We start from the raw sequence: 113,581 nt of genomic DNA on the forward strand, positions 1-113,581 counted from the left end.
GCCTGCATGGTCCGCCGTTCCATGGCGTCGAAGAGTTGCTTGCCGCGATCGAAGGGGCTGGCTCGCGCTGGGGCATCGTGACAAACAAGCCCGAATCACTCGCGGTCGCGCTGATGCCGATCCTGGGGTGGGACTCCCGCTGCGCCGTATTGATTGGCGGTGATTCGCTGCCCGCGCGCAAGCCCGATCCGCTGCCGCTGCGCGTCGCGGCGGAACGCATGGGCGTCGATATCGCCGACTGCGTCTACGTGGGCGATGACGAGCGCGACATCGCCGCTGCGCGCGCGGCCGGCATGCGATCGGTCGTCGCACTGTGGGGTTATCGCCTTGACGAGGACGACCCGGTGTCGTGGCAGGGCGACGTCATGCTCGACGCACCGCGCGACATGCTCGACCCGTCGAAGTGGATGCCGCAGTGAGCGAGATCGACGCGCATCCCGCCGGCGATGCGTCCGCGTTCGTCGCGAAATGGCGCGGCGCGTGGCCCGAGTGGGCGCTCGTGGAGCGATTCGTGCCCGCGTCGCAGCGCGACGTCGTCGACGCCTGGCAGGCGCTGCAGTTCGAATGGCAGGAAGCCGCGTGGCGCGGCGATGACGCGCGTCCGGGCGAGGCCAAGCTGCATTGGTGGATCGACGAGCTCGCCGGATGGTCGAAAGGCATCCGACGTCATCCGCTCGGCGTCGTGCTGCAGAAGCAGGCGGGTGCATGGAGTGGCGTCGCGCAGGCGCTGCCGACGCTGGTGAGCGCGCGCTTTCGTCCACGCGACATGGTCGAGGCGCGTGAGCAGCTTCAACCGCTCGCCGATGCGATCGCCGCGGCCGAGCAGTCGCTGCTGGGGCCGTCACGTCCGGATGCGGTGACCGCGACGTGGCTTCATGCGCGGCTGGCGCGGCATCCTGGCGAAGCGGTGCCGACCGACATTGCCGCTCAGGACGATGCGTCCGGCCGCTGGGCAAGCGCATTGCTCGCCGACTGGCCGTCGCTACGCGGGCTCACGCCATCGCGCGGCGTCGCGCTGTCGCTGGCCCGCGCGCGACTTGCCGCTGGGCATGCCGCGGCGCCGCTGTCGCCATGGTCCGCCCTGTGGGCGGGTTGGCGCGGCGCACGCGACTGACGCGTCACGGACCGTTCCGCAGGCGGTCCCGGGCACGAAACACGGCCTCGGTAGAATGCGTGACTTCACTGGATTGCACGGCCCGTCGATGACCCAGCCCCGCGTCATGCCCGATGTCGCACTCGATCGCGCCGCCACTGCGCGCGCACTCGATCGCGTCGGCATGGCGGGCATCGCATTGCCGGTGCGCACGCGATCCGCAACCGGCGAATCGATGCAGGTCCCGGCCAAGGTCGATGTCTTCGTCGACCTGCGCGATCCGGATGCGCGCGGCATCCACATGTCGCGCCTTTACCTGCGCCTGCAGCACGCCTTCGCCGCGGAAGAAATGACGCCCGACGGTTTGGCGCGCGTCCTCGCAGCGCTGGTGGAAACACAGGGCGATCTGTCTCGTTCGGCGCACCTCGCGATCCGCTTTGATCACCTGTTGCTGCGCCCGGCGCTCGCCAGCGCGAACGCGGGCTGGAAGGCGTATCCGGTCGAGGTCATCGCAAATGTCGTCGATGGCCGCGTGTCGATCGACCTGGGCGTGGACATCGATTATTCGTCGACGTGTCCGGCCTCGGCCGCGCTGTCACGGCAGATGACCGCCGAAGCTTTCGCGCAGACATTCGGCGCGGATGGCACGGTCGACGCCGCGTCGGTGCGCGACTGGCTGCGTTCCGAACAGGGGCTGGTCGCAACACCGCACGCACAGCGCAGCCGCGCGGAGGCGCGTGTGCGGCTTGCAGCAGGCGTCGCGTCGCTGCCGATCGTCGACCTGATCGAACGTGTCGAATCCGCGCTCGGAACGCCGGTGCAGACCGCGGTGAAGCGTGAGGATGAGCAAGCCTTCGCCGCGCTCAACGCGCGCAACCTGATGTTCTGCGAGGACGCCGCGCGCCGCGTTGCGCATGCGCTTGCGCACGATCCGCACGTGGTGCGTTTCGATGCGCGCGTGTCGCACTTCGAAAGCCTGCATGCACACGATGCCGTCGCATCGGTGAGCGGAGAAGGCGTCGGCGCCTGACGTTCGGCGCCAGACGCGAAGCCGCATTACCTGGCAGGCGCGTCGACCAGCAGCAGCGGATCGATCCGCACATCGAACCAGTTCATGCCCCAGTGCAGGTGCGGGCCGGTCGCGCGACCGGTCGATCCCACTGCGCCGATGACCTGACCCTGCGCCACGCGATCGCCGACGTGCACATCGATGCGCGAGAGATGCAGGAAGTTCGAACTCACGCCGTGGCCGTGGTCGAGCACCACGGTGCCGCCGGTGAGGTAGAGATCGGGATCGGCGAACGTGATCGTTCCCGCGGCCGGCGCATGCACCGGCGTTCCCGTCGCAGCTGCGATGTCCATGCCCGAATGCGGCGCGCCGGCGCTGCCGTTGTAGACGCGCTGGTTGCCGAACCGTCCGCTGATGCGGCCCTGCACCGGCCACTGGAAGCGCTGCAGGAAATCGACGCGTTCGTCGTCGCGCGTACGTACTGCGGCGACACGCGCCTGTTCGGCTTCGATGCGAGCAGCGATGGCGGGCGGCGGATTCACTGTCGCCGGTGGCACGCCGTTGACGTGCTCGATCGGCCAGTCACGCGGCACGATCTGCAGGCCGATAGTTTCGGGCAACGAGCCCGGCACGTCGATCGACACCGGCATGCGGCCGCTGGCGTCGCGCGCGATGCCGAGCGCGAAATGCCCGTCGGGCGCGACGCGAACGTCGCGTCCTGCGAATCGAACATGCGCATTCGCGGGAGCGCGGCCGATCGCCAGCGCGCCCTGCGATGCGGTCGCGGGCAATTCGACCGACATGCGCGATGTCGCGGTGACGGGCGCCGATGCGCTCCGCGGAGACACCGCGCAGGCCGCGAGCAACGTGATCATCGAAGCGATCAGGGCGCGTCGCGCCATCGTGTACCTCCGCGAACGAGAGGTATCGATCATCGGCGCGGCTGGCCCAATCGCGGCTGAGTCATCGCGGCGGCACCGGATCGTGCCCGCCGGGATGGAACGGATGGCAGCGCAGAATGCGTCGCGCGGCCAGCCAGGAGCCACGGAGCGCGCCGAAGCGTGCGATCGACTCCATCGCGTACACCGAACAGGTGGGATGGAAACGGCAGCGCTGGCCGAGAAGCGGGCTGATCCAGCGCTTGTATCCGCGCAGAAGTGCGATAAGGGCGCGGTCGATCACGGAATCTTGATGCTCCGGCTCACCATGATGGCGGCCACATCGCCGCGGTTGCTCGCTGTCAGGGCGTAATCGCGGCACCCATGCAATCAACGTCGAAGCACGCTCGAACTCCCTGTACGAACACGCATCATGTGTGGTTGCCGCCGTTGACGCGGGCAGGGTATAACAGCGCGCTTTCCCGCCTCAAGGGAAGAAGGACAGGCGCTCGTGGCGACAAAGAAAACCGCGAAGAAGGCCGCCTCGCCGGCCAAGAAGTCCGCAGCGAAGCCGGCTGCGAAAAAAGCTGCGAAACCCGCGGCCAAGCCGGCTGCGAAGAAGGTTGTAGCGAAGAAGGTGGTCGCCAAGAAGGCGCCGCCGAAGCCCGCATCGAAGGCGAAGCCGGCGCCCGCGAAGAAGGCGGCACCGGCGAAGAAGGCTGCGCCGGTCGCCAAGGCGCCGGTCAAGAAGGCTGCATCGAAGACCGCGGCTCCGTCGCGTGCGATCGAAGCAGCGGCAGCACGCAAGCCCGCGGTTGCGAAAAAGGCGCCGGTTCCGGCGAAGCAGCCTGCAGCGGCGAAGCCCGCGGCGCAGGCGGTAGCACGGGAAGGCACGAATGAACGTCCGACGCAGTCCGGGAAGACCGGTGCGGCGGCGGGCGCGTTGAAGAACGGGACATCGTCGACCGCGGTTGCCGCGGCGCGTCCGTCCCCGCAGGTGGAGTCGATGAGCAGGAACGCAAACAAGAAGAGCGCCGCGGCCCCCGCCGCAGCTACGAGCGGGACACCCGCCGTGGTCGAGCGCCCATCCAGTGGCAAGGTCGCCGTCGCCGTGACGGCCAACCGGGGCAACGCCACGTCGAATACGACGCGCCGCATGCCCGAGTACAAGACCGACGACGCAACGGGTCGGCCCATCGTTCCGGACGGCTACAAGCCGAAGTCGGACGAGGAGTACATGAACCCGCTGCAGCTCGAGTACTTCCGCCAGCGCCTGCTGTCATGGCGTGGCGATCTGGTCGAGGAATCGAAGCAGACGATCGAGAACCTCCGCGAGGAAGTTCGTGACGTCGGCGACGAGGCCGAGCGCGCTACGCGCGAGACCGAGAACTCGCTCGAGCTGCGCACGCGCGATCGCTACCGCAAGCTGATCAGCAAGATCGACAGCACGCTGAAGCGCATCGACTCGGGCGACTACGGCTACTGCGCCGATACGGGCGAGGAAATCGGCCTGGATCGCCTCGAGGCGCGTCTCACCGCCGAGCGCACGATCGACGCGCAGGAGCGCTGGGAGCACCTGCAGAAGCAGATGGGCGATTGATTCGTCGATCCAGGTGTTGATATCGAAGCCCCGCCGAGTGCGGGGCTTCGTATTTGCGGCGTCGGCTCAGGCGTTCGGTGCGTTGGCCGCGTAACGATGCGCGAGCCAAGCGAGTGCGATGGCGATGAGCAGCACGAGCCCTTGCATGGCGAGCGCAGGCATCGCCGGCGCGCCACCGGATGCGATGACGAGGCCGACGTCCTGCACGATCACGCCGATCAGCGACGCCAGCAGCAGTGGCCACGCGATGCGATGAGGCTGCGTGAGTGCGACCGACCCGAGCACGCCCGCGATCACCGCCACCGCGGTGCCGATGACCGACCAGCCCGGGCGCATGGCATAGAAGTGCTGCTGATCCAGCGGAAGACGCGCGATGTCGCCGGGTTTCAGCCGCGCGTCCGCCGCGAACGCGAGGCAGCCGAGCACGTTCCAGATCACGGCGACGATCGCCACCGGGCGAAGCCATTTCGGTCGAATGCGCATTGCACGTCTCCCGTGACGCCGGGAGCGGCGCCGGGCCTAGCGTAGCTCGCGAAGATCCAGCCGGCGCAGCTTGGGCGCACGCCAGGCGGTCGATGCGACGACCGCGATGGTCATGACGCCACCGAATACGACGGACGGCACCAGCCCCATCATCCTCGCCATCGCGCCGGACCAGAACGCGCCCAGCTCGTTCGACGAGCCGATGAAGATGCCGTTGATCGACGACACGCGGCCGCGCATGTCGTCCGGCGTCGCGAGCTGCAGGATGGTCGAGCGAAGCACCACCGACACGCCGTCGCACATGCCCGACAGCATCAGGATCGCGGCGGACAGCCAGAACGACGTCGACAGGCCGAAGCCGATCATGCACAGGCCGAAGCCGGCGACGGATGCGAGAAGGATGCGGCCGGAGTGCTTCTCCAGCGGACGACGCGCGAGATACAGACCGACCAGCACCGCACCGAGCGCGGGGGCGCCGCGCAGGATGCCGAGCGCTTCTGGGCCGCGATGAAGTACGTCGCGAATAAATGCCGGCGCCAGCGAAATCGCGCCGCCGAGCAGCACCGCGAACATGTCGAGAGCGAGCGCGCCGAGCAGCACCTGGTGGCCGAAGACGAAACGGATGCCTTCGCCGATGCTGCGGAAGATCGGCCCGCGCTGCATCTGCTGCGGGGGTTCGGTCACGCGCAGCGAGACCACCGACAGCGCCGCGCCCAGCGCGAGCGCCATCGCGACGGCATACGCGACAACCACGCTGCCTGCACCGACCAGCGCGCCACCGATCGCGGGACCGATCACCAGCCCCGCCTGGAACACGATGCTGCCGATGCTCGCGCCGCGCGTGTACTGCTCGCGCACCAGCACGCGCCCGAACAGTGCGTTGTAGACCGGGCCGAGAAACGATCGAACCATGCCCGTCAGGCCGACCGCGCAGTACATCAGCAACAGCCGCGACGTCGGTACCGCCTGCGTCGTCACCAGCATCAGCACGAGTGGCGTAGTCGCGAGGCCGAGACAGGCCGCCATGCCGAGCTTGCGTCGTGGCAGGTGGTCGACCAGGTAGCCGGCGAAAGGCGCGACGCAGAAGTACGGGATCACTTCCGCCAGGCCGATCAGGCCGAGCTTCAGCGGATCGCGTGTGAGCTGATAGATCTGCCAGCCGACCGCGACCGAGACGATCTGGTACGACAGGATCGTCAGGATGCGGTAGCCCATCAACGCGACGAACGCCGGAACGCGCATCGGCGCTGGTGCGGGCACAGCCTCGCTCATGCGGCGTCCCGCGCGACCTGCGCGGTTTCGCGGATGCGGGCGAGCAGGGCGCTCAGACCGTTGCTGCGCGTCGGCGACAGATGCTTCGACAGACCGATGTCGGCGACGAAAGACGGTTCCGTCGCGAGGATCTCGTCGGCACTGCGCCCCGCGTAGACGCGCAGTGCGAGGAAGATCAGGCCGGAGACGATGGCCGAGTCGCTGGCGGCGAGGAAATCCAGCCGCGACACATCGCCCGAACTCACGATCCACACCTTCGACTGGCAGCCCAGCAGTCGCGTCTCTTCGGTACGCAAGGCTTCGTCCATCGGCGGCAGCTTGCGGCCGAGGTCGATCAGGTACTGGTAGCGCTCGGCCCAGTCGCCGAAGAACGCGAATTCGTCGCGGATGGCCATCTGGGCCTCGGCGGCGGTGGATTCGAGCGGGAACCGCGTTTCACTCACGATGCTGACCTCAGGCGCGCCGCCAGCGCACGCCGGCGGCGGTGTCCTCGAGCAGCACGCCTTCGCCGGCGAGCTGGTCGCGGATCGCGTCGGCGCGAGCGAAATCGCGCGTCTTCTTTGCGGTGGTGCGTTCTTCGACGAGCGTGTTGATGCGTGCGTCGTCGCTGTCGTCGACGCCACGTGCGAACCATTCGGCGGGCGATTGCTGCAGCAGGCCGAGTGCGAGGCCGGCACCGAGCAGGTCGGACTTGAGCTGCGACAGGCGCGTGCGGTCGGCGTCGCCCGCGGCGAGCAACGCACGCGCATCGCGCGCGAACTCGTTGAGCAGCGCGAGCACCTGCGGCGTGTTCAGGTCGTCGTCCAGTGCGCTATCGACCGACGCGGAAATGGCGGAGGTGGCGTCGATATCGGCCAAGTCTCGCAGCGTGCCGTAGAGCCGATCCAGCGTGCGCACGCACTGATCGATCACCGTCTCCGACCACTCCAGTGGCTGCCGGTAATGCGCCGACAGCAGCGCATAGCGCAGCGCTTCCGGCGGATGCTTGGCGACGAGGTCGTGGATCTTCTCGATGTTGCCGATCGACTTGCTCATCTTCGCGCCGCCGAAGTTGAGCATGCCGTTATGCAGCCAGTAGCGCGCGAAGACGCGGCCGCCGTGCGCGCATTCGCTCTGCGCGATCTCGTTCTCGTGATGCGGGAACTGCAGGTCGACGCCGCCAGCGTGAATGTCGATGGTCTCGCCGAGATGCGCTTCCGCCATCGCCGAGCACTCGATATGCCAGCCCGGACGGCCGCGACCCCATGGCGATTCCCAACCGGGCAGGTCGTCGGTGGACGGCTTCCACAGCACGAAATCGCCCGGGTCGCGCTTGTACGGCGCGACGTCGATGCGCGCACCCGCGATCATCTCGTCGCGATCGCGGCGCGAGAGCTTGCCGTAACCATCGAACGAACCCACCGCGAACAGCACGTGGTTTTCCGCCGCGTACGCGTGGCCCGATTCGATCAGGCGCTCGATCATCGCGACGATCTGCGGCATGTGGGCGACGACCGAGGGTTCGACGTCCGGCGCGACCGCACCGAGCGCGGCCATGTCGTCGCGGAACGCGGCGGCGAAGCGATCGGTGATGGTCGAGATCGGCACGCCGAGCTCGCGCGCGGCGTTGTTGATCTTGTCGTCCACGTCGGTGATGTTGCGGACGTAGCGCACCGCGCCGTAGCGGCGGCGCAGCAGGTTCGCCAGCACGCCGAATACCACGTACGGCCGGGCGTTGCCGATGTGCACGTAGTTGTAGACCGTGGGCCCGCAGACATACATCGTCGGGCAGGCGGGATCGAGCGGCTCGAAGGCCTGCAGGCGGCGGGTGAGGCTGTTGTAGAGGTGCAGGCTCATGGCGCTCGTCGGACGCATGCGGTCGAGCCAGCCATTGTAGCGGCGTGCCAGCCGTGGCCGGCCCGGAGGCGGACGAGGACAGGGGGCATTCATCGCCACGGCCGCTGCGCCGCATACACTCTTCGGTCCGGTCCCCGCGGAGAACCCCGCCTTGCGACGTCGAACGCTGCCCCTGGTCGCGCTGCTGCTTTGCTCCGCCGTATGCGGGGCGTCCGCCGAGACCGTGGTCCAGCGCGAAAACGTCAGCTACGAGTACGCACGCGTGCTGCGGGTGACGCCGGTCTACCAGACGCTTACCGCCACCAGCATGGAAACGCGCTGCGAGGACGGCTCGCGGCTGTCGAAGATCGTCGGCAGCGTCCGCAACGTGCTCAAGCGCGACTCGTCGACGGGCAGCACCAACTGCCGCAGCGTGCCGGTGCAGCGCGAGTTCAAGCGCCCCTTCGCCTACGACGTCGACTACACCTATCGCGGCGCCAAGTACCGCTCGCGACTGGCCGACGACCCCGGCCATCTGCTGCGCATTCGCATTTCCGTGATGCCGGCCCCGTAACGCGCTTGCATCGCCCCGCCGCAGCCCGCAGAATCGCGCCCCTCATGCGTACCGACTACACCGACGCCGACATCCTGACCTCTGCCTACATGGCGGCGGGCATGACCTCGCGTGCTCGCCGACGCGCCCGCCACACGGCTGGGTAACGCGGCACTACGCCTGTACGGCGCAGACTCGGACCCAGCCCTCGCGCTGGGTCTTTTCGTTTTCGGGCCCGGCGAATCTTTCCCGGAGACCCCATGAAGCACTTCCTCAACACCCAGGACTGGTCCCGCGCCGAACTCGACGCGGTGCTGGCCGATGCCGCGCGGTTCAAGCGCTCGAAGATCGGCGACCAGCTCAAGGGGCGCTCCATCGCGCTGGTCTTCTTCAATCCGTCGATGCGCACGCGCACCAGCTTCGAGCTCGGCGCGTTCCAGCTGGGCGGCCACGCCGTCGTGCTGCAGCCGGGCAAGGACGCATGGCCGATCGAGTTCGATCTCGGTACGGTGATGGACGGCGATACCGAGGAACACATCGCGGAAGTCGCACGCGTGCTGGCGCGCTACGTCGACCTGATCGGCGTGCGTGCGTTCCCGAAGTTCGTCGACTGGTCGGTCGACCGCCAGGATCTCGTTCTGAAGTCGTTCGCGAAGTATTCGACCGTGCCCGTCATCAACATGGAGACCATCACGCACCCGTGCCAGGAACTCGCGCACGCGCTCGCGCTGCAGGAGCACTTCGGCACGAGCGACCTGCGCGGCAAGAAGTACGTGCTGACCTGGACGTACCACCCGAAGCCGCTCAACACCGCCGTCGCAAATTCCGCGCTGACCATCGCGACACGCATGGGCATGGACGTGACGCTGCTCTGCCCGACGCCGGACTACGTGCTCGACGAGCGCTACATGGGCTGGGCCGCGCAGAACGTCGTCGAGAACGGCGGCTCGCTGCAGGTGAGCCATGACATCGACAGCGCGTATGCCGGCGCCGATGTCGTCTACGCCAAGAGCTGGGGCGCGATTCCGTTCTTCGGGCATTGGCAGGACGAGAAGCCCATCCGCGACGCGCACAAGCACTTCATCGTCGACGAACGAAAGATGGCGCTGACCAATAACGGTGTCTTCAGCCACTGCCTGCCGCTGCGCCGCAACGTCAAGGCCACCGATGCGGTGATGGATTCGCCCGCCTGCATCGCCATCGACGAAGCCGAGAACCGCCTGCACGTGCAGAAGGCGGTGATGGCGACGCTCATCAGTCAGCGCGGCTGATCCCCGAATTTCCCTCCGAGCATATCCATGACCACTGAAAGCACCGCGTCGGCCTCGCGCGACATCGTCCTCGCCTTCTCCGGCGGCCTCGACACCAGTTTCTGCGTGCCGTACCTGAAGGAGCGCGGCTGGAACGTGCACACCGTGTTCGCCGATACCGGCGGCGTCGATGCGGAGGAGCGCGCCTTTATTGAAGCGCGGGCGCAGGAACTCGGTGTCGCGAGCCACTTCACCGTCGATGGCGGGCCGGCGATCTGGGCCGGCTTCGTCAAGCCGTTCGTGCAGGCCGGCGAGGGCTATCAAGGCCAGTACCCGCTGCTGGTGTCCGACCGTTACCTCATCGTCGACGCCGCACTGCAGCGCTGCAAGGAACTCGGCACCGACGCGATCGCGCACGGTTGCACCGGCATGGGCAACGACCAGGTGCGTTTCGACCTTGCGGTGAAGTCGCAGGGCACGTATCGCATCGTGGCGCCCATCCGCGAGATCCAGAAGGAACACACGCAGACGCGCGCGTACGAACAGGCGTATCTCGAAGAGCGCGGCTTCGGCGTGCGCGCCAAGCAGCAGAGCTACACGATCAACGAGAACCTGCTGGGTGTGACGCTGTCCGGCGGCGAGATCGATCGTTGGGACGCGCCGGGCGAAGGCTCGCGCGGCTGGTGCGCGCCGCGCGAGGAATGGCCGACCGCGCCGCTGCGCGCGACGATCGAATTCAAGCAGGGCGAAGCGGTGTCGCTCGATGGCGTCGCGATGCCCGGCCACAAGTTGCTGGCGAAGCTCAACGCGATGTTCGCGCCGTACGGCGTCGGCCGTGGCATGTACACCGGCGACACCACGATCGGGCTCAAGGGCCGCATCGTGTACGAAGCGCCGGGCTTGATCGCGCTGCTCGCCGCGCATCGTGCGCTGGAAGAAGCGGTGCTGACCAAGCAGCAGAACCGCTTCAAGCCCGACGTCGCGCGCAAGTGGGTGGAGATCGTCTACGAAGGCTTCTTCCACGACCCGCTGAAGACAGATCTGGAAGCGTTCCTGGCCAGCTCGCAGCGCATGGTCAACGGCGAAGTGGTGCTGGAAACCCGCGGCGCGCGCGTCGACGCGGTCGCAGTGAAGTCGCCACACGTGCTCAACGCGAAGGGTGCGACCTACGCGCAGTCGGCGGACTGGGGCGTCGAGGAAGCCGAAGGTTTCATCAAGCTGTTCGGCATGAGCAGCACGCTCTGGGCCGAAGTGAACGGAGCAGCCAACGATGCGTGAGGCGGTGCTCCGCCATCTCGAAGCGCTGGTCGCATTCGACACGCGCAACCCGCCGCGGACGATCGGCACGGGCGGCATCTTCGACTACCTGCGCGCGCAGCTGCCGGCGTTCGAGGTCGATGTGATCGATCACGGCGCGGGTGCGGTGTCGATGCTCGCTGTGCGTGGTCGGCCGACGCGGTTGTTCAACGTGCATCTCGATACGGTGCCGTCGTCGGATGGTTGGACGCGCGATCCGCACGTGCTGCGGATCGAAGGCGATCGTGCGGTCGGCCTCGGTGCCTGCGACATCAAGGGTGCGGCAGCGGGTCTGATCGCGGCTGCCGCGGCGACGACCGGTGATGCGGCGTTCCTGTTCTCGTCGGACGAGGAAGCCAATGACCCGCGTTGCATCGCGGCATTCCTTGCCAGCCACCACGGTTTCACCGAAGTGCTGGTCGCCGAGCCCACCAACTGCGAAGCGGTCCTCGCGCATCGCGGGCTGAGTTCGGCGCGCATCGCGTTCCGCGGTGAAGCGGGGCACGCATCGTCACCGAACGCCATGCAGCTCAGCGCGATACATCGAGCGATGCGTTGGGGCGTGCGTGCGCTCGATCATGCGCAGTCGCTGGCGCATGAACGCTTCGGCGGCCTGACCGGCTTGCGTTTCAATATCGGCACCATGGCCGGCGGCATCAAGGGCAACGTCATCGCGCCGAGCAGCGAACTGCGCTTCAACTTCCGCCCGCTGCCGTCGATGGATATCGATGCGATGCACGCGACGCTGGAGGGTTTCGCCGGCGACAGCGAACTCGATGCATACCAGGAAACGTTCCGCGGCCCGCCGCTGCCGGCCGGCGTGTTGCACGAGGCAGAACGCCAGCGCCTTGCCGCCCGCGACCTCGCCGATTCGCTCGACATCCCGATCGGCAACGCCGTCGACTTCTGGACCGAAGCCTCGCTGTTCTCGCAGGCCGGCCTGACCGCTTTCGTGTTCGGCCCCGGCGACATCGCGCAGGCACACACCGCCGACGAATGGGTCGCGATCGACCAGCTCGAACGCTACGCCGCACACGCGGCCCGCATCATCGGGAACACGCCGGCATGACGCCGATCGAAGACATCCAGACCCGTCAGACCATCGTGCGCCTGCTCTCGAGCATGGGCAGCGCGAAGGAGATCGACCAGTATCTGCGGCGGTTCGCACAGCTCGACGCCGAGCGTTTCGCGGTCGTCAAGGTCGGCGGCGCGGTGTTGCGCGACGACCTCGACGCGCTCGCATCGTCGCTCGCGTTCCTGCAGGACGTCGGCCTCACGCCCATCGTTGTGCACGGCGCTGGCCCGCAGCTCGACGAGGAAATGGCCGCCGCCGGCATCACCAAGCAGACGGTCGACGGCCTGCGCGTCACGCCGCCGGAAGTGCTGGCGATCGTGCGGCGCGTGATGCAGGCGCAGAACCTCGCGCTTGCTGAAGCGCTGCAGGAGGCCGGCGCGCGTTCTACGTCGATCGTGTCGGGCGTGTTCGAATCGGAATACATCGACCGCGACAAACTCGGGCTGGTCGGTCGCGTGAAGCGCGTCGAGCTGGCGTCGATCCACGCGAGCCTGCGCGTCGGTTCGATTCCGGTGATTGCGAGCCTTGGCGAAACGGTGGACGGACAGATCGTCAACGTCAACGCGGACTATGCGGCGAACGAACTCGTGCGCGAGCTGCAGCCGTACAAGATCGTGTTCCTGACCGGAACCGGCGGCCTGCTCGACGGCGACGGCAACGTCATCGACTCGATCAACCTGTCGACCGAATACGACCATCTGCTTGCGCAGCCGTGGCTCACGGGCGGGATGCGGCTGAAGATCGAGCAGATCCGCGAGCTGCTGGAGGCGTTGCCGCCAGCGTCGTCGGTGTCGATTACGCGTCCCGCCCAACTCGCGAAGGAGCTGTTCACCCATCGCGGGTCCGGCACGCTGGTGCGTCGCGGCGAACGCGTGGTTCGCGCGGAGTCTTGGGACGAACTCGACCTCGACCGCCTGCGCGGCCTGATCGAATCCGCGTTCGGGCGCCGCCTGTTGCCCGACTACTTCGACCGCAAGACGCTGCACCGTGCGTACGTCAGCGAGAACTACCGCGCCGCGGTGATCCTGACGTTCGAGAACGGCATGCCGTATCTCGACAAGTTCGCCGTGCTCGACGAAGCGCAAGGCGAAGGCCTCGGCCGCGCGGTGTGGCAGGTGATGCGCGAGGAAACGCCGACGCTCTTCTGGCGCTCGCGTCGCGAGAACCCCGTCAACGTGTTCTACATGTCCGAGTCCGACGGCTGCGTGCGTCGCGGCCCGTGGCAGGTGTTCTGGTACGGCATGGAGGACTTCGCGACCATCGCGCACTGCATCGAATACTGCAGCTCGCACCCCGCGTCGCTGGAGGATCCGCGATGACGGACGTCGATCGCTGGCGGACTCCGATGCTGCAGGACCGGCATGTGACGCTGCTGCCGCTGCAGGAACACCATGCCGCTGCGCTCGCGACCGCGGCGGCCGACGGTGCCCTGTGGACGCTGAAGTTCACCAGCATCCCAGCGCCAGGCGAGGAGAGCGATTACGTCCGTGCCGCGCTCGCATCGCGCGATCGTGGCGAATCGATGCCATTCGTGGTGCTCGATGCAGCCGGCGAAGTGGTCGGCAGTACGCGGTATTACGACATCGATCGCTCGGTGCCGAACCTGCATATCGGTTACACCTGGTACGCGAGCCGCGTGCAGCGAACTGCGCTTAACACCGAAGCCAAGCGCCTGCTGCTCGCACACGCGTTTGACACGCTGGGTTGCGAATCGGTGTCGCTGGAGACGAGCCACCTCAACGTGCGATCGCAGGCCGCCATCGAACGGCTCGGCGCGCGGCGCGACGGCATCCTCCGCGCGCACATGCGACACAAGGACGGCTCGCTGCGCGATACGTATCGCTATTCGATCGTGCGCGACGAATGGCCCGTCGTGCGCACCCGGCTCGATGAACGCCTGGAGGTCGCCGCGTGACGAAGATCCCCGTAAGCCTCATTGGTGCACGCGGACACGTCGGCACGGAACTGATGCGCCTGCTCGTCGCACATCCGCACTTCGAGCTCGTGCATGCGGCATCGCGCGAGCGCGCCGGACAGCTCGTCGCGGATCAGGTTGTCGGTGCGGCGCCGGAGCTGCGCTACAGCATGCCCGCACCGGACGAATTGCCTGCACTCCCGAACGGCGCCTATGTGCTCGCGCTGCCGAACGGCATGGCGAAGCCCTATGTGGATGCGATCGACCGGATCGCGTCCGGCGCTGTGATCGTCGACCTGTCCGCGGACTACCGTTTCGACCCCGGCTGGCATTACGGTCTGCCGGAGCTGGTCGACACGAAGTCGCACAGCCGCATCTCCAATCCCGGCTGCTACGCAACGGCGATGCAGCTTGCGATCGCACCGATGAAGACATTGCTCGACGGTCCGGTGCAATGTTTCGGGGTGTCCGGTTACTCGGGCGCAGGCACCACGCCGTCGCCGCGGAACGATCCGGAAGCACTGCGCGATAACCTGATGCCGTACACGCTCACCGGCCACGTGCACGAGCGCGAGGTCACGCGACATCTCGGGCATGCGGTGGAATTCATGCCGCACGTCGCGCCGCATTTCCGCGGGCTGACTGTGACGTGCAACCTGCACCTCTCGTCATCGATGTCGCTGGACGAGATACGCAAGAGTTATCGCGCATTCTATGCGGACGCACGGTTGGTCGACGTCACCCACACGCCGCCACACGTGCGCGACATCGCCGGCCAAGCGGGCGCGGCGGTCGGCGGCTTCACCTTGTCGGAGGACGGCCGGCGGCTCGTCGTCGTCGCGATTCTCGACAACCTGCTGAAAGGCGCGGCGACGCAGGCGCTGCAGAATCTCAACCTCGCGTTCGGGCTGGACGCACTCGCGGGCCTTCAGGCCGACACGCGAACGGAGATTTCGGCATGAGCCTGTTGTGGCAGAAGGGTGGGGTCGAAGTCGACGCTCGCATCCAGTCGTTCCTTGCGGGTGATGACGTGCTGCTCGATCGCGAATTCTTCCTGCACGACATCGATGCCTCGCGAGCGCATGCGCGTGGACTGGTCGGCATCGGGATTCTGTCGCAGGACGAATTCGACGGAATCGACCGCGAACTGGCTGCGCTTGCGACGGCGTATCGCGACGGCTCGTTCGTGCTCGACGCGCGCTACGAGGACGGACATTCCGCGATCGAGGACGTGCTGACCGAGCGACTCGGCGATGCCGGCCGTCGCATCCACACCGGGCGCAGCCGCAACGACCAGGTGCTGGTGGCGACGCGCCTGTGGCTGCGCTCGCAGATGGAAGAGCTGTCGGCACGCTGCATTGAGATCGCGGACGTCGCGCTGCAACGCGCGGAAGCGGAGCGCGATGTTGCGATGCCCGGCTACACGCATCTGCAACGGGCCGTCGTTTCGTCCGCCGCGCACTGGTGGGCCGGCTGGGCCGAAGCCTTCATCGATGACGCGACGCGTGCGGCGCAGACGCGGGCGTGGCTGGATGCGAACCCGCTCGGCACTGCAGCCGGCTACGGCGTCAACCTGCCGCTGGCGCGCGACGCGTCGACGCAGGAGCTCGGCTTCGCGCGCATGCAGGTCAATCCGGGCTACGCGCAGCTGTCGCGCGGCAAGTTCGAGATGGCGGCGCTGGAAGCGCTCGGTTCGGCGACGATGGACCTGCGTCGTTTCGCATGGGACGTGAGTCTTTTCACGACCGCCGAATTCGGCTTCGTCGGGCTACCGGCGCGTTACACGACCGGCAGTTCGATCATGCCGAACAAGCGCAATCCGGATGTCGTGGAGCTGCTGCGCGCAAGCCATGCGGTCGTCAGCGCAGCGCGCGCCGAGATCGAACAAGTGGTCGCATTGCCCTCGGGCTATCACCGCGACCTGCAGTTCACCAAGGCGCCTTTGGTGCGCGGTGTCGGTCACGGCCTGCGCGCGCTCGCGCTGCTGCCTGACCTGATGTCGAGCATCGAATGGCAGCGCGAAGCAATGACGGCCGCCATCGATCCCTCGATGTATTCGACCGACCTCGCGATCGAACTCGCTCGCGACGGTGTCCCGTTCCGGCAGGCCTATCGCGATGCGGCGGATCCGGCGCGTTGGGCGACGCGCGATCCTGCAGCGAGTCTCGCAGCACGCGTGTCGCCGGGTGGAGCGGGTGACCTGCGACTCGATGAACTGCGCGCGCGCCTGCAGGCGGTGGCGTCGAGCGTCGACGCCGCTAACTCGTAACGCGCGGTACTTCGTCCGCACGCGTTTCGATCGAGACGTCGATCGAGTCACGTGGAATTTCGGTAGCCGCGTCGTTGGCGTCGCGCGCCAACACCACGGTGATAGACACGGGATGCGCCGCGGCGTCCATATGCACGATCGCGATGCGGCTCTCGGACAACGCACGTGCAACTGATGGTGTCGCGCCGAGTGCGGCTGCGATGTCGGCCGTGTCGATATCGCACGCGGGAACGCGGCGCTTCGCGTCCTTGAACCTCAGCCGGTTGTACTCGGCCCAAGCGATCAGCAGGGACGCGGCGACAATGGCGACCACCGGCAGCGCGACGATGGCCATGAGGTCGCGCCACGCCACATGGAGATTGGCATCGGCCCCGGCATGCGTGGGCGCCATACGCTCGAACGCGGCGACGGCGAGCGGCTTCCAGAGATGGAGGAAGAAGCCCCACGCGAGCAGCGTCGCAACGGCCCACGCCGCGCGTTGCGGTCGTGGCTGTGCGCTGCGTCGGACGATCAGTCGCGAATCCGGGCGGGTCGACGGGCGCAGTGCACGGCTCATCGCAGTCCCCGGTCCGAGCTCGACCACGTCGCACGGTGTCCGCCGACGCGTCCCGCCGCCAAGGTCTTCGGCACGGCGACCACGGTGGTCGCGAGGTTCAACAACCAGTACGCGAGCGGATACCAGATCAACCAGTAGAACGTGCGGCCGACTTCGGTTTCGTAGCGACGATCGATGACGAGGCTGACGGCGAACTGGGTCAGGCAGGCGAGCCCGAGCACCACGCTCTGCCAGGTGATGATGTGCGGCACCTGCAGTGCAGGTGGCAGGTCGACGATCTTGCCCAGCGCCCAGAGCACGAACACCAGGCTCATCCCGTACGCCCACGCCGTGCTCAGCGCGTACTCGAGCACGACCGGCCACATGCGCCGCTTGCGCCAGGAGAACAGGTCGCCGGCATAGCGAAGCAGCACTTCCACGCCGCCTTGCGCCCAGCGCAGTCGCTGGCGCCACAGGCCGCGCAGCGTTTCCGGCATCAGGATCAGGCACATCGCGTTGGGCTCGTAACGGATGTCCCAGTGATCGAGCTGCAGGCGCCAGCTGATGTCGATGTCTTCGGTGACCATCGTTTCCGACCAGTAACCGATGCGGTGCAGTGCGCTGCGCCGGAAGGCCGCGATCACGCCGGAGATGGTGAAGATGCGGCCGTAGACGCGCTGCGCCCGCTTGATCATGCCGATGATCGCGGAGAACTCGCCGACCTGCAGCCGGCCGAGCAGCGTCGAACGGTTGCGGATGCGCGGATTGCCGGTCACCGCGCCCACGCGAGGGCCATCGGTGAGGTGCCACACCATCCAGTGCACCGCGTATTCGTCGAGCAGCGCGTCGCCATCGATGCAGACGAGGTATTCGGACTTCGACGCCAGCACGCCCATGCGCAGCGCGTTGGCCTTGCCGAGGTTGCGGCTGAGATGGATGACGCTGAGGCGCGGTTCGTCGAGAGCGAGGGTGTTCAACTGCTCGGCGGTGTCGTCGCTGCTGCCGTCGTTGATCGCGATGACGTCGACGTTCGGATAGCGCTGGTTGAGCGCGGCGGCGATCGTCTCGCGGATGTTCGCGCCTTCATCGTGGCAGGGCACGAGGATGGAAGCAGGCGGGTAGTGAAGCAGCGGCGGCGGCTCATCGCGTCGCGGTGCGTGGCGCTCGCGGCGCATGTAGTAGTAGAGCGCTCCGGTCATCCAGACGAACGACATCACGACCGGATAGAAAAACGTGTAGCCGAGCAGTGCGTCGATCACGGCCACCCCGGAGGAACAGGGTGGTCGCATTCATAGGTGCTGTCGGGTCTGATACGTGACACGCGGTTGGCAGCGTCACGACGGAGCGCGGAATGGTCGCGTGCCACACGGGCTCCCGGAGTCGATCGGGCGCCAGTGTGGTCTCGCGTCTAGTACGTTTCAGTCAACGGCCGTGCGATGCATTACATCGCGAATGGTGTCGAGCGATGGATGCCCGACAGGCGCGCGTCATCGCCCATCGCGAGCGTCATCGACTTCGCGTGCGACACCCGCTCGGAAAGATCGAACGGTGCGCCCATGGATTCCGCAACGGCCGGCAGTTCGACATTGCCCGGGTTCGCACGACGATCCGGACCACTGAAACGGTGACGGTTGTATTCCGCCCAACCGACCAGCAGCGCGGTCGCCACCACGGCGAGACCGAGGATGACGAGGAAGATCGTCTCGTCCACCCGGTTGTTGCGCACGTAGACCTCGATGTAGCTCGTGCGAACCCCGAGCACCCAGGCCACCACCGTGATCAGCGGCAGCCAGAGGTAGGCGTAGAGCACCCACGCGACGAAGGTCATCACACCGTGGACGGTCCGCATCGCCTGTGGCGCAGCGCGCTTCGGCGTGTAGATGAAGGGGTCGTGCTGTAGTTCGGTGCTCATCGGTAACCTCGATCCGGACTGGTCCAGGTGGCAACGCCGCGTGGTTTGGCGAAGAGTGTTTTCGGTACCGCGACGATGGTGGTGAGCATGCTCAACAGCCAGTACGCGATCGGGTACCAGATGATCCAGAAGTAGCTTCGGCCGATGCCCTTCTCGTAGCGGCGGTCGATGAACAGGCTGATCGCGAACTGCAGCAGGCAGGTCAGGCCGAGCACCACGCCATGCCAATGCGGAATCAGGCCGCCGGTCTGCAGGCGAGGCGGAATGTCGAAGAAGTAGCTCATGATCCAGAGCACGATCGACAGCAGCATCGAGTACGACCACACAACGCTCAACAGGTACTCGAGCACCACGGCCCACATGCGCCGCTTGGTCCACGCATTGAGCGACTTCGCATGGCGGGCGATCACTTCCACGCCGCCACGCGCCCAGCGCAGGCGCTGGTGCCAGAGGCCGCGGAACGTTTCGGGCATCAGGATGTAGGCGAGCGCGTTGGGTTCGTAGCGGATGTCCCAATGGTCGATCTGCAGGCGCCAGCTGACGTCGATGTCTTCGGTCACCATGTCGTCGGCCCAGTAGCCGATGCGATGCAGCGCGGTCTTGCGGAACGCGGACACCACGCCCGACACGGTGAAGATGCGGCCGTAGCTGCGCTGCGCGCGCTTGATCATGCCGATGATCGAGCTGAACTCGCCGACCTGCATCTTGCCGAGCAGCGTCGAACGGTTGCGGATGCGCGGATTGCCAGTCACCGCACCCACGCGCGGGCCGCTGGTAAGATGGAACACCATCCACTGCGTCGCGTTCGGGTGCAGCAGCGCGTCACCGTCGATGCAGACCAGGTACTCGCTGCGCGATGCGAGCGTGCCCATGCGGAGCGCATTCGCCTTGCCGAGGTTCCGGTCAAGGTGGATGACACGCATGTTCGCGTGCTGCGCGGCCAGTGCATCGAGGCGTGCACCGGTGTCGTCGGTGCTGCCGTCGTTGATCGCGATGATTTCGAATTCGGGATAGTTCTGCTTCGACAGCCACGCGATTGTGTCTTCGACCAGCGGCCCTTCGTTGTGGCAGGGCACGAGGATCGACGCCATCGGATGCGCTTTCAGCGGCGGCAGCTCATCCGGGCCGGCGTGCTTACGCTCGCGACGGAAGTAGTAGTACAGGCCACCCGCCATCCAGAACAGCGACATCACGATGGGATAGAAGAAGGCGAAGCCGAAGAGTACGCCGAGCAGGTCGAAGGACATCTCAGCGCTCCGGGTAGGGGAACGAGCGGGCGCTGATCGCGGCGCGCGCAGGTTCGAGAGGCGGAAGGTCCTTCAGCGCGATGTCGCGGCTGTAACCCACGTGCCGACCACCGCTGGCGACGACGCGACGTGCTTGGGCTTCGAGTTCGTCGGACGGCAACGGATTGGCGACATCGCCGGCATCGATCACGAACACCGTGCGGTCCAGCGCGGTGGGTGACGCGGCGACGGCGGCGACCGCGCGATCGACTTCGCGGCGCGATCCGCGCACGTCGTGCGGAAGCATCGCGACGATGAAGTCGTAGCTCGACGCGAGCGAAGGCGTCTGCGATGCGATCGGCGCGGGGTCACCGGTCGGAATGGTGATGGCCGCGACGCGTACCAGGTCGGGACGCACGGCCTTCGCGCGAGCGAGTGCAGCCGAAGCGGACGACGCGCCGTCGCCTACGACAATTCCATCAATCGGTGTCGCTGCGACATCGGCGTATGCGTCAGCCGAAGCGCCAGCGGGCATCCACGCCAGCACCTGGGCATTCGAACGAGCGTGGATACGCGCGACCAGGTGCGTCAGAAGGTCCGAGCGCATCGGCATCGACGCGGTCGGGAACCATGCGGCGTCGGGAGCGGCGGCGTCGAGGATCACGTGGCTCGGATGGATCGCACGGATGCGTTCGGCGACGGCGTTGACGTTCTGCGTCGTGATCGTGGCATCGCCGCCCGCGAGGTCCGCAAGCGAGACGCGCACGGCACGGATACCGTCGAGGCGCGGATCGCGGCGCAGCTCGTAGGCCAGATCGCTGGCACCCGCGTTTTCGACCATCATCAAGCGCGCACCGGGGAATGCGTCGTCGCCCGGTCGTGCGACGCCGGCGTAATGCAGTTCGCTCGTACCACTGCGGCCATCGGGCCCGATGATCGTCGCGAGTCCGAGCGACTCGGCGGCAGCGCGCGCCGCACCGGACGCACCACCGGCCGGCCACACGACGAGTTGCGGGCGACGGCCGGTGGCGCGCTCGATTCGGTCGGCACTGGTCGCAAGGTCGGCGCGGATGCGCTCACGCTGCGCGGCTTCCGTTTCATAGCCGCCGTTCCATCGACGGACGATTGCGGCCGGAAGCAGGTCGCCCTGCGGGTCACCCGCGATCGGCGTCGCGAGGTCGTGGCCCTGCGTCGCGATCTCGACCAGGTTGCTCGCCTGCAGCGCCTTGACGTCGCTCCAGCCGAGGAAGTCGCTGCGCGGCACGTCACGCATGCCGACATGCACGTTGCCGGTCGCATCGACGCGCGAGGTCGGCACGGCGACCAGCGCCGGGTAGTCGAACGCGCGCAGCAGCGGAAGCGCCTGCGTGTATGCGGAGCGGTAGCCGCCGTCGAAGGTCAGCAACACGGCTTTCGCCGGAAGCGTGCCGCGCCCGGCGCGTGCGTCACGAACCGCCTGTGCGGTGACCGGTACGTAGCCGTGCGAACGCAGCCAGTCGAGCTGCATCGCGAAGTTGCGGGTGGTGACGGCTTCCGTATCGGGATAACCATCCGGAACGCGGTCGCGGATGTCGTGCCAGCCGAGCACGACCAGTGCGTCGGCCGGCCGCGGCATTGCGGCGGTGAACAGAAGCGCGAGGAATAGAACGACCGATCGCATCAGAACCCCCAGCGGTAGGCCGCTTCGAAGCCGACACGGCGCTCGCGGCCGCCGTCGTACACCGGGCGTGCCCAGAACACGCCATACGTAAACGTGTGCCCCATCGCGGGGCGCCACTCCTGGTAGTAGGAAATCGAAGGCACCCAGTTCGTGCCGAAGCCTTCCTGCCAGTACGGCCCGGCTTCGAGCGTCAGCTTCTGCCGGAGATAGGCGTCGTAATGCCGCCAGATGAGGTGGTTGAAGCGCACGCCGACAGTCGCCATCGCGTCCTGCGACGGGTTGAAGTACGGCGAGTCGTCGCGCGAACCGCGGCTGGTCCACAGGGAGCCCAGTCCGTCGATCATTAATCGCGGGCTGGTGTAGAGGCGCGTGCGGCCGTACGCCCACAGCTGGTCACGGTTGTTGCCGTCGCTGTAGTCGAGGTGTTTGTAGTTCATGTCGATCGCGACGGTGTCGCTCGGATGCCAGTTCGCGGTGATGCGCCACGAGTCGGCCTTGTAGCCGGCACGGCGCGCCTGCAGCGACGTGTCGACGTCGTTGTCGGCGACCTGTCCGTGCAGCGTCCACGAATCGTTGAGGTACCACGCCCCGTCGACCGTCCATGCGTTGTCGTGCGTCGGTTCTTCGGCCTGGTAGCCGGACACGCGGAAACCGAACTGGCGATAGCGGTAGTCGATGCCCGCACCGATGCGGCGATAGCGCACGGTGTCGGGGTCGAAATGCGCGTCGACGGTGTCGCCGACAATGCCGAAACGCCAGCGGTAACCGAGCAGCGGCGACCACGTCTGGTAGTACAGGCGGTGTTCGCGCACACCGAAGGGCGAGCCGTTCGGCGACTCGGAATTGTTGCGCGTATTGATGAAGTCGATGCTGCCCATGGGGCCGTTGCGCCAATCGAGTTCTTCCTGCAGGCGCTCGGCGTGCAGGTTCTTCGGGTAGCGCTTCTGCACCTGGTCGTTCGCGGCCATGGCCTCGTCGACGCGACCCAGTTCGTACAGCGCCGACACGCGCGCGATTTCGGCGTCGCGGTTGTGCGGATCCATCGTCAGCGCCATGTCGTAGCGCTCGAGCGCGGCAGTGGGATGGCCGCGTCGATACATCAGCGCGCCGAACGCGGCCTGCGTATTCGAACGGTTCGGGCCCATGCGCAGCAGCGGTTCGATCATCGACTGCGCACGCGCGTTGTCGTCGCCGAACGAGATCATCTGCGCGTAGGCCATCTCGGCGCGGTAGCGCTTCCAGTTCGCCTGGTCGGACTCCGCGCCGGGGCGTTGGATCCACGCCGGCTGCGATTCCGCGAGCTTCTGCATCATCGGCAGCGCGAGGTCGAAGCGTTCCTGCTCGATGTAGGAATAGCCGAGCAGGATCTGCGTATCGACGTCGTTCGGATCCTTGGCCAGCGCCTGCTCGAGCGCGGCCTGCGCTTCCTTCGGGTGATGCAGCGCGAGGTACGAGTCAGCGGCGGGGCCGTGTGCGTAGGCGGGCAGGTCGACGCCTTCGCGCTTGAGCGCTTCGTACTCGTCGATGGTCTTCTGGTACATGCCGAGGCCATTCGTCGCCGTCAGCATGTCCATCCGCAACCGGGTCTGCTCCCAGTGCGTGCGGCCCGGCTGCGCCTGCAGCGCGAGCGCCGCGTCGTAGGCACGGCGGAGCTCGGCGTTCGGGTCGTCGAGGTTGTCCGGGTAGGTCAGGCCCCAGCCGATCTCATGCGCGACGCGGTCGCCCTGGATGAGGTCGCGCTCGTAATCCGGGAAGTCGCTGGCCCAGCGGGCGCGGAGCTCGTCGGCGCGGAACGGCGCGCCGACGTCGTCCAGCGTCAGCGCCTGCATCCGATAGGCGACGTCGTCGCGCGGATTGGCCGCCAGCAGGTGTTCGTAGATGGCCAGCGCGTCCGTCCACCGCTGGTCCTTCCGGGCGGCCTCGGCCTGCGCGAGCAGGGTGTCGCGCACGGTCCGGTTCGTCACTGCGGGGAGGGAGTCGGCGGCCGTGGTCGTTGGAGCGCTGCCGGTTGCCGGACGCGCCTGCGCCATGCCGGTCGTCCAGACCAGGGGGAGCAGAAGCGCCAGTACGGTTTTTCGGAGTGGGCGCACGGTTCGATCCGTAAGTCGAAATCGGGGCTGAACGGCGACGAGTCTTCCGTCCCGAATGTGAAGGCAACGTGGGCTGAATCGAGAAGTCGATCACAATTTAAGCGGACGCAGCCAAACCGCCCTACCTTCCGGCGGACGAGCGCGGCTGGCCGACGGGCGGCCGATTCATGGTTGCCTCCGCTAGGAGGCTTCGGGGTCCGCGAGCTCGTTGAGATGCTCGACACGCTGCTTGGCGGTATCGGCGATTTCCGAGTCCCAGGGCGACGGCCCGCGCACGATCACGTTCGGAATCACCGCGGCCGAAGACTGCCGCCAGACGCTGTTGAGCGACTCGCGGTCGTGGTGCGACAGGATCAATGCCGACAACATGCAGTCATTGACCTGCGCGCGGCCGATCATGATCGCCAGGTACTGGGCCAGCAGCGACATCTGCTCCTTGAGGAACGCGACATCGGCCTCGAGCGCTTCGATACGGTCCTGGTCGGTCTGATCGGTCATGGCTGCAGCCTGACAGCCCGCGATTCTCGGTTCGGTGAAACCGTCGCCGGTGACGCCGACGGATCGGATCGCCTCGGTCCATCGAACGAACACAGCCGAACGCGTTTTTGATCCGACGCAAACGCCCGACATGTCGTGGCGCGCAAGGTGCGGTCATCGCCCCGATGGAAACACCGATGACGCCTCATCAGCTCGCCAGCGTGCTCACGTGGAGCGCGGTCGCCGGATACGCGGTGTTGTTCGTCTGGGCGCTCGCGTGGATCGCCATGCGCGAGCGCGTCTACCGACTGCACAGTCACTGGTTCCGCGTCGAACGCCCGACGTACGAAGTACTGATGTTCGTGCTCATCGGTGTATTCAAGCTCGCGCTGCTGGTGTTCTTCGTGTTCCCGCTGATCGGGTTGTACGCGAGTGGATTAGCAGGAAGCGGCACATGAGCGGCGCATCGATGCCGTCGACGAAGACTTGCAGCGACGCACGCGAAACAACGCGCGTTCTGCGCATTCAGACACGCACCAAACACGGGACTTGACCATGCGCGACGTACTCGTCCGCTCGCAGCGGATCAATGCCTGGGACGACGGCGTTCGCGCCGCCGCGCGCATCGCCGCGATGCTGCATGGCGCGCTGACGGCCGTGCACGTGGTGCCGGTCGGGTTGCCGCCGCTATCGCCTTACGACCCCGGAATGCTCGTCGCCGCCGCGGCGCTGGAAGTCGCGCGCCAGCGGCTCGAATGCGACAGACGTGCAGCCGAGTTCGACGCATGGGCCGCATCGCTGGGCGTTCGCAGCAGCGCATGGCTGTCGTCCGCCGGCGATGCTGCGCGCGCACTGCGCTCGGTCGCCGGTTCGCACGACCTGCTCGTCGCGGAGGTCGACCCGAAGTCGGACGATCCATGGACGAATCCGTCGGGCGTCGGTCGGCTCGCGTCCGCGACCGGGCTTCCGACGTTCGTTCTGCCCACACCGCGCACGGACGAGCGGACAGTCGGAACGGTCGTGGTCGCCTGGGACGGCTCGTCCGGCGCCGCCGCGGCGCTGCATTCGGCGCGCCCCTTCATCGAACAGGCGACGCGGCTCGTTGTCCTCGACGGCTCCCGAGGCGCGATCGAACCGACGCTGCCCGCGCTCGAGCTGCGCCACGCGCTCGCACGACATCGAACCGAAGCCGAAATCCGCACGGTCGACGTGGGGGATGGCGGCGAGGGAACAGGCGCGGCCTTGCAGGCAGAGGCGCGTGCGCTCGGCGCCGACCTGCTCGTCATGGGCGCCTACGGCCACGCGCGCCTGACCGAATGGGCGCTGGGCGGCGTGACCCGGCACGTGCTGTGTCACACCGACGTCCCGCTGCTGCTGCGCCACGAGCGCTAGGCGAGCCGGAAAAAGAAAAAGCCGGCGCGAGGCCGGCTTTTTCAATCGATCTTTGGTCGGGGAGACAGGATTCGAACCTGCGACCTCTACGTCCCGAACGTAGCGCTCTACCAGACTGAGCTACACCCCGACAGCTGAGCCGCAAAGTTTATCGGGCGGCGGCGTTCGCGACAAGGGGCGGTGAAGCCGTCCGTGGGCCGGTGCCGGGCGCCGCTAAACTGTGACGTCCGATCCGCCCGCTTCGGGGAACCCCTTGATCAAGCCACGCACGCCGGCCGGAGTCCTCGAACTCCTGCCGCCCGACCAGATCGCCTTCCAGCGGATGCTCGACGTTATCCGCCGCAATTTCGAGCGCTTCGGCTTCCTGCCGGTCGAAACGCCGGTGATGGAACTGTCGGAGGTGCTGCTGACGAAATCCGGTGGCGAAACCGAGCGCCAGGTCTACTTCGCGCAGTCCACCGGTGCTCTGGAAAAAGCGGGCGAAGGCGTGCCGGAAATGGCGCTGCGTTTCGATCTCACCGTGCCGCTCGCACGTTACGTCGCCGAACACGAGCACGATCTCGCATTCCCGTTCCGCCGCTACCAGATGCAGCGCGTGTATCGCGGCGAGCGCCAGCAGCGCGGCCGCTTCCGCGAGTTCTACCAGTGCGACATCGACGTCATCGGCAAGGACGCATTGAGCGTTCGCTTCGACGCCGAGCTTCCTGCCGCGATCCACGCCGTGTTCTCCGAACTCGACATCGGCGCATTCACGATCCAGCTCAACAACCGCAAGCTGATGCGCGGCTTCTTCGAGCAGCAGGGTGTGACCGATGCGCAGCAGCAGGCGCTGGTGCTGCGCGAGGTCGACAAACTCGACAAGCGCGGCGCGGATTACGTCCGCGAAACGCTGACGGGCGAGGGTTTCGGGCTTGCCTCCGACGCGGTCGATCGCATCCTGCGCTTCGTCGAGATTCGTTCGACGTCGCATGCCGATGCAATCGCGACGCTGGATGGCCTTGCAACCGAAGGCGACGCCAATGAATCGCTCGCGACCGGCGTCGCCGAGCTGCGCGAGGTGCTGGAACTCGTGCGTGCCATGGGTGTGCCCGAGTCGGCTTACGCGCTGAATCTTTCGATCGCGCGCGGTCTCGATTACTACACCGGCACCGTCTACGAGACCACGCTCAACGACTACCCGCAGATCGGCTCGATCTGTTCGGGCGGTCGCTACGAGAATCTCGCCAGCCACTACACGAAGTCGAAGCTGCCGGGCGTCGGTATTTCGATCGGCCTGACGCGGCTGTTCTGGCAGTTGCGCGAAGCGGGCCTGCTGGGCGCTGCCGAAAGCACGGTGCAGGTCCTGGTGACGCAGATGGACGCCTCGCACCTGCCGCATTGCCTCGGCGTCGCGAACGACCTGCGCCACGCCGGCTTCAACACGGAAGTGGTGATGGAAGCTTCGAAGATCGCCAAGCAGTTCCGCTACGCCGATCGCGCCGGCATCCGTTTCGTCGTGGTGCTCGGTGACGACGAGATCGCGGCGAACAAGGTGACGGTGAAGGACCTGCGTCGCGAAGACCAGTTCCAGGTCGACCGTGCGGAGCTTGCATCGACGCTGCGAGTCGAACTCGCTCAGCCGGTGGTGCGCGCATGAAGCCGGTGCATCTGGATGGTCGGTCGCTGACGCGCGCGCAGGTGCTTGCGGTCGCCTATGGCGCAGCCGTGGAGCTCGACGAGGCGCAGCTGCCCGCAGTCGCGCGTGCGGCGGATTTCCTTGCCGAACAGGTCAGCCGCGAAGAACCGATCTACGGGGTGTCGACCGGTTTCGGCAGCAATGCGGATCGCCTGCTCGGCTCGTATCGCCTGCGCAACGGCGCGGGCAGTGACGCGAATAATCCGCACGAATCACTGCATGCGGAACTGCAGCGCAACCTGATCGTCACCCATGCCGTGTGCGTGGGTGAGCCGTTCGCGCCAGAAGTCGTGCGCGCGATGCTGTGCATCCGCATCAATACGCTGATGCGTGGACATTCGGGCATTCGCGTCGACACGCTGCGCGCGCTAGCCGCGATGCTCAACGCCGGTGTCGTGCCGGTGGTGCCGCAGCTGGGTTCCGTCGGTGCCAGTGGCGACCTCGCGCCGCTGTCGCATCTCGCGATCGTCCTGCTCGGTGGCGGCGAAGCGTTTCTCGGGGGCGAGCGACTACCGGGCGGCGAAGCGCTTCGTCGCGCAGGCCTGCAGCCGGTCACGCTGTCGTACAAGGAAGGCCTCGCGCTCAACAACGGCACGGCGCAGATGCTCGCGACGGGTGTACTGGCGCTGGCCAAGCTCGAGGATCTCGTCGACACCGCTGACCTCGCGGCCGCGATGACGATCGACGCATTCGCCGGCCGTCTCGGCGCGTTCAAGCCCGAGGTGCATGAGCTGCGGCCGCATCCCGGACAGGTCGCTGTCGCCGCGCATCTGCGTCAGCTGCTCGAAGGTTCCACGCTCGCCGACATTCCGTATCACCTCGTGCCGCGCTTCCGCCCGTGGCTTCCCGAGAGTTGGGCGACCGATGAAGCACGCGAGCTGCGCTTCGACATCGGTTGGGACTGGGTGCCGCTGTCGCAGCGCCACGGTCGCGAGAAGTTCTACGACCGCTTCCGTCCATTCCGCGGCGGCAAGAAGCACCAGCCGCAGGACAGCTATTCGCTGCGTTGCGTGCCGCAGGTGCACGGTGCGGTTCGCGATGCGCTGGCGCAGGCCGCGCGCGTGCTCGACATCGAGCTCAACTCGCTGACCGACAACCCGATCATCTTCCCCGACGCGCAGGCCGAACACGTCGAAGACCAGGTCGTCTCCGCGGGCCACTTCCACGGCATGCCGCTCGCGCTGGCGATGAGTTACGTCAAGGCGTCGATTCCCGTGCTCGCGAGCATCTCGGAGCGTCGCCTCAACAAGCTTGTCGACCCCGCGACGAACGACGGACTGCCGGGTTTCCTGATCGGCAACGAAGACGCGACCGAATCCGGCTTCATGATCGTGCAGTACACCGCCGCGGCGATCGTCAACGACCTCGCGAGCCGCGCGATGCCGGCGTCGGTCTATTCGATTCCGACCAGCGCCAACGCCGAGGATCACGTGTCGATGGGCGCCAACGAAGCACGCCACGTGCTCGCGATGGCCGACGACCTCGGCAAGGTGCTCGGCCTCGAGCTGTACACCGCCGCGCAGGCGCTGGACCTGCGTCGCGACATGATCAACGCCGCGCGTGCGCTGGCGCGTGCCGGGTCGTTGGACGATCTCGCGTCGAAGATCGCGTGCTCGCCCGCAGCATCTTCGGCGGACCGCGACGCGTTCGTGGCGGAGGTTGACGGACTGCGCAGCGAACTCGCCGATGCGGGGGAATTCGGCCCAGGCGCCGCCGTGCAGGCTGCGCATGCCGCGATCCGCGAATCGATCGCCTTCATGGGTTTCGACCGCGCGATGGACGGCGACGTGCAGGTCGCGGTGCAGCTGGTGAAGGACGGTCGCGTGCTCGCCGCGGCGCGGCGGGTCGCACTGGGCGACGCCGGGCACTAGCTCGGCAGCGCGGTCGCAAACCCTGAACGGGCCGGACGAACTCCGGCCCGTTCGCGTTTATGGACATTGACCGGCGGCCGCGCTCGCATTAATGTACTAACACGCTATTACATTGGAACGACCGATGAAGCGACGTCCGCCGCTCGAAGACGCCGAAAAGCAGCTGTCCCTGGAGGTCCTCGCCGAAGCCTTCGCCGCCCTGCGTTCGGGCGACGAGGTACTCGCCTTCCTCGAAGACCTCTGCACGCCGGCGGAACTCGAGTCGATGAGCGATCGCTGGCGCGTCGTTCCCTACCTGCAGGACCGCGTGCCGTATCGCGAGATCCACGACGAGACGAAGGTCAGCGTCACCACGATCGGGCGCGTTGCCCGAACCCTCGAACACGGCGCCGGCGGCTACCGCATCGCCACCAAGCGGCTCGCACGCCGGCCGCGCAAAGAGAACGCATGAGCTCCGTCATCGAACCCCGTGATCGCCTGCGTATCGCCATCCAGAAATCCGGTCGACTGGCCGATCCCGCGCGGGCGCTGCTCGGCTCCTGCGGCCTGAGCTGGCGCGAAAGCCGCGACCGCCTGTTCTGCTACGGCGAAGCGCTGCCGATCGACCTGCTGCTCGTACGCGACGACGACATCCCCGGCCTCATCGCCGATGGCGTCTGCGACCTCGGCATCGTTGGCCGCAACGTGCTCGGCGAGCAGGATCTCGACCGCCAGCGCGGCGGTGCGCCGTCGGCGTTCCGCGAACTCGTGCCACTGGGCTTCGGCGGCTGCCGGCTCGCGCTCGCGGTGCCGGACGACTGGAACTGGACGGATGCGTCGCAGCTGGAAGGCACGCGCATCGCGACGAGTTATCCGGCGCTGCTGCGCGGCTGGCTGGACGGGCAGGGCATCAAGGCCGACATCGTGACGCTGTCGGGCTCGGTCGAAATCGCGCCGCGGCTCGGCCAGGCGGACCTGATCTGCGACCTCGTTTCCAGCGGTGCGACGCTCGCCGCGAACCAGCTCAAGCCGGTCGCGACGCTGCTTGAAAGTGAAGCCGTGCTCGCGGGCCCTGCAGCGGAGTTCGAAGGCGAACGTGCACTGCTCGCCGAGCTGTTGCTGCGTCGACTCGAAGGCGCGCTGCGCACGCGCCACAGTCGCCTGTTGATGTTCCAGGCCGAGCGCGCGGCGATCCCGCGTCTGCTGCCGTTGTTGCCCGACGCCGACGCGCCGACCGTCCTGCAGGTCGACGGGGCCGATCGTCTCGCGCTGCAGGCGCTTTGCCACGGTCGCCTGACATGGCAGCGCCTCGAAGATCTCAAGCGTGCCGGCGCGCAGGGGCTGATGGTGCTGCCGGTCGAGAGCATGCTGGCATGAAGCGCATCCGCTGGTCCGAACTCGACGCCGCGGCGCGCGAGGACGCGCTGCGTCGTCCTGCACAGCGGGTTGCAGAGGACGTCGCGTCGTCGGTCGCGGCGTTGATCGCGCAGGTACGCCGCGACGGCGACGCTGCGCTGCGCGAGCTCACCACCCGTTTCGACGGCGTCGACATCGGGCGCTTCGAAGTCGACGCGCAAGCGTTCTTCGACGCGTGCGCCGCGTTGCCCGACGCGTTGAAGCGCGCGATCGACGACGCCGCCGAACGCATTCGGGTCTTCCACGCCGCTTGCATGACCTCACCCGTCGTCGTGGACACCGCGCCCGGTGTGCGCTGTGAGCGCGTGTTGCGTCCGATTCGTCGCGTGGGCCTGTACGTGCCGGCAGGTTCCGCACCACTGCCTTCGACGGCACTGATGCTCGGCGTACCTGCGCAGCTTGCAGGTTGTGGCGAAGTCATCCTGTGTTCGCCGCCGCGAGCCGACGGCACCGTCGATCCCGCCGTTCTTTATGCCGCGCAGCGCTGCGGAATCCAGCGCGTGTTCGCGCTCGGCGGCGTGCAGGCGATCGCCGCGATCGCGTTCGGCACGGCCTCGATCCCGAAGTGCGACAAGCTGTTCGGGCCGGGCAATGGCTTCGTCACGGAAGCGAAGCGGCAGGTCTCCATGACGGAAGGCGGCGCGGCGATCGACATGCCGGCCGGGCCGTCGGAAGTGCTGGTCATTGCAGATGCCGGCGCGAATGCGACGTTCGTCGCGGCGGATCTGCTCTCGCAGGCTGAACACGGTCGCGACTCGCAGGTCGTCCTGATCAGCGACGACACGAATGTGCTCGATGGCGTCGCCGCCGAGATCGATCGGCAACTGCCTACTTTGCCACGCGCGGACATTGCACGTGCTGCGCTCGAAGCATCGCTCGCGATCGAAGTCGACACGCTCGACATCGCGTTCGACATCAGCAATTCGTATGCGCCCGAGCACTTGATCCTCGCGCTGCGTGATCCGCGACGCTCGCTCGACCGCGTCGACGCGGCGGGTTCGATCTTCCTCGGCGACTGGGCACCGGAAGCGCTCGGCGATTACTGCAGCGGCACCAACCACGTGCTGCCAACGGGCGGGGCAGCGCGCTTTACGGGCGGGCTGAGCGTCGCGAGCTTTCAAGTGGCGATCACCGTGCAGGAAGTCGCGCGCGAAGGTCTCGCCGCGATCGGGCCGTGTGCTGTCGAACTCGCAAACGCGGAAGGGCTCGACGCCCACGGCCGCGCTGTCTCGCTGCGGTTGGAGGCTTTGGCATGACGTCGCCCGTCGACCTCGTGCGCGCGGACCTGCGTGACTTCGCGGGCTATCGCTCTGCGCGAAGCGATCGCCTCACCGGCGACGTTTGGCTCAACGCCAACGAGTCCGCGTGGCCGAACGCCGCGGACGACGGGAGCGCGCGCCGCTATCCGGATCCGCAGCCGCAGGCGCTGCGCGAGAAGCTGGCGTCGCTCTACGGCTGCGCGCCCGAGCAGCTTCTTGCAGGTCGCGGTAGCGATGAAGCGATCGATCTTCTGGTGCGCGCGCTGTGCGCGCCGGGGCAGGGCGCGATCGTGACTACGCCGCCAACGTTCGGGATGTACGCGGTGAGCGCGCGACTGCACGGCGTGCGTGTGATCGAAGCTCCCTTGGTCGATGGCGAAGGCGCATTCCGTTGCGATGTCGATGCGGTCGCCGACGCGTCGCTCGCGTCCGGTGCCACGCTCGTCTTCCTCTGCTCGCCGGGCAATCCGACGGGCGACGTCGTTGCGCTCGACGACGTCCGCCGCCTTTCCGCGCGTCTTGAGGGACGCGCCGTCGTGGTGGTGGACGAGGCCTATCAGGAGTTCGCGTCGACGCCATCCGCGCTTACGCTTCTCGGCGAAGCGAACAACATCGTCGTCCTGCGAACCCTGTCGAAGGCGCATGCACTCGCCGGCGCGCGGCTCGGCGTCGCGATCGGCGATGCCGACCTGATCGCCGTGCTGCGCCGCTGCCAGGCACCGTACCCCTTGCCTTCGCCATGCATCTCGCTCGTCAGTGATGCACTGGATGACGCTGCACTTTTGCGCACCCGGGAAGCAACCAGCCTCGCCGTACAGGAGCGAGAGCGGCTAAAACACGCACTGCGTACAGCGCCCGGCATGGTGCACGTCTACCCGTCGGCGTCGAATTTCCTGCTGGTCCGCTTCGACGACGCGCAGGCCGCATTCGATGCATTGCTGTCCGCCGGGGTTGTCGTTCGTGACGTCCGCGCGCAGCCCGGGCTCGGCGACGCGTTGCGGATCACGGTCGGGCGACCCGATGAGAACGATCGCGTGCTGTCGGTTCTCGCCGGAGCGATCGCATGAGCACGCCGATCCTGTTCGTCGATCGCGACGGGACGCTGATCGAGGAGCCGTCCGACTTCCAGATCGACGCGTTCGAGAAACTGCGCTTCGTGGCCGATGTCATCCCGGCGCTGCTCAAGCTGCGCGACGCCGGCTACGCGTTCGTCATCGTCTCCAACCAGGACGGCCTCGGCACGCCGGGCTATCCGCGTGACACGTTCCAGGGCCCGCACGACCTGATGATGCAGATCTTCGAAAGCCAGGGCATCCGCTTTCGCGACGTGCTCATCGACACAAGTTTTCCCGCCGATAACTCGCCGACGCGCAAACCGCAGATCGGTCTGATGACGTCGTACATGAAGGACCGATCGATCGACTGGTCGCGCTCGGCGATGGTCGGCGATCGTCCGACGGACGTGCAGTTCGCCGACAACCTCGGCATCCGCGCGTTCCAGCTGCGCACGTCGCAATTCGGCGGTGAGTGGGATTGGACGGGCATCGCGCACGCACTCGTCGACGCGCCGCGCGTTGCGCGTGTCGAGCGCAATACGAAGGAAACGCGGATCACGGTCGACGTCGATCTCGACCGGGCTGCCGAGCCGAAGATCAACACGGGACTCGGCTTCTACGATCACATGCTCGAACAGATCGGCAAGCACGGCGGCTTTGCATTGAACCTGAGCTGCGAAGGCGACCTGCGCATCGACGAACATCACACCGTCGAGGATTGCGCACTCGCACTCGGCCAGGCGCTGCGTCAGGCGCTCGGCGACAAGCGCGGTATCGGGCGTTACGGCTCGGCAGACGTGGCCGACGATGACGCCGACAACGCGCCATCCTACGGATTCATGCTGCCGATGGACGAAGCGCTGGCGGGGGCCGCCCTGGATTTCTCGGGTCGCCCGTACTTCGTGTTCCAAGGTGACTTCAAGCGCGACCGCGTCGGCGACCTGCCGACCGAACTGGTGCCGCACTTTTTCCGTTCGCTCTGCGAAACCGCCGGGCTCAACCTGCATCTACGGGTTCGCGGCGACAACGATCACCACAAGGTCGAGGCGTGTTTCAAGGTGGTCGCGCGCGCGCTGCGTCAGGCGATCAGGCGCGAAGGTCGCGAGCTGCCGTCGACCAAGGGCGCGCTCTGATGGACGTCGTGTTGATCGACGCCGGCGGCGCGAACATCGGGTCGGTGCGTTATGCGTTCGAGAGACTCGGTGCGACCGTGCGCTTCAGCGCGGACGCGAACGAAATCGCGAGGGCCGAACGCGTGGTGCTGCCCGGCGTCGGTGCTGCGGCAGCTGGCATGGCGAGGCTGCGGGAGCTCGGCCTCGTCGACTGCGTGCGCGAGTTGCGGCAACCGCTGCTCGGTGTGTGCCTGGGCATGCAACTGTTGTTCGACTCGTCAGAAGAAGGCGACGTCGAATGCCTTGCGCTGCTGCCGGGACGCATACGCAAGCTCGGCAGCGCGCCGGGGCTGCGCGTGCCGCACATGGGCTGGAATACGCTCGACCGCGTGCGTGACGATGCGTTGCTCGACAACGTTAGTGACGGCAGCAGCGCCTACTTCGTCCACAGCTATGCAGCTCCGGTCACCGACGACACGGTAGCAACCTGCGCCCACGGCGAGCGCTTCGCTGCGGTCGTCCGACGCGGCAATCGCATGGGCGCGCAGTTCCACCCCGAGCGTTCCGCCGCCGTCGGTGCGCAGCTGCTCGAGAATTTCCTGAAGGTACCGGCATGACCGATTTCACCGTCTACCCGGCGATCGATGTTCGCGAAGGTCGCGTGGTGCGCCTCAAGCAGGGCAACTATGCGCAGGAAACGCGCTACGCCGACGATCCGCTTGCGGTGGCGCAGCGCTACGGCGACGCCGGCGCGACGTGGCTGCATCTCATCGACCTCGACGCCGCGCGCGATGGCGGCTATTCCATCGGCGACCTGCTGACACGCATCCGTGCTGCAACCGGGCTCCGCGTCCAGACGGGTGGCGGCGTACGCTCGGTCGACGACGTGCAGCGCCTTCTCGATGCCGGTGCGGATCGCGTCGTCGTCGGATCGCTGGCGGTGCGACAGCCGCAAGCCGTGGCGGGTTGGCTCGCGAAGTTCGGTAACGAGCGCATGACCGTGGCGCTCGACACGCGCGAGGTCGACGGCCGCTGGACGTTGCCGACCGAAGGCTGGACGCGCACCGGCGGTGTCGATCTGTTCGACCTCGTCGAGCTCTACGCGACCGCCGGGCTGCGTCATCTGCTTTGCACCGACATCGGGCGCGACGGCATGCTCGCCGGGCCGAATCTCGATCTGTACGCGGCGCTGGTCGCACGAGCGCCGTCGCTTCGCCTACAGGCGTCTGGCGGTGCGCGCTCGGTCGAGGACGTGCGTGCTGCGCTGGAATCCGGCTGCGCGGGCATCGTTCTCGGCAAGGCGCTGCTCGAAGGGCGACTGAGCGTCGCGGATGCGTTGGCCGTCGCAACGGAAAGCGCACCGTGCTGAGCCGCCGCATCATTCCATGCTTGGACGTGCGCGACGGCCGAGTCGTCAAAGGCGTGCGTTTTCGCGACCACGTAGACATGGGCGACATCGTCGAGCTCGCGCTGCGTTATCGCGACGAAGGTGCAGATGAACTCGTCTTCTACGACATTACCGCGAGTCCCGAGGGCCGCAGCGTCGACCGCGGCTGGGTCGAACGCGTGGCGCGATTGATCGACGTTCCGTTCTGCGTAGCGGGCGGCATCCGCAGCGTCGACGACGCACGCGAAATCCTGCATGCGGGCGCCGACAAGATCTCCGTGAACACGCCCGCGCTGGACCGACCGGACCTCATCGACGAGCTGGCCGCGGCGTTCGGCGTGCAGTGCGTCGTCGTTGGCATCGACAGCCTGCGCGATGACGACGGTGAGTGGCGCGTGCGCCAGTACACGGGCGATCCGTCACGGACACGCGCGCTCGCGCGTCGCACGCTCGACTGGATGGTCGAAGCCCAGCAGCGGGGCGCCGGCGAGATCGTGCTGAACTGCATGGGCAGCGACGGCGTGCGAAGCGGCTACGACATCGAGCAGCTTCGCGATGCGCGCCGGTTGTGCGACGTTCCACTCATCGCCTCCGGCGGCGCGGGCGATGCCTCGCATTTCGCGGACGTATTCCGCGACGCCGACGTCGATGGTGCGCTGGCCGCGAGTGTTTTCCACTCCGGCGCCGTACGCATTCCGCAGCTCAAGCGGGAGTTGGCCGATGCGGGAGTCGAGGTGCGCCGTGTCTGATCCGATCACCTTCGACGTCAACGTAGTCGACTGGGCGAAGCAGGACGGTCTGGTCGCCGCCGTCGTGCAGGACGTGCGGACGCTGCGCGTGCTCATGGTCGGCTGGATGGACCGCGACGCGCTCGCGCATACGCTCTCGACACGTCAGGCGACCTTCTTCAGCCGCACGCGGCAGCGGCAATGGACCAAGGGCGAGACGTCCGGCAACGTGCTCGACGTCGCCGATGTGAAACTCGACTGCGACGGCGACACACTACTAGTGCTCGCAACACCGCGCGGCGCGACCTGCCATCTCGACCGCGCAAGCTGCTTTCCGGATGCGCCGGGCGACTTTCTGTCGACCCTCGATGCTCTGGTCGAGCGTCGTGCGTTCGAGCGTCCGGAAGGCAGCTACACGACGAAACTGTTCGACGGCGGCATCCGCCGGATCGCACAGAAGGTGGGCGAAGAGGGCGTCGAAACCGCGCTCGCGGGCGTGGTGCAGGACGACGACGCGCTGCTCGGCGAATCCGCCGACCTCCTGTACCACCTGATCGTGCTGCTGCGCGCGCGCGGCCTGTCGCTGAACGATGCGGTCGGTGTGCTGAAGCAGCGCCACGGCGCTACGCAATAGCACCGCGCCGCTGCTAGGCTTCGGCCTCGTCCCGGAGGCCGCCATGACCCGTTTGCTCGTCGCGCTCGCGCTGCTCACGTTCGCTTCGTGGTCGCATGCGCAGGCGCCGCACTGCGACAGCGCGGTGTACGAGGATGGCAACGGTAATGGTCGTCGCGATGCGGGCGAGCCCGGCCTCGCGAACATGCGGGTATCCGATGGCGTCCGCATCGTCACCACCTCCGCGGACGGCCGATTCGACTTGCCTGCCGAGCCGGGTCGCACCTTGTTCGTCATCAAGCCCGCCGGCTTCGATGCGCCACGACGGAGCGATGGTCTGCCGCTCTTCTGGGCGCACGCGCCGCATCCGTTCGCACCTGTGCTGCGCTACGGCGGCGTGCGCGACGCTGGCACCACCTGCCCGTCGTTCGGGCTGCGTCCCGCAAAGCCGCGTCGCGGTGATCTGGACGTTCTGGTATTCGCCGACACGCAACCCAAGTCCAAGGTAGATGTCGGCTATTACGAACGCGACATCGTCGAGCCGCTGCGGCGTCGCGACGGTGCGCCTGCCGCGGATCTCGGCCTGACGCTGGGCGACGTCGTCAGCGACGATCTTTCGCTGTATCCCGACATGACGGCGGTGACTACGCGGCTCGGTGCGCCTTGGCTGCACGTCGCCGGCAATCACGACGTCGATGCCGACGCGAAGAGCGACGCCGACGCATTGCTGACCTTCCGCCAGCAGTTCGGTCCGGACACGTTCGCCTGGGAAGAGCCGCAGGCCGATTTCGTCATCCTCGACGACGTGATCTCGCGCCCGGGGCAGAAACCGGCGTACATCGGTGGACTACGCGACGAGCAGTTCGCCTTCCTCGAGCATTACCTGCCGACGCACGATGCGAAGCGCCTGCTCGTGATCGCCGTGCACATCCCGTTGTTTCCGGATGGCGGCGAAACATTTCGCAGCGCGGACCGTGAACGCCTGTTCGCTTTGCTGAAGGATGTGCCGCACGTGCTGGTGCTGAGCGCACACGGCCATGTGCAGCGCCAGTTCTTCCACGACGAGAAGAGCGGCTGGCATGGCGCGTCGCCGCTGCACGAATACAACTCGGGCGCGGCGTGCGGCGCGTATTGGTCGGGCGTCAAGAACGCAGCAGGTGTGCCCGACTCGACGATGCCCGACGGCACGCCGAATGGCACTGCGCGCCTGATCGTTTCCCGCGACGGAAGTTACAAGCTGTCGTGGCAGCCCGCGGGCGTTACGGCCGACTCCGGCGATCTGACGCGCACGATGCGTGTGCATGCGCCGCGCGTGCTGCGTCGCGGCGCGTATCCCGCGTGGGGCGTGTACGCGAACGTCTGGATGGGCACACCCGACCAGCGCACCGAATTCCGTGTCGACGGTGGCGACTGGGCGCCGATGAAGCGCGTCGAACAGCCGGACCCGTGGTTGCTGAGCGAAAACGTGCGCGACGACGAGGCGGCGAAGCTACGCGGCTACGACCGCTCGCCGGAAGCGCAGGCGTCGACGCATCTTTGGCGCGGTGCGCTGCCGACCAACCTAGCGGTCGGATCGCATCGCATCGAGGTACGCACGTTCGATCGCTGGCAGGGCGAGCAGCACGCGGACACGACATACGCGCTGCAGGATGCCGCGCCGTAACGCGAGTCGTGGCGCGCGTCGCTACGCCAACGCGATCGAACGGACCTAGATCCCGACGTCGGCAAACGTCTCGACGCGACGATGTCCGTGCGTCTCGTCACCGGTTCGCGGCTGCGGATAGTCGTTGCGACGGTCGATCAGTACCGCCTGCATGCCCGCGTCGCGCGAGGCGTCGAGTTCCTCGACGACGTCTGACAGGAACAGGATGTCGCCCGGTGCAATGCCTATGCTGTCGGCGATACGACGATAGCTGTCGGCCTCGCGCTTTCCGCCGACTTCGGTGTCGAACCAACCCGAGAACAGCGGCGTCAGATCGCCGGCGTCGCTGTGACCGAAGAACAGGCGCTGCGCCGGCACGCTGCCCGACGAATAGACGTACAGCGGATAACCCGCGTCATGCCATTCGCGCAGCGCGACCGCGGCATCCGGATACAGATGCGCGGTGAAGTCTGCGCTCTTGTATCCGGCGTTCCAGATCATGCCTTGCAGCGCCTTGAGCGCGGTGTGCTTGCGGTCCTCGTCGATCCAGCCCTGCAGTACTTCGACGATCGTGTCGTCGCTGCAGATGCCGCCCTGTTCGACGGCGACTGCGTCCAGCCAGCGTCGCACCTCCGGCTCTCCACTGTGCTCGCGCACGAAGCCGGGCAGGGCGCGCCGCGCGTACGGGAACAGGACGTCCTTCACGAACGAGATGCTGCTCGTGGTGCCTTCGATGTCGGTGAGGATGGCGCGGACAGGCATGTCGTTTCGTCGCTCAAGGTGGCCGCCGCGAACGCTCCGCAGACAGGCGAATGCGTGGGTCAGCCGGCCTGGCCGGGCTCGTAGCGCGGGAATTTCTGCGCGATGTCGTTGCCGGTGAAATGGCCAATCCAGCCGTCGGGTTCCTGAAAGAAACGAATCGCGACGAAGTTCGGCTCCGGGCCCATGTCGAACCAGTGCAGCATCGAATCCGGCACCGAAATCAGGTCGCCGGCCTCGCACTTCATCTCGTAGACGCGCTCGCTCGCATGCAGGGTAAACAGGCCGGAGCCCGCGACGAAGAAGCGCACCTCGTCTTCCTTGTGGAAGTGTTCGTCGAGGAATTTCTTGCGCGCCTCGCCATGGTTCGGGTTGTCGGGCGCGATGCTGACGACATCGACGGTCTTGAAGTTGCGCTCGCGCACGATGCGGTCGATGTCGCTGCGATACGCGTCGAGGATGACGTCCGGCGCGTCGCCCGCCTTGATCGGCTGGTTCGCTTCCCAGCGTTCGAAACCGACGCCGATCGGCGCGAGGTGTTCGCGGATCGGTTCGAGTTCGCTCGAGACGAACTCCGGCTTGTCGGGCGTGGCTTCGTGAAAGATGCGCAGGCGGCTCATGGCGCGCTCCGGGACAGTGCGGTGGACGATGTGCCGAGTCGGCGGAGTTCGAGTTCGCAGGCGATCAGGAACTCGAACGCTTCGAGGTGGCGGCGCGCTTCCGGCATGTCGCGGCCCCAGGCGTAGAGGCCGTGGCCGTCGATCAGGTAGCCCCACATCGGGCCGGCGTCGAGCAGGCGTTCGACGCGTTCGGCGAGCTCCGGCATGTCCTGCGTGTTGGGCAGAACCGGCAGATCGAGCACGGCGTCGTGGGTGGTGTTGCCGTTGAACGCTTTGAGCAACTCGTAGCCTTCAAGCCGCAGCACGCCATCGGCTGCATACAGCCGCGATGCGACGGTCTGGTTCATCGAGTGCGTGTGCAGCACGCAGCCGATGTCGGCGAAGCGCTTGTAGAGCTGCGTGTGCAGCAGCGTTTCGGCCGACGACTTCTGCGTGGTGGCGACGGGCAGTCCATCGAGGTCGACGACCATGATGTCGGCCTCGACCAGGCGGCCCTTGTCGCGGCCGGACACGGTGATCGCGACGTTGTCGGCGTCCATGCGGCGCGAGAAGTTGCTGCTGGTCGCGGGCGTCCAGCCGCGGTCGGCGAGCTCACGCACGTTGACGATGATTTCGTCCGCGCAGACGGCGAGGCGCTGCGGGTCGTAGGGCAGGGAGGTGCTCATCGGCGGAAGTTTAGGGCAGACGGTGTTGGCGACGCGCAACGGAGGCGCGACGCCGCGGTGCCGGGCGCAGAACGTTCGCCGCGACAAAAGAAAACGGCGCGGTCGCCCGCGCCGTTTCCGTAAACCGATGCCGGTCGCTTACTTGTGGATGTTCGGTTCCGGCTCTTCGTGCAGTTCGATCGGCTCGCCGTGCGCCAAGTGGCTGCGCTTGCGGGCGAACAGGAAGTACACGATCAGGCCGAGAACCGCCCAGAAGCAGAAGAACTTGATCGTCGGATCCCAGCCCAGGCTGAAGAACAGCAGGACGCAGCCGGCCAACGCCAGCGGGCCGACAATCCAGACCAGCGGGGTGCGGAACGGACGCGGACGACTCGGCTCCGTGCGGCGCAGGATCATGACGCCCGCGCAGACCATGAAGAACGCGAACAGCGTGCCGGCGTTCGAGATGTCCGCAAGCGCGCTCACCGGGAACAGCGCAGCGAAGAACGCCACGAAGATACCGGTCGTCCAGGTCACCACGTGCGGCGTGTGGAAGCGCGGGTGCACCTTGGCGAACACCGACGGCATCAGGCCGTCGCGCGCCATCGTGAACAGGATGCGCGTCTGGCCGAACATCATCATCAGCACCACCGACGGCAGCGCGACGATCGCGGCAGCGGCAACGAGGTCACCCACGCGCGGCCAGCCGATATTGCGGAGAACGAACGCCAGCGGCTCCTTGCTCATCGACAGCGGACCGCCCGGCTGCGCACCCATCGAACCCACCGCCGCGTACGCAACGAGCAGGTAGAACACGGTGCAGACGCCGAGCGAACCGATCAGGCCGATCGGGATGTTGCGGTTCGGGTTCTTGGTTTCTTCCGCAGCCGTCGAGACCGCATCGAAGCCGACGTACGCGAAGAAGATCGACGCCGCGGCGCCCAGCACGCCCACGCCCGAGAGCGGCGTGCCCCAGCCATTCGGCAGCATCGGGGTGAAGTTGGTCGACTGCACCGCCGGGAAGGCCAGCAGCACGAACGCGGTGAGTGCGGCGATCTTGATCAGCACCAGCACCGACGTGACCTTCGCCGACTTGCTGGTGCCGATGACGAGCAGCCAGGTGACGAGCAGCGAGAGCAGGAAGGCGATCAGGTTGAAGCTGCCGCGCGCGACGGTGCCGTCCGGCAGCGTCACCGGGTCGAACGGACCCGAGAGCAGTGCCGTCGGTAATCCCATCCCGTGTGCGTGCAGGAAGCCGTTCGCATAGCCGGACCACCCGACCGCAACGGCGCCTGCCGCGACGGCGTATTCGAGGATCAGCGCCCAGCCCACCATCCACGCGATCAGCTCGCCGAGCACCGCGTACGAATACGTGTAGGCCGAGCCCGAGACGGGCACCATCGCCGCGATCTCGGAGTACATCAGCGCGGTGAGCGCACAGACCACGCCCGCGATGATGAACGAGTACATCATGCCCGGGCCGGCCTTGTTCGCGGCCACTGCGGTGAGCACGAAGATGCCGGTGCCGATCACGGCGCCGATGCCGAGCATGGTCAGGTCGAATGCGCCGAGCTGGCGCTTGAGCGAGCGCTTTTCGGCGGTCGCGAGAATCAGGTCGAGCGGCTTTCTGCGCTGGAACAGCATTTGCGGTGTTCTCCCCGGGACTAAGGCCCCGGCGCTCGCACGCCGGGGAACCCGTGGACCTTAGCCGCAGCCGCCCGCGCTGCACAAGTCGCGCCGCGCCCTTCGGTCCATGAATCGGGATAATGCTGCACTGCACCCATGAAAGACGCCATCGTATGGACGCCTCGACCGACCACTCGTCCACGACCGATCAGCTGCATCACGATCTCGCGGACTATGCGCGCCGCTGGCCCGCCGAGGCCGAGGTGGTGGCGCACTTCGTCGAGCTGCTGCACGACATCGACAGCGCGCCGTTCGCGCGTGAGCGGCTCGCGGGCCACTTCACCGGTTCGGCATGGCTGGTCGACCGCACCGGGACACGCGTGCTGCTCACGCACCACCGCAAGCTCGGTCGATGGCTGCAGCTCGGCGGTCATGCGGATGGCGATGTTGACCTGGGTCGCGTCGCGTTGAAGGAAGCCGAGGAGGAGTCGGGCCTCACCGGATTGACGCTGGAACCCGGCCTATTCGACCTCGACCGCCACTGGATTCCGGAACGCCGCGACGTACCCGCGCATTGGCATTACGACGTGCGCTTCGTCGTGCGCGCGGGTGAGAACGAGGCGTTCGTCGTCAGCGAGGAATCGCTGGATCTCGCATGGCGCGATGTTCAATCGCTGCTCGACGATCCGGCGACCGACGATTCCGTGCGTCGCATGTCGATGAAGTGGCGCATCCGCAACGGCGATCTGCAGTCCGCGGGCTGACCTCATCGAGTGACGCAAAAAAAGGGCCGGCAGCGATGCCGGCCCTTCGTATTTCCGATCGACGTCGAATCAGTCCGCGCGGCCCGCGAACTCGCCCGTCGTCGTATTCACCAGCACGCGCTCACCGTTGCCGATGTACTCCGGCACCATGATCTCGAGGCCGGTCGACAGCTTGGCCGGCTTCGGGCGCTTGGTCGCGGTGCCGCCCTTGAGTTCCGGCGGCGTTTCGATCACTTCCATCGTCACCGTCTGCGGCAGCTGCAGGCCGACCGGTGCGTCGTCGATGATCTGCACGTAGCAGCCCGACAGGTCGGGCACCACGTAGCCCGCCATGTCGCCGACCACGTCCGCGTCGAGCGCGTACGGCGTGTAGTCCTCGTCGTCCATGAACACGAACGCGTCGCCGTCCATGTAGGAGAACGTCGCCTGGCGACGCGCGAGATCGACTTCGCGCAGGTCGTCGTCGCCGTCGAAGCTCGCATCGAGCTTGTTCGCGCCCGGCACGCTGTACATGGTGAAACGGAAGCGCACGTTGCCGCCGCGGCCCTGCGGGCTGCTGCGCTCGATGTCGCGGATCTGGTACACGCCGCCGTTGTGTTCGACGACGTTGCCCTTCTTGATGTCGTAGGCTTTCATTGCTTGGTTCGCTCGTTGCCCTGAAATCGTGGGTCGGCGCGGCCGACATGCCACATGAAAAGTCCGAACGCCGCGCCGGCTAGCGCCCATGTCACGGCGCCGACCGCGAGGTGGCGCGCCGAAATGTCCTGCGGATGGCCGCTCATCCATGGGCGTAGCAGCATCATGTAGACGAACATCGGCAGGCCCCAGCCTGCAACGCCGACGAGCAGCACGTAGCGCGTGCGCCCCAGTGCGCGGGCGCGACGCCAGCGGTGTGCTTCGTGCGGAATTCGTGGCATCGCTTTACTTCGGTGCCAGACGCGTCGCGCCGTCGAGGCGGATGGTCTCGCCGTTGAGGTAGGTGTTGCCGAGGATGTACGCGGCGAGGTCCGCGAATTCGTCGGGCTTGCCGAGGCGCGACGGGAACGGGATCGACGCCGCCAGCGACTGCTGCACGCTGTCCGGCATGCCGTCGACCATGGGCGTCCAGAACACACCCGGCGCGATGGTGACGACGCGGATGCCGAACCGTGCGAACTCACGCGCTAGCGGCAGCGTCATGCCGACGACGCCACCCTTCGACGCGGAATACGCAGCCTGACCGATCTGGCCTTCGTACGCGGCGACCGAAGCGGTGTTGATGATCACGCCGCGCTCGCCGTCGGTGCCGGCTTCGTTGTTCTGCATCAGCGATGCGCAGGCCTTCGCGACGTTGAAGCTGCCGACGAGGTTGACCATCACCGTGGTCTGGAACTGCGACAGCGCCATCGGGCCGTCCTTGCCGAGCACGCGGCCCGAGCCGAGGATGCCCGCGCAGTTAACCGTGACGTTGAGCCCGCCGAGGAATTCGGACGCCGCGGCGACGTTCGCAGTGACGCCCGCTTCGTCGGTGACGTCGGTGCGGAAGAACTTCGCCTTGTCGGCGCCGAGTTCGGCGACCGCCGACTGGCCCTTCTCGTCGTTGACGTCGAACAGCGCGACGCGGCCGCCTTCGCGAACGATGCGCTGCGCCACGGCGAAGCCGAGGCCGGAGACGCCGCCGGTGATGACGGCGCGGGCGTTGGAGATCTGCATGGCGGTCCCTCGGAATGCCGGAAAGGCCGCGATTCTACCGGCTGCGCAGGTTCCGGCTCAGTGCGACGCCGGCTCGCGGTAGAGCACGCCGTCCTTCGCCACCAGCACCGGCTGGCGCAGCGCGTCGATCGCGACGGTGGGATCGCCTTCGAACGCGGCGAGGTCCGCGCGCAGCCCGACCGCGATGCGGCCGATCCGGTCCTGCTGCTTGAGGATCGCCGCCGCCGTCGACGTGCACGTGCGCATCGCATCGACCGGCGCCATCCCGGCCTTCACCATCAGCGCGGGCTCGCGCCAGTTGTCGCCGTGGCGGAATACGCCTACGTCGCTGCCGCAGCCGATCGTGACGCCCTGCGCCATCGCGGTGCGGAACGCCTTCAGCGACTCCTCGATCTTCGGCGTCGGCGCGGATTGGCCCGGCACGTAGTGGTTGAAGTAGGTCTCGGTCGCCTCGACCGCGGTCAGCGTTGGCATGTACGCGACGTGGCGGTCGTGCATCAGCTTGAACGTCTGCGGCGTGCCGCCGTAACCATGCTCGATGGTGTCGACGCCGGCTTCGATCGCCATGCGCATGCCCGCGTCGCTCGCCGCATGCGCCGCGGCGGGGCGTCCGCCCGTATGCGCGGCTTCGACGATGGCCTTCATCTCGTTCGCGGTGAACGCAGGCTGCGTGCTGCCACCCGGGCCGACGCGATAGTCCGCGTAGAACTTGATCCAGTCGGCGCCGCGACCGGCCTGTTCGCGCACCGCGCGCGTGGCCTCGTCGGTGCCGCTGACTTCCTGCGCGCCGCCCGGCAGGTCGGCATCGGGACGGAAGCCGCGCGGGCCGGGGCCATAGCTGGACGTCGCGACGATCGCGCGCGTCGAAACGAACAGCCGCGGTCCTGCGACGAGGCCTTCGTCGATCGCCCGCTTGAGCGACACGTCGGCGAACCCCGCTCCTTCGGTGCCGAGGTCGCGCAATGTCGTGAAGCCGGAGCGCAGCGTGTCGCCCGCGAACTTGGCCGCTTGCAACGTGCGATACGCTTCGGGCTCCTTCAGCACCTGGTCGTTCCAGCTTTCCTCGTTGTACGGGTGCAGGAACAGGTGCGAGTGCAGGTCGATGAGGCCGGGCGTCAGTGTCGCGTTCGGCAGATCGATGCGGCGTGCGTCGGCCGGTGCGGTGACCGTCGACGCAGGCCCGACCGCCGCGATCGCCCCATCGCGCACCAGCACGACCCAACCTGGATGCGACGCGCCTTCGCCCGTCCACACGCGCGCCGGCGCGAGCAGCAACGTTTCGGCGGACACCGGCATCGCTGCCAGCGACGCCACGCACAGCACCGCAGCCAGCAGACGCGTCATGTCAGAGGTCCTTGAGGTACCAGATGTCGCAGCCGCCGTGGCCGGTCGCGCCCATCGGCATGTCGATGCGACGGAAACCCTTGCGCTCGTACAGACGCATCGCCGCGTCCATGCCCGTAAGCGTTTCGAGGTAGCAGCGTTTGAAGCCGAATTCGCGCGCGGTGTCGAGCGACTTCTCCATCACTGCCGCGCCTGCGCCGAGCCCGCGCGCGGTCGGAAGGAAATACATCTTGCGCAGCTCGCAGGTGTCGGTGTCGCCGCCTTCGAGCGGTGCAACCCCACCACCGCCGACGACTTCGCCATTCACCTCGACGACGAAGTACGCGCTGCGCTCGCCCGAATACGCGCGATGCATCCAGTCGACTTCGGGGTCATTGATCGCGAAACCGGAACCGCATGCGCCGAATTCCGGCATGACGGTGCGGATGATGCGCGCGATGGCCGAGTCGTCGCGCGGCCCGATGGGGCGGATCGTGTATTCGGCAGGTTTCATTCGTTGCTCCCGCGTGCGCGGGTGACTTTGCTGGAGGTTTCGCGGCCGAGCAGGGCGGCGAGCCAGCGACCGGTATCGACGAGCGCGTCGAGGTCGACGCCGGTCGTCATGCCCATGCCGTGCAGCATGTAGACGACGTCCTCGCTGGCGACGTTGCCGCTCGCGCCCTTCGCGTACGGGCAGCCGCCGGTGCCGGACACGGCGGAATCGACGACGCGCACGCCTTCTTCGAGACAGGCGAGGATGTTGGCGAGCGCCTGACCGTAGGTGTCGTGGAAGTGCACGGCGAGCGCCTGCATCGGAATTTCGCTCGCGACATCACGCAGCATCGCTCGCGCCTTCGACGGGGTGCCGACACCGATCGTGTCGCCCAGCGAAACTTCCTCGCAGCCCATCGCGTGAAGTGCCTTTGCGACGCGCACAACGTCGGCCACCGGTACTTCGCCCTGGTAGGGGCAGCCCAGCACGGTCGACACATAGCCGCGCACACGCACGCCGTCCGCCTTCGCGCGCTCCATCACCGGCGCGAAGCGCTCCAGCGACTCGTCGATCGACGCATTGATGTTCTTGCGGTTGAACGCTTCGGACGCCGCGGTGAACACGGCGATATGCGTGACGCCGACTTCGCGCGCTCGCTCGTAGCCCTGCAGGTTCGGAACCAGCACCGGATAGTCGACACCGCTGCGGCGCGTGATGCCGCGATAGACGTCGGCAGCATCCGCAAGCTGCGGCACCCACTTCGGGCTGACGAAGCTGGTGGCTTCGACGACCGACAGGCCGGTCGCGGAAAGCCGGTCGATCAGCGCGATCTTGTCGGCCGTCGAGATGATGGCCTTCTCGTTCTGCAGCCCATCGCGCGGGCCGACCTCGACGATGCGGACGAAGTCGCTCATTCGACGTGCTCCAGCACGACCAGCGCCGCATCGGCTTCGACGAAGTCCCCCGCAGCACCACGCACTTCGGCGATCACGCCGTCGCGGGGCGATTTCAGGCTCAGCTCCATCTTCATGGCTTCAATCACCATCACTTCCTGGCCGGCCGTCACCTTGTCGCCCGGCTGCACGCGCGCGACCACGATGCGGCCCGGCATCGGCGCAGCAATGCGATCGGTGCCGCCTTCGCCTGCGCCATGGTGCGTGTCGTGCAGTGGCGCGGCGGAAATTGCGAGGCGATGCGAGCCGTCATGCACCGACCATGAGCCGCGACCCGCGCCGACTTGGACGCGCATCGCGTCACCGTCGAGACGGAAGCTCAGTGCTTCGCCTTCCAGACGCGCCCCTTCGATCGCGTAGACGCGGCCGTCGTGCTCGATGCGGTACGTGCCGCCGTTTCCACCTGCACGTAGCACCGTGCGCTCACCGCGATGTTCGACCGCGATACGCGCCAGCGCAGCGTCGCCGATGCGCCAGCTGTCTGGCGTCGCCCACGGCGATGTCGGATCGTTCGATGCCGCGTTGCACCCGCGCGCGCCACGTTCGTGCGAGATGAGACGCGCAACGACCGCAGCGACGAAATGTCGCGCGTCATCGGAATCGGATGCACCGATAAATTCGTCGAGGTGACGATCGAGATATCCCGTGTCGATCGTGCCGTTCACCACTGCCGGATGACGCACGAGCCGTTCGAGGAACTCGATGTTCGACTTCGGCCCCGCGATCTCGCACTGCGCAAGCGCGCTGCGCATCCGCGCGAGCGCCTGCGTGCGATCCGCGCCATGCACGATCAGCTTGGCGATCATCGGGTCGTAAAAGATCGTGACGGTGTCGCCTTCGACCACGCCCGAATCGACGCGCACGCCTTCGGTCGCGGTCGGCAAACGCAGGCGTTCCAGGCGGCCGGAACCGGGCAGGAAGCCTGCATCCGGATCCTCCGCATACAGGCGCACTTCGATCGCATGCCCGCTTTGCGTCAGCGATTCCTGCGTGCGGGGCAGAGGGTCGCCGGACGCAACGCGAAGCTGCCATTCGACGAGATCGAGTCCCGTCACCATCTCGGTGACCGGATGCTCCACCTGCAGTCGCGTGTTGATCTCCATGAAATAGAAACCGCCGTCCTGCCCGACGATGAACTCGACGGTGCCAGCGTTGACGTAATCGATCGCGCGCGCGGCCTGCACGGCAGCGTCGCCCATCGCGCGGCGCAGCTCGGGCGTCAGGAAGGGCGAGGGCGATTCCTCTAGCACCTTCTGATAGCGGCGTTGCGCGGAGCATTCGCGCTCGAACAGGTGCATCGCGTTGCCGTGGCGATCGGCGAATACCTGGATCTCGATGTGGCGCGGCTGCTCGATGTAGCGCTCGAGCAGCACGCGATCGCGACCGAACGCATTGCGCGCTTCGCGTTGGCAGCTCTCGAGGTTCGGCAGGAATTCCTGCGACGACCGCACGATGCGCATGCCCTTGCCGCCGCCGCCGTGCGCGGCCTTGATCATCAGCGGATAGCCGATGCGGTCGGCCTCGCGCTGTAGTACGTCGTTCGACTGGTCCTCACCGGTGTAACCCGGCACGACGGGCACGCCGGCCGCGTGCATCAAATCCTTCGCGCCGGCCTTGCTGCCCATCTTGCGCATCGATGCCGCGGGCGGGCCGATGAAGACGAGGCCCGCGGCTTCCACCGCATCGGCGAAGTCCGCGTTCTCGCTGAGGAAGCCGTAGCCGGGATGGATGGCCTGCGCGCCGCTCTTGAGTGCGACTTCGAGGATCGCATCACCACGCAGATACGACTCCTGCGGACGCGGCCCACCGACGCGGTACGCCTCGTCCGCCTGACGCACGTGCTGGGCATCGGCGTCGGCATCGGAATACACCGCGACGGTACGAATGCCGAGCGCACGAGAGGTGCGCATGACGCGGCAGGCGATCTCGCCGCGATTGGCGATCAGGATCTTCTCGAACATCAGGACGCTTCCGGCCGGCGGCAGACCGCTTCGATGTTGTGGCCGTCCAGATCGATCACGAACGCGCCGTAATAGCCCCGGTGGTACTGCGGACGCGGGCCGGGCGGACCGTTGTCGCGTGCACCCGCGGCGAGTGCCGCGGCGTGGAACGCATCGACATCCGCACGCGACGCGGCGGCGAACGCGATGTGCAGCCCGTCGCGCGTCACCGCATCGTCGGTTCGCGTGCCGATCCAGAACGCGGGCATGCCGTCGCGACCGAAGCCCGCATGCCGCGTGCCGTTGCCGGACATTTCCGGCGTCACGTCCTTGATGGGCGCGTAGCCGAGCGGGGCGAGGACGGCGGTGTAGAACGCATGGCTCGCGTCGAAATCGCGGACGCTGATGCCGAGGTGATCGATCATGGGGTCATCTCAGGAATGCCAGCTGGGCTTGCGCTTTTCGAGGAACGCCCCGAGGCCTTCCTGACCTTCGGGCGAAACGCGCAGGCGGGCGATGAGGTCGGCGTTGTCGGCGTCGTGGCTTGTGCGATCGGTGTGCGATGCAACGCGGCGCACCAGCGATTTCGCTTCCGCGGCGGCGACCGGGCCGGCTTTCAGTAGCAGGTCGATCTGTCGTTGCACGGCGGCGTCGAGCGCAGATTCGTCATCGACGATCTCGTGCAGCAAGCCGATGCGATAGGCCGTCGCGGCGTCGAACAATTCGGCGGTGGCAAACCAGCGACGTGACTCGCGCGCGCCGATCGCTTCGATCACGTAAGGGGAGATCACCGCAGGCAGCAGGCCGAGCTTGCTCTCGGTCAGGCCGAACTTCGCATTCGTGGTCGCCAATGCGATGTCGCAGCAGGCCACCAGCCCGACACCGCCACCGAACGCCGCGCCGTGCACGCGGGCGATGGTCGGCTTCGGCAGCTCGTCGAGCGTGCGCATGAGGCGGGCGAGGGCGAGGGCGTCGCGACGGTTTTCGTCCTCGCCGGCCGCCGCCATGCCGCGCATCCAGTTGAGGTCCGCGCCGGCCGAGAACGACGCGCCTTCCCCTTCGATCACCACGACGCGCACGTCCGGGTCGCGCGCCACCGCGTCCAGCGCGCCAGTCAAAGCGGCGATCACCGTGGCGTCGAAAGCGTTGTGCAGCTGCGGCCGGTTGAGTCTCAGGCGGGCGACGGCGCCCTCGCGCAGATGGAGCAGGGGGTGGCTCATGGACGGGCGTCGGCGGGAGGCACCGGATGATAGCCGGTCGATCGTGCGCGCCTTCAGCATCCGGGCGGCCGTGCCGGTGTTAGAATGAGAACAATTCCCATTTGGGTCGACGCGCCGTCGTGAGACTGTCCGAGCTGCCTTTCCGCACCGCGGCGACGGTCGTCGCCGTCGAGGACGCGATGCCGAACGACCTCGTGGCCCGGCGCCTGCGCGAGCTCGGCTTCGTCGGCGGCGAGCAGGTCGAGGTCATTGCAGCCGGTCCGGTCGGCGCGGAGCCGCTGCTGGTCCAGATCGGTTTCACCCGCTTCGCGCTACGCCGTCGCGAGGCGGACCGGATCAAGGTGCGTCTGACGGAAGCCGTTCCCGCCGACGCCGAACCGGCGCGCGATTCCGAACCCGAGGCGGTGCAGGCATGAGCGTCGAGGCCGGCACGTTGCGGCTCGCGCTGGTCGGCAATCCCAATTGCGGGAAGACCGCGCTGTTCAATCGCCTGACTGGCAGCCGCCAGAAGGTCGCCAACTACGCGGGCGTCACCGTCGAGCGCAAGGAAGGCCGCTTCTCCGCGCCGTCCGGTCGCGAATACGTGGTACTCGACCTGCCGGGCGCGTACAGCCTGCAGGCCGCCAGCCTCGACGAAGCGGTGACGCGCGATCTCTGTCGCGGCTTCTATCCGGGCGAACCGGCGCCAGACGTCATCGTCTGCGTGGTCGACGCCACCAACCTGCGCCTGCACCTGCGGTTCGCGCTGGAAGTGCGCGAACTCGGCCGGCCGATGATCGTCGCGGTCAACATGATGGATGCGGCGAAGCGTCGCGGTATCGAGGTCGATCTTGCGGCGCTCGAGCGCGAACTCGGCGTGCCGGTGGTGCCAACCATCGCGGTGCGCAACGGTGGCGCGAAGGAACTGGTCGACGCGATCGATCGCGGCAGCGCATCGATGCCGCCCATCGACCTGCACAATGCAGGCAGCAGCGCGACCGACATCGATGCGCTCCACGCACGGACGCGCGCAATCCTCAACGCAGCCGTGCGCATGCCGCGCCGCACCGCGAAGATCGACGACGCGCTCGATCGCTGGTTGCTGCATCCAGTCGTTGGCTTGCTCGCGTTCGTCGCGGTGATGTTCCTGATCTTCCAGGCGGTGTACGTCTGGGCGACGCCGGTCGCCGACCTGATCGACGCGGGCGCGACGTGGCTGGCAACTGCCGTCAGCACCACGCTGCCGCCCGGACCGCTCACGAGCCTGCTAGGCGACGGCGTGATCAAGGGCGCCGGTAGCGTTGTCGTGTTCCTGCCGCAGATCCTCGTGCTGTTCTTCTTCATCCTCGCGCTCGAGGAGTCCGGCTACCTGCCACGCGCGGCGTTCCTGCTCGATCGCACGATGGCGGCGGCGGGTTTGTCGGGACGATCGTTCATCCCGTTGCTGTCGAGCTTTGCCTGCGCGATTCCCGGAATCATGGCGACGCGCTCGATCCAGGATCCGCGCGATCGCCTCGCCACGATTCTCGTCGCGCCGCTGATGACGTGTTCGGCGCGCTTGCCGGTTTACGCGTTGCTGATCGGCGCCTTCATTCCGCGCCGCCAGGTGTTCGGCGTGCTCAACCTGCAGGGGCTCGTGCTGTTCGCGCTGTACGCGGCGGGCATCCTGAGCGCGCTGTCGGTGGCGTGGGTCATGAAGAAGTGGCGTCGCGACAAGGGCGAGCATCCGCTGATGCTCGAGCTTCCGTCGTATCGCGTGCCGCACCCGCGCGACCTCGCCATCGGCCTGTGGGAGCGTGCGTCAATCTTCCTGAAGCGCGTCGGCGGCATCATCCTCGCGCTGACGGTGCTGCTATGGGTGTTGTTGACGTTCCCGACGCCGCCCGCGGGTTTCAGCGGTTCCGCGACCGACTACAGCTTCGCTGGCCGCATCGGTCACGCGATGACGTCGGTGTTCGCGCCGCTCGGCTTCAACTGGCAGATCTGCATCGCGCTGGTGCCCGGACTCGCGGCGCGCGAAGTCGCGGTGGCATCGCTGGCGACGGTCTACGCGCTGGCGAATGCGAACGATCCAAACGCGGCGGAATCGCTCTCTCCGATCATCGCGCAGGGCTGGTCGCTGGCGACCGCGCTGTCGTTGCTGGTCTGGTACATCTACGCGCCGCAGTGCATCTCGACGCTCGCCACGATCCGTCGCGAAACGAATTCGTGGAAGCAGGTCGGCATCGCTGCGGGCTACCTGTTCGCGCTCGCCTACCTGGCGTCGCTGCTGACCTACCAGGTCGCGCACGCGATGGGTGCATGACGATGAACACCGGCATCGTGCTGCAGCAGATCATCGTCGCGCTCGCGGTGGTCGCGAGCGCGGTCTACGTCTTCCGTACGCGGTTGCCGGGAACGTCGCGACGACTGCGTGGCTGGCTCGCGATCCGCATGATCGACAGCGGTTCGGCGTCGATAGCGAAACTCGGTCGTCGCCTCGCACCCGCACCGCGAATCCAGGACGGCTGCGGCAGCTGCGACGGCTGCGAAACCAAGCGCTGACTCAGCGGCGCCGGCCTTTGCCGGCCGGCACCACGTTCGTCTCAACGGACACGCTGAAGGTGCGGCTCTGCGTGCCTTCGAGCGCGCCGACGCCGACGACCTTGCGGTCGACTTCCTCGCCGCGCTCGTTACGGATCACCATCACCATCGTGTACTCGACGGCTTCGCCCGGGCGATCCGAGCGAAGCGAACCTTCGACCGCGAGCGATGTCGTCCGCTCGGCTTCCTTCGGCGCATCGAAGCGCAAATGGTGCTTGCACCCCGGACAGACGCTCGCGGTTTCGAGGATGGTCGTCCTGCAGTGCGGACAGGTCCGTGTCGCACCCGGCGTACCGGGCCGGACAGCACTCATGCCGCGCTGTCGGCGCCCGTCTTGTCACCGTTGGGCTTGCGACCGTTGGCCGCGTCGTCCCAACCGAACTCGACCATGCCGCGCATGCGCGCGCCGGGCGCGACGGTGACTGTGCCGGCCTTGACGTCGCCGACCATCGAGCCGCTTTCGACGACTTCGACGCGCTGTGCCGACTCGACATTGCCTTCGAGCTCGCCGGCCACGATCACACGACGCGCCTTGACGCCGCCGTTGACGCGCGCGCCGACTTCGATCGTCAGGTCGCCTTCGACCGCGATGTCACCGGTGAAACGACCCGCGACGCGAACGCTGCCGGCGCCATTGATCTTGCCTTCGATCGACAGATCGGACGCGATGATCGATTCCTGCGTCGCGCGGGCCGGAACGCGCGCGGCGGTCGGTGCGGGAGCAGGGGAGATCGCCGGATTGACGGAGGCCGAGGCCGGCGTCGTAGCGAACGCGAACTCGTTCGGCGACGGATCCTTGCCGAGCGCCGTTTCCGGCTGCGGCGCAGGCAGATCGCGCTTGTTGGTGTTGGTATTCGGGAAAATCGCCATCGGTGTCCCTCGGGGGCGGGAAGTGAAGGCCGAGCCTATCACGCGGTCTTGACCCCAAAACCGTGACCCAAGGCCCCGTACTGACGCTAGGCGTCACCGCAACGTGTGAGCCCTGCGCCGCGTTCGATACGGTTCAGGTCGCGGCTCGACCTACATCCGGAACACGCCGAAGCGCGTGCGATCTTCGATGGGTGCATTGAGCGATGCCGAGATCCCGAGGCCGAGCACGCGGCGGGTGTCGGCCGGGTCGATGATGCCGTCGTCCCACAGCCGGGCGGTGGCGTAGTACGGGTTTCCCTGCGACTCGTACTGGTCGCGGATCGGCGCCTTGAAAGCTTCTTCGTCTTCAGAGCTCCACGATTTGCCAGCGCCTTCGAGCGCATCGCGACGCACCGTCGCCAACACGCTCGCGGCCTGCTCGCCGCCCATCACCGAGATGCGCGCGTTCGGCCACATCCATAGGAATCGCGCGCCGTATGCGCGGCCGCACATCGCGTAGTTGCCGGCGCCGAAGCTGCCGCCGATGACGACGGTGAACTTCGGCACGTGCGAACACGCCACCGCGGTCACCATCTTCGCGCCGTCCTTCGCGATGCCCGCGTTCTCGTACTTGCGGCCGACCATGAAGCCGGTGATGTTCTGCAGGAACACCAGCGGAATGCCGCGCTGGTTGCAGAGCTCGATGAAGTGCGCACCCTTGAGTGCGCTCTCGGCGAACAGGATGCCGTTGTTGGCGACGATGCCGACCGGATAGCCGTGCAGGTGCGCGAAACCGGTGACCAGCGTCTTGCCGTAGCGCGCCTTGAATTCCTGGAATTCGCTGCCGTCGACGATGCGCGCGATCACTTCGCGGATGTCGAACGGACGACGCGCATCCTTCGGCACGATGCCGTAAAGCTCATCGGCTGGATGCAGCGGCTCGCGCGAGGGAATCGATGCAACGGGCAACACCTTGCGACGATTGAAGCTCTTCACGATGTCGCGCGCGATCTGCAGTGCATGGTCGTCGTCCTGCGCGAAGTGATCGGCCACGCCCGACACACTCGTGTGCACGTCCGCGCCACCGAGCGCTTCGGCGTCGACGACTTCGCCCGTTGCGGCTTTCACCAGCGGCGGGCCGCCGAGGAAGATCGTGCCCTGTTCCTTGACGATGACGCTCTCGTCGCACATCGCCGGCACGTAGGCGCCGCCCGCGGTGCAGCTGCCCATCACCACCGCGACCTGCGGAATGTTGACCGCCGACATGCGCGCCTGGTTGTAAAAGATGCGGCCGAAATGTTCCTTGTCGGGAAATACCTCGTCCTGCAACGGAAGGAATGCACCGCCGGAATCCACGAGGTAGATGCAGGGCAGGTTGTTCTCGAGCGCGACTTCCTGCGCACGAAGATGCTTCTTCACCGTCATCGGGAAGTAGGTGCCGCCCTTGACGGTCGCGTCGTTCGCGACGATCACGACTTCCTGCCCCATGACGCGACCGATGCCGCAGAGCACCCCGGCGGCGGGCGCTGCGTCGTCGTACATGCCTTCCGCGGCAAGCGGTGCGATCTCGAGGAAGGGCGAGCCTTCGTCGAGCAACGTCGTGATGCGATCGCGCGCCAGCAGCTTGCCGCGCGACACGTGCTTCTCGCGCGCTTTCGCTCCGCCACCTTCCGCGGCGCGTGCAAGACGCTGCCTCAGCTCATCGACGAGTGCGCGGTGATGCTCGACGTTCTGCTGGAAATCCGCAGAGCGCGGGTCGATCTGGCTTTCGATGACGGGCATGGGCGCTTGGTGCGTAAGGGACGCGCGATCAAACCACATGGCGGCACGTCGGGCCAGCCGTGCGCCGACGTCGCGACGCGTGCGTGGCGTCGCGCCTGAAACGAAGAAGGCCCGCTTTCGCGGGCCTTCAGTACTTCGAGATCGATGCGATTACTTCTTCGCGTCGGCCTTGGCTTCTTCCGCAGCAGCGTCGGCCTTGTTGGCGACGTTCTGGGCAGCGTCGGCGGTGTTCTGCGCGGCGGTGGCGGTGGCGTTGGCAGCCGTAGCGGCAGCGTCGTTCGCAGCAGCAGCGGCATGGTCGGCAGCGTTGTCGACAGCCTGGCCAGCCTGTGCAGCGGCTTCGCCAGTGGCAGCGGCGGCGGCGTCGGCGCCTTCGGCGGCGGCGTTGCCGGCGGCGGCGGCGGCGTCAGCAGCCTTGTCGCCAGCGTTCTGGGCGGCAGCGGCAGCCTGGTCGGCTTCGTTCTGCGCGGTCGGGGTGTCGTTCTTGCAAGCCGACAGCGAGAGGGCAGCAGCGACGAGGAGGACGAAAAGCTTGGTATTCATGTGCAGTCTCCTAGGAGTTGTCTGAAACGAGATATCACTACAGTCAGGCAACGCCAGTGCGCGCATCACTCCGGACGAGCCGGCTTATCGTTCACTGACCATGGAAAAAGCCGCCGGATGACCGACGGCTTTTCCAAATGCTACAGCAGCCTTCGAAGAATTACTTCTTCTCGGGAGCTGCCGGCGTAGCGGCCGGGGCGGTGTCCGGCTTGGCAGCCTGGGCAGCGTCCTTGGCAGCGTCAGCAGCGTCGGCAGCCTTGTCGGCGGCGTCGGCAGCGTTGTCAGCCTGGCCAGCGGTCGGAGCAGCGGCAGCGGCGTCAGCCGAGGTCGCAGCAGCGTCAGCAGCCTTGGCGGCGGTGTCAGCGGCAGCCTGCGCAGCGCCAGCAGCGTTCGGATCCGTAGCGGCGGTCGCGTCGGCAGCGGCCTGAGCCGTCGCGGCGTCCTGCTGCGCCTGAGCGGCGGAGTCGGCAGCCTGGTCCTTGTTCGAGCAAGCGGTCAGAGCCAGGCCCAGGGCCAGGGCGATCAGCGCCTTGTTGGTGTTCATCGGGTCAATTCCTCGTCGTGTGGTTTGGCAACGCGCATTTGCGCGCCCTAAACATGATGACAAGCGGCTGCGACATGTCAAGCGATCGCTTGACGAGCGGCTTATCACGATTCTTTAACTTCAGATGATTTCGATTGCAAACGCAGTAGCTTCGCCACCGCCGATGCACAGCGATGCTACACCGCGCGTGCCGCCGCGTGCGATGAGAGCGTGAATTAGCGTCACCACAAGTCGCGCACCGCTCGCACCGATCGGATGACCCAGCGCAACAGCACCACCGTTGACGTTGAGCTTGTCGTGCGGGATGCCGAGGTCTTTCATCGGCGCCATCGCGACGCACGCAAAGGCTTCGTTGATCTCGAAGAGGTCGACGTCGTCAACCGTCCAACCCGCTTTTTCCAGCACGCGACGCGTCGCTTCGATCGGTGCAGTCGTGAACCACTCCGGCTCCTGCGCATGGCCCGCATACGCGACGACGCGCGCGATGGGCTTCGCACCCAGACGCTGCGCGGCTTCGGCCGACATCAGCACTGCGGCGGCCGCGCCGTCGGAAATCTTCGACGAGGTCGCGGCGGTGAGCAGGCCTTCCTTGCCGAACGCAGCGCGCAGCGACGGGATCTTCGATGCGTCGATCTTGCCCGGCTCTTCGTCGGTGTCGACCACGACGTCGCCCTTGCGACCCTTCACCGTGACCGGAACGATCTCCGCCTTGAACGCGCCGGACTGCACCGCGTTCTGCGCGCGCTTGACGCTCTCGGCGGCGTAGGCGTCGAGCGTTTCGCGCGTGTATTCGTACTTCATGCAGGCGGCGTCGCCGAACACGCCCATGGCCTTGCCGTCGTAGGGGTTGGTCAGGCCGTCGTGCGCCATGTGGTCGAGCAGTTCGCCCGAGCCATAGCGGATGCCGGTGCGGGAGCCGTTGAGCAGGTGCGGCGCATTGGTCATCGACTCCATACCGCCGGCGACGACGACTTCCGCCGAGCCCGCGCGGATCATGTCGGCGGCCAGCATCATCGCCTTCATGCCGGAGCCGCATACCTTGTTGATGGTGATGCAGGCGGCGGACGTCGGCACGCCCGCGGCGATCGCGGCCTGGCGCGCGGGGGCCTGACCGAGGCCGGCCGGCAGCACGCAGCCCATGATCACTTCCTGCACCGTGTCATTAGCGATGCCGGCCTGCTCCAGCGCACCGCGGATGGCGGTGGCGCCCAGCTCCGGGGTGGGGACGCCGGTGAACTGGCCGAGGAAGGAACCGATGGCGGTGCGCTTGGCACCGACGATGACGACGTCGCTCATGGCGAACTCCGGATAAGGCTGCCGGCGCGGGGCCGGAACCACCCGATTATGCGGCGGCATGTTGCGGTGCCGCAAACCGTGGGAGACCGCAGTGTTTCAGCCATGGGCGTTGGCTCCCCGCCGGGCCCCGCGGTCGGCCCGGGCCGGCGAGCCGCCTGCAAACCGCCAAAACAAAAACGGGCAGCCGAGGCCGCCCGTTTCAGGTATCGCGTGAGACCGGTCAGTCGTTGCCGGCGAACAACTCGCGGCCAATCAGCATGCGCCGGATCTCGTTCGTGCCGGCGCCGATCGCATAGAGCTTGGCGTCGCGCAGCAGGCGGCCGGTCGGGTACTCGTTGATGTAGCCGTTGCCGCCGAGCGACTGGATCGCTTCGAGCGTCACCTGCACGGCGGCTTCCGACGCATGCAGCAGGCAGGACGCCGCATCGACGCGTGACTTGTGTCCGGCGTCGTAGTCACGTGCGACCTGATACGCGAATGCACGGCTCGACTGCAGCGACGTATACATGTCGGCGACCTTGCCCTGCATCAGCCCGAACGTGCCGATGGCCTGGTCGAACTGCTTGCGCTCGCGGACGTAGGGCAGGGTGATGTCGAGCGCCGCCTGCATCAGGCCGAGCGGGCCGCCGGTCAGCACGAGCCGTTCGGTGTTGAGGCCCGACATCAGCACCTTGACGCCGTTGTTGACCTCGCCGAGCACGTTCGCCTGCGGAATCTCGCAGTTGTCGAACACCAGCTCGCAGGTGTTCGAGCCGCGCATGCCGAGCTTGTCGAGCTTCTGCGCCGTGCTGAAACCCTTCATGCCTTTTTCGACGATGAAGGCGGTCATGCACTTGCTGCCCGCGTCCTTGCCGGCGGTACGCATGTAGACGATGAGGACGTCGGCCTCGGGGCCGTTGGTGATCCACATCTTGTTGCCGTTCGCGACCCACACGCCGTCGCGAAGCTCGGCGCGGCAGCTCATCGAGCCGACGACGTCGGACCCCGCACCCGGCTCGCTCATCGCCAGCGCGCCCTTGAACTCGCCGGTGCACAGCTTCGGCAGGTACCTGCTGCGCTGGTCCTCGTTCGCGTTCGCGTAGAGGTTGCTGACGCACAGGTTCGAATGCGCGCCGTACGACAGCCCGACCGAACCGGACGCGCGCGAGATCTCCTCCATCGCGACGAGATGCGCGAGGTAACCCATCTCGCTGCCGCCGTACTCGCCCGGTACCGTCATGCCGAGCAGACCCATCTCGCCGAGCTTCGGCCACAGGTCCTGCGGAAAGACGTTGTCGTGATCGATCTGCGCCGCGCGCGGTGCGATCTCGGCTTCGGCGAAGCGACGCACGGCGTCGCGCAGGGCATCGATCTCTTCACCGAGAGGGAACGGTCGCATCGTCAATCGCCTCGCCTGGTCTGGATTACGTCGCGCGCTACGGCGAACAGAGCGGCCGAACGCGCACGTGCATTTCCCGCAGCCCCCCTTGAGTCAAGGGGGGCGCCGCGACAGCGGCGGGGGTTGTGGGAGCTGAAGACTGGGGCCCGAGCTTCTCGCAACGCGAAAAGCGCAGGGGATTTATCGGTCAGAGACCGATAAATCAGTGACCGCCGCGGATGCGACCTTCGAAGCGCGGCTTCGAACGGCCCAGCGGAAGCTTGAGCTTGCCGAGCATCGCGATGCGCTCCTCGGCCATGCGGTCGGCGGCCTTGTAGGTCGGGATGCCGTCGCGGTCGGCGATCTCGTAGATGCGCGCGAGGTTGTGATAGATCGTGCGCATCATGCGCATCGCGCGTTCACGGTTGTAGCCGGTGATCTCGAGCGCAACGTTCATCACGCCGCCCGCGTTCACCGCGTAGTCCGGCGCGTAGACGATGCCGCGCTTCTCGACTTCGTCGCCGATCGCGTTGTTGGCGAGCTGGTTGTTCGCCGCGCCGCAGATGATCTTGGCCTTCAGGCGCGGCAGCGTCTTCTCGTTGACCGTGCCGCCGAGCGCGCACGGCGAGTAGACGTCGGCCGGCACGTCGTAGATCTCGTCGGTCGACACCGCTTCGGCGCCGTACTCGTCCACCGCGTGCGCGACCAGGCTCTTGTTGATGTCGGTGACGAACACCTTGGCGCCGCGCTCGCGCAGCAGCTTCACGTATTCCATGCCGACGTGGCCGAGGCCCTGCACGGCGTAGGAATAGTTGCCGACTTCCTCGTTGCCGTACTTGCGGTTGAGCGTGGCCATCAGGCCCTGCAGCGCGCCGTACGCGGTGAACGGCGACGGATCGCCCGAGCCGCCGTGCACCTGGTGCACGCCGGTGACGTATTCGGTTTCGCGGTAGACGTATTCCATGTCGTTGACGTCGATGCCGACATCCTCGGCCGTGATGTAACGGCCGCCCAGCGAGTCGACGAACTTGCCGAACGCGCGGAACAGCGCTTCGGACTTGTCCTTGGCCGGATCACCGATGATCACCGCCTTGCCACCGCCGATGTCCAGGCCCGCGACCGCGTTCTTGTACGTCATGCCGCGCGACAGGCGCAGCACGTCGTTCAGCGCTTCCTGCTCGCTCGCGTACGGCCACATGCGCGTACCGCCGAGGGCCGGGCCGAGCACGGTGTTGTGGATCGCGATGATGGCCTTGAGGCCCGCGTCCTTGTTGTGGCAGAAAACGACCTGCTCGTGGCCGGTGGTGTCGAGGGTTTCGAAGATCATCTCGGGCTCCGCGTCGGCACTGACGAAACGCGCTCCGCGCTTTCCGGCCGACTGGGTTGGTTAAGTCGTTGATACGACAGGAGTGGCACCGCGTGCCCGGCGCGAACCCGCCCGACACAGAAGCGGGATTTTAGTCCATTCGCGTTATCGGGGCCTCCACCTGGAAGCCACGGGAAGTTGCGGCCGCGCCGTGCGGAGGCGTACGGCCGCTTGGTCGTGACGTTATGAGCCGGGTTGCGATGCGGGGATGCGTCGCTTGTCGACCGCCACGCTTGGCCTGCGCGCGGTCTGCATTGCCACGTCGGAAGATTAGGCACAGGCGCACGACACCGTCGGACGGGGCGCGCCTGATCAATAGGCGCGATAAGCCCGCTCACGCAGCCACAGCGTCGCCAGCCACTTCTCGCCGCGTTCGACCGGCAGTCCCGCATGCAGTGAATCGACCTGCGGCTTGCCATCGCCATCGAGGTTGTCGAACACCACCGCGCGCCCGGCCACCGGCTCGACGCGAATCCCACGCGACGGAAACTCCGTCGCGCCGCCTTCCGCGGGCGTATTGAGATACGTGCAGATCGTGCGTCGACGATTGCCGGCCTGCGGGCCATCGCGTTCGATCGCATCGGGCGGCAGGTAGTCGCGATGCGGGCGGTATTCCTGGCCCGGCTCGTAGCGCAGCACGATGAGTTGTTCGGCGTCGACGAGTTCCACGCCCGCAGCCGCGGCCATGCGCAGCTGCACGAGGCGCAGCGCGAAGTCTTCGATCAGTGGATCGAACGACGCATCGCTGCTCGTCCGCAGCGACTCACGCGCGACCTCGCGGCCATCCGGCGAATGCACGTGCGATGGACGAAGCATCGGATGCGCGCTCGCGACCAGCAGGCGGCATTCGTCGACCGACAACAGCCCGTCGAACTGTGCGATGCCGGGTGCTTCCGAAAGAACGGTAGGCGCGGGCGGATCGAGTACTTCCTCCAGCGTGAGCGTCGACGGCGGAACGAGGCGCTTCGGCGCCGCAGGCACGGCGACGATTTCGATGAGGTCCGGGAACCCGCTCTCGCGCAGGCGTGCTTTCAGTTGCGACGCCGCCTCCGGATTCGCGGTCACGCCTTCGCCGCGACGCAGGCGCTCGGCCAGCAATTGCGCGGCCACCGCATCGCCGCGGCCGGCCGCGTGGTCAAGCAGCTGGATCGCCAGCGACTGGTCCTGCAGGTTGGGCTTGCGGCCGAAATGGATCGCCGCGGCGCGCAGCGCGGGCGGGTGGCCGGCCTGCACCGCGGCCAGCAGGCGTGCGCCGACCTTCTCGTCGCGCGGCACGGCGGTATTGCCCAGCCCGATCAGCGCGAGGAAATAGCCCGCGATCGGCTGGCCCGCGGCCTCGGCGCGCTCGAACGCCTGCACCGCGCCGGGCACATCGGTGTCGGTGCCGATGCCGTGCATCCGCATCCGCCCGAGCTCGACCATCGACCCCACGTGCCCCGCAGCCGCGGCCTTCGTATGAACCTCGTAGGCCTCCTCCATTTCCAGCTCGGCGACGAGGCCGGCGGCGAGGCGGTGGAGGTCGTCGGGGGTGCCGCTGGCGGCCTTCGCGCGCAGCGCGGCGAGATCGTTCGAATCGTTCATGGCGCGCAGCGTAACCGACCCTACGCGCGTCTCCGGAGCCGTACGGTCGCCTTGTTACAATCGGCCCATCCTTAGAAATAGATGTGCGACCGCCATGAGCTCGCCAGCCGACCGCCTGCCCGAATCCACCGCCACCGCCACGGAAACCGCGACGCCGCTGCGTTTCGTCACCGCCGCGAGCCTGTTCGACGGGCACGACGCCGCCATCAACATCATGCGTCGCCTGATCCAGGGCGAGGGCGCCGAGGTCATCCACCTCGGCCACAACCGCTCGGTCGAGGACGTGGTCCGCGCCGCGCTGCAGGAAGACGCCGACGCGATCGCGCTGTCGTCCTACCAGGGCGGCCACGTCGAGTACTTCAAGTACATGGTCGACATGCTGAAGGAGCGCGGCGCCAGCCACATCCGCGTGTTCGGCGGCGGCGGCGGCACGATCACGCCGGAGGAGATCCGCGAGCTGCAGGCCTACGGCGTGGAGCGCATCTACCACCCGAACGACGGCATGCACATGGGCCTGGTCGCGATGATCGAGGACGTCGTGCGCCGTGCCGGTGCCGCGCGCCTCGACAGCGCGCCGGACACCACCAGCCCCGCGATCGACGACGAAATTTCGCTCGGCCGCATGCTCAGCGCCATCGAAGAGGGCGCGCTCGACGAAGCGCAGCTGTCGCACCTGCGCAAGCAGTGGCAGCTGGCCGGCAGCAAGACGCCCGTCATCGGCATCACCGGCACCGGCGGCGCCGGCAAGTCGTCGGTGACCGACGAACTGCTCAACCGCTTCCTCGCCAGCTTCCCCGACATGCGCATCGCGGTGATTTCGGTCGACCCCACGCGTCGCCGCACCGGTGGCGCGCTGCTGGGCGACCGCATCCGCATGAATTCGCTGCGCAGCAATCGCGTCTACATGCGTTCGATGGCGACGCGCCGCCAGCACGCTGCCACCAACCTCGTGCTGCGCGATTGCATCGGCTTCCTCAAGGGCACGGGTTACGACCTCGTCATCGTCGAAACCGCTGGCATCGGGCAGAGCGATTCGGAGATCGTCGACCTCGTCGATTTCCCGATGTATGTGATGACCTCCGACTTCGGCGCGCCGAGTCAGCTCGAGAAGATCGACATGCTCGACTTCGCCGATCTCGTCGTGCTCAACAAGTTCGACAAGCGCGGCGCCGAAGACGCGCTGCGCGACGTGCGCAAGCAGTGGAAGCGCAACCGCGTCGCGTTCCAGACCAAGGACGAGGACGTCCCGGTCTATCCGACCATCGCGTCGCAGTTCAACGACCCCGGCGTCAGCTGGATGTTCGCCAACCTCTGCCGCCTGCTGCGCGAGAAGCTGCAGCTGCCGAGCGAGAAGTGGACGCCCGACATCGACACCTCGCTGCGCGAACCGCGCGCCACCGTGCTGATCCCCGGTGCCCGCGTGCGTTACCTCGCCGAGATCGCCGAGCAGGGTCGCGGCATCAACCGCCAGATCGAGACGCAGGCCGAAACCGCGGACCGCGCGCAGTCGATGTGGGACGCGTTGAAGGAACTCGGCGACGCCAAGCTGCCGAAGGCGCTGGACCTCTACGACAGCAACGACCTCACCGCGACCAGCGACGTGCAGCCGGCCGGCATGAACGTGCCCGACAGCCCGTCGCCGGTGGTGACCGTGCCGAACGAGCGCCCCGTCGACCGCACGCTGCTGATCCTGCGTCAGCGCTACAACGACGCCGTGCAGTCGCTCACCGCCGAAGCGCTCAAGCTGCTTCGCGCATGGCCGGCGCGCCTGAAGTCGATCACCGACGACGTCAATGAATACACCGTCCGCGACAAGGTCATCCGCGTCGAGAACTACCGCGAGTCGCTGAGCCACCAGAAGATCCCGAAGATCGCCGCGCCCACCTACAAGGGCTGGGGCGAGCTGCTCACGTTCCTGCAGAAGGAAAATCTGCCGGGCGAATACCCGTACACCGGCGGCGTGTATCCGTACCGCCGCACCGGCGAAGACCCGATCCGCATGTTCGCGGGCGAGGGCACGCCGGAACGCACCAATCGCCGCTTCCATTACCTCAGCGTCGGCCAGCCGGCCGCGCGCCTGTCCACGGCGTTCGACAGCGTCACGCTGTACGGCGAAGACCCGGCGCCGCGCCCGGACATCTACGGAAAGATCGGTAACTCGGGCGTCAACATCCCCACGCTCGACGACATGAAGAAGCTGTACTCCGGCTTCGACCTGTGCGCGCCCACCACGTCCGTGTCGATGACGATCAACGGCCCCGCGCCGATGATCCTCGCGATGTTTATGAACACGGCGATCGACCAGCAGGTGGAGAAGTACCTGCGCGAGGACGATGCGCGCTGGCTCGCCGCACGCGAAAAGATCGACGCGCTGTTCGAAGGCCGCGCGCGCCCCACGTACGACGGCGCACTGCCCGAAGGCCACGACGGCCTCGGCCTCGGCCTGCTGGGCGTCACGGGCGATGAGATCGTCGAGCCCGAGGTCTACGAGCGCATCAAGGCGAACACGCTGCAGACCGTGCGCGGCACCGTGCAGGCCGACATCCTGAAAGAAGACCAGGCGCAGAACACCTGCATCTTCAGCACCGAATTCGCCCTGCGCATGATGGGCGACATCCAGCAGTACTTCGTAGACCGCAAGGTCCGCAACTTCTACTCGGTGTCGATCAGCGGTTATCACATCGCCGAAGCCGGCGCGAACCCGATCAGCCAGCTGGCTTTCACCCTCAGCAACGGCTTCACCATCGTCGAGTACTACCTCGCGCGTGGCATGAACATCGACGACTTCGCGCCCAACCTGTCGTTCTTCTTCTCGAACGGCATGGACCCGGAGTACACCGTCATCGGTCGCGTTGCCCGCCGCATCTGGGCGCGCGCCATGCGCGAGCGCTACGGCGCATCCGCGCGCAGCCAGATGATGAAGTACCACATCCAAACCAGCGGCCGGTCCCTGCATGCGCAGGAGATCCAGTTCAACGACATCCGCACCACGCTGCAGGCCCTGTACGCGCTGTTCGACAACTGCAACAGCCTGCACACCAACGCCTACGACGAAGCCATCACCACGCCGACGGAAGAGAGCGTGCGCCGCGCCGTCGCCATCCAGATGATCATCAACAAGGAGCTGGGGCTGAACTTCAACGAGAACCCCTGGCAGGGCAGCTTCATCGTCGACAAGCTCACCGACATCGTCGAAGAAGCCGTCTACAAGGAGTTCGAAGCCATCAGCGAACGCGGCGGCGTGCTGGGCGCCATGGACACCATGTACCAGCGCGGCAAGATCCAGGAAGAGTCGCTCTACTACGAACACAAGAAGCACGACGGCTCGCTGCCGCTGGTGGGCGTCAACACCTTCCTCGGCAAGGACGGCCATTCCGACGTCGCCACCGAGATCGAACTGATCCGCTCGACTGAAGAAGAGAAGGGCCAGCAGATCACCAACGTGGCCGGCTACCAGGGCAACCGCAACGCGCGCGCAGGGGACGGCCTACGCTTCCTGCAGAAGACCGCGCGCGAGCGCCGCAACGTGTTCGAGGCGCTGATGGAAGCGGTGAAGACGCACAGCCTTGGCCAGATCAGCCGTGCGTTGTATGAGGTGGGTGGGGAGTACAGGCGGAATATGTGAGCCGTCGTCTGACGACAGAGTTTCGACGTGGAGGGGCGATGGCGGTTCTTTACAGCATTGGGTATGGCAATAGGACTTGGCAGGCGACGCTGACGTTGCTGGAGAAGTACTCCTGTCAATTTCTAATCGACGTTCGCAGCAGTCCTTTTTCCAAGTTCAACCCAGACTTCAGCCGTGAACACCTGCAGGTTCTGTGTGCGGGTGCGGGCCTCAGGTATGTCTTCATGGGCGATACTTTGGGCGGCAAGCCGAGTGGATCCGACAGCTTCGATGACGATGGCAAAGTTGACTACATAAAACTGGCTGAAACTCCGGCGTTTCAATTGGGGTTGGCGCGTTTGAAGACTGCGCATCAGAAGGGGCTGGTGTGCTTCCTGATGTGCAGTGAGCTGCGCCCCGAAACGTGTCATCGCTGCAAACTAATTGGCGCGGAACTCGCTGAGTCGGGCGTCGAGATAATCCATATAAGCGAGACCGGTGACGAGCTAACGCAGGCAGCTGCGATCAAGCGGCTGACTGGGGGGCAGAACGATATGTTCGGAGCTAGCCCCCAGTTGACTAGATCCCGGGGAAGCTACGGCGGGCGGACCTAATGAATGAGCTGCTGACGATCGGTGCCTACGGCCACTCGCCTGAAAGTTTTTTTGAACGGCTAAAGTTGCACGGCGTTGATCTGCTGGTGGACATCCGGCAGCGCCGCGGAATGCGGGGAAGCACCTATTCGTTTCTGAATGCGACTGCGCTGCAGGCCGAATTGATGAGGCAGGGGATTGGCTACCTGCACTTGAAAGAACTGGCGCCGACTAGCGACATACGGGATGCGCAACGAGAGGCCGACAGGATCGAAGGCGCGACCAAGAGAAGTCGCGAAGGACTGTCCGAATCGTTCGAAGCACGGTACATCGCCGAGGTTATGTCGAAAGCCGACCCCGCTTCGATCCTCAGCAGACTTGGCCGACACAGGAAGGTGTGCTTCTTCTGTGTTGAACGTGAAGCTATCGCCTGCCATCGATCGCTGGTAGCTAGTTGGATTTCTGAGCAAACAGGGGCGTCGGTAGTCAATATAACCGTCTGACTGGATTAGCGAGGGGGAGCGCATGGAGGTCCTTATTGTTGGACGTACACGTATGGCGGGGAGCGCGCGCTGCATTGGGGGAATTGCCAGCGACGGAACATCCATACGCCTGTTGCGTCCAGATGGATTGCAGTGGGATGCATCGGTCGATTTTCGGGTCGGGCAGGTATGGGATCTGACATATAGGGCGGCCTCCGACCGAATGCCCCCGCACGTCGAGGATGTTGTCGTAACAGGTGGTAGGCGTTTGCGTGACCTGCCTGATGTTTCCCGATGCCTGCGTGAAGGTATCCGTCCCTGGCACGGTGGAGTCGATCAGTTGTTTGACGGTTTGGTTCGATTTACCGGAAACGACAATGGCTACATCTGTCGCCGAGTGGGAGTGCCGGATCGCAGCACGTGGTTCTGGGTGCCGGATAGGGACCTCACTCTTCGGTCAGACGGCAGGCACTACGACTACACGGGAAGCTACGGGATAGCTCGTGGTCTCGCTTATGTGGGCGAGGAGCCGGCTCCCGCCAGATTGCCCGCAAATAACCTTGTAAGGGTTTCTCTAGCTCGATGGTGGTCGCCGGACGACGCGGACATCGAGGAGCGTTGTTACCTGCAGCTTTCTGGATGGTTTTGATCTCCGGCGAGCTACCGCCGCATACGCAGCAAGCCGGACCCCTTAGTCCAGGTCAGCAACACGCTGTATCGCCCAAGGCTCAGTAGGCCTGCGCCGAGTTTGGACGAGCGCTAGCAACTCGTTTGATCGTTGAAGGGCAGGCCGCAGGCCTGCCCTTCAACATTCTGCCCGCTGTTATTTGCTGCCACGCGCAGTATGCGAAGGCCAAGTGATCGACTTGGTGGCGGTCAGATTCAGCCGCGCATGCGTGCCCGAAGCTCGTCTTTGACGGGGATCATTGGTTCGTAGAGCCGGTGATAGGCCTTTCCTACCGCGCCTCCGAATAAGCGAAGCTTCGGTCTCGCGGAAGGTTCGCCGTTCCCCAAAACGTGCGACTCAGAGATGCCTGGATAAGGATCGATGTAAACCACGTCTTGGATGCCAAGCTGGAATGCCTTCTTGGAGCACAGCTCGCACGGGCTTGCTGTCGTGTAGAGCTTGCCGCCGAGTACCGAAACACTATGGGCCAACAATAGAAACGCGTTCTCCTCGGCGTGCAACGATCTGGTGTGTACCTGGTTGGTGCTCTTTCGGCCGCCCTTCCTAAAATATGACTCATTCACCGCATCTTTAAAGCAGTAGGCGCACGGAAGGCCATCCTTTTTTAGGCTTGCGCGGCTCTTGTAGTCCGCGGAGAGATAGTCTCGAAATTCATCATTCTCCCGCTCGAAAATGCTGTACACGACCTTGTCGCTCGCGGTAAGCGCGTCGTCGACATTTCGAAGCGAGCATGGTGTCTGCCCACGCGGAACGTCATTCCAGCCAATGGACTTCACCGCGTAGTGCTGGTCTGTCACAGCGGCGCCGACCTGTCGGGAAATGCAGCCGCTGTTCGCTTTTGCAATAAACGCAACCTGCATACACCTTTCGTCTCGCGACGGCGTTACAAGGCCCGGGTGAAGGGCTAGCGCGTAGTAGCGAATCAGCTGGGCGTAAAGCATCCCTGTCGCCTGGCGTTTAGAAGACTTCGACGCGTCAGTTCTGCCTGGATTGCTCACGAAGATGTCCGCTTTCTGTAAGCAGCTTTGGATGTCTTGAGTGACCAAGGCCTTGTAGCTGGCGTACGGGTCGTGCTTCTTTGGATATTCCCGGTCATCAATGGTCTGCACGTCCAGCCTTGTGTAGCCTGCGCTAACGAGTCGCGAAGCCCTATCTTCTTCTTGCGCTGTAACGGCAATGGCATATAGCGGTGAATATCGGTCCCTCAGATACACGAGTTCGAGCGGGTTCCGAATTGCGTCGATGACAATGCGTGTCTTAGTTCCGGCGGCCTTGTCGCACTCGCGGATGCATTCGATGGCACGCACAATTCGGCGTGGCAATTCAAACACGCGCGACTCTTCTACTCTGGCTTCCCACGCGGTTCCGGACCGCCGGAGGTTGTCACCGATTTCTTGAAAGAATGTTCCGTATTTCCGACCAAGTGCATCTTTGATGCGCCTCTGATGAGCAGGCAGCTCTCCTGTGATTTGCTGTTTGATTCTTCGATCGGCGCGCCAGTCCCGAGAGGCGAAGTCGACAGACGAGAGGTGAATTACGTCAAGGAGCGGCTGTGCTGATGGCCTTATTTCGGTCAGCACTCTCCAGAGCGCCGTGAATTCCGTGACGTCCAACTGCCGATCCGCGGCGATGACCGCATTGGCAGACCGTAGCTGCTGCTCGCTAGCTTCGAGTAAGAAGGTCACAAGCAAAGCGGAAACCGTGATCTTCGCAAACGGAGTCCACTTCTCTTTGGCAAAGGTCTTGAGGATGTCGTACTTGCGCGCGTCTGGGCCGGTTGGGCGGTGTTGGGCCGCCAGCTGAGCCTGAAACTCTGCCTGAAACAAGTCGGCTGCAGTTGTGCAGCCGCTGCCCGTGCGACCCGTCAGCGCGAAGATGAGGAGGTCCTCGTGCTCTTCGTAAGCGCGTCGAATGCCAACATGAGCGCCAAGTTCAGTGATTGTTTGCTGCTCGTCGAGAACTGTGTCCATTAGTTTCCCCTGAATGCCCCACGTAGGAGACTAACGGACGAGCAAGTTCGTTTCACGCAAGGCGCGCCCATTTGCTGCCTCGATGGAGAGGCGGGGGTCAGAACCCCGTGCGCAACGGGGATCAGGTTGGACTAGAGAAAAGGGGTCAGGTTCCATTCCTCGTCCGCAGCGTCGCCCCGATTGAGCTAGGCTCCGCGTAACGTGGATACCGCAGGGGGCGGTATGTTGGGATTGAAGAAGGTTCGCGTGCGCCGTTCAGACGCGCTGACGCAAGTGAGCTGGCAGCAGCTCGAATCACTGCTGGCCACGCATTACCGCTCGCAGGGGTATGAGGTCGAACATTGCGGAACCGGCGCTACCGGCTCACGGTTCGACGGCGGCATTGACCTCAAGATGCGCCGCGGTGGCGAGTACGTGCTGGTGCAAGCCAAGCATTGGAATGCGCGCCAGGTGCCGCATAACGCGGTCCACGAACTGCTCGGCCTGATGGTCAACGAAGGCGCAACGGGTGCGGTTCTCGTCACCAGTGGCGAATTCACCAAAGCCGCCGTCGAGGCCGCGACGCGCCAAGGTCACGTGCAGCTGGTCGACGGCGAAGACCTTCGAACCATGCTCGGCGGGTGGACGCGCGTGCAGGCCGCGTCACCTATCGCGCATGACCCGGACGCTCGTTGGAAGCGGGGTGCGATCGATGTCTCACGTCACGTCGGCGAACGACTGCTCAGTGCGGCAGAAGATGGGTTGCGACAGGGCGCGTACGTGCGACGCGGCCGAAGTGCGGCGTCGACGGCCCTGACCGCGATCATCGTCAAGTTCGTAATGGCGACCGTCCTGATGCTCATCTTCGTGTTTGGTGTAACACGGGCCATCAACGGGATCATTGCGGGCATGGCGCCGCGACCAGCACAGCAGTCTGTGGCCGCTCCCGCGTCGTCACCGCTCCAGGCAACCGCTGTCGGTCCATCCCAACGGCAACCCGCGCCATACGAGGCGGAGCAAGCTGCGGGTGGTCCCGCGCCCAAGCCGACGGCTGCCGAGCTGCGCGAACAGAAGCGTCGTGCTGACGAGGCAATCAAGGTAATCGAGGGCACGACGCCCGCGATGTAGGCGTTCGGCGTCTGCGCGGTGGATGGCGGTTATCCTGGTGCCACCACGCAGGGGCTGTCATGCGCTATCGGTGGGTGAACCAGAACCAGACGTACCGCCACGAAGTGCCGGGCGGATATCTGTGGTCGCCAAAGCGCAAGGGGAATTGATTCACCGATGCCTTCTACGGATGAAAACGGGGTCGGGTCCTGTTGAACCTGACCCCGTGTTCCTTTTGTCCGTTGCATTCGACGGACGTTAGGCAACCTACTGAACTTCGTTGCCGTTTGGGTCCACAGCTTCATAGACCAGTTTGTGGAGATCGCCGTACAGCTTGGCCTGCCCAGCAAAGCCTGCCTGCGACGCCATCCACGGATTAGTTTCCGTTTTTTCCCAGTCGACATGGGCCAGTCGAGACATTTTCTTACTCATCGCTTTGTTGAAGTCGATTCCGTACTCCTGGTACGCCTCAACGCTGCTGCTCACGATGTCTTGCGCAAGACGGCTGAGCGAAGCGACACCAACGAGTTCCTTAAGTCGGTATTGCACCGGCTCCTCGTGACTCTCATGCGTATCCGGATCCGTCACCGTGCGATTCCTGCCGTTCCACGCGTCTGGAAAAATCTCGCTAATCTTCTTCCAAAAGGGTTTAGCTGCGTCGTCCAGCGGGTCGAGCCCGGCCTGGCGCAAGCGGCTGAGCAGGTTCGCGGGAAACATGTTCGCGACAGAGCGACGCAAGCCTTCGTAGGTCACCTTCTGGCTCGGCGCGCGGCCCCCGGTCATGTTGATCTGGTCAAACCACACCGAGTCCTTATCGCGGGCGATGCCAAACGCAATCTTGCGCACCATCTGCGCGTGAGTAAGTTCCTCGCGCTCCGAGATGTCGCCGCGCGTGACCTCGATAAGTGCCTTAGGCAGCTTCCGCTGGCTTGAATTGATGGTGTTGAAAACTTCGGCTTCTGCCTCGAAGGATAAGCCGAAGAATAAGGTCACCGGAACCAGGAACTCGGCGAAATCCTTGTCGGTCTTCGCGGCATGGAGCATGCCGCCGATCCGGTGCTGCCCATCGATCACGGATGTGACGTGGCGGCCGTATCGCTTGGCTACCTCGTCCATGTTGTTGGAGGCAAGCAGTTCGGCGATCGCGCGGATGTCGCTGTCGGCGTCACGCCTGACGGAGACGAGGATTGGCGGTACTAGATACGGGTTGTGAGCGAAGTATTCGCCGATCTGCTTGAACCGCTTTTCGTCGGGGTTCCGCTGATATCCGTGCTTGTTCGGCGCCGGGCTGTCCGGGTCCTGGGTGTCGTAGGTGCTGACGAACAGATGGCGGAGGTTCTTGACCTTGATGCCAACAACCGCTTCGCGATTCGGCGTGGTCCAAAGAATGTTGTCGGTCGATTTGAACTGGGGCACAGATTGCTCCTAAGCAGAATGGCCAAGCCAGGATGGCGGGGCCGGATCGGCACCTCATCAAGGTGCCGAAACGAAAGGATACTAGCGGAGGTGTAACGTGTCAAACCAACAGTAGGATAGACGATGTGCCGATGTTGAGTGGCGCCGGTTCGAACTTACCCCTGCTTTGCCCGGGTGCGAGGCCTCTGACACACTCGACGCCGCTCCGTCGCCCTCGGCACGGACCCACGCCACGGACCCGGCGGAGTAAGGACGCGCGGACATAAGTCGCGTTTGCACACAGGGAAACATAAGGAGATGGACGTGTCGCAGAACCTGATTACGCTCGAAGTGTCGTATCAGCAGTTGGAAACCGTGCGCGCCGCGCTCGACCAGATCGAGGCCGCGTTGCCGGGTTTGATCTCGCTCGATCCCGCCGACCGGCGCGGCCTGATGATCATGGGCCCGAAGTCCGAATCGTTCGCTCGTCAAACGCTGCGCGTGCTCGACGAGAACCCGAAGATCGTGCCGCCCAGCATGAACGTTGCCGAGGCCAAGGCCGACCTCGAAGCGCACGACCGCCTGCGCCCGATCCTAGAGCGCCTGCAGCGCCTCACCTCGCGCGTGGACGACACGGTCGCCGCGCTCGGCAGCGACGCCATGGACTTCGCGCTGGAGGGCTACGGCCTGATCAAGCTGTCCGGCGGCGCGCAGGGCCTCGACGAGCTGCGTCGCGAGCTGGGCGGGCGGTTCAAGCGCTCCACGCGAAAGGTCGCCGAACCGGCCTGAGTCGCGTCGCGTGGGAAACAAAAGGCCGCCTTCGGGGCGGCCTTTTCGTTGTGTGGGCAGGGCGGCGACGCGTGGCTGTGAGCGGTGTCGCGCTCGATGTCGTCCATGACTCGGGGGCGCATCGCGAACCGGGCGCGCGACGTCCCGCGCCTCATGCGGGAGGTTCGTTGCCTCGCGCGCCACGTTGCCGACGTCGAGCTCCACGGTCGCGACCTCGAACGCGAAGTCGCCGAGCCCATGCGCGACGCCGCCAACGTCGAGCTCCACGCCGGAGGCGTCGAACGCCGCGCTCGCGACCTCATGCGCGACGCTACGGGCCTCGCGCACGAGGTCAAAAGCCTCGCGATCGACGTTTCGGGCGTCGGCGCCCGAACACTGGCGGCCCCGCGGCGGCCGCCGCAACCGGGGCTGATCCCCTGACCATCGGCACGGTACGTTAGGTGTACTACCTCACTACACTACCAACACAATCTGGGTGGGGAGTGCAGGGATGGGCGTCGAACTGGTGATGGAGTCGGTCGGGTTCGCCTATCCGGGCGGGCACCGCGCGGTGGACGGGGTGGCCATGCGGCTGGGCGCGGGCGTGGTGGGCCTGTTGGGGCCGAACGGCGCCGGCAAGTCGAGCCTGATGCGCGTGCTGGCCACGCTGGCGCGCGCGAGCAGCGGCCGGGTGACGTGGCGCGGCGATGACATCGCGAAGTCGCCCGACGCGCTGCGCGCCGAGCTGGGCTACCTGCCGCAGGATTTCGGTGTGTACGACGCCCTGTCGGCGCGGGAATTCCTCGCCTTCCTCGCCGCAGTGAAGGGCCTGCCCTCGCGCGGGGTGGGCGAGCGCGTGGCGCAGTGCCTGGACAAGGTCGGGCTGACCGACGTGGCCGACCGCCGCCTGGGCGGGTTCTCCGGCGGCATGCGCCAGCGCGTGGGCATCGCGCAGGCGCTGCTCAACGACCCGCGCCTGCTGATCGTCGACGAGCCCACCGTCGGCCTCGACCCCGACGAGCGCATGCGCTTCCGCCATCTGCTCGCCGAACTGGCGGCGGACCGGCTGGTGATCCTGTCGACGCACATCGTCTCGGACATCGAGGCCAGCGCTGGTGACCTCGCGGTGCTGGTCGGCGGGCAACTGCGCTTCCACGGCACGCCCGAAGCATTGATGGCCGATGCGCAGGGGCACGTCTGGTCGTGGACGGTACCGTCGGATCGCCTGGCCGAGATGCGCGTCGCGCACCGCATCAGCCGGGCACAGCGACGTGCCGATGGCGTGGAGATCCGTGTGGTCGGCGAACGCATGCCGTCGGACGACGCAACGGCGATCGCGCCTGACCTCGAAGACGCCTACCTGTGGCGCCTGCACCGCGCGGAGCTGGCGGCATGAACGCGCTGCGGATCGTCGCTGCGATCTGCATGGCCGACCTGCGCCAACGCCTGCGCACACCACGCACGTGGGTGGTGCTGGGCGCGCTGGCGCTGGCGACGTGGTGGAGCTTCCCGCCTGCGGATGCCGGCTACCTCACCGTGTGGTTCGGTGCGGGTGCACGCGCGCATTACTCGAGCGCGTGGATCGGCCTGGTGATCTCGCTGGTCTACGGCGGGTTGCTCTCGCTGATCGGTTTCTACGTGGTGCGCGGCACGGTGGTGCGCGACTTCGACACCGGAACGTGGCAGTTGCTGGTGTCCACGCCGATGAACCGCGCGGGCTACCTGTTCGCGAAGTGGCTGAGCCACATCGCCGTGTTCGCGCTGATGCTGGCGTTCGGCGTGGTGGTGGGTGTGGTGGCGCAGTTCGTGCGCGGCGAAGTGCCGCATCTGGATGTCGTCGAACTGCTCAAGCCCGTCGTGATCGTCGCGCTGCCGGCGTTCGCCTTCAGCGCCACCTGCGCGGTGTGGTTCGACCTGCTGCCGTGGCTGCGCCGCAGCGCCGGCAACGTGGCGTACTTCTTCGTGTGGATCTTCGTGATGACCGGCAACGTCGCGCGCGGCTCGGGCAGCTGGCCCGGGGACCCACAGGGGCTGCTCGCGGTCGAGCAGTCGCTCAAGCGCGGCGCGGGCCTGCCCACTGGCTTCGCCAAGAGCGGCGTGAGCATCGGCGGCGAGTCGCTGCAGGGCAAGCCGCTGGTGCTGTTCGACTGGACGCATTGGGACGTGGGCATGGACGTGCTGGCCGCGCGCGGCTTCTGGCTCGCGCTGGCCGTAATTGTGCTGCTCGCCGCGACGCCGCTGCTCGATCGCTGCGCCGCACGACGAGGCAGTGCGCGTTCGCGCTCGACCGACGGCCGCAGCCTGCGCTGGCTCGACGGTCTGATGACCCCACTGGGCTGGAGCCGCTTCGGCGCGCTGGTCAGCGCGGAAGTACGGCTCGCACTGCGGCCGCGTCGCCGCCTGTGGTTCGTCGCGATGCTCGGCATCTTCATCGCGCAGGTGTTCGCGAAGGACCTCGGGCTGGTGGCCGCGATCCTCGCCGGCTGGCTGCTGTCGATGGAGCTGTTCTCACGCGCCGTGCTGCGCGAACACGACACCCGCACCGGCGCGCTGGTGTTCACGGCATCGAACATGCGCAACCGTTTGCTCGCCGCGCGCGTGGTGGTGGGCATCGGCATGGCGTGGCTGGTGACGTTGCCTGCGCTGCTGCGCCTGGGCGTGCAACAGCCGATGGCGGCGCTCGCCGTGGCGGTGGCCGGCGTCTCCATCGCGCTATGGGGCCTTGCGCTCGGCGCGCTGTTCCGCAACCCGCGGCCGTTCGAGCTGGTGCTGATCGCGTGCGCCTACGTGAGCGTGCAGGGCGCATTGGTATTCAACGCACTGACGAATCCCGGCGCGATGTTGATGGGGCATGCGGTGGCGTTGCCGCTGGCAGCTGCATTGCTTGTGGGCGCGTGGCGGCCGCTGGTGGCCCGCGTGAGGTGATGAGCGCCGTTGCGTTGCGCCATCGAGAAAGGTGTCGCGAAGAGTCGGGCAGGTGCCGCTTCTTCGCCACAGCAAGGACTTCGCAGGCTACGGTCTGATCAAGCTGTTCGGCGGCACGCGGAGCATTGACGAGTTGCGCCGTGAACTGGGCGAGCGCCTCAAGTGAAACCGCCGCCGGCGTGCGCTTTCCACTCAAGAAATGGGTCAGGTTCGATTTCACCCCGCACCGAAGCAGGAGTCGGAGTCGATGTCCTGTAGCGCGAGGTTGGAGTGTGGTCGACGGTCTGCACAAACCAAACGGCGGCGCGACTTGTAGATCACGCGTCACCCATGGGCATTTCCACGGCATCGGCTCGTCATCCGTTGCGGTTCATTACGTGCGCTAGCCGTCGTATCCCGGGAGCTGTTGTACGTCGTCGATGTGGATCGACTGCCAGACGAGCAAGCACTCGATGGATGAGTCCGCTGCCTCCGAGGAATGTTGATCCGCTTGCCGCGATGCATGCCCTGACGACCGGTTGCCATATTTCACAAGCCGTCTACATGCGCGAACGCCAGCTGTATGCGCGCCCCTGACCGCGGCGCAAAGGCCGCTATATTCCGGCTACCCCCAAAGGAAGGAGGATTGGCATGAATCTGTCCAAGCAACATCTGTCGATCGCACGCACGCTTGGCGTGGCGATCGTTGCAACCATCGGCCTTAGTGCCTGCGCTACGTACGACGACGATTTCGCGCGAATCAATTCGCGCCTCGATCAGCTCGATACGCGGGTGCAGGGCGCAGCACAGAGCGCCGAAGCCGCTAATCAGTCCGCAACGCGCGCGAACCAGCGGCTCGATCAGATCGAAGGTCGCGTCCAGCAGCTGGAAGCGGCGCCGCGTCGCAAGCCGCGCGGTTAAGTCGCTCTTGCAGCATTCGCAACGAACGACCTGAAGTACGCCCGGTGGCCTTCGCTGGCCACCGGGCTCCCTAATTCTTACCTGCTGTCCGTTCCAAGGAGTCGTCCCATCCGTACCTGCACTCACCCTGCAATCCGGGGCGTTGCGCTGGCACTGTCGTTGGCCTTCGCGAGTTCAGGCGTGGTCAACGCCAAGGAGGCCGACGCGCCACCGGCCGACGCCACGGACCAGCTTCCGCCCGGACAAGATGTATCCAGCACCGTGACCGACCTTGCGGGTTGGGTTGTCGCAAGCAAGGACAGCCAGGGCTATCCATTCGCGGTGATCGACAAGGCCGCCGCGCAGATTCTTGTATTCGGTGGCGACGGTCGCCTTCGCGGTGCAGCACCTGCGCTCCTGGGCTCGGCAACCGGTGATCATTCCGCTCCCGGCGTCGCTGGCCTCGCGCTTCGCGAAATTCCCGGCCGTGATCGCACGACACCTGCAGGTCGCTTCGTCGGCGGTTTCGGCCCGTCGATCGACGCGGGCCGCGTGCTCTGGGTCGACTACGACTCCGCAGTCTCCATCCATCCCACGGCGACCAACGTGCCGGCCGAGAAGCGCGCCGAACGCCTTGCATCGCCGACGCCGGACGACAACCGCGTCACGCACGGCTGCATCAACGTCTCGCCGGAGTTTTACGACGCTGTCGTCAAGCCGACGTTCGAGAAGGGGGGACTGTTCTACATCCTTCCCGACAAGCAGACGATCGCCGAGACCTTCCCGGAATTCGCCGAAAGCCGCGCGAGTGCGCAAGGCGGCGATGGGCGACGGTCGCGACACGCAGGCCGCTGAAAGGCGCGGTGTTGGAAACGCAACGAATGGGATCAGGTTTTGTTCTTCCTGTCGCGGCGGTTCCAACAAAAAAGACGGGTTCGTTCGAACCCGTCTCCTCATAAGTCGATGCGCTCACCGCGAGCGGCGGCTGGCGATCACCGGGTCGGCTTGGCCTTTTTGCACTTCTTAGGCTTGCCGTGCGGGTTGGTGCATGGCTCGTGGCCCCCCTTGATCGAGTCGATGCGGAAATGGGCGATCAGCCCCGTCTGCGAGCCGTCCTTCTGCACCCAGCCATAGGTGACCTGCTGGCCGTTCGCGTTGCCGTCGAAGTCGGCAAGGGGGTAGAAGGAAGGCAGGCCCGTGCCGTGCAGCACGTCCGTATTGCCTGCCGCGCTGGCGAGGCTGAGCCCGAACGAGCCGTCCACGTAGAGCGCGTCGTCGACCATGATCGAATGGCCCGACAGGACCACCACGTCCTCGACGTTACCGGCGGAGTTGTCGAACACCTCGACGCCGAGCTCGTCCGAGACCACCGAGTGCCCGTTTACCGTGCCGGCCATGAAGGAGGCGGGCTGGTAGGCGGCGTAGCCCGGCAGGTTGATGCCCGCCGCAGTGTCGTCGTCGTAGCTGAAGCTGCCCTCGACGTGCGAGCCCACTGGCGTTACCGACGCATCGAGCGTCTCCGTTACCGTGCCGGTGAAGTGGAACGTGAGCACCTCGGCATGGGCCGCGCCCGTAAGAACCAGAAGCGTCGCTGCGGCGACCGTGCGAATCCGTTTGCTGAGCATGTTGAGTCCTGAGTTGAACGTAAGTGCACGACGGCATCGCCGCAGAAGGGCGCATGCGAGGTCATGAATGGCAGCGCGGACAGCCCCTGTACGCGCACAGCATTATAGGTTTGAGCGCTTGCAGGCTGGGGCGTTCGTCGGGGCTCCGCGCGGCCGACCCAAGTATCGCGACGCAGTGGGACCGGGCAACGGATTGCAGATTGCGACTTGTTTCCGCACCCATGGTCGGCGAGCCGCGTTACCCTTTGCGCGAGTCGGGAACATGGATGAAGCAATGACTGCCACCGTCGTTGGTCTCGTAACGCCGCATCTGCTGCGCGTCGTCGACCTCGCCAACCAGGCCGAGAAGGGCATCAACGTGGACTGGCACGTGCGCGACGCCGTGACCAGCACGATGAACGAGCTGCGCGACCAGTACAACGCACAGTCGTTGATCGCGGCGTATGTCGAGGGATTGGAGAACGCCGTAAGTCATGCGGACAGGAAGCGCGATGCGTACGTGCGTGTGCTGCAGGCCGCGGCTGCGGCTGCGCGTAATCCGCGATGAGCCGAAAAACGCGGACGCATCGGGTTGATCAACTTGCGGTCCTGAACTGAGCTTGGCGCCGGAAGTTTCAAGGCGTCGATTCTGAGGAAGTCGGTTCTTCAGACCTCAAAGAGATCGGCTAGTTAGCTAAAACGCTACGCACCTTGCATGCGCGTTTTGGCTGTCGGCCGTGGCGCATGGCGCGGCAGGAATGTCTGCCTAGCTAGAGTCGGATCGACCTGACGAACACCGCGACGAGCCGGTACCCCGGCCGCAATACCACTGGCGTCGGGCGCGGCGTAGCTTCGTAGGGTCAGGGTTGCAACAACGGCGCCGTTCCCAGCACCGATCAGGGCGCGCCGTTCGAGCCGTCCACGTCTGCGGAAGGCGCGAAGCTGACGTCTGCCGCCTCCAGGTCGAGCTTGACGAGTGAGAGCCCGGCATTGCTTTGGGCGATCTGCTGCAGGCGCTCGAGGCAGAACGGCCGCATCTCCGGACCGACGCGACCGAGCAGGTCGACCGACGTCGATTCGAACCAGGTCGCGAATGCTTCCGACACCGGAGCCTCGCCTTCAGCAACGGGGTGCTTCCGCTCCACCGCCAGCACGAGGCGAGCGAGTTCGATCTCCAGCTCCGCCCGCGAGAGCAGCCCGTCCCCATTTTGGTCCTGCGCCGACACTGCAAAGCCCCTGCCCATCGTTGCCGCGGATAGTGTGCCGGCGCGGCGCCCTCGGGTGTGAACGTCGGCTGTCAACCATAAGCCGACGACAGGAGTTCTGCGGCGCTGCCCATCGCAACGACGGATTGGCTAGAGAACCATGCTGGTGGCCAGTCCGCTCAGGCAAGCAGGCCGGGCGGATCGGGCATGGGTATGGTTTCGCCACGAGCGCCGCGAACCTCTTTTAGACGGTAGCGTCCCGCTGCGCACTAACGGCCGGGGCCGGCGTGGGCCGCCGCCGCAGGAGCAGATAGTGCGCGTTCGGCCGTTGCGTACTGGCGCTTTGCTTGGTCGAGCCGATCGCGAAAGAAGGTGACATCGGCATCTGCCACGGCGAGCCGCTCGCGCAGTTCGTCCTCGAACCGATATTCGGTAATCGGATGCGGGTAGTCGACCAGCATCTGAAGCGCGTCGCGGGTCTTCACAGCCGAAGCACTGAGGTCCGCCCAAGCATCAACTCGGGCATGAAGGACGGTGAGAATCGGCATTTCTGGCGACCTGTGGAATCGCTGACGAAGGGAAGCCTTGTGCTGGATCAGCAGCCGGACACGAGTGCCGGGCGAGCGCCAGAAAGCGCTGGAAGCGGACGCAGTGGTCGCACCATAAAGACGCGCTGGTGTTTGCGCCGTGACCTCGCGGAAACGGTCCCAAGGACGCTCCTGCTCGGCGCGTGCACGCCATGTGGCTACCATCAACGTTCTACAGAGGCCGGCTGCATGAAGCGAGTTCCCTTCCTTTTTTCCGGTGGCAACGCCATGGCGGAGCGCCACCGCGCGTTCGCGTGGTCGACGTCGCCGATCGGGCCACCGGAGCAGTGGGACACGGCGCTCAAAACGCTTGTGCCGATCATGCTTGCGTCCAACCAGCCGATGTTCATCGTGTGGGGAGAGGCGCGCACACTTCTCTACAACGATGCATACGGCGAGATCCTCGGGAACAAGCACCCGGATGCGCTGGCGTGCGACTTCCTGGAAGTCTGGTCCGAGATCCGCGCCGATCTGCAGCCGATCGTCGAGGCAGCCTATCGCGGCGAGCCCAGTCAGATGGACGACATCGAACTGTGGATGGAGCGCCACGGCTATCGCGAAGAGGCGCACTTCTCATTCTTCTACGCACCGGTGCGCGCCGAGTCAGGGGACGTCGGGGGATTCTTCTGCGCCTGCAACGAGATCACCGCGCAGATCCTTGCCGAGCGCCGATTGGCGACGAGTGAAGCGCGCTATCGAAGCGTGCTCGAAAACATGGATGAAGGATTCACCCTGTTCGACCGAGAGTTCAGCATCGTTGAGGTCAACGAAGCGACTACGGCGATGGTGCATCTCGAACGCAAGCAGATGATAGGCGCCAACCATTGGGAGCTCTTTCCCGGAACTTTCGAAGGAACGATCGGTCAGATGTATCGCGACTCCTTGGCTGACCGGCAGCCACGGTCGCTCGAGCATTTGTACCGATATCCCGACGGTCGCGAGAAGTGGTATGAGGTCCGATGCTTTCCGGTCGGCGATGGCTTAGCAGCTCTGTTCCGCGACGTGACGCGTCGCAAACAGCTCCAGGCCGACGCGGACGCTGCTCTTGAGCGCGTGCAGCTCGCACTGGACGCGGGTGCGATCCTCGGCACGTGGATGTGGGACGTACAGTCCAATCGTGTTCTAGGCGACGAGCGATTCGCGGTGAACTTCGGTCTCGACCCTGCGGCAGTGGCGTCCGGCGTACCCATCGAAACGGCGTTTGCAACGATTCACCCCGACGACCAAGCGCGCGTCCAGTCGGCAATCACGGACGCCCTCGACCTCGGCAATCGGTATCGCTGCCAATACCGCGTCTTGCGCGATGGCACCTACCGATGGGTCGAAGCTGCGGGCAGCGTGGAGCTCGATAGCTCGGGCACCCCGGTGCGCTTTCCGGGCGTGCTGATGGACGTCGAGGACCGCCGGCGTATCGAAGAAGAGCGTGATCGCACGTCCGCCCTGCTTTCCACGTTCATCAGTGCTGTTCCGGGCGCCGTGTATGCGAAGGATCGAAGCGGGCGCTATCTGTTGGCTAATCGCGGCGCTGCTGAAGCGATGGGGCGTACGCCCGACGAACTGATCGGGCGCACCGACACCGAAGTTCTGGCCAACGCGACGGAAGCTGAAGCGCTGATGGAATGCGACCGCGAGGTCATGGCGTCAGGCACGACACGGCAGCAGGAAGAGCCGATACACCGGCCCGACGGCGTGACCACGATCTGGTGGTCTACAAAGGCGCCCCTGCGCGATACCGCCGGCGAGGTGATGGGGCTTGTCGGCACCAGCGTGGACATCACCGAGCGCAAGCAGATGCTCGATGCGCTGCGCGAAGCGGATCAGCGCAAGGACGAATTCCTCGCGATGCTTGCGCATGAGCTTCGCAACCCCTTGGCACCCATCAATACCGCGTCGCACATCCTGAAGCTCTCGGCAGGTGACTCGCGCCCGATCCGTGAGGCGAGCGAAGTGATTTCGCGCCAGGTCCGCCATATGACGCGCCTCGTCGATGATCTGCTCGACGTCTCGCGGGTAACGCGTGGCCTCGTCGAGCTCGAGCGGGTGCCGGTCGATCTTCGGGCGGTGGTGTCGACGGCGATCGAACAGGCGCAACCGCTCCTCCAATCGCGCCGGCATGAACTCCACACCAGCATCGGCACGGGGCAGTTCATCGTGCGCGGCGACTTCCATCGGCTCGTGCAGGTCGTTTCCAACCTGATCAACAATTCAGCGAAGTACACGCCACAAGGCGGCGTCATTGAAGTTCGGCTCGCGGCAGACGATGGATGTGCGTGCCTGACCGTCAGCGACAACGGCGTCGGCATCGAGGCCGGAATGCTGGACAGGGTGTTCGACCTCTTTACGCAGGCCGAGCGCACGCCTGACCGCAGCCAGGGCGGGCTCGGCATCGGCCTCTCGCTGGTGCGAAGCCTGGTCCAGCTCCACGGCGGTGAAGTCCGCGCGCGTAGCGCCGGCCTGCAGAAGGGTGCGACGTTTGCGGTCACCCTGCCTCTTGTCGAGGACGCGTTGGTACCGCAAGCCGCGGGCGACACTGCGTTACCCGCCGTCGCGTTACGCATTCTTGTCGTCGACGACAACGCGGACGCCCTCAAGACGCTGGCGGACGTGCTCGAATTGAGCGGGCACGTTGTCGCGACAGCCCAGACGGGTGAGGCAGCGCTCGCCGCCGCGCAGGTCGGGCCCGGGTGGGATGTCTGCATTCTCGACATTGGTCTTCCGGACATCACCGGTTACGAACTGGCCTCGCAACTCCGGCAGCTCGCCGCGGCGCAACACGCCACGCTCATTGCACTTACCGGTTATGGCCAGCCACACGACCGCGTCATCTCACGCGCGTCAGGGTTCGATGAGCACTTGGTCAAACCCGCCGACATGCCGACGTTGCTGCGCATGCTGGAGCGCATTGGGCCTGCTCGTTAGTGGCCGGTGCATCCGCCGATGTGTTTGGCCTCGAGGGCATCGACGCGGTGCCGCGCAGCACCTACGTGTGGGCATATACACGAGCGTCGACCGCCGACCCGCGCCTAGCGCCGCTTGATGCAAACGGCCGCTTGTTCGTGGCTACGCACGCGCGCTGGCCTTCGGTCTACAGACGAAGCGCTTCGCCATACTCGCGGTCCATGACGACTTTCCGCCGCGCCCGATGCAACCGTTGAAATACCTTGGCGGCTACCCACTGCACGTGCTCGCGCGCGTGAATGAGCTCATCGAGCAGGGGCGGCTGGGCGATGTGCTGAAAGCCCGATACGACGAACTGCACTCCGTGCGTACGGACGGCCAGCTCTACGATTATGTGCAGGCCCTCAAGGAGCGGCATCTACGCCAGTCGGTTCCACTCGCCAAGGTCGTCTACGACAACAAGCTGCAGGTCATGAAACACGCGTTGGGCACCCATACGAGTATTTCCCGCGTGCAGGGTGGCCGGCTGAAGGCGAGTCGCGAAATTCGCATCGCGACCGTGTTTCGCGACGCGCCGGCCGAATTTCTGAAGATGATCGCCGTGCATGAGCTGGCGCATCTGAAAGAGCCCGAGCACGACAGGGCCTTCTACCGACTGTGCACACATATGGCGCCCGACTACCACCAGCTCGAGTTGGACATGCGCCTGTACCTGACGCATCTGGACCTGGGGACGTGATCCGATCGCCCGCGTTCCCGGCCCCGCACGATTCGTCCGTCGCCCGATGTCGGCTTTCGGCCAGAAGCGGACATTGGCTAATCAGCGCCGGCGGGCTGGTCAGCGTTGACTGGAACGGTGGCGCACCAGCAAGTCCACCGCTGGCGCGTGACGTCGCTGTCTGTGTCGCCCGATGTCAGGAGCTGACCCTCACGCCAGCACGCGTCGAAAGCGACGATCACGTCGATTTATTTCTGCCGGCGACGGTGGCATAACGTGCCCCGAACAAGGGGACTTCCATGAAATCGTATGCGACCGGGCTGCTGCTAGCCGCCCTCGTAACCGCGCCGCCCTTGGTGGCCGCTCAAGCCGCCGATCCCGAGGTGTGGGGTGTCTACGCGCGCTTGGCTGGAACGCGCGCGACGAGTAACAAACCGAAGCTTTCCTATGAGTGGCGGTGGGACGAAGATCGACAAGCGATCGTCGAGGACCAAGGCTACCTGGGCAGTGATCGGCTGGTACCGCTCAGCGGCGGAAAGATTGCCCGCTTTGTCAAAGGTCGCCACCTGTTCACCGGCACGGTCCAGAAGGACGGTTCAGTCGTGTGGGTGCCGGAGGGCAACGGCCTGCTCCTGCGTATGGCGGGCAATCCCTATCGCGTGCGCATTGACGACGACAAGATCGTCTACGAAAACGTGCGCGAGAAGAACGGCGCGGTCGAGCCGACGTCGCTGGTTGTCCGTCTCGACGATCCGCAGCTCATCGGTGCAGGGACGAGCGCCGTTGCCGCCACCGTTGCCTCGCCAAAGCAAGCGACTGCCTCGGCACCAACCCGCGCGGCAACACCTCCGGTCGCGCCGGCGACGCCGGCCAGTTTCGGTTGGCTCGACGCACGCGTCGGCAGATCCTTTGCTGGCAACCGTGGCGATCAGGTTGGGCAAACCCTCGAGGTGTACCGCGAGGGGGATCGACTCGTACTTCGGCTCGGGCTGTTAGCGGGAGGCGACCTGGGTCGAATCGTGCTTCGTCCCGGCAGCGCGCCCGGGAGCCTGGAACTGCTGGAAACCTGGCACACCGGATCGTCCAATCGCGTCGCCTACTTTGTAGGCTCGCCGAGCGCGCCGGCGAATGATCCCCTCGACGGCTACTACAGCGACCCGCGCGTCCCGGGTGCGCTTGTTCTCGAATATGACGTGCCCGGGGGCTACATCACCTTGACCTTCAAGCCCAGCGTAACGGCGACGAGCATCGTGTACTTCCAGAACGGCGGCAAGAGAACGCTTGGCAGGCGTCGTGCGATTGGCGACCTCGACTATGTTGCTTCCGGCTGGTTTGATGTAACCAGCAAAGAGCTGGTCCAGCGGGTGATCGCGCATTCCGACAGTGAGCAGCTGAGACTCCAGGAGGAGCGCCAAGTGGAAGCGGATTCCAGAGCCGACGACGAGGCCTACCGAATGGAACATGCAGCCGCTGCGGAGCAGACGCGCGCCGCCGCTGCGCAGTCACTCGCCGACTCAACAGCGCGATTGAACGGTACCGTGGCCTCTGTGCAGGCGCAGTACCGTTCCCAACAGCAGGCTTCCGAAGCAGCGGCAGCCAATGCACAGCGGCGTCGCGATGTCGACAATGCGCGTGGGGCGACACGACGGCAGGAAGACGAAGCCGCCGCGTACGCAGCCAAGCAGCGCACGGCGGAACAACAGCGGGCGTCGACCTCACAAGCGGCCGCACTGACGGTTGCGACCGCGCGCGCTGCGGTAGCGTCTCCCACCGCGACCAAGACAGAGGCCAAGCAGGTCTTTGGGTTCTGTAGTGGACTGAAACCCGGCGGTTACGACGGCGCAAGCGCGATCATCTACGTGTCGGAGGTCGGCCCCGTGAATTACGCGTTCGGGCAACCGATCACGCCAATGCAAAACGCTTACGCAGCGAAGACGGGCGCAGGCTCGGTGGACTGCATGGTGTCGCTCGACCGCTCGATGCTAGAGCGCAAGCGCAAGGAAGCCGTCGACAATCCGGGCTACCCAAATGCCAAGCGCGTCATGACGGGGGCCTTGGAGTAATCAATGCAGGCGACAGCGCGTCGTGACTTGCGTCGCGCCCGCTTAGCGTCGTAACCGCTAGAAGAACGCTCAGCCGATATGTCCGCTTTGGGTCGGAAGCGCTCGTCCATGTCGAACCGGGGTCGCCAGGGCAGCTTTTGGCTTTTGGTATTGACGCCGACCGCTGACAGCGCGCTGTCGAACTCAACAAATCGTCGACCCTGTTGACTACGACGGCAGTAGGAATGTGTCGAGATGCTGCCAGAGGCGCGCCAGATCCTGTTGCGTCACTTCAGCTTTTAGGACGTCGTGTAGCGAGAACGAAGGGGCAATCTTGGGCCGCATAAACGATAGTTGGCCTAATCACTGGCACGAATCGTCAGCACCGTTGCGAGACAAGCTGTCGAAGTTCGCACCTGTTGCGCCCGACGTCAGCCGCTGAAGCCCAACTGCTCATCCATTCGTTCGAATCACCCACGCCGAGATCCCCGGCGCCCCGCTTTCCACTTCGAGCCTGCCATGACCTTACGTACCGCTCTGTACTCCGTCGTTGTCGCGTTCACCGCACTCCCTTGCATTGCGCTTGCGCAGACGACGCCTGGCGAAGCTGCCGCGCCCGACGCGAGCGCTGCCGGCGTGCCCGTGAGCCCCGAGTGGACCTCGAACCCGAGCCATGATGATTCGCGGCACATACGCAACTGCAGTGTGTTCCCGTTGAAGCCCGGTCTCTATCCGATGTTCTACCTGGAACGCGGCTTGGCGCTGATGTCCGTCGAGGGCATGGACGTGATGCCGCTCGACCTCAAGTTGCAGGTGGATTCCAACCCTGCGCTGGATGGCGGAGTTCTGGAGACGCCGCAAAAAACCGTCGACGGGCTCATTGCGCAGATCCGCGCCAACGGCGGCAACCTGCGCGTGATGCGTAGGGTCCTGACGACGAACAAGATCGAGCCGGTCGTCGAGGACATTCCGCTGCATGGCGCCGTCGAGCAGTTCGACAAGTGCAAGGCGTGGATCGCGTCGGACGAAAACCGTCGCGCAAAAATATAATCTGCTCGTCGCACAAAGGCCGCCTCCGGGCGGCCTTTTTCATGTGTGTTGCGGAGCGTGGCACGACGTCCGGTAGCGCTCAATGACCACGACGATCAGTTTGCGCCCGCGTTCGGAATGCGTCGCTCAGCGCGCGCTCGGCACCGTGTCGTCCAGCGCGCGGTCCAACTTCTCGCGCAACAGTCGTGCGACTTCCTTGCAGCTGGCGTCCATGTCGGCCAGCAGCATGCGGTCCTCGGCGCCCAACGTCGGCGATGACTGCAACAGGTAGAGGTTCGTCACCACGGGCTGGAGCAGGTCGCGGATCTCGCGCTCGCTGGTGGCGAGCAACTGCTCGCGGAACTCCGAGTCGTGCAGCCGCGAGTGCGCGCTGTCGAGGTCGTCGATCAGCTCCAGCTGCATGCCGATGAGTTGGGCGAATAATTCGAGCGTCTTCAACAGGCCGGGCGATTCGAGATCGGCGGGGCGGCTGTCGATTGCGCACAGCGTGCCGAAGAACTCGCCGCTGCCGCGGAAGATCGGCACCGACGCATAGCTCTCGAGCCCGTAGAGCTTAGGCGTGTGGTGGTGCGAGTAAACGGGATGTTCGCTGGCGTGCCCGAACAGCACGGGCTGCTGGTGGTCGCGGATCTCGTTGCAAATCGTGGTCGTCAGATCGAGATCGCCACCGGGCTGTAGCCCGAAGCCGAGTTCGTCGAGCACGGCGCAGGCAGTCCAGCGCGTGTCGGTGACGCGGGCCACCGCGGCGAAGCGCATGCCGGTGATCTCGGCGACCGTCCTCAGGATGCGGGGAATGGACTCGATCCGCTGGATCGCCGCTACGTCGTGCTCGGTGCTGGTGGCGGTAGGCATGGCGGACGGTCCAGGACGGGCCCCCCCACGATACGCCGCCGCTGTGTACGCCCGCCTTGGCGGCGGCGGGGCCCCTTGGCGGACCTAGCTGTCCGCGTCTCCCAGCCCCGGGCGCGTCGACGATGGACATCACCGCAGTCGTTGCGACTGAGGTAGACCGCTGTACGCGCGGTGTCGCTGATGCCTCGCTACACGTCCAAGGCGTCGAACGCATCCGCGAGCCGCATTGGACATCGCGCAGTTTATGCGTACCGTTCGCGAGCCCTCACCGCGCCGGCGATAGTTACGCTCCCGAACCAAAACGTTCGGCAAAAGCTTGCATCCGTTGGACGGCTACGGCACAAAGCGCTCTGTCTACACAGAACAAGGATGTTCCATGCGATTGCTCGGCTTGACGGTCCTCATCGGACTTGCGGCATGCTCGGCACCCAACGCCCATGCACCCGTCGCTACACAAACCTCGGCATCTGCGCCGACCAGCATCGCGACCGCGGATAGACCCGCAGTGCCAGCTACTCCTTCCGCGTCGAAGCCCCTGGAAGACGGCGGCTCATTTGCTGGCGTCTGGGAAGATTGCGACGAAGGCGGCTCCCCCGACGACTGCAGCCGCTACGTGCTCGTCCAGCATGGCGATCGCATCTGCGGGACGTGGTCGTATGTCGCGACGGCGGACTACTACGAGGGCCGGTTGCAGGCCAAGGCACTGTCGGCCACTACCGCGCGACGCACGCAGGTGTGCGGGCGTCCTGGCAGTGAGACGCAGACCGAGTGCGCGTCGGGCTGGCAGTCGATCGACAAGCCGCTGCAACTGTGCGACGGCAAGCTCGCCGAATCGTCTGGCAGCGAGTGCAACGCCCGCTACCGGCGGAGCGCCGAACCCGGCACGCAGCTGACCGCACTGGCGGAACAGCCTTGGGTGAAGGCGTGTCTGGCTGGCGCGGAGGCCGCGCCGTGACCAATTCGACGCCACTGACGGACAACGAATTGAAGGCGCTGGCGTACTTCGCGGTCGGCGTTACGTCGGAAGGGAGCATGGCCGGCCGCGATGTGTCGTATCGCCTGAGCTTTGCTGGCAACGTGGGTCGGGACGGGCTGATGCATCCCGTTGGCAACAGTGGCTATTCCTTCGGCACGCTTCAGGTCGACATCGGCCAGCATCCCGACGTAGCGCCGCAGCTTCTGGACGCCTACCAAGTGTGGGCGGGTCGCGAGCCGGAGAGTGCCTCGTTGCGGCTCAGCTCCGCCGAGTACGCGACGACCCTTGGCGCGCTCCAGCGCAACGGCCACGCGATGGAAGACGATCATGCGCACGACATCGATCGAAGCCGGATCAACCGTTTTCTCGCTTCCGACGCAGGGCGCAGCTTCGTACACAGCCTAGATACGCAGCACGTTCTGGGCGTTACCGCGGTCGACGCAGTGGCCCGCAACCACGATTCGGCGCTCGAGCGGCTGGAACGGACGCCGCTCTATCGCAACGCAACCGACGAGGATCAGGCGCGTCTCGCTAGTGTGTTCGTGAAGTTGCAGAACCAGTCGGGTGATCGGTTCGTACCTCGGTTGCTGACGCGCATCGATGCGGGAGAACTCGCATCAGCCGATGACGTCAAGACTGCGATCAACGGTCTGATGCGTAATGCGGCGAACGGCACTCCCGACTACATCGAATCCGGCGCGGACAACACGCTTCGTGGAGCCGCACTGTTCAACACACTGCGTTCGGCCTCAGCCGACAATCCGTTGTCGGGCGCCTGGAACGCAGTGGTTGCGCATCCGCTCATCGGGCCCGTCGCTGCCCATGCAGACCCGCGAAACCCGGCACTCGGTCCGCAGTACGACACCGTTCGCTCGCTCTTTCTCACTCCCGAGGCCTCGCAGCGCCTCGTGCACGCGTTGGACCGCGGCGGTCATCTATCGGAAGGCGACCCCGCGGTGCACAACGGCCGGCGTCATGCTGGGTTCTACGCTTCGGGGCGCGACTTCGTGCACTGGAACGCGAACGGGCAAGGCGTCGCATGCATCGGCGGGCGGTGGCGCAACGTCGATCCGGACCATCTGCGCCGTACGCTGCAGCGCGACGGCAGCGTCGACCTGGTGCTCACCGAGAACGGACGCAGCACCACGCTTCTGCACGTCGATGCGCATGCCCGCGCCGGCGATGTACCCCATCAGCGGCACGCGCCAGTAGCGCCTGTTCCGCCCGTGGTCGACCCAACCCATGGGACGCACCCGCAGCGCACGGCCTCGGATCTTCTACACGGCAGCAACGCGCAGGCAACGGCGAGAGCCAGTGACACACGAGGCGCGCAGTCGGCGCTGGCCCATCTGGGCTACACAGGCGCAGATGGCCGATCGGTGCAGGTCGATGGCGCTCTGGGTGCGCACTCACGCCACGCCCTGCAGCAATTCCAACGCGACCACGGCTTGCCGGCGACTGGCCATCTGGACGCGCACACACAAGCACGACTCGCAGCGGAAGACCGCACCATGGCGAGCAGCACGCACCCCGCGCATGATCTGTATCGCCAATCGCTCAGCGCGGTGCAGGAACTCGATCGCCGCATGGGTATTCCGGGTGGCGCGCATACGATCGCGCTGGCAGGTCTCACCGCCGCGGAAGCGGCACGTTCGGGGCTGACGCATGTCGATCGCGTCGAAATCGGGCGCGATCGCGTGCACGTGCAGGCGGTCCAGTACATGCGAGGTATCGACGACCCCGCGACGAATCGCATCTCGACGGCTATCGAGGTCGCGCGCGCGGTCAATCAGCCGCTCGACGCGAGCAGCCGGCAGGCGGCGCAGGCCATCGAATCCCGGACGCTGGTCGCTGAGCAGCTCGCCCAGCAACACGCGCCGATGCGCAGTCCAGTGCTGTAGCCGCTTCAAAGCCTGGGCAGTGTGCGACGTCGTGCAGGCGCATTGACGTCGCCGACAACCGCACCCCGTTAACCTGCGCCGCTCAATGAGCGGCACGTTTTCCTCCCTCCGGATCTACAACTACCGCGTCTGGGCCGCGGGCGCGCTGGTGTCCAACGTCGGCACGTGGATGCAACGCGTGGGGCAGGACTGGCTGGTGCTCACGGTGCTGACGCACCACAGCGCGACGGCGGTGGGCTGGGTGATGGCGCTGCAATTCGGGCCGCCGCTGCTCCTGCTGCCGCTGACCGGGTGGGCGGCCGACAACGTGGACCGCCGCAAGCTGCTGATGTGGACACAGGCGCTCTCAGGACTGCTCGCACTCGGGCTAGGCGCCGTCACGCTCACCGGCGTCGTGCAGCTCTGGCACGTGTACGGCTTTGCGCTGCTGCTCGGCTGCGTCACGGCGTTCGACGCGCCTGCGCGGCAGACATTCGTGTCGGACCTGGTCAGCGACGAATACGTGGCCAACGCCGTCGCACTCAACTCGACGTCATTCAACGGCGCACGCATGGTTGGGCCGGCGGTGGCGGGCCTGCTGATCGCGGCGGTGGGCGAGGGCTGGTTGTTCGTGATCAACGCGGCGTCATACGCGGCCGTCCTGATCTCGCTGTTCTGCCTACGCGTGCGCGAGCTGTACGGCGAAGCGCGCTCCGATCGCGCGCGCGGCGGCATGCTCGAGGGCTTCCGCTATGTCCGGCAGCGACCCGATCTGATGGCGGTGCTCGGCATGCTCGCGCTGATCGGTACGTTCGGCTTCAACTTCGCGATCTTCGTTTCGACGATGTCGGTCACCGTGTTCCATGGCGACGCCAGCCAGTACGGCCTGCTCACGTCCGCAATGGCGGTGGGGACGATGGGAGGCGCGTTGCTGTCGGCGCGACGTCCGGTTCCGGGAATGCGGCTGATGGGCGGCTCCGCGGCGGTGTTCGGCATCGCCGCGTTGTTCGCCGCCGTCATGCCGGGCCCATGGTTGTTCGCACTGATGCTGGTCGTCGTCGGGCTGGCTGCCCTGACGTTCATGACGGCCAGCAATTCGATGATGCAGCTCACCACCGAGCGTGGCATGCGTGGGCGCGTGCTGGCGCTGCGCATCGCCGTCGTCATGGGCGGCACGCCGATCGGAGCGCCGCTGGTGGGCTGGGTGGCCGACCGATTCGGCGCGCGCTGGGCGATGGGCGTCGGTGCGCTGTCGGGCATCGCGGCCGCCGGGATCGCGCTCGCATACCTGATGAAGCATCGCGACCTGCGGCTGCGTCGCGAGGCCGGGCGTTGGCGGCTCAGCATTCGCGACATGGCCGACGACGTCACACCCGCTCGCGTCGCGGAAGGCGAGCGGGTGACGTGAGGGTTGGCGCGACGATCGATCGCGCCGGCGGACTGCGCGTCAGTCCTTCTTGCGGAGCGTATCGATGACCGCCTGCAGCCGCGCTTCGTTGTCGGCGGAAATCTTCCGCATCAGCGCCTGGTTGACGCCAGTCACCCAGCCTTCCATCAGCATGGTGCGAAGGCAGCGGTTCTTGAGCTCACTGTCGTCGTAGCCGTTACCCGCGTCGATCTCGGTGCACGCGACGGCCTTGGCCTCGCTGACGTAGGTGGCCAACGCGGTGGTGTCGTTCACCTCGTGCGCGAGCTGTGCGAGCGCGAGCGACGCGTCGCTGTACATCGCCGCTGGCGTCTTCTGCGCGAATCCGTTCCAGTCGTTGTTCGCGCGGGCGATCGCCCACTGGCGCGCTGTTTCGTAGGCCTCGACGGCTTTGCGACGTATCTCGTCCTTGTTGGTGGCGTCGCCGTCTTCGAGCATCTTGGCGTAGTGATCGCCCAGCTCCATCTCGAAGTTGGCGGCGTCGACCGCATTCACGCGCTGCTGGTTCATCGCCTTCTTGTTGTCGCGAAACTGATCGACCACCGACAGGAAACCCTGCGCGTACTCGCGGTAGTTCCTGATCGCCGCGTCCGCGCGTTCGGGGCTGCCGCCATCGAGTTCCAGCAGCGCGGCCTGGCGTTGCAGGTCAAGCGTCTGCACGCGCACGAAGGCACTCGCCTTGTCGGGCGCGAGCACGTCCAGTTCCTGCAACGCGGCATCGAGTTCCTTGCGCGCCGCGTCGCGATCATCCGATTCGGTGCGTAGCACGCCCACCAGCGTCGCTTGGTACTGCAGGCGTTTCGCCGCAAGGAATGCGTGATCGTCCGACGTCGCGTCGCTCGCCGCTTCGGCCGCGCGGTACGCGGCGATGACCTGCCGGCAACGTTCGACGACGTCGTCCGTCGCGAATTGTTCGCTGCAGCCGTGCATGTCGAGCGTCTTCTTGTACAAGGTCTCGACTTCGCGATCGGCGGCCGCGGCCGGTGCAGCCGACACGGCGACGAGAAGCGCTGTGACCAGCGCGGCGGTGCGAGCAGCCATTTGTGTTCCCCTGTTTGAACCGTTATCCCCGGCGGCGAGTCTGGGCGGCGGCTCGGAGCGGCGTCAATCAGGCTTTTCGGCGAACGCGCCCAGACCGTGACGTGGCACGCAGGGCAGCGCTGTCCGGCGCGCCCTCCGGCACAATGGGCCACGCCGCGCGGTGCGCCGGCGCCGGGGGATACACGAATGAAGTGGTGCTATGGGCTGCGCCTGGTCGCGGCCGTCCTGCTGATGGGAACGAACACGGCGTGGGCCGCGGTAGACGCGCCGCCGACGCCCGAAGCCGGCGTGCAGCAGGTCGAGGCCAAGAAGCTCTCCGAATATCGAGCGGTGCTCGCGACCTTCGATCGCGCATCCGCGGCGGCGCCGACCGACGTCGATCTCGCGCTCGATCGCTGTCGCTTCATCGACCAGTTCACCGACGACGAAAGTGGGACATGGATCGAATCCGCGGTCGACGATTTCGATCAATGCCAGTCGGACGTCGAAACGCGCTGGAGCAGCGCGCCGGCGGTGCAGCTGTTCGCGATGCAGCGCCTGTGGGGCAAAGAGGCCGTCGAGCGTGGCGAAGCGCTGTCGAAGCAGGCCGCGACGTGGCCGCCGGCATTGCGTCGCGATCTGTACGCGAAGCTGTCATCGGCTTACGCAAGTCAGCACGACACGAAGCGCGCGGGCGAACTCGCCCTGCAGGCCGTGCAGCTCGGCGACGAGGAGCACGTCGCGCCCGCGATCGACTACCTCGTCGAGCACAAGCGCTATGCCGAAGCCGAGCGCCTTCTGACATCGGCGCCGCCGGCCAAGGGGTCGTGGTCCGCGGAGCGACGCATCACGGCGGCGCTCGCACTTCCGGATCACCGCGCTGCACTGCGCGAACTCGGCCGCTACCACGCGCCGGATGACGCGGTTTCGCCCGACATCGCAGCGCGCGCCTACCTGCGCGCCGGCGATGCACGCGCCGCCAAGCGCGAGCTGGACAAGGCCGAGGGCGATTACGCCAGCGTGCAACAGGCGCGTTTCGATACCGCGATCGCACTCGGTGACGCGCGCACCGCCGCAGCTGCGGTGCACTTCGCTGACGTCCAGAACATCCGCACGGCGACGCAGCGGTTCGCGACGCTCGCGCATGCGATGCCGTCGTCGCTGCTGAGGCCGTCCATGTGGCCGGGCGTCTTGGGCGTCGCGCTACTCGTCGCGTTGATCGCGCTGCTGCCAGGGCTGGTGCTGGTGCCTGCGCACTATCGCGGGCTCATGCGTCGTTTGAACGGACGCGCCGGCATCGCGGTGTTCCCGTCGGGGCTGCGGCGCGCGTGGATCGCGGCGGCACTGTTCCTCATCGTGCCGCTGCTGGCTGCGCTGGTTGTTGCGCCGAAGGGCTTTCTCGACCTGAGCGCCGTGGGGCCCGACGCCGAACGCGCGATGTTCCGCACGGTGTTCGTCGGGATGCTCGCATCGCTGCTCTGCCTGCTGCCCTTGGCGCGCGGCATTCCGCGCGTGCAGTTGTTCGGCGATCGCGCTGCGTGGCGCGCCGCACGGTGGCGCGTGCCGGCTGCGTGGGCGCTAGCATTCGGAACGGGCGCCGCGATCGGCGTGTGGCATGCGGCGATGGGCGGCGGCGCTCCGACTGCGCAGACGCGTGCGGTCGAAGCGCTGGCCGCAGGCGGAATGCAGGCCTATGGACTTCCGCTGACGCTGCTGGTGATGGCCGTGCTGGCGCCGATCGTCGAGGAATTCGTGTTCCGCGGAATGCTGCTCGGCGGTTTGTCGCGACACATCAGCTTCGGCTGGGCGAACACGGTCCAGGCCGCTGCGTTCGCACTCGGCCATGGCGACCCGCCGCGCTTCCTCTTCTACTTCGTGCTCGGGCTCGCTTCGGGCTGGCTGGTGAAGCGCACCGGATCGATCGGGCCGTCCATCGCATTGCACGCACTGAACAACGCGCTCGCGGCGTTGCTGATCACATCGACCTTCCCGACGTGATCGGCTGTCTCGGCCAATGTTCGACGTCGGCCGATTCGAGCCCGCTCCGTGCAGCGGGGCTCGGCTTTGCCCGGTCAAGCGGACCGCTGCCTAGGCGCTCGCGGTAGCCGGACTGATCACCGCCGACACCGGCGTGATCCGATTGGCAGGAAACCCCGACTTGTCGGCGTGCGAGCGAATCAGGTCTTCGCTGGGCGCGTTGTAGACGCAATAGATCTTGTCGCCGGCGACGTAGCTGTTGACCCATTCGATGTCCGGACCGAGCTCAGCCAGCACACCGTTGGAGTGCTTCGATGCATCGCGAAGCTGCTCGCCCGACATGTTGCCTGCGCCGGGAATTTCACGCTCGATCAGATACTGCGGCATGGCGGTTCTCCCAAGGGAACCCGATCATAGACGCGTGGTTCGCCGCGCGTGTTTGCGGACTCGAGCGTGGCAGCGAACACATCCGCACAGGTACAACAACAAGCTCGTGTTCGCTTGCGTCGATCGTGATTTCTTCGTTAGCTGCAACGCACCTCGCACTGACCTTGCAATTACAAATCGAGGTCTAGCCTGCTCGCTTGCGGTGCGGACGCTTCAACGTCCGATCTCGCCGCTGCCCGCAACGCGAATCGCATCGGTCGCCGGGCATCGCTCCTGGAATCGCCAGGAATGTTGGAGAGGAAAGTCAATGAAGACGAACACGCAAGCGCTGATGTCGTCCTTCGCAGTCGCCACCGTGTTGTTTATCGGCAGCGCGAGCACTGCGCAGGCGGATGACTGGTTCGTGCTCGGCCAACACGCGGTCAATGCGACGGATGCGAGCGTCGAGATCAAGAGCGAGGCCGGGCGTTGGAAGAAGGACGTCAAGCAGGTGAAGTTGTCGGCGGAAGGCGCCGATGTGCAGATCACCTCGCTGATGTTGCATTGGGACAATCGCCCCGATGACACGATGACTAATGTCGGCACGCTGAAGGCTGGCGGACAGAGCGCAGCGAAAGACGCACCGGGTCGCAAGGGTCGGCTGAAGTCCGTCACCGTGCACTACAAGATCGTCGGCAATGCACCGACCGCCACACTGAAGGTGTGGGGCTACGACTGAGCATCACGCACGAAGCGGGCGCCAGCGTTTCGACGTCTGGCGCTCGGCGCGGGTAGTCCGTTCGTTCGGGCTGGCAGCCGCGCGCTGTAGCGATTAAGGAACGGGGTCGGCGCTTGTCGACCTTTCGATTGCTTGCTCAGCGGGAGATGTCATGCGCATTCCCCTCGTTTGCGTGGTGTCCGCGGCTTTGCTGCTGACCACGAGTTGCTCGCGCGACAAAGCGCCTGCTGCGGCGACGCCTGCAACGACGGCGACTGCCGCCGCGCCCGCAGCCCCGACGCCTGCATCCGCACCGGCTGCGCGGCCGAAGGAAGTCATCTTCACTGCGCCCGAGCTGATGCAGATGGTTGCGCCGATCGCGCTGTATCCCGATGCGTTGGTGGCGCAGGTGCTGATGGCGGCGACATATCCCGGCGATGTCGCCGATGCCGCGGCGTGGTCGAAAGCGCATCCGGATGCAAAGGGCGACGATGCGGTGAAGCAGGTCGGAAGCCAGCCGTGGGATCCCAGCGTGCAATCGCTCGCCGCGTTCCCGCAGGTGCTCGCGGCGATGGGCGCCCAGGGACCGTGGGTGCAGCGTCTCGGCGACGCATTCCTCGCGCAACCCGATGACGTGATGGACGCGATCCAGCAGCTGCGCCACAAGGCCAAGGCGAACGGCACGCTGGATTCGAACAAATATCAGAAGGTGAGCTCACAACCGGTTGCCGCGAGCGCGCAGGCGGCGCCCGTCGCGGCCGCTGCGCCGGCCGGCGACGCAATGGGTGGCTACGAGACGGCGCCGGCGCCGGTGATGAGCGACAACATCGTCATCGAATCGTCCGACCCGCAGACGGTGTACGTACCGAGTTACGACCCGAACACCGCGTACGGCGCGTGGGACTACCCCGCGTATCCACCGACCTACTACCCGCCGCCGGCGAACTATTACCCGATGGGCGGTGCGCTGGCGACCGGGATGATGTTCGGCGTCGGGCTTGCCGTTGCCGATTCGCTGTGGGGCGGCATGAACTGGAACAACAACGACATCAACGTCAACGTCAATCGCTATAACAACATCAACAGCAATCGTCAGATCAACGCGAACCAGAACACATGGAACCACAACGCCGCCAATCGTGACGGTGTGCCGTACCGTGACCAGTACGACCGGCAGAACAACAGCCAGCGTCTCGACGGTGCGGATCGCCGTGCGGAGTATCGCGGCGAAGATGCGCAACGCACGCAGTCGCGCGAGCAGGCGCGGGCCTCGATGGAAAAGCGCGGCGTCGACTCGCCTGCGCGGACCAATCAGGAAGCTCGTAACCGTGCACAGGCGGCAACGAACGATCGCGCACAAGCCGCCAGTCGAGACCAGGCCCGCGATCGTGCGCAGGCGCAGACACGCGACCGTGCGCAGGCCGATCGCGCGCAAACTGCGGGTCGTGATCAAGCGCGGGACCGTGCGCAGGCGAGCGCGCAGCGGCCACAGTCGCGGGACGGCGCGCAGAACAGGTCGCAGGCCCCGCCGCGGCACAAGCAGTCGCAGAGTAATACGCAGGCACACTCGGCCGCGCGACAACAGCAGACACGGCAGTCGCCTAGCGACAACGCCTTCGCCGGTGCGAGCAGGCCGCAGGAGTCGCGTGCGTCGGCACAGCGCGGGCAGGCGAGCGATGCGTCAGCGCGACGTTCGTCATCGTCGCGGTCGTCCGGACAGCAGGCGCAGCGTCAGTCGTCGCAACGTCAGTCTTCGCAGCGGCAGGCACCGCAACGTCAGTCCGGCGGACAGCGCCAGGCTGGCGGTCGTCGTTGATCAGGAGGATCCGCGTGAAAACTCTCATGTGTTCGCTGGCGCTTGCCCTGCTAGTGGCGGGCTCGTCGCTTCCAGCCCCTGCGCAGTCGATGTTTGCGACGCCGGACGCTGCTGCGGAAGCGCTGGTCAAGGCACTGGGTACGCAGCGCGCGGACGCCGCTGCACTGGCATCGCTGCTGGGCGCGAACTGGCGCGACTACATCCCGCTTGAGGGCCTCGATCGTGCGGACGTCGATGCCTTCCTCGCAAAATACCGGGAGCGACACGCGATCGAGGCGGGTGCGGACGGCACGTCGATGCTCAGCGTCGGCACCGATCCTTTCACGTTCCCGATTCCGCTTGTCAAAGGCGGCAGCGGTTGGGCCTTTGATACGAAGGCGGGCGCCGACGTCATTCGCATCCGTCGTATCGGTCGCAACGAACTCGCCGCCGAAGAGTCGCTGCGCGCCTACGACGATGCGCAGATCGACTACGCCGAGCTCGATCACGACGACGACGGCGTGCTCGAGTACGCGCAGAAGTTCATGAGTACCGACGGGCTGCACGACGGCCTGTTCTGGGCGGCCGACGACAGCGGCGAGGTCAGCCCGCTGGGCCCGTTGTTTGGCGACGCGACCGCGGGCAACGACTGGCACGGCTATCACTTCCGCATCCTCGATGCGCAGGGCCCGTCGGCGCCGCGCGGGGCGCACAGCTACAGGATCGGCAACGACATGACCCGCGGGTTCGCGGCGGTCGCATGGCCCGCGAAGTACGACGACACCGGGGTGATGAGCTTCATGATCAGCCGCGATGGCCGGGTGTTCGAGAAGGACCTGGGGCCGGACTCCGAGAAACTCGCGCAGTCGATCAAGCAGTTCGATCCCGATACGAGCTGGTCGGAGGTGAAGTCGGAGGTCAAGCCGGCGGTGGCGGCGAAGTAGCGTCGCACTGCGGCACGCAGCGTCGACCATCCGAGGCGATTCAAGGCCGCCGCGCCCATCACTGGCGCGCTCGCCTATGCTCACCGCATGGATAAGCTCGCCGACACGTTCTGGAATCTTCGCGGGACCTACCGGGTCGCCGGCGTGCTCAACATCGGCACGCACATGTCGCTGGTGCGGCGCGGTGACGGCCGCTTCGTCGTCATCGACGGCTGCGGGCTCGACGATGCCCAACGCGCGGCGGTGATGGCACTCACCGACAACGGTGAAAAGGTCGACGCCGTGGTGCACGTGCATCCCTTCCACACCATGCATGTCGAGGCGACGCATCGCCTGTTTCCTTCAGCGGCGTTGCACGGCACGGAGCGTCATCAGAAGCGCTTCCCGTCGCTGCCGTGGTCGCCGATACCGATCGAAGCGTGGACGACCGACCATCCGTTCGCGGACGTATTCGATCTTTCGGTGCCCGACGGTATTGATTTCGTCTGCGCCAACGAGCGCGTGCACGTGGCGTCGGTGCTGGTTCGGCATCGACCGAGCGGCATCGTGCATGTCGATGACACGCTCAATGTCCTCGCCGGGCAGGGCGCATTGAAGGACGTGCTGCCGCAGTCGTCGCTTCGCATGCATCCGATGCTGGGCCGGGCGCTGAAGCGCGAACCCGGCGCCGCAGACGCGTATGCCGCGTGGGCGCGTGAGCTGGCGTCGCGTTGGTCCGACACGCGCATCGTCTGCGCCGCACATTCGGGCGTGCGGCATTTGCCGGAGGGCGGCTTCGCGCGCGAGGTCCAGGCGGCACTGGCGAAGGTGTCGCGCACGCTAGGCCGGCATCGGGCGCGCTACGGCTAGGCTTCGTGTAACGCGCCGGCTCAGCGGCAGACGCTTTGACGCTAGGTCGGGCCCATCACTTCGAGCCTCAGAACCGGCCTGCAACCCGATCTGCGACGCCTGAACACGGACCCGCACGGTCGCGCCCGGCACAATAGACGCCTCACCGACACACCGCGATTCGATGGCCTCGCTCCGCCTCTCCTTCGTCTTCCTGCTGATCACCCTCAACACGGTGCTGCACGTCGTGCCGTTGCTCGTCGTCGCGATGGTCAAGGCGGTGCTGCCGTCCGAGCGCCTGCGTCGCGCGACCAATTCGTTGCTGACCGGCATCGCCGAGAGCTGGATCGCGTTCAACACCTGGGCGGTGGATCGGTTCACGCCGACGCGCGTGGACGTACGGGCCGACGCGACCCTGCGCAAGGACGGCCATTACCTGATGCTCGCCAACCACCAGAGCTGGGTGGACATCGTGGTGATGCAGAAGGTGTTCAACCGTCGCATCCCGCTGATGCGGTTCTTCCTCAAGCGCCAGTTGTTCTGGGTGCCGCTGCTCGGGCTCGCGTGGTGGGCGCTCGATTTCCCGTTCATGGGCCGCTACACGCCCAAGCAGATCAAGCAGCGCCCGGAGCTGGCTGGTCGCGACATCCAGGCCACGCGGCGCGCCTGCGAGAAGTTCCGCTCGATTCCGGTGACCATCGTCAACTTCGTCGAGGGCACGCGTTTCACGCCGGCCAAGCATGCAGGGCAGGGTGCGGATTACGTACACCTGCTGCGGCCGAAGTCCGGCGGCGTTGCGTTCGTGCTCGACGCGATGGGCGAAGGCCTGCACGCGATCCTCGATGTCACGATCGCGTACCCCGGCGGCCGGCCGACACTCGCCGACCTGCTCGGTGGACGCATCCGCGAAGTGCGCATGAGCGTGCGCGAGCGTCCGATTCCCGCGGAACTGCTCGGCGGCGATTACCAGAACGATCGCGGCTTCCGCGTCCAGTTTCAGAAGTGGATGAATAGCCTGTGGCACGAGAAGGACGCAGAGATCGCGCGACTTCTGGCGGGTTGAGGCCTTACAGCGCCTGATCGCACTCCATCGAACCGCCCAGCCGAGCGGCACCGGCGCCGCGCCGGCTTACCTGCAACACTACGCGCCACACGCTGCGGCCCGCCCGCGCCCTCTTCCGGACCCCACCCTGAAAACCCCCGCAAGCCTGCAGACGCTGATCGACGACGGTGTCATCGACGAAGTGCTGCGTCCGCTCAAGAGCGGCAAGGAAGCCGCCGTGTACGTGGTGCGTGCCGGCGACGACGTGCGCTGCGCGAAGGTCTACAAGGACATGGCGCAGCGCAGCTTCAAGCAGCGCGTGCAGTACCAGGAAGGTCGCAAGGTGCGCGGCAGCCGCGAGACGCGTGCGATCGGCAAGGCGAGCAAGTACGGCAAGAAGCAGCAGGAAACGGCCTGGAAGAACACCGAGGTCGAAGCGCTCTACACGTTGCGCGACGCCGGCGTTCGCGTGCCGACGCCCTATGGCTATTTCCACGGCGTGCTGGTGATGCAACTCGTCACCGATGCCGACGGTTACTCCGCGCCGCGACTCGGTGAGGTCGAACTCGAAGCGGACCAGGCACGCGAGTTCCACACCGTTCTCATGCGGCAGGTCGTGCGCATGCTCTGCTGCGGCCTGATCCACGGCGACCTGTCCGAATACAACGTGCTGGTCGGGCCGGATGGTCCGGTGGTGATCGACTTCCCGCAGGTCGTGAGCGCGGCCGGCAACAACGCCGCGCGCACCATGCTGCTTCGCGACGTCAACAACCTCACCGCGAGCCTCGGCCGCTGGGCGCCGGAGCTGCTCGACACCTGGTACGGCGAGGAAATGTGGGCGCTGTACGAAGCTGGCGAGTTGCAACCCGATACGCCGTTGACCGGCAAGTTCACGCATGACCACAGCAGCGTGGACCTCGACAGCGTGCGCGATGCGATCAACGACGCACGCGAACTCGCGCTGATCCGCCAGCAGGGGCGCGAGGCGCAGGACGACGATTGATCGGTGCTCGCGGTCCCGGAGCGCTTGAAATCGCGGCGTAGCGCACGAAACCGACCGGTTCAGCGAACCGGGTCAATGAAGGCAAAGCGCGGCCGATAACACGGGCATCCGTTTGCCCGTGACCCGACCCATGAAGCGTTTGTCCGCCGCGTTGTTGCTTGCCTTGATCGCTATCGCCCCCGCGTACGCCGCGCCGCCCACGAAAGCGGAGCTCGATGCATCGGAGGCGAAGTTCCAGCAGGCCGAAGCTGTGAAGGAGACTGACTGGCGCGCTGCGCTCCCGCTGTACGAAGAGGCGGCGCAGCTGGGTCAGGACCCGGACATTGCCTACATGCTGGCGGTGGTGAACCAGAACATCCTCAAGAACGACAAGCAGGCGGCCCACTGGATGGCGCTTGCGGCCGACTGGGGCAATGTGGATGCCAAGTTCCAGTTCGCGACGATGCGCGTATCGGGCTACGGGGCGATGCGCGACGTCATCGGTGGCCTGGACACCATCGACGAAATGGCGCGCGCGGGCTACGAGCCGGCACAGGGCGCGGTGCGTCAGTTCCGATCGGAACAGGATGCGAAGGCCCAATGCCTGATGAGCGCCCTTCGCGAAAAGGGCTACCAGGAAGCCCTTGGCAGCCGCTTCTACCGCATCGACGAAGGGCAGGGCGAAACCTCGCGCGGCGACACGTTCAAGGTGCGCGGCCTTCGCAACGACAGCCCGGCCTGGGCGACCGTCCGCGTCGAGGGCTACGACGGCGTGAACGTCAGCCGCTATGGCGACAGCTTCATGTTCTCGAGCACGTACAACGCGCGTCCTGCGAGTGCGGAAGGCGTCGCGACCGTCGCTGGGTTGCGCTCGAAGTGCGAACTCGACGACATCGATTGATCGGGAGCGCGACGCGTTCGTACGTGGTTCGGCGCAACGCGGGTGCGAGCAGTCAACGAGAGCGCGTGGCGCATGCTTCCCGCTGAAATGCAGATGGCGCGCCACGTCCTGATCAAGGCGAATACGCGAGAGATGTCGTGCAGACGCATGTTCCGCAGGACGTCGATGCCGCAGCGCTGAACGTCCGCACGCCCGAGCCCGCCACTGTTCGCACGCTGTCCACGGTCGCCGGCGAATGCTCGCCGGGCTCCGCTCCTTCCGGCGGAAGAGGACAGCCATGAACAGTGCAGTCGACGGCTTGCTTCAGCAGCTCGCCAATCACGGAAACGCGCCGGTGCCGCCCGCGGCGCAGGAACAGTTCCATCAGATCGTCCAGTCCGCGCCGCCCGAGGTGGTGAGCCAGGGCCTGCAGGACGCATTCAATTCGGAGCAGACGCCGCCGTTCGCGCAGATGGTCGGGCACCTGTTCGGGCATGCGAACGATCAGCAGAAGACCGGGATGCTCGGCGCGCTGCTCGGCGGCCTCGGCGGTGGATCGCATCCCGCGCTCGCGCAGACCGGCATCAACGCGACGCCCGAGCAGGCCCCGCAGATGTCGACGCAGCAGGTCGAGCAGATCGCGCAGCAGGCGCAGCAGGCCAACCCGGGCATCGTCGGGCAGATGAGCCAGTTCTACGCACAGCACCCGGTGCTGGTGAAGTCGATCGGCGCGATGGCGATGGCGGCGGTCCTGGGCCGCATGCACGGGCCGGGTCGCTGATTCGAGAGCATTGAACGGGTCGACGGCGGGTCGAACCGCCGAGAAGGGCTGCCGTCGGCGGCCCTTCTTTTTTGCGCGTCCGGTGAGCGATACGTGGCCACTCGGGTCGGACGCGACGCCGCCTCGGACGGCGTCGGCCGGAGGATTTCGGACCAACGGCAACCGAACGGTTGCTTTATTGCGATGGCCGGGACTAGTCTGTGTCGAGCAACCAGAAGGTTGCATACACCGAGCACGGACCCGCCCCGCGCATCCGCGCACAACGATCACCAGGCACCCATGGACATCGAAGCCCCCACCGACGCCATCGAACGCAGCATCGTCATCAACGCACCGCGCGATCGCGTCTGGCGCGCACTCACGAACACGACCGAATTCGGCACGTGGTTCGGCGCGAAGGTGCAGGGCCAGAATTTCGCGCCCGGCCAGCGCGTCCGCGGGCCGATCACCAGTTGCGGCTACGAGCACATCAATTTCGACGTGGTCGTCGAGCGCCTCGAGCCGCAGGACGTGTTCGCGTATCGCTGGCATCCGTACCCGATCGATCCGACGGTCGACTACGACGCCGAAACGCCGACGCTGGTAACGTTCACGCTCAAAGATGCGCCCGGAAACGCGACTTTGTTGACCGTCGTCGAGTCAGGCTTCGACCAGGTTCCGCCGACGCGTCGCCTCGAAGCGTTCCGCATGAACGGCCGCGGATGGACCGCTCAGTTGGACAGCATCGCGCGTCATGTCGGCCAAGCGTGACCGCACAGGGCAGGGCATCGCCGCCCTGCCCGACGTCGAACGGTCGAGCGAAGCGCTGGCCCGCGTATTCGCCGCGCTTGGTGACCCGACGCGACTTCGCCTGGTCGCGCTGCTGTGTGCGGGCGGTGCGCTGTCGATCGCGCAACTCACCGCGACCACGCACATCAGCCGGCAGGGCGTGACCAAACACCTCGAGGTGCTCGCGCAGGCGGGCGTCGTGCAGCACGCGCGCGCCGGTCGCGAACGCCTGTGGCAGCTCGATCCCGCGCAGATCGCGGAAGCGCGTCGCACGCTGGAAGTGATCGGGCAGCAGTGGGATGTCGCGCTCGGCAGCCTCAAGGCGTTCGTCGAGTCGAATTGAGGGGTCAGGGCGTCGTCGCCACTGCTGCGGCGAGACCTGCTCGCGGTCGACTAGGTAGCGTTTGCGATCGGGTCCCCATACACGGCGGTCGCGCCGTGCGACCGCACGGCGACGTATGGGCACTTGTGCCGGGAGCGGGCGACCCCCGAGAATCCGCCGCGTCGATGCGGGGGCCATGGGGTGGCTGACGTACGCATCGAATGCAGATGCCGTTGACTCGGCGCGCCGTCCAGCGCGCGCCGTCGCCGCACCACCAGGGGAAATTCCGAATGAGCACTCTCGTGCAGGCGCTATGCGCCCGCCTGGCCGCACGCGCGCGGCGTTGCATTGGCGTGGGCTTGATGGCGGCCGCGATGATGGTTGTCGCGCTGCCGGCCGTCGCTGGGCCGGTCAACGGCGTGACCACGTTCGGATCGGGGCATGGAGACGTGCCGCTGTCCGCCGGCAACGGCACCACCAAGGCATTCAACGTGGTTGGCTCGGGTTGGGACGTGGGCGCGACCGCAACCGACAGCTCCCCATTGTCGATATACGCGGGCGACCTTGCCCTCGGTACGCAGGACGGCATCTATTACGCCACCCCGTCCATGTACGGCGTGCCGATGGCGAGCTTCGACGTCGCGTCGACCGACGGAAGTCTCTTCGACCTGAAGAGCTTCCAGTTCACGTCGATGGAAATGAGCGGGTCGATCCCGCTGACGTTCGTCATCACGGGTTATCGGAATCACGCCGCCGTGCCGGGCGCCACCGCCAACGCTTTCATGGCGCCGGACTGGTCGACGATCGGCACGGTCGACGTCTCGGGCAATCCCGCGTTCCTCGGCATTGACGAATTCCGCATCACCACCACGGGCGCGCAAGCGGGCTACTTCGGCGTCGACAACATCAGCGTGCAGAACGTGCGCCCGGCACCGCCGCGGGTGGTGCAGCTTGCGGGCTCGACGCCGAGTGGCACCTACAAGGTAGGCGACACGGTCAGTCTGCTCATCTTGTTCGATGACAACGTCTTCGTCACCGGAACGCCGCAGCTCACGCTCGAAACCGGTACGACAGACCGCGTGGCCATGTATTCCGGTGGCAGCGGCGGTGCAAGCCTGAGTTTTACCTACACCGTGCAGGCGGGCGACATCTCGCCGGATCTGGACTACACGGGCACCACGTCGCTCGCTCTCAACGGGGGCACGATCCGCAATGCGCTAGCTGCCGACGCTATCTTGGTGTTGCCGGCACCTGGCGGAATCGGGTCGCTTGGAGCCAACAGTGCACTGGTCATCGACGGCGTCCCGCCGACCGTTTCGTCCGTTTCGTCATCGACTGCCAATGGCACGTATAAGGCCGGCGACGTCATCGCAATTCGGGTCAGCATGAGCGAGGCGGTGACCGTTACGGGCACGCCGCAGATCACGCTTGAAACGGGCACGACCGACCGCGTGGTGAATTACGCAAGCGGTAGCGGGACATCGACGCTGACGTTCACGTACACCGTGCAGGCCGGCGACACGGCGACAGATCTCGATTACGTCTCGACTACAGCGCTTGCACGGAACGGTGGCGCCATCCGCGATGCCGCGGGCAACGACGCGACGCTCACGCTTGCCGCGCCTGGCGCGGCGGGCTCGCTGAGCGCGAACAAGGCGCTGGTGATCGACACTGCGGCACCGTCGGTGTCGGCGATCGTCGTCAACGGCACACCCGCCGGAAACGCCAGTTCGATCAGCTTCCACGTGACGTTCAGCGAAAGCGTGTCGAACGTATCGGTCGACGATTTCGCGCTCGTAACGACCGGAACGGCGTCGGGCACCATCGCCACCGTTTCCGCAGCGAGCGGCTCCGCGTTCGACGTGACCGTGAGTGGCATCAGCGGGAACGGAACGCTCGGCCTGACGTTGAACGCCGGCACGAACATCGTCGACGCGGCCGGCAACGGCCCGCCTGCCGCATTCGCTGCCGGCGCCACGCATGCAGTCGTCCCGCTTGCGCCGGATGCGCCCACTATCGGCAGCGCAACGGCCGGCGATCGGCAGGCGACGCTGACATTCACCGCGCCCGCGTCGAACGGCGGCGACACGATCACGGGTTACACGGTCACATCGTTGCCGGGCGGCATCAGCGCGAGCGGCGCGTCGTCGCCCATCGTAGTCAGCGGTCTCGCCAACGGCACGTCGTACACGTTCACCGTCACTGCGACGAATTCGGCGGGTACGGGCGCGGCGTCGGCTGCATCGAACGCAGTCACGCCGAAGGCCGATCAGTCGATCACTTTCGCCAACCCCGGCGCCCAGAACTTTGGCACGTCGCCAACACTGACCGCGACATCGACCTCGGGGCTGACGGTCAACTTCGGTTCGACGACGACCGGCGTGTGTACGATCACATCCGGTGGCGCGCTGACCTTCGTGTCCTCCGGCACGTGCACGATCAGTGCAGATCAGGCGGGCGACGCCGCAACGAACGCGGCTTCGACGGTAACCCACAGCTTCAACATCAACGCCGTGCTCCCCGCGGCGCCCACGATCGGCGTGGCGACGGCGGGCAATACGCAAGCGACGATCACGTTCACTGCGCCGGCGTCCAACGGCGGTGCGACGATCACCGCGTACACGGTGACATCGCTGCCGGGCGGCATTACCGCGACGGGCGCCAGTTCGCCGATCACGCTGACGGGCTTGACCAACGGCGTCGCGTATTCGTTCACCGTCACCGCGACGACGCCGGCGGGCACCGGTGCCGCATCGACGGCATCGAACACGGTCACGCCGAAGTCCAGCCAGACGATCACCTTCAACAATCCGAGCGCGCAGTTGTTCGGCACGTCGCCGACACTGAGCGCGACGTCCGACGCCGGCCTGCCGGTGTCGTTCTCGTCGTCGACGACATCGGTCTGCACGATCACCAGCGGCGGCACGCTGACATTCGTCGCCGCAGGCACATGCACGATCGACGCCGACCAGGCGGGTGACGCAAGCCACCAGCCTGCACCGCAGGTGAGCCGCAGTTTTATCGTCAATGCCAACGTGCCGAGCGCACCCACGTCGGTGACGGCGGTCGCAGGCAATACGCAGGCAACGATCTCGTTCGCAGTGCCGGTCACCGAAGGCGGCGCTGCGATCAGCGGCTATACGGTGACGTCGAGCCCGAGCGGGATCAGCGCGAGCGGTGCGGCGAGCCCGATCGTCGTGACCGGCCTCGCCAACGGCACGTCGTACACGTTCACCGTCACCGCGACGAACAGCGCCGGTACGGGTGCGGCCTCCGCGCCGTCGAACGCGGTGATGCCCGCGCCGCCGCTCGTGGCGTCGCCCGTCGGCGCGACCGCGCCTTACGCAGCGGGCGCGACGCCCGTAACGCTGAACATCGTCGGCACTCCGACTGCCGTATCGATCGGTGCAGCGCCTGCGCACGGGACGGCCGTCGCCAGCGGAACGACGATCACGTACCAGCCCGCCGCGGGTTACGCGGGCAGCGACAGCTTCACGTACATCGCGACCGATGGCATGACCACCACCGCGCCGGCCACGGTGACGATCACGGTGTCGAACGCGACCGTGTCGGTGGACGCAGCGACGTTGGCGAATGGTGTCGGTGGTAGCGCCTACAACCACGCCTTCACCGCGAGCGGTGGTGCGGCGCCGTACACGTTCGCGTTGAGCGGCGGCGCATTGCCGAACGGCATGACGCTGTCGTCGGCGGGTGTGCTCGGTGGCACGCCGACGCAGGCGGGCACGTTCAACTTCACCGTGCAGGCGACGGATCACAGCACCGGCACCGGCCCGTTCACAGCCCAGCGCGGCTTTACGCTCGTCGTCGATGCACCGCAGATCGCGTTCAGCACGGGCGCGTGGCCGACGGCAACGTTTGGCATCGCGCTCGCGCAGACGCTGCAGGCGAGCGGCGGCACCGCGCCGTACGCGTATGCGATCACCACCGGCGTCCTTCCGCAGGGCGTGACGTTGTCGAGCGCGGGTGTGCTGTCCGGTGCGCCGACGCAGACCGGCACCTTCGACGTCACCGTCGAAGTGCGCGATGCGAATGGTTTCAATGCTGCGCATGCGTTCCAGCTGGTGATCGCGCAGGCTGCGCAGTCGATCAGCACGTTCGTCACGAACCCGACCGCACCGGTCTTCGCACCGAACGGCACGTTCGCGGTCAGTGCGCAGGGCGGTGCATCGGGCAATCCGATCGTGTTCGCAAGCACTACGCCGGCGGTCTGCATAGTCGCAGGCGCCAACGTCACCATGCGCGCGGCCGGGCGTTGCAGCCTCACCGCCGACCAGGCCGGCGATGCGCGTTATACCGCGGCCCCGCAGGCGCGTCTGGATGTCGACATTGCCGCTGCGGTTCCCGTGCTCACGTGGCCGACGCAGGTGTCGAAGGTGCTCGGCGAGCCCGCGTTCGATCTCGCGAACCCGCAGAGCCCGAGCGCTGGTGCGTTCACGTTCACCAGCAGCCAGCCGGAGGTCGCGAGCATCAGTGGTCGCACCGTTACGTTGCACGGGGCGGGCACCACGATCATCACCGCCACGCAAGCAGCGAACGGCAACTACACCGCCGGCAGTGTGCAGATGCAGCTCGTGGTTGCCGCGCGCCCGGATCCGACGCGTGATACGACTGTGACCGGCCTTCTGCAGGCGCAGGTCGACGCGAGCGTGCGTTTCGCAAACGCAGAACAGTCGAACATCCGCGACCGTCTGCGTCAGGTGCGCAGCGGCGGAAATGCGTCGTCCGCAAATGTCGCGCTCGCGTACGAAGGCGGTGCGAACACGCCGGGTCTGTCGGTGCCGTTGAACGCGGGCAACGCGTGGCCGTCGATGCCGCAGGGCTGGGGGCTTTGGCTCTCTGGTACGGCGACGTTCGGCAGCAGTGGCCGCGCCGGCGCGTTCGACTTCCACACCGATGGCATCACGCTCGGCATGGACCACGCGATCGGTGACAGCGTGTTGATCGGTGTCGCCGGCAGCATCGCGCGCAACAACAGCGACCTCGATGACGACAGCTCGCATCTCGATGCCGACCAGCACTCGCTCGCGCTTTATGGGCTCTGGCGCCCGGGCGACCATCTGTTCGTCGACGGCATGCTCGGCACGGGCACGCTGGGCTTCGACATCGAGCGCTGGAGCCACGACGCGAGTGCGCTCGGCACGGCGAAGCGCGACGGCGACCAATGGTTCGCGTCGATGTCGATGGGCTACGAGCATCGCGGCGCCGCGCTCACGCTCACGGGGTACGGGCGCGTCGATGCCAGCCATACGTCGCTGGACGATTACAGCGAGACCGGCCTCGGCATCTACGACCTCCGCTACGGCCGCCAGGTGATCGAGAGCAGCACGGTCGCGCTCGGGCTCGAAGGCAGTTGGCTGGTCGGCGGTGCCGGGCATCTGCGGCCGTTCTGGAACGTCGAGTACCGCGAGGCCATCGACAACCGCGGCGAGGCGACGATGAATTACGTGATCGTCCCCAACGCCACGGACTACCGCCTGCGCATGTCGAGCTACAACGACAACGCGCTGTCGCTGAACCTCGGTATGGATGTATCGCTCGGCCGAAGCTGGCTGTTGTCGCTGGCGTTCGGCCACGAGCAGGCGCGAGGCTCGACCGACGCGAACAGCATCGGGCTGCGCCTGTCGTACGGCGCGCAGCCGGGTGGCGCCTCGCCGACCGCTGAATCGGCGACCGATGAGCCGACGAAGACGCGGGCGGAATGTGGCGGCCCGCGGTGCCGACGCACCACCGCCCACTGAAGCCAGGCTTCAGCCGACCACGGAGACGCCCGGCACCTGCCGGGCGTTTTCGTTTCCGGCGGGGGTGTCCGGCGAGAGTCGCGCGCCGCGGCCGACCGCCCCATGAATGCCGACGCTGCGGTCGACACGCCATGACCTTCGGCGCTTGGCACCACGCCGGGCAGCCCACACAGTCCGCGGTCATCCCCCTCACGGAGTGCCCGATGGGCCGCCTCGCGTCTTCCCTGCGTGTCGCTCTTTTCACCGCCGGCTTCGTGCTGTCCACCGGCGCGCTCGCCGCGGCGCCGTCGAAGGACTTCCTCGCCTCGCACATGGACACCTCGGTCGACCCGGGCGTCGACTTCTTCCAGTACGCGAACGGCGCGTGGCTGAAGGCGCATCCGATCCCGAAGTCCGAATCGTCCTGGGGCATCGGCAACGAGGTGGACGACGAGCTCTACACGCGCCTGCGCACGATCAGCGAGTCGGCGGCGAAGAAGAAGGCGGCCACCGGCAGTGACGACCAGAAGATCGGCGATTTCTGGGCGACCGCGATGGACGTCGCCAAGGCCGACAAGCTCGGCGTGCATCCGCTCGACGGCGAACTCGCGCGCATCGACGCGATCCGTTCGACCAACGACGTGCTCGACACCGCGTTCGCGTTCAAGCCGATCGGCGCGCGGGCGCTGTTCCGCTTCGGCATCTCGCAGGACAGCAAGGACAGCGCGACGATGGCGGTGGACATCCACCAGGGCGGCCTCGGCCTGCCGGAGCGCGATTTCTACTTCAACCCGGAAGCCGGGGTCGCGAAGATCCGCGCCGCGTACGTCGCGCACATCGCGAAGGATTTCGAACTGCTCGGTCGTGATCCGGCGTCGGCCAAGGCATCCGCGGACAAGGTGATGGCGTTCGAGACGGCGCTCGCGCAGGTCTCGCGCAAGCTCGCCGACCTGCGTGACCCGGAGAAGAACTACAACAAGATGTCGCCGGCCGACTTCACCGCGAAGTACACGCCGTCGATCGACTGGACCGCGCGACTCGCTGCGTGGAACCTGCATCCGTCGTACGTGATCGTCGGCCAGCCCGAGTTCTTCGCCGCCGAAGACAAGCTGCTGCACGACACGCCGGTGCCGGTGCTGCAGGACTACCTGCGCTATCACCTGGTCGACGATTACGCGCCGTACCTGTCGACCGCGTTCGACAACGAATACTTCGACTTCCACGGTCGCGCGATGTCGGGTCAGCAGGAACAGCGCCCGCGCTGGAAGCGCACGCTGGACGTCGAGAACGACGCGATGGGCATGGTGCTCGGCCGCATCTTCGTCAACCAGTATTTCCCGGCTGCATCCAAGCAGCGCTACGAAAACATGGTGGAAGCGATCCGCGACACGTTCCGTGCGCGCATGGAACGCCTCGACTGGATGGGCGCTGATACGAAGGCAAAGGCGCTGACCAAGCTCGCCGCGGTGACGCCGAAGGTCGGCTATCCGGATCACTGGAAGGATTACTCGGCGCTGGTCGTTGGCCGCGAGTCGTACGCGGACAACGTCAAGAAGGCGGAGCGCTGGAAGTTCGAGGACAACCTGTCGAAGTTCGGCAAGCCGGTCGACCGAACCGAATGGGACATGACGCCGCAGACGTACAACGCCTACTACAACCCGTCGAACAACGAGATCGTGCTGCCGGCGGCGATCTTCATGGTGCCGGGCGTACCGGATGCGAAGGTCGATGACGCGGTCGCGTACGGATACGTCGCCGCGAGCACGATCGGTCACGAGATCACGCACGGCTTCGACGACGAAGGCCGCCAGTTCGACGCGCAGGGCAACCTGTCGGGTTGGTGGACGGCGCAGGACACCGAGCGCTTCAACGCCGCGGCCAAGAAGATGGCCGACCAGTTCAGCGCGTACGAGCCGATCCCGGGCCTGCACATCAACGGCCAGGCCAGCCTGGGCGAGAACATCGCCGACTACGGCGGACTTCTGCTGGGCCTCGAAGCGTTCAAGAAGACCGAGCAGCACAAGCAGGGCACGCCGATCGGTGGGCTGACGCCGACGCAGCGTTACTTCCTCGGCTATGCGCTGGGCTGGATGACGCAGCAGCGCGAGCAGCAACTGCGCCAGCGGCTGCTGGCCGACGTGCATGCACCGGCCAAGTGGCGCGTGCTCGGCCCGATGTCGAACATCCCCGAGTTCTACGAAGCGTTCGGCGTGAAGCCGGGCCAGCCGATGTGGCGCGCACCGGAAGATCGCGTTCGCATCTGGTAATCGTTTGATGTACCGAAACACGAGCGGCGGTCGAGGATTCGGCCGCCGCTTTTTTTGCGCGAAGCGAATGTTTCGTGCAGCGCAACAGTGCATCGGCGTCCAAGCGTCCGTACACGCCGCGATACGCCGACATGCGGCCGTTGTACATATCGACACAGACGCATAATCCCGGCAGGCGTTCCCGCCCGCGAATGCTCGGGGTTGCGCGATGACGTTCGACGATTTCGCTCCGCTGCTGACGCGCGCGCAGGCACATGCGATGCAGTACCTCGACGCGCTTCCCGAACGTTTCGTCGGCGCACGTGCAGGCCGCGACGAAATGATCGCCGCGTTCGACGGCACGTTGCCCACGCGCGGTGAGTCCGCCGAATCCGTGCTCGACCTGCTCGCAGCGAACGCGCCGCGTGGCACGCAGGCCTGCGCGGCGCCGCGTTACTTCGGCTTCGTCATCGGCGGCACCGTGCCGGTCGCGCTGGCGACCGACTGGCTGGTGTCGACCTGGGACCAGAACGCCGGTATCCACATCATTTCCCCGCTCACGGCGGCGGTCGAGGAAGTCGCCGGCCGCTGGCTGCTCGATCTGTTCGACCTACCGCGAGACAGTGGCGTGGGCTTCGTGACCGGCTGCCAGATGGCGCATTTCACCTGCCTGGCGGCGGCGCGACATGGCGTGCTGCGTCGAGCCGGGTGGGATGTCGAAGCCGACGGACTCAATGGCGCGCCGCGCATCCATGTGGTCGCATCGGCCGAAGCGCACGTCACCGTCGATGTCGCGCTGCGCTACCTCGGCATCGGAACGCGCGCACTGCTGCGCGTCGAGTCCGACGAGCAGGGCCGCATGCGGCTCGATCGGCTGCGCGAGGTGATGGCCACCCTCGACGGGCCGGTCATCGTCTGCGCGCAGGCCGGCAACGTAAACACCGGTGCGTTCGATCCACTGCGCGGCATCGCGGAGGTCGCGCGCGAACACGGCGCGTGGATGCATGTCGACGGCGCATTTGGGTTGTGGGCGCGTGCTGGCGACGAACGCCGTGCCATTGCCGATGGCATCGATCTCGCCGATTCATGGGCGAC

General features: G+C 66.2%; 106 protein-coding genes and 1 tRNA gene (2 of these 107 cut by a window edge). 64 read left to right on the forward strand and 43 right to left on the reverse strand.

What is annotated here, in order from left to right; genetic code table 11:
* The 3 genes from gph to folE2 form a co-directional block, all read left to right on the forward strand.
* Positions 1-419, forward strand: the 3' portion of a protein-coding gene (gene gph, locus ACVWZN_RS02060; protein ID WP_456952395.1) for a phosphoglycolate phosphatase. Its footprint begins 256 nt before the window's first position; only the last 419 of its 675 coding nucleotides appear in the window; the start codon falls outside the window, past its left edge; it ends in the stop codon at positions 417-419.
* Positions 416-1,114: a hypothetical protein gene (locus ACVWZN_RS02065; protein ID WP_456952396.1), complete on the forward strand. Its 699-nt coding sequence runs from the start codon at positions 416-418 to the stop codon at positions 1,112-1,114. Before gph ends, ACVWZN_RS02065 begins: the two co-directional genes overlap by 4 nt.
* An 88-nt stretch (positions 1,115-1,202) precedes the next feature.
* A complete protein-coding gene (gene folE2 / locus ACVWZN_RS02070; RefSeq protein WP_456952397.1) occupies positions 1,203-2,123 on the forward strand; it encodes a GTP cyclohydrolase FolE2 in 921 nt (306 codons plus the stop codon).
* Between the two features lie 26 nt (positions 2,124-2,149).
* Here the strand turns inward: folE2 and ACVWZN_RS02075 are convergent, their stop codons facing one another.
* Together ACVWZN_RS02075 and yidD are read right to left on the reverse strand one after the other, a co-directional pair.
* The gene (locus ACVWZN_RS02075) at positions 2,150-3,004 is read right to left on the reverse strand and encodes a M23 family metallopeptidase (RefSeq protein ID WP_456952398.1); all 855 of its coding nucleotides are present in this window, start codon (positions 3,002-3,004) and stop codon (positions 2,150-2,152) included.
* Between the two features lie 61 nt (positions 3,005-3,065).
* Positions 3,066-3,284, reverse strand: coding sequence for a membrane protein insertion efficiency factor YidD (yidD, locus tag ACVWZN_RS02080; protein WP_456952399.1), 219 nt, complete (start codon positions 3,282-3,284; stop codon positions 3,066-3,068).
* A 207-nt stretch (positions 3,285-3,491) separates the two neighbouring features.
* Here yidD and dksA point away from each other — a divergent pair, with 207 nt between their 5' ends.
* Positions 3,492-4,580: an RNA polymerase-binding protein DksA gene (gene dksA / locus ACVWZN_RS02085; RefSeq protein ID WP_456952400.1), complete on the forward strand. Its 1,089-nt coding sequence runs from the start codon at positions 3,492-3,494 to the stop codon at positions 4,578-4,580.
* Positions 4,581-4,646: 66 nt separating this feature from the next.
* Here the strand turns inward: dksA and ACVWZN_RS02090 are convergent, their stop codons facing one another.
* The 4 genes from ACVWZN_RS02090 to cysS are packed head-to-tail and all read right to left on the reverse strand — an operon-like array spanning position 4,647 to position 8,171.
* Complete coding sequence (locus ACVWZN_RS02090; RefSeq protein WP_456952401.1) at positions 4,647-5,063, reverse strand: hypothetical protein; 417 nt, start codon at positions 5,061-5,063, stop codon at positions 4,647-4,649.
* Between the two features lie 36 nt (positions 5,064-5,099).
* Positions 5,100-6,335 (reverse strand): MFS transporter, encoded by a 1,236-nt coding sequence (locus ACVWZN_RS02095; RefSeq protein WP_456952402.1) that lies wholly within the window; start codon positions 6,333-6,335, stop codon positions 5,100-5,102.
* Complete coding sequence (locus ACVWZN_RS02100) at positions 6,332-6,730, reverse strand: SufE family protein (protein WP_456954687.1); 399 nt, start codon at positions 6,728-6,730, stop codon at positions 6,332-6,334. Before ACVWZN_RS02100 ends, ACVWZN_RS02095 begins: the two co-directional genes overlap by 4 nt.
* A gap of 58 nt (positions 6,731-6,788) precedes the next feature.
* Entirely contained in the window at positions 6,789-8,171 is a 1,383-nt protein-coding gene (gene cysS / locus ACVWZN_RS02105; protein WP_456952403.1) for a cysteine--tRNA ligase, read from the reverse strand.
* A 151-nt stretch (positions 8,172-8,322) separates the two neighbouring features.
* Between cysS and ACVWZN_RS02110 the strand changes: the two genes are divergently transcribed.
* From ACVWZN_RS02110 to argH, 8 genes are all read left to right on the forward strand, one after another.
* Positions 8,323-8,724, forward strand: a complete 402-nt coding sequence (locus ACVWZN_RS02110; RefSeq protein ID WP_036141822.1) for a hypothetical protein — start codon at positions 8,323-8,325, stop codon at positions 8,722-8,724.
* A 239-nt stretch (positions 8,725-8,963) separates the two neighbouring features.
* Positions 8,964-9,974 (forward strand): N-acetylornithine carbamoyltransferase, encoded by a 1,011-nt coding sequence (locus tag ACVWZN_RS02115; protein ID WP_456952404.1) that lies wholly within the window; start codon positions 8,964-8,966, stop codon positions 9,972-9,974.
* Between the two features lie 27 nt (positions 9,975-10,001).
* A complete protein-coding gene (locus ACVWZN_RS02120) occupies positions 10,002-11,231 on the forward strand; it encodes an argininosuccinate synthase (protein WP_456952405.1) in 1,230 nt (409 codons plus the stop codon).
* Positions 11,224-12,318: an acetylornithine deacetylase gene (locus ACVWZN_RS02125; RefSeq protein WP_456952406.1), complete on the forward strand. Its 1,095-nt coding sequence runs from the start codon at positions 11,224-11,226 to the stop codon at positions 12,316-12,318. The genes ACVWZN_RS02120 and ACVWZN_RS02125 overlap by 8 nt, the downstream gene beginning before the upstream one ends.
* Positions 12,315-13,643 carry an acetylglutamate kinase gene (locus tag ACVWZN_RS02130; RefSeq protein ID WP_456952407.1) on the forward strand — a complete coding sequence of 443 codons (1,329 nt, stop codon included), beginning with the start codon at positions 12,315-12,317 and terminating at the stop codon, positions 13,641-13,643. The genes ACVWZN_RS02125 and ACVWZN_RS02130 overlap by 4 nt, the downstream gene beginning before the upstream one ends.
* Positions 13,640-14,239 carry a GNAT family N-acetyltransferase gene (locus ACVWZN_RS02135; protein WP_456952408.1) on the forward strand — a complete coding sequence of 200 codons (600 nt, stop codon included), beginning with the start codon at positions 13,640-13,642 and terminating at the stop codon, positions 14,237-14,239. The genes ACVWZN_RS02130 and ACVWZN_RS02135 overlap by 4 nt, the downstream gene beginning before the upstream one ends.
* A complete protein-coding gene (gene argC / locus ACVWZN_RS02140; RefSeq protein ID WP_456952409.1) occupies positions 14,236-15,201 on the forward strand; it encodes an N-acetyl-gamma-glutamyl-phosphate reductase in 966 nt (321 codons plus the stop codon). Before ACVWZN_RS02135 ends, argC begins: the two co-directional genes overlap by 4 nt.
* Positions 15,198-16,508 (forward strand): argininosuccinate lyase, encoded by a 1,311-nt coding sequence (gene argH, locus ACVWZN_RS02145; RefSeq protein WP_456952410.1) that lies wholly within the window; start codon positions 15,198-15,200, stop codon positions 16,506-16,508. The genes argC and argH overlap by 4 nt, the downstream gene beginning before the upstream one ends.
* On the opposite strand, the gene pgaD (ACVWZN_RS02150) is transcribed toward argH, so the two are convergent.
* The 7 genes from pgaD (ACVWZN_RS02150) to ACVWZN_RS02180 all read right to left on the reverse strand — a co-directional run bounded on the left by pgaD (ACVWZN_RS02150) (position 16,498) and on the right by ACVWZN_RS02180 (position 24,429).
* Positions 16,498-17,064, reverse strand: a complete 567-nt coding sequence (gene pgaD, locus ACVWZN_RS02150) for a poly-beta-1,6-N-acetyl-D-glucosamine biosynthesis protein PgaD (protein ID WP_456952411.1) — start codon at positions 17,062-17,064, stop codon at positions 16,498-16,500. The genes argH and pgaD (ACVWZN_RS02150) overlap by 11 nt on opposite strands.
* On the reverse strand, positions 17,061-18,302 hold the full coding sequence (gene pgaC / locus ACVWZN_RS02155; RefSeq protein WP_456952412.1) for a poly-beta-1,6-N-acetyl-D-glucosamine synthase: 1,242 nt from the start codon (positions 18,300-18,302) through the stop codon (positions 17,061-17,063). The genes pgaD (ACVWZN_RS02150) and pgaC (ACVWZN_RS02155) overlap by 4 nt, the downstream gene beginning before the upstream one ends.
* A gap of 182 nt (positions 18,303-18,484) precedes the next feature.
* Positions 18,485-18,955, reverse strand: a complete 471-nt coding sequence (gene pgaD, locus ACVWZN_RS02160; protein WP_027082685.1) for a poly-beta-1,6-N-acetyl-D-glucosamine biosynthesis protein PgaD — start codon at positions 18,953-18,955, stop codon at positions 18,485-18,487.
* On the reverse strand, positions 18,952-20,202 hold the full coding sequence (pgaC, locus tag ACVWZN_RS02165; RefSeq protein ID WP_456952413.1) for a poly-beta-1,6-N-acetyl-D-glucosamine synthase: 1,251 nt from the start codon (positions 20,200-20,202) through the stop codon (positions 18,952-18,954). The genes pgaD (ACVWZN_RS02160) and pgaC (ACVWZN_RS02165) overlap by 4 nt, the downstream gene beginning before the upstream one ends.
* Before the next feature lies 1 nt (position 20,203).
* A complete protein-coding gene (locus ACVWZN_RS02170) occupies positions 20,204-21,841 on the reverse strand; it encodes a polysaccharide deacetylase family protein (RefSeq protein ID WP_456952414.1) in 1,638 nt (545 codons plus the stop codon).
* On the reverse strand, positions 21,841-23,790 hold the full coding sequence (locus ACVWZN_RS02175; protein ID WP_456952415.1) for a tetratricopeptide repeat protein: 1,950 nt from the start codon (positions 23,788-23,790) through the stop codon (positions 21,841-21,843). Before ACVWZN_RS02175 ends, ACVWZN_RS02170 begins: the two co-directional genes overlap by 1 nt.
* Before the next feature lie 321 nt (positions 23,791-24,111).
* Positions 24,112-24,429, reverse strand: a complete 318-nt coding sequence (locus ACVWZN_RS02180) for a hypothetical protein (RefSeq protein WP_155914241.1) — start codon at positions 24,427-24,429, stop codon at positions 24,112-24,114.
* Positions 24,430-24,605: 176 nt separating this feature from the next.
* On the opposite strand from ACVWZN_RS02180, the gene ACVWZN_RS02185 reads away from it, so the two are divergent.
* Together ACVWZN_RS02185 and ACVWZN_RS02190 are read left to right on the forward strand one after the other, a co-directional pair.
* Positions 24,606-24,866 (forward strand): DUF6868 family protein, encoded by a 261-nt coding sequence (locus tag ACVWZN_RS02185; protein ID WP_456952416.1) that lies wholly within the window; start codon positions 24,606-24,608, stop codon positions 24,864-24,866.
* A gap of 97 nt (positions 24,867-24,963) precedes the next feature.
* Positions 24,964-25,800 (forward strand): universal stress protein, encoded by an 837-nt coding sequence (locus tag ACVWZN_RS02190; protein WP_456952417.1) that lies wholly within the window; start codon positions 24,964-24,966, stop codon positions 25,798-25,800.
* Positions 25,801-25,853: 53 nt separating this feature from the next.
* On the opposite strand, the gene ACVWZN_RS02195 is transcribed toward ACVWZN_RS02190, so the two are convergent.
* A tRNA-Pro gene (locus ACVWZN_RS02195) sits at positions 25,854-25,930 on the reverse strand.
* 123 nt (positions 25,931-26,053) lie between these two features.
* Between ACVWZN_RS02195 and hisS the strand changes: the two genes are divergently transcribed.
* The 12 genes from hisS (at position 26,054) to ACVWZN_RS02255 (ending at position 38,558) form a co-directional block, all read left to right on the forward strand.
* Positions 26,054-27,436: a histidine--tRNA ligase gene (gene hisS, locus ACVWZN_RS02200; RefSeq protein ID WP_456952418.1), complete on the forward strand. Its 1,383-nt coding sequence runs from the start codon at positions 26,054-26,056 to the stop codon at positions 27,434-27,436.
* On the forward strand, positions 27,433-29,346 hold the full coding sequence (locus ACVWZN_RS02205; protein WP_456952419.1) for an HAL/PAL/TAL family ammonia-lyase: 1,914 nt from the start codon (positions 27,433-27,435) through the stop codon (positions 29,344-29,346). Before hisS ends, ACVWZN_RS02205 begins: the two co-directional genes overlap by 4 nt.
* 124 nt (positions 29,347-29,470) lie before the next feature.
* Positions 29,471-29,797, forward strand: a complete 327-nt coding sequence (locus tag ACVWZN_RS02210) for a YerC/YecD family TrpR-related protein (RefSeq protein WP_027082693.1) — start codon at positions 29,471-29,473, stop codon at positions 29,795-29,797.
* Positions 29,794-30,702, forward strand: coding sequence for an ATP phosphoribosyltransferase (hisG, locus tag ACVWZN_RS02215; RefSeq protein ID WP_456952420.1), 909 nt, complete (start codon positions 29,794-29,796; stop codon positions 30,700-30,702). Before ACVWZN_RS02210 ends, hisG begins: the two co-directional genes overlap by 4 nt.
* Positions 30,699-31,997, forward strand: a complete 1,299-nt coding sequence (gene hisD / locus ACVWZN_RS02220; RefSeq protein WP_456952421.1) for a histidinol dehydrogenase — start codon at positions 30,699-30,701, stop codon at positions 31,995-31,997. The genes hisG and hisD overlap by 4 nt, the downstream gene beginning before the upstream one ends.
* A complete protein-coding gene (gene hisC, locus ACVWZN_RS02225; protein WP_456952422.1) occupies positions 31,994-33,067 on the forward strand; it encodes a histidinol-phosphate transaminase in 1,074 nt (357 codons plus the stop codon). Before hisD ends, hisC begins: the two co-directional genes overlap by 4 nt.
* Positions 33,064-34,188: a bifunctional histidinol-phosphatase/imidazoleglycerol-phosphate dehydratase HisB gene (hisB, locus tag ACVWZN_RS02230; protein WP_456952423.1), complete on the forward strand. Its 1,125-nt coding sequence runs from the start codon at positions 33,064-33,066 to the stop codon at positions 34,186-34,188. The genes hisC and hisB overlap by 4 nt, the downstream gene beginning before the upstream one ends.
* Positions 34,185-34,784 carry an imidazole glycerol phosphate synthase subunit HisH gene (gene hisH / locus ACVWZN_RS02235; protein ID WP_456954688.1) on the forward strand — a complete coding sequence of 200 codons (600 nt, stop codon included), beginning with the start codon at positions 34,185-34,187 and terminating at the stop codon, positions 34,782-34,784. The genes hisB and hisH overlap by 4 nt, the downstream gene beginning before the upstream one ends.
* On the forward strand, positions 34,781-35,536 hold the full coding sequence (gene hisA, locus ACVWZN_RS02240) for a 1-(5-phosphoribosyl)-5-[(5-phosphoribosylamino)methylideneamino]imidazole-4-carboxamide isomerase (protein WP_456952424.1): 756 nt from the start codon (positions 34,781-34,783) through the stop codon (positions 35,534-35,536). The genes hisH and hisA overlap by 4 nt, the downstream gene beginning before the upstream one ends.
* Positions 35,530-36,303 (forward strand): imidazole glycerol phosphate synthase subunit HisF, encoded by a 774-nt coding sequence (gene hisF / locus ACVWZN_RS02245; protein WP_456952425.1) that lies wholly within the window; start codon positions 35,530-35,532, stop codon positions 36,301-36,303. The genes hisA and hisF overlap by 7 nt, the downstream gene beginning before the upstream one ends.
* Positions 36,275-36,916, forward strand: a complete 642-nt coding sequence (gene hisIE / locus ACVWZN_RS02250) for a bifunctional phosphoribosyl-AMP cyclohydrolase/phosphoribosyl-ATP diphosphatase HisIE (RefSeq protein ID WP_456952426.1) — start codon at positions 36,275-36,277, stop codon at positions 36,914-36,916. Before hisF ends, hisIE begins: the two co-directional genes overlap by 29 nt.
* Before the next feature lie 43 nt (positions 36,917-36,959).
* Entirely contained in the window at positions 36,960-38,558 is a 1,599-nt protein-coding gene (locus tag ACVWZN_RS02255) for a calcineurin-like phosphoesterase C-terminal domain-containing protein (RefSeq protein ID WP_456952427.1), read from the forward strand.
* Positions 38,559-38,603: 45 nt separating this feature from the next.
* Here ACVWZN_RS02255 and mtnC read toward each other — a convergent pair whose 3' ends face one another.
* From mtnC to ACVWZN_RS02275, 4 genes are all read right to left on the reverse strand, one after another.
* Positions 38,604-39,299 (reverse strand): acireductone synthase, encoded by a 696-nt coding sequence (gene mtnC, locus ACVWZN_RS02260; protein WP_456952428.1) that lies wholly within the window; start codon positions 39,297-39,299, stop codon positions 38,604-38,606.
* Positions 39,300-39,358: 59 nt separating this feature from the next.
* Positions 39,359-39,916: a 1,2-dihydroxy-3-keto-5-methylthiopentene dioxygenase gene (locus ACVWZN_RS02265; protein ID WP_456952429.1), complete on the reverse strand. Its 558-nt coding sequence runs from the start codon at positions 39,914-39,916 to the stop codon at positions 39,359-39,361.
* Positions 39,913-40,581 (reverse strand): methylthioribulose 1-phosphate dehydratase, encoded by a 669-nt coding sequence (locus ACVWZN_RS02270; RefSeq protein WP_456952430.1) that lies wholly within the window; start codon positions 40,579-40,581, stop codon positions 39,913-39,915. The genes ACVWZN_RS02265 and ACVWZN_RS02270 overlap by 4 nt, the downstream gene beginning before the upstream one ends.
* A 138-nt stretch (positions 40,582-40,719) precedes the next feature.
* On the reverse strand, positions 40,720-42,204 hold the full coding sequence (locus ACVWZN_RS02275; RefSeq protein ID WP_456952431.1) for an amino acid permease: 1,485 nt from the start codon (positions 42,202-42,204) through the stop codon (positions 40,720-40,722).
* Between the two features lie 155 nt (positions 42,205-42,359).
* Between ACVWZN_RS02275 and ACVWZN_RS02280 the strand changes: the two genes are divergently transcribed.
* Positions 42,360-42,950 carry an NUDIX hydrolase gene (locus tag ACVWZN_RS02280; RefSeq protein WP_456952432.1) on the forward strand — a complete coding sequence of 197 codons (591 nt, stop codon included), beginning with the start codon at positions 42,360-42,362 and terminating at the stop codon, positions 42,948-42,950.
* Between the two features lie 69 nt (positions 42,951-43,019).
* On the opposite strand, the gene yeiP is transcribed toward ACVWZN_RS02280, so the two are convergent.
* The 9 genes from yeiP to ACVWZN_RS02325 are packed head-to-tail and all read right to left on the reverse strand — an operon-like array spanning position 43,020 to position 50,571.
* The gene (yeiP, locus tag ACVWZN_RS02285) at positions 43,020-43,586 is read right to left on the reverse strand and encodes an elongation factor P-like protein YeiP (protein ID WP_456952433.1); all 567 of its coding nucleotides are present in this window, start codon (positions 43,584-43,586) and stop codon (positions 43,020-43,022) included.
* Positions 43,583-43,867, reverse strand: a complete 285-nt coding sequence (locus ACVWZN_RS02290) for a hypothetical protein (RefSeq protein WP_456952434.1) — start codon at positions 43,865-43,867, stop codon at positions 43,583-43,585. Before ACVWZN_RS02290 ends, yeiP begins: the two co-directional genes overlap by 4 nt.
* Before the next feature lie 4 nt (positions 43,868-43,871).
* The gene (locus ACVWZN_RS02295) at positions 43,872-44,642 is read right to left on the reverse strand and encodes an SDR family NAD(P)-dependent oxidoreductase (RefSeq protein ID WP_456952435.1); all 771 of its coding nucleotides are present in this window, start codon (positions 44,640-44,642) and stop codon (positions 43,872-43,874) included.
* A 57-nt stretch (positions 44,643-44,699) separates the two neighbouring features.
* On the reverse strand, positions 44,700-45,986 hold the full coding sequence (locus ACVWZN_RS02300; RefSeq protein ID WP_456952436.1) for an amidohydrolase family protein: 1,287 nt from the start codon (positions 45,984-45,986) through the stop codon (positions 44,700-44,702).
* A 1-nt stretch (position 45,987) separates the two neighbouring features.
* Entirely contained in the window at positions 45,988-46,479 is a 492-nt protein-coding gene (locus ACVWZN_RS02305) for a GNAT family N-acetyltransferase (RefSeq protein ID WP_456952437.1), read from the reverse strand.
* The gene (locus ACVWZN_RS02310; RefSeq protein ID WP_456952438.1) at positions 46,476-47,372 is read right to left on the reverse strand and encodes a hydroxymethylglutaryl-CoA lyase; all 897 of its coding nucleotides are present in this window, start codon (positions 47,370-47,372) and stop codon (positions 46,476-46,478) included. The genes ACVWZN_RS02305 and ACVWZN_RS02310 overlap by 4 nt, the downstream gene beginning before the upstream one ends.
* A complete protein-coding gene (locus ACVWZN_RS02315) occupies positions 47,369-49,372 on the reverse strand; it encodes an acetyl-CoA carboxylase biotin carboxylase subunit (protein ID WP_456952439.1) in 2,004 nt (667 codons plus the stop codon). Before ACVWZN_RS02315 ends, ACVWZN_RS02310 begins: the two co-directional genes overlap by 4 nt.
* Positions 49,372-49,776 carry a VOC family protein gene (locus tag ACVWZN_RS02320; RefSeq protein ID WP_456952440.1) on the reverse strand — a complete coding sequence of 135 codons (405 nt, stop codon included), beginning with the start codon at positions 49,774-49,776 and terminating at the stop codon, positions 49,372-49,374. Before ACVWZN_RS02320 ends, ACVWZN_RS02315 begins: the two co-directional genes overlap by 1 nt.
* A gap of 9 nt (positions 49,777-49,785) precedes the next feature.
* Entirely contained in the window at positions 49,786-50,571 is a 786-nt protein-coding gene (locus ACVWZN_RS02325; protein WP_456952441.1) for an enoyl-CoA hydratase-related protein, read from the reverse strand.
* Between the two features lie 119 nt (positions 50,572-50,690).
* Here ACVWZN_RS02325 and ACVWZN_RS02330 point away from each other — a divergent pair, with 119 nt between their 5' ends.
* Genes ACVWZN_RS02330 through ACVWZN_RS02340 form a run of 3 tightly spaced genes read left to right on the forward strand, consistent with a single transcriptional unit; the run spans position 50,691 to position 53,094 of the window.
* Positions 50,691-50,987: a FeoA family protein gene (locus ACVWZN_RS02330; RefSeq protein ID WP_456954689.1), complete on the forward strand. Its 297-nt coding sequence runs from the start codon at positions 50,691-50,693 to the stop codon at positions 50,985-50,987.
* On the forward strand, positions 50,984-52,855 hold the full coding sequence (gene feoB / locus ACVWZN_RS02335) for a ferrous iron transport protein B (protein WP_456952442.1): 1,872 nt from the start codon (positions 50,984-50,986) through the stop codon (positions 52,853-52,855). The genes ACVWZN_RS02330 and feoB overlap by 4 nt, the downstream gene beginning before the upstream one ends.
* Positions 52,852-53,094, forward strand: coding sequence for a DUF6587 family protein (locus ACVWZN_RS02340; RefSeq protein WP_456952443.1), 243 nt, complete (start codon positions 52,852-52,854; stop codon positions 53,092-53,094). The genes feoB and ACVWZN_RS02340 overlap by 4 nt, the downstream gene beginning before the upstream one ends.
* Position 53,095: 1 nt before the next feature.
* Here the strand turns inward: ACVWZN_RS02340 and ACVWZN_RS02345 are convergent, their stop codons facing one another.
* The 9 genes from ACVWZN_RS02345 to ACVWZN_RS02385 form a co-directional block, all read right to left on the reverse strand.
* Entirely contained in the window at positions 53,096-53,446 is a 351-nt protein-coding gene (locus ACVWZN_RS02345; protein ID WP_027082719.1) for a hypothetical protein, read from the reverse strand.
* Positions 53,443-54,003 carry a bactofilin family protein gene (locus ACVWZN_RS02350; protein WP_456952444.1) on the reverse strand — a complete coding sequence of 187 codons (561 nt, stop codon included), beginning with the start codon at positions 54,001-54,003 and terminating at the stop codon, positions 53,443-53,445. Before ACVWZN_RS02350 ends, ACVWZN_RS02345 begins: the two co-directional genes overlap by 4 nt.
* Before the next feature lie 150 nt (positions 54,004-54,153).
* On the reverse strand, positions 54,154-55,764 hold the full coding sequence (locus ACVWZN_RS02355) for a carboxyl transferase domain-containing protein (protein ID WP_456952445.1): 1,611 nt from the start codon (positions 55,762-55,764) through the stop codon (positions 54,154-54,156).
* A gap of 150 nt (positions 55,765-55,914) precedes the next feature.
* Complete coding sequence (locus ACVWZN_RS02360) at positions 55,915-56,307, reverse strand: hypothetical protein (RefSeq protein ID WP_027082722.1); 393 nt, start codon at positions 56,305-56,307, stop codon at positions 55,915-55,917.
* Positions 56,308-56,467: 160 nt separating this feature from the next.
* Positions 56,468-56,851, reverse strand: a complete 384-nt coding sequence (locus tag ACVWZN_RS02365; RefSeq protein WP_051235011.1) for a hypothetical protein — start codon at positions 56,849-56,851, stop codon at positions 56,468-56,470.
* A gap of 120 nt (positions 56,852-56,971) precedes the next feature.
* Entirely contained in the window at positions 56,972-58,147 is a 1,176-nt protein-coding gene (locus ACVWZN_RS02370; protein ID WP_456952446.1) for a thiolase family protein, read from the reverse strand.
* A 220-nt stretch (positions 58,148-58,367) separates the two neighbouring features.
* Positions 58,368-59,525 (reverse strand): isovaleryl-CoA dehydrogenase, encoded by a 1,158-nt coding sequence (locus ACVWZN_RS02375; protein ID WP_456952447.1) that lies wholly within the window; start codon positions 59,523-59,525, stop codon positions 58,368-58,370.
* Positions 59,526-59,727: 202 nt separating this feature from the next.
* Positions 59,728-60,831: a Glu/Leu/Phe/Val dehydrogenase dimerization domain-containing protein gene (locus ACVWZN_RS02380; RefSeq protein ID WP_027082725.1), complete on the reverse strand. Its 1,104-nt coding sequence runs from the start codon at positions 60,829-60,831 to the stop codon at positions 59,728-59,730.
* A gap of 351 nt (positions 60,832-61,182) precedes the next feature.
* A complete protein-coding gene (locus tag ACVWZN_RS02385; RefSeq protein WP_456952448.1) occupies positions 61,183-62,451 on the reverse strand; it encodes a 2OG-Fe(II) oxygenase in 1,269 nt (422 codons plus the stop codon).
* Positions 62,452-62,545: 94 nt separating this feature from the next.
* On the opposite strand from ACVWZN_RS02385, the gene ACVWZN_RS02390 reads away from it, so the two are divergent.
* The 4 genes from ACVWZN_RS02390 to ACVWZN_RS02405 are packed head-to-tail and all read left to right on the forward strand — an operon-like array spanning position 62,546 to position 67,779.
* Positions 62,546-66,076 (forward strand): methylmalonyl-CoA mutase family protein, encoded by a 3,531-nt coding sequence (locus ACVWZN_RS02390; RefSeq protein WP_456952449.1) that lies wholly within the window; start codon positions 62,546-62,548, stop codon positions 66,074-66,076.
* Positions 66,073-66,669 (forward strand): DUF488 domain-containing protein, encoded by a 597-nt coding sequence (locus ACVWZN_RS02395; protein ID WP_456952450.1) that lies wholly within the window; start codon positions 66,073-66,075, stop codon positions 66,667-66,669. Before ACVWZN_RS02390 ends, ACVWZN_RS02395 begins: the two co-directional genes overlap by 4 nt.
* Positions 66,669-67,151: a DUF488 domain-containing protein gene (locus tag ACVWZN_RS02400; protein ID WP_456952451.1), complete on the forward strand. Its 483-nt coding sequence runs from the start codon at positions 66,669-66,671 to the stop codon at positions 67,149-67,151. The genes ACVWZN_RS02395 and ACVWZN_RS02400 overlap by 1 nt, the downstream gene beginning before the upstream one ends.
* A gap of 22 nt (positions 67,152-67,173) precedes the next feature.
* A complete protein-coding gene (locus tag ACVWZN_RS02405; RefSeq protein WP_456952452.1) occupies positions 67,174-67,779 on the forward strand; it encodes a dual OB domain-containing protein in 606 nt (201 codons plus the stop codon).
* A 233-nt stretch (positions 67,780-68,012) separates the two neighbouring features.
* On the opposite strand, the gene ACVWZN_RS02410 is transcribed toward ACVWZN_RS02405, so the two are convergent.
* A complete protein-coding gene (locus ACVWZN_RS02410) occupies positions 68,013-69,788 on the reverse strand; it encodes a hypothetical protein (RefSeq protein WP_456952453.1) in 1,776 nt (591 codons plus the stop codon).
* Positions 69,789-70,019: 231 nt separating this feature from the next.
* On the opposite strand from ACVWZN_RS02410, the gene ACVWZN_RS02415 reads away from it, so the two are divergent.
* On the forward strand, positions 70,020-70,895 hold the full coding sequence (locus ACVWZN_RS02415; protein ID WP_456952454.1) for a restriction endonuclease: 876 nt from the start codon (positions 70,020-70,022) through the stop codon (positions 70,893-70,895).
* A 246-nt stretch (positions 70,896-71,141) separates the two neighbouring features.
* Here ACVWZN_RS02415 and ACVWZN_RS02420 read toward each other — a convergent pair whose 3' ends face one another.
* Entirely contained in the window at positions 71,142-72,290 is a 1,149-nt protein-coding gene (locus ACVWZN_RS02420) for a DGQHR domain-containing protein (protein ID WP_456952455.1), read from the reverse strand.
* Positions 72,291-72,593: 303 nt separating this feature from the next.
* On the opposite strand from ACVWZN_RS02420, the gene ACVWZN_RS02425 reads away from it, so the two are divergent.
* The 7 genes from ACVWZN_RS02425 to ACVWZN_RS02455 all read left to right on the forward strand — a co-directional run bounded on the left by ACVWZN_RS02425 (position 72,594) and on the right by ACVWZN_RS02455 (position 77,696).
* Complete coding sequence (locus ACVWZN_RS02425) at positions 72,594-73,058, forward strand: hypothetical protein (RefSeq protein WP_456952456.1); 465 nt, start codon at positions 72,594-72,596, stop codon at positions 73,056-73,058.
* Positions 73,059-73,142: 84 nt separating this feature from the next.
* Complete coding sequence (locus ACVWZN_RS02430) at positions 73,143-73,478, forward strand: hypothetical protein (protein WP_456952457.1); 336 nt, start codon at positions 73,143-73,145, stop codon at positions 73,476-73,478.
* A 70-nt stretch (positions 73,479-73,548) separates the two neighbouring features.
* Positions 73,549-74,433 carry an ABC transporter ATP-binding protein gene (locus ACVWZN_RS02435; RefSeq protein WP_456952458.1) on the forward strand — a complete coding sequence of 295 codons (885 nt, stop codon included), beginning with the start codon at positions 73,549-73,551 and terminating at the stop codon, positions 74,431-74,433.
* On the forward strand, positions 74,430-75,962 hold the full coding sequence (locus ACVWZN_RS02440; RefSeq protein WP_456952459.1) for an ABC transporter permease subunit: 1,533 nt from the start codon (positions 74,430-74,432) through the stop codon (positions 75,960-75,962). The genes ACVWZN_RS02435 and ACVWZN_RS02440 overlap by 4 nt, the downstream gene beginning before the upstream one ends.
* A 31-nt stretch (positions 75,963-75,993) precedes the next feature.
* A complete protein-coding gene (locus tag ACVWZN_RS02445) occupies positions 75,994-76,128 on the forward strand; it encodes a hypothetical protein (RefSeq protein ID WP_456952460.1) in 135 nt (44 codons plus the stop codon).
* Between the two features lie 464 nt (positions 76,129-76,592).
* Positions 76,593-76,862 (forward strand): membrane protein, encoded by a 270-nt coding sequence (locus ACVWZN_RS02450; protein ID WP_027082733.1) that lies wholly within the window; start codon positions 76,593-76,595, stop codon positions 76,860-76,862.
* A 153-nt stretch (positions 76,863-77,015) separates the two neighbouring features.
* Complete coding sequence (locus ACVWZN_RS02455) at positions 77,016-77,696, forward strand: L,D-transpeptidase family protein (RefSeq protein WP_456954690.1); 681 nt, start codon at positions 77,016-77,018, stop codon at positions 77,694-77,696.
* Between the two features lie 137 nt (positions 77,697-77,833).
* Here ACVWZN_RS02455 and ACVWZN_RS02460 read toward each other — a convergent pair whose 3' ends face one another.
* Complete coding sequence (locus tag ACVWZN_RS02460; RefSeq protein ID WP_456952461.1) at positions 77,834-78,466, reverse strand: hypothetical protein; 633 nt, start codon at positions 78,464-78,466, stop codon at positions 77,834-77,836.
* A 274-nt stretch (positions 78,467-78,740) separates the two neighbouring features.
* On the opposite strand from ACVWZN_RS02460, the gene ACVWZN_RS02465 reads away from it, so the two are divergent.
* Positions 78,741-79,013 (forward strand): hypothetical protein, encoded by a 273-nt coding sequence (locus ACVWZN_RS02465; protein ID WP_456952462.1) that lies wholly within the window; start codon positions 78,741-78,743, stop codon positions 79,011-79,013.
* A 328-nt stretch (positions 79,014-79,341) separates the two neighbouring features.
* On the opposite strand, the gene ACVWZN_RS02470 is transcribed toward ACVWZN_RS02465, so the two are convergent.
* Positions 79,342-79,671: a hypothetical protein gene (locus ACVWZN_RS02470; protein ID WP_456952463.1), complete on the reverse strand. Its 330-nt coding sequence runs from the start codon at positions 79,669-79,671 to the stop codon at positions 79,342-79,344.
* A gap of 326 nt (positions 79,672-79,997) precedes the next feature.
* Here ACVWZN_RS02470 and ACVWZN_RS02475 point away from each other — a divergent pair, with 326 nt between their 5' ends.
* The 4 genes from ACVWZN_RS02475 (at position 79,998) to ACVWZN_RS02490 (ending at position 86,945) form a co-directional block, all read left to right on the forward strand.
* Complete coding sequence (locus tag ACVWZN_RS02475; protein WP_456952464.1) at positions 79,998-83,156, forward strand: PAS domain-containing protein; 3,159 nt, start codon at positions 79,998-80,000, stop codon at positions 83,154-83,156.
* A gap of 223 nt (positions 83,157-83,379) precedes the next feature.
* Positions 83,380-83,874: a YgjP-like metallopeptidase domain-containing protein gene (locus ACVWZN_RS02480; protein ID WP_456952465.1), complete on the forward strand. Its 495-nt coding sequence runs from the start codon at positions 83,380-83,382 to the stop codon at positions 83,872-83,874.
* 278 nt (positions 83,875-84,152) lie between these two features.
* Entirely contained in the window at positions 84,153-85,916 is a 1,764-nt protein-coding gene (locus ACVWZN_RS02485) for a hypothetical protein (protein ID WP_456952466.1), read from the forward strand.
* Between the two features lie 615 nt (positions 85,917-86,531).
* Positions 86,532-86,945, forward strand: coding sequence for a hypothetical protein (locus tag ACVWZN_RS02490; RefSeq protein ID WP_456952467.1), 414 nt, complete (start codon positions 86,532-86,534; stop codon positions 86,943-86,945).
* Positions 86,946-87,071: 126 nt separating this feature from the next.
* Here the strand turns inward: ACVWZN_RS02490 and ACVWZN_RS02495 are convergent, their stop codons facing one another.
* Positions 87,072-87,797, reverse strand: a complete 726-nt coding sequence (locus ACVWZN_RS02495; RefSeq protein ID WP_456952468.1) for a GAF domain-containing protein — start codon at positions 87,795-87,797, stop codon at positions 87,072-87,074.
* 376 nt (positions 87,798-88,173) lie between these two features.
* Here ACVWZN_RS02495 and ACVWZN_RS02500 point away from each other — a divergent pair, with 376 nt between their 5' ends.
* From ACVWZN_RS02500 to ACVWZN_RS02510, 3 genes are all read left to right on the forward strand, one after another.
* Positions 88,174-88,752 (forward strand): hypothetical protein, encoded by a 579-nt coding sequence (locus ACVWZN_RS02500; RefSeq protein WP_456952469.1) that lies wholly within the window; start codon positions 88,174-88,176, stop codon positions 88,750-88,752.
* Positions 88,749-90,674, forward strand: a complete 1,926-nt coding sequence (locus ACVWZN_RS02505; protein ID WP_456952470.1) for an XVIPCD domain-containing protein — start codon at positions 88,749-88,751, stop codon at positions 90,672-90,674. Before ACVWZN_RS02500 ends, ACVWZN_RS02505 begins: the two co-directional genes overlap by 4 nt.
* A gap of 85 nt (positions 90,675-90,759) precedes the next feature.
* On the forward strand, positions 90,760-92,061 hold the full coding sequence (locus ACVWZN_RS02510) for an MFS transporter (protein ID WP_456952471.1): 1,302 nt from the start codon (positions 90,760-90,762) through the stop codon (positions 92,059-92,061).
* Positions 92,062-92,100: 39 nt separating this feature from the next.
* Here the strand turns inward: ACVWZN_RS02510 and ACVWZN_RS02515 are convergent, their stop codons facing one another.
* A complete protein-coding gene (locus tag ACVWZN_RS02515; protein ID WP_456952472.1) occupies positions 92,101-93,120 on the reverse strand; it encodes a hypothetical protein in 1,020 nt (339 codons plus the stop codon).
* A 186-nt stretch (positions 93,121-93,306) separates the two neighbouring features.
* Here ACVWZN_RS02515 and ACVWZN_RS02520 point away from each other — a divergent pair, with 186 nt between their 5' ends.
* On the forward strand, positions 93,307-95,097 hold the full coding sequence (locus tag ACVWZN_RS02520; RefSeq protein WP_456952473.1) for a CPBP family glutamic-type intramembrane protease: 1,791 nt from the start codon (positions 93,307-93,309) through the stop codon (positions 95,095-95,097).
* Between the two features lie 90 nt (positions 95,098-95,187).
* Here ACVWZN_RS02520 and ACVWZN_RS02525 read toward each other — a convergent pair whose 3' ends face one another.
* Complete coding sequence (locus ACVWZN_RS02525) at positions 95,188-95,463, reverse strand: DUF4242 domain-containing protein (RefSeq protein WP_456952474.1); 276 nt, start codon at positions 95,461-95,463, stop codon at positions 95,188-95,190.
* 307 nt (positions 95,464-95,770) lie between these two features.
* Between ACVWZN_RS02525 and ACVWZN_RS02530 the strand changes: the two genes are divergently transcribed.
* The 13 genes from ACVWZN_RS02530 to ACVWZN_RS02590 all read left to right on the forward strand — a co-directional run.
* A complete protein-coding gene (locus ACVWZN_RS02530) occupies positions 95,771-96,181 on the forward strand; it encodes a DUF2541 family protein (RefSeq protein WP_456952475.1) in 411 nt (136 codons plus the stop codon).
* Positions 96,182-96,332: 151 nt separating this feature from the next.
* Entirely contained in the window at positions 96,333-97,976 is a 1,644-nt protein-coding gene (locus ACVWZN_RS02535) for a DUF3300 domain-containing protein (protein ID WP_456952476.1), read from the forward strand.
* Positions 97,977-97,990: 14 nt separating this feature from the next.
* A complete protein-coding gene (locus ACVWZN_RS02540; protein ID WP_456952477.1) occupies positions 97,991-98,899 on the forward strand; it encodes a DUF2950 domain-containing protein in 909 nt (302 codons plus the stop codon).
* Positions 98,900-98,986: 87 nt separating this feature from the next.
* Entirely contained in the window at positions 98,987-99,748 is a 762-nt protein-coding gene (locus ACVWZN_RS02545; protein WP_456952478.1) for a hypothetical protein, read from the forward strand.
* 163 nt (positions 99,749-99,911) lie between these two features.
* Entirely contained in the window at positions 99,912-100,790 is an 879-nt protein-coding gene (locus ACVWZN_RS02550) for an acyltransferase (protein WP_456952479.1), read from the forward strand.
* Between the two features lie 127 nt (positions 100,791-100,917).
* Positions 100,918-101,772, forward strand: coding sequence for a PA4780 family RIO1-like protein kinase (locus ACVWZN_RS02555; protein WP_456954691.1), 855 nt, complete (start codon positions 100,918-100,920; stop codon positions 101,770-101,772).
* Between the two features lie 130 nt (positions 101,773-101,902).
* Entirely contained in the window at positions 101,903-102,652 is a 750-nt protein-coding gene (locus ACVWZN_RS02560) for a hypothetical protein (protein WP_456952480.1), read from the forward strand.
* 277 nt (positions 102,653-102,929) lie between these two features.
* Entirely contained in the window at positions 102,930-103,412 is a 483-nt protein-coding gene (locus ACVWZN_RS02565) for a hypothetical protein (RefSeq protein ID WP_456952481.1), read from the forward strand.
* A gap of 279 nt (positions 103,413-103,691) precedes the next feature.
* The gene (locus tag ACVWZN_RS02570; protein ID WP_456952482.1) at positions 103,692-104,162 is read left to right on the forward strand and encodes an SRPBCC family protein; all 471 of its coding nucleotides are present in this window, start codon (positions 103,692-103,694) and stop codon (positions 104,160-104,162) included.
* Entirely contained in the window at positions 104,146-104,523 is a 378-nt protein-coding gene (locus ACVWZN_RS02575) for an ArsR/SmtB family transcription factor (RefSeq protein ID WP_456952483.1), read from the forward strand. Before ACVWZN_RS02570 ends, ACVWZN_RS02575 begins: the two co-directional genes overlap by 17 nt.
* 269 nt (positions 104,524-104,792) lie before the next feature.
* Positions 104,793-110,261 carry an autotransporter domain-containing protein gene (locus ACVWZN_RS02580; RefSeq protein ID WP_456952484.1) on the forward strand — a complete coding sequence of 1,823 codons (5,469 nt, stop codon included), beginning with the start codon at positions 104,793-104,795 and terminating at the stop codon, positions 110,259-110,261.
* Positions 110,262-110,464: 203 nt separating this feature from the next.
* Positions 110,465-112,507 carry a M13 family metallopeptidase gene (locus ACVWZN_RS02585; protein ID WP_456952485.1) on the forward strand — a complete coding sequence of 681 codons (2,043 nt, stop codon included), beginning with the start codon at positions 110,465-110,467 and terminating at the stop codon, positions 112,505-112,507.
* A gap of 208 nt (positions 112,508-112,715) precedes the next feature.
* Positions 112,716-113,581, forward strand: the 5' portion of a protein-coding gene (locus ACVWZN_RS02590) for a pyridoxal phosphate-dependent decarboxylase family protein (protein WP_456952486.1). Its footprint extends 544 nt past the window's final position; only the first 866 of its 1,410 coding nucleotides appear in the window; it begins with the start codon at positions 112,716-112,718; its stop codon lies off the right edge, out of view.

The sequence above is a fragment of the Lysobacter sp. HA35 genome (genome assembly GCF_054061195.1).

What these genes read in the sequence shown, in the direction of transcription:
- hisG (WP_456952420.1), top strand. Translation starts at nt 29,794, where the DNA reads ATGAGCTCCGTCATCGAACCCCGTGATCGCCTGCGTATCGCCATCCAG.
- ACVWZN_RS02270 (WP_456952430.1), bottom strand. Translation starts at nt 40,581, where the DNA reads ATGAGCACCTCCCTGCCCTACGACCCGCAGCGCCTCGCCGTCTGCGCG.
- ACVWZN_RS02345 (WP_027082719.1), bottom strand. Translation starts at nt 53,446, where the DNA reads ATGAGTGCTGTCCGGCCCGGTACGCCGGGTGCGACACGGACCTGTCCG.
- ACVWZN_RS02310 (WP_456952438.1), bottom strand. Translation starts at nt 47,372, where the DNA reads ATGAGCGACTTCGTCCGCATCGTCGAGGTCGGCCCGCGCGATGGGCTG.
- ACVWZN_RS02570 (WP_456952482.1), top strand. Translation starts at nt 103,692, where the DNA reads ATGGACATCGAAGCCCCCACCGACGCCATCGAACGCAGCATCGTCATC.
- ACVWZN_RS02255 (WP_456952427.1), top strand. Translation starts at nt 36,960, where the DNA reads ATGACCCGTTTGCTCGTCGCGCTCGCGCTGCTCACGTTCGCTTCGTGG.
- ACVWZN_RS02580 (WP_456952484.1), top strand. Translation starts at nt 104,793, where the DNA reads ATGAGCACTCTCGTGCAGGCGCTATGCGCCCGCCTGGCCGCACGCGCG.
- ACVWZN_RS02535 (WP_456952476.1), top strand. Translation starts at nt 96,333, where the DNA reads ATGCGCATTCCCCTCGTTTGCGTGGTGTCCGCGGCTTTGCTGCTGACC.
- ACVWZN_RS02320 (WP_456952440.1), bottom strand. Translation starts at nt 49,776, where the DNA reads ATGATCGATCACCTCGGCATCAGCGTCCGCGATTTCGACGCGAGCCAT.
- ACVWZN_RS02450 (WP_027082733.1), top strand. Translation starts at nt 76,593, where the DNA reads ATGAATCTGTCCAAGCAACATCTGTCGATCGCACGCACGCTTGGCGTG.
- ACVWZN_RS02530 (WP_456952475.1), top strand. Translation starts at nt 95,771, where the DNA reads ATGAAGACGAACACGCAAGCGCTGATGTCGTCCTTCGCAGTCGCCACC.
- ACVWZN_RS02370 (WP_456952446.1), bottom strand. Translation starts at nt 58,147, where the DNA reads ATGAGCGACGTCGTCATCGTCGGTGCCAAGCGCACCGCCATCGGTTCC.
- cysS (WP_456952403.1), bottom strand. Translation starts at nt 8,171, where the DNA reads ATGAGCCTGCACCTCTACAACAGCCTCACCCGCCGCCTGCAGGCCTTC.
- feoB (WP_456952442.1), top strand. Translation starts at nt 50,984, where the DNA reads ATGAGCGTCGAGGCCGGCACGTTGCGGCTCGCGCTGGTCGGCAATCCC.
- ACVWZN_RS02315 (WP_456952439.1), bottom strand. Translation starts at nt 49,372, where the DNA reads ATGTTCGAGAAGATCCTGATCGCCAATCGCGGCGAGATCGCCTGCCGC.
- ACVWZN_RS02290 (WP_456952434.1), bottom strand. Translation starts at nt 43,867, where the DNA reads ATGCCACGAATTCCGCACGAAGCACACCGCTGGCGTCGCGCCCGCGCA.
- yeiP (WP_456952433.1), bottom strand. Translation starts at nt 43,586, where the DNA reads ATGAAAGCCTACGACATCAAGAAGGGCAACGTCGTCGAACACAACGGC.
- ACVWZN_RS02435 (WP_456952458.1), top strand. Translation starts at nt 73,549, where the DNA reads ATGGGCGTCGAACTGGTGATGGAGTCGGTCGGGTTCGCCTATCCGGGC.
- hisC (WP_456952422.1), top strand. Translation starts at nt 31,994, where the DNA reads ATGACGTCGCCCGTCGACCTCGTGCGCGCGGACCTGCGTGACTTCGCG.
- ACVWZN_RS02300 (WP_456952436.1), bottom strand. Translation starts at nt 45,986, where the DNA reads ATGACGCGTCTGCTGGCTGCGGTGCTGTGCGTGGCGTCGCTGGCAGCG.
- ACVWZN_RS02135 (WP_456952408.1), top strand. Translation starts at nt 13,640, where the DNA reads ATGACGGACGTCGATCGCTGGCGGACTCCGATGCTGCAGGACCGGCAT.
- ACVWZN_RS02325 (WP_456952441.1), bottom strand. Translation starts at nt 50,571, where the DNA reads ATGAGCCACCCCCTGCTCCATCTGCGCGAGGGCGCCGTCGCCCGCCTG.
- ACVWZN_RS02575 (WP_456952483.1), top strand. Translation starts at nt 104,146, where the DNA reads ATGTCGGCCAAGCGTGACCGCACAGGGCAGGGCATCGCCGCCCTGCCC.
- ACVWZN_RS02095 (WP_456952402.1), bottom strand. Translation starts at nt 6,335, where the DNA reads ATGAGCGAGGCTGTGCCCGCACCAGCGCCGATGCGCGTTCCGGCGTTC.
- ACVWZN_RS02515 (WP_456952472.1), bottom strand. Translation starts at nt 93,120, where the DNA reads ATGGCTGCTCGCACCGCCGCGCTGGTCACAGCGCTTCTCGTCGCCGTG.
- ACVWZN_RS02440 (WP_456952459.1), top strand. Translation starts at nt 74,430, where the DNA reads ATGAACGCGCTGCGGATCGTCGCTGCGATCTGCATGGCCGACCTGCGC.
- pgaD (WP_456952411.1), bottom strand. Translation starts at nt 17,064, where the DNA reads ATGAGCCGTGCACTGCGCCCGTCGACCCGCCCGGATTCGCGACTGATC.
- ACVWZN_RS02120 (WP_456952405.1), top strand. Translation starts at nt 10,002, where the DNA reads ATGACCACTGAAAGCACCGCGTCGGCCTCGCGCGACATCGTCCTCGCC.
- ACVWZN_RS02525 (WP_456952474.1), bottom strand. Translation starts at nt 95,463, where the DNA reads ATGCCGCAGTATCTGATCGAGCGTGAAATTCCCGGCGCAGGCAACATG.
- ACVWZN_RS02380 (WP_027082725.1), bottom strand. Translation starts at nt 60,831, where the DNA reads ATGATCTTCGAAACCCTCGACACCACCGGCCACGAGCAGGTCGTTTTC.
- ACVWZN_RS02340 (WP_456952443.1), top strand. Translation starts at nt 52,852, where the DNA reads ATGACGATGAACACCGGCATCGTGCTGCAGCAGATCATCGTCGCGCTC.
- ACVWZN_RS02180 (WP_155914241.1), bottom strand. Translation starts at nt 24,429, where the DNA reads ATGACCGATCAGACCGACCAGGACCGTATCGAAGCGCTCGAGGCCGAT.
- ACVWZN_RS02265 (WP_456952429.1), bottom strand. Translation starts at nt 39,916, where the DNA reads ATGAGCCGCCTGCGCATCTTTCACGAAGCCACGCCCGACAAGCCGGAG.
- ACVWZN_RS02565 (WP_456952481.1), top strand. Translation starts at nt 102,930, where the DNA reads ATGAACAGTGCAGTCGACGGCTTGCTTCAGCAGCTCGCCAATCACGGA.
- ACVWZN_RS02495 (WP_456952468.1), bottom strand. Translation starts at nt 87,797, where the DNA reads ATGCCTACCGCCACCAGCACCGAGCACGACGTAGCGGCGATCCAGCGG.
- ACVWZN_RS02375 (WP_456952447.1), bottom strand. Translation starts at nt 59,525, where the DNA reads ATGCGACCGTTCCCTCTCGGTGAAGAGATCGATGCCCTGCGCGACGCC.
- ACVWZN_RS02550 (WP_456952479.1), top strand. Translation starts at nt 99,912, where the DNA reads ATGGCCTCGCTCCGCCTCTCCTTCGTCTTCCTGCTGATCACCCTCAAC.
- ACVWZN_RS02130 (WP_456952407.1), top strand. Translation starts at nt 12,315, where the DNA reads ATGACGCCGATCGAAGACATCCAGACCCGTCAGACCATCGTGCGCCTG.
- ACVWZN_RS02545 (WP_456952478.1), top strand. Translation starts at nt 98,987, where the DNA reads ATGGATAAGCTCGCCGACACGTTCTGGAATCTTCGCGGGACCTACCGG.
- ACVWZN_RS02400 (WP_456952451.1), top strand. Translation starts at nt 66,669, where the DNA reads ATGAATGAGCTGCTGACGATCGGTGCCTACGGCCACTCGCCTGAAAGT.
- ACVWZN_RS02075 (WP_456952398.1), bottom strand. Translation starts at nt 3,004, where the DNA reads ATGGCGCGACGCGCCCTGATCGCTTCGATGATCACGTTGCTCGCGGCC.
- ACVWZN_RS02210 (WP_027082693.1), top strand. Translation starts at nt 29,471, where the DNA reads ATGAAGCGACGTCCGCCGCTCGAAGACGCCGAAAAGCAGCTGTCCCTG.
- ACVWZN_RS02480 (WP_456952465.1), top strand. Translation starts at nt 83,380, where the DNA reads ATGCAACCGTTGAAATACCTTGGCGGCTACCCACTGCACGTGCTCGCG.
- ACVWZN_RS02510 (WP_456952471.1), top strand. Translation starts at nt 90,760, where the DNA reads ATGAGCGGCACGTTTTCCTCCCTCCGGATCTACAACTACCGCGTCTGG.
- hisIE (WP_456952426.1), top strand. Translation starts at nt 36,275, where the DNA reads ATGCGGGAGTCGAGGTGCGCCGTGTCTGATCCGATCACCTTCGACGTC.
- ACVWZN_RS02295 (WP_456952435.1), bottom strand. Translation starts at nt 44,642, where the DNA reads ATGCAGATCTCCAACGCCCGCGCCGTCATCACCGGCGGCGTCTCCGGC.
- ACVWZN_RS02350 (WP_456952444.1), bottom strand. Translation starts at nt 54,003, where the DNA reads ATGGCGATTTTCCCGAATACCAACACCAACAAGCGCGATCTGCCTGCG.
- ACVWZN_RS02190 (WP_456952417.1), top strand. Translation starts at nt 24,964, where the DNA reads ATGCGCGACGTACTCGTCCGCTCGCAGCGGATCAATGCCTGGGACGAC.
- ACVWZN_RS02405 (WP_456952452.1), top strand. Translation starts at nt 67,174, where the DNA reads ATGGAGGTCCTTATTGTTGGACGTACACGTATGGCGGGGAGCGCGCGC.
- hisB (WP_456952423.1), top strand. Translation starts at nt 33,064, where the DNA reads ATGAGCACGCCGATCCTGTTCGTCGATCGCGACGGGACGCTGATCGAG.
- ACVWZN_RS02125 (WP_456952406.1), top strand. Translation starts at nt 11,224, where the DNA reads ATGCGTGAGGCGGTGCTCCGCCATCTCGAAGCGCTGGTCGCATTCGAC.
- ACVWZN_RS02355 (WP_456952445.1), bottom strand. Translation starts at nt 55,764, where the DNA reads ATGCCCGTCATCGAAAGCCAGATCGACCCGCGCTCTGCGGATTTCCAG.
- folE2 (WP_456952397.1), top strand. Translation starts at nt 1,203, where the DNA reads ATGACCCAGCCCCGCGTCATGCCCGATGTCGCACTCGATCGCGCCGCC.
- ACVWZN_RS02560 (WP_456952480.1), top strand. Translation starts at nt 101,903, where the DNA reads ATGAAGCGTTTGTCCGCCGCGTTGTTGCTTGCCTTGATCGCTATCGCC.
- pgaD (WP_027082685.1), bottom strand. Translation starts at nt 18,955, where the DNA reads ATGAGCACCGAACTACAGCACGACCCCTTCATCTACACGCCGAAGCGC.
- ACVWZN_RS02385 (WP_456952448.1), bottom strand. Translation starts at nt 62,451, where the DNA reads ATGAACGATTCGAACGATCTCGCCGCGCTGCGCGCGAAGGCCGCCAGC.
- mtnC (WP_456952428.1), bottom strand. Translation starts at nt 39,299, where the DNA reads ATGCCTGTCCGCGCCATCCTCACCGACATCGAAGGCACCACGAGCAGC.
- ACVWZN_RS02185 (WP_456952416.1), top strand. Translation starts at nt 24,606, where the DNA reads ATGACGCCTCATCAGCTCGCCAGCGTGCTCACGTGGAGCGCGGTCGCC.
- ACVWZN_RS02205 (WP_456952419.1), top strand. Translation starts at nt 27,433, where the DNA reads ATGAAGCCGGTGCATCTGGATGGTCGGTCGCTGACGCGCGCGCAGGTG.
- ACVWZN_RS02520 (WP_456952473.1), top strand. Translation starts at nt 93,307, where the DNA reads ATGAAGTGGTGCTATGGGCTGCGCCTGGTCGCGGCCGTCCTGCTGATG.
- ACVWZN_RS02410 (WP_456952453.1), bottom strand. Translation starts at nt 69,788, where the DNA reads ATGGACACAGTTCTCGACGAGCAGCAAACAATCACTGAACTTGGCGCT.
- ACVWZN_RS02585 (WP_456952485.1), top strand. Translation starts at nt 110,465, where the DNA reads ATGGGCCGCCTCGCGTCTTCCCTGCGTGTCGCTCTTTTCACCGCCGGC.
- ACVWZN_RS02100 (WP_456954687.1), bottom strand. Translation starts at nt 6,730, where the DNA reads ATGGCCATCCGCGACGAATTCGCGTTCTTCGGCGACTGGGCCGAGCGC.
- ACVWZN_RS02275 (WP_456952431.1), bottom strand. Translation starts at nt 42,204, where the DNA reads ATGCTGTTCCAGCGCAGAAAGCCGCTCGACCTGATTCTCGCGACCGCC.
- ACVWZN_RS02365 (WP_051235011.1), bottom strand. Translation starts at nt 56,851, where the DNA reads ATGAACACCAACAAGGCGCTGATCGCCCTGGCCCTGGGCCTGGCTCTG.
- ACVWZN_RS02360 (WP_027082722.1), bottom strand. Translation starts at nt 56,307, where the DNA reads ATGAATACCAAGCTTTTCGTCCTCCTCGTCGCTGCTGCCCTCTCGCTG.
- ACVWZN_RS02090 (WP_456952401.1), bottom strand. Translation starts at nt 5,063, where the DNA reads ATGCGCATTCGACCGAAATGGCTTCGCCCGGTGGCGATCGTCGCCGTG.
- pgaC (WP_456952413.1), bottom strand. Translation starts at nt 20,202, where the DNA reads ATGTCCTTCGACCTGCTCGGCGTACTCTTCGGCTTCGCCTTCTTCTAT.
- ACVWZN_RS02500 (WP_456952469.1), top strand. Translation starts at nt 88,174, where the DNA reads ATGCGATTGCTCGGCTTGACGGTCCTCATCGGACTTGCGGCATGCTCG.
- hisA (WP_456952424.1), top strand. Translation starts at nt 34,781, where the DNA reads ATGACCGATTTCACCGTCTACCCGGCGATCGATGTTCGCGAAGGTCGC.
- ACVWZN_RS02465 (WP_456952462.1), top strand. Translation starts at nt 78,741, where the DNA reads ATGACTGCCACCGTCGTTGGTCTCGTAACGCCGCATCTGCTGCGCGTC.
- ACVWZN_RS02390 (WP_456952449.1), top strand. Translation starts at nt 62,546, where the DNA reads ATGAGCTCGCCAGCCGACCGCCTGCCCGAATCCACCGCCACCGCCACG.
- ACVWZN_RS02280 (WP_456952432.1), top strand. Translation starts at nt 42,360, where the DNA reads ATGGACGCCTCGACCGACCACTCGTCCACGACCGATCAGCTGCATCAC.
- hisD (WP_456952421.1), top strand. Translation starts at nt 30,699, where the DNA reads ATGAAGCGCATCCGCTGGTCCGAACTCGACGCCGCGGCGCGCGAGGAC.
- ACVWZN_RS02460 (WP_456952461.1), bottom strand. Translation starts at nt 78,466, where the DNA reads ATGCTCAGCAAACGGATTCGCACGGTCGCCGCAGCGACGCTTCTGGTT.
- ACVWZN_RS02115 (WP_456952404.1), top strand. Translation starts at nt 8,964, where the DNA reads ATGAAGCACTTCCTCAACACCCAGGACTGGTCCCGCGCCGAACTCGAC.
- ACVWZN_RS02305 (WP_456952437.1), bottom strand. Translation starts at nt 46,479, where the DNA reads ATGAAACCTGCCGAATACACGATCCGCCCCATCGGGCCGCGCGACGAC.
- argH (WP_456952410.1), top strand. Translation starts at nt 15,198, where the DNA reads ATGAGCCTGTTGTGGCAGAAGGGTGGGGTCGAAGTCGACGCTCGCATC.
- ACVWZN_RS02485 (WP_456952466.1), top strand. Translation starts at nt 84,153, where the DNA reads ATGAAATCGTATGCGACCGGGCTGCTGCTAGCCGCCCTCGTAACCGCG.
- ACVWZN_RS02170 (WP_456952414.1), bottom strand. Translation starts at nt 21,841, where the DNA reads ATGCGATCGGTCGTTCTATTCCTCGCGCTTCTGTTCACCGCCGCAATG.